The 113,775-nt window shown below is 62.6% G+C and carries 106 protein-coding genes and 4 pseudogenes (1 of these 110 running past the window's edge); 51 read left to right on the forward strand and 59 right to left on the reverse strand.

What is annotated here, in order from left to right:
- Positions 1-679: 679 nt before the first annotated feature.
- Positions 680-1,114: a hypothetical protein gene (locus tag NJU76_RS05290; RefSeq protein WP_254531751.1), complete on the reverse strand. Its 435-nt coding sequence runs from the start codon at positions 1,112-1,114 to the stop codon at positions 680-682.
- A gap of 271 nt (positions 1,115-1,385) precedes the next feature.
- On the opposite strand from NJU76_RS05290, the gene NJU76_RS05295 reads away from it, so the two are divergent.
- The 4 genes and pseudogenes from NJU76_RS05295 to NJU76_RS05310 all read left to right on the forward strand — a co-directional run bounded on the left by NJU76_RS05295 (position 1,386) and on the right by NJU76_RS05310 (position 5,745).
- Positions 1,386-3,242 carry a S9 family peptidase gene (locus tag NJU76_RS05295; protein WP_254531752.1) on the forward strand — a complete coding sequence of 619 codons (1,857 nt, stop codon included), beginning with the start codon at positions 1,386-1,388 and terminating at the stop codon, positions 3,240-3,242.
- Positions 3,243-3,492: 250 nt separating this feature from the next.
- Positions 3,493-3,740 (forward strand): annotated as a pseudogene (locus tag NJU76_RS05300) (ATP-binding cassette domain-containing protein); the annotation flags it as partial.
- A gap of 251 nt (positions 3,741-3,991) precedes the next feature.
- Positions 3,992-4,933 (forward strand): ABC transporter ATP-binding protein, encoded by a 942-nt coding sequence (locus tag NJU76_RS05305; protein WP_254531753.1) that lies wholly within the window; start codon positions 3,992-3,994, stop codon positions 4,931-4,933.
- Entirely contained in the window at positions 4,930-5,745 is an 816-nt protein-coding gene (locus NJU76_RS05310) for an ABC transporter permease subunit (RefSeq protein WP_254531754.1), read from the forward strand. The genes NJU76_RS05305 and NJU76_RS05310 overlap by 4 nt, the downstream gene beginning before the upstream one ends.
- A 48-nt stretch (positions 5,746-5,793) precedes the next feature.
- Here NJU76_RS05310 and NJU76_RS05315 read toward each other — a convergent pair whose 3' ends face one another.
- Together NJU76_RS05315 and NJU76_RS05320 are read right to left on the reverse strand one after the other, a co-directional pair.
- The gene (locus NJU76_RS05315) at positions 5,794-6,855 is read right to left on the reverse strand and encodes an NAD(P)-dependent glycerol-1-phosphate dehydrogenase (RefSeq protein WP_254531755.1); all 1,062 of its coding nucleotides are present in this window, start codon (positions 6,853-6,855) and stop codon (positions 5,794-5,796) included.
- 120 nt (positions 6,856-6,975) lie between these two features.
- A complete protein-coding gene (locus NJU76_RS05320; protein ID WP_254531756.1) occupies positions 6,976-8,022 on the reverse strand; it encodes an NAD-dependent epimerase/dehydratase family protein in 1,047 nt (348 codons plus the stop codon).
- Between the two features lie 119 nt (positions 8,023-8,141).
- On the opposite strand from NJU76_RS05320, the gene NJU76_RS05325 reads away from it, so the two are divergent.
- Positions 8,142-8,345: a hypothetical protein gene (locus NJU76_RS05325; RefSeq protein WP_254531757.1), complete on the forward strand. Its 204-nt coding sequence runs from the start codon at positions 8,142-8,144 to the stop codon at positions 8,343-8,345.
- A gap of 178 nt (positions 8,346-8,523) precedes the next feature.
- The gene (locus NJU76_RS05330; RefSeq protein ID WP_254531758.1) at positions 8,524-9,528 is read left to right on the forward strand and encodes an RAD55 family ATPase; all 1,005 of its coding nucleotides are present in this window, start codon (positions 8,524-8,526) and stop codon (positions 9,526-9,528) included.
- 125 nt (positions 9,529-9,653) lie between these two features.
- Here NJU76_RS05330 and NJU76_RS05335 read toward each other — a convergent pair whose 3' ends face one another.
- Positions 9,654-10,031 (reverse strand): hypothetical protein, encoded by a 378-nt coding sequence (locus NJU76_RS05335; protein ID WP_254531759.1) that lies wholly within the window; start codon positions 10,029-10,031, stop codon positions 9,654-9,656.
- Positions 10,032-10,222: 191 nt separating this feature from the next.
- Between NJU76_RS05335 and NJU76_RS05340 the strand changes: the two genes are divergently transcribed.
- Together NJU76_RS05340 and NJU76_RS05345 are read left to right on the forward strand one after the other, a co-directional pair.
- Positions 10,223-10,534 carry a hypothetical protein gene (locus tag NJU76_RS05340; protein ID WP_254531760.1) on the forward strand — a complete coding sequence of 104 codons (312 nt, stop codon included), beginning with the start codon at positions 10,223-10,225 and terminating at the stop codon, positions 10,532-10,534.
- A gap of 160 nt (positions 10,535-10,694) precedes the next feature.
- Positions 10,695-11,246 (forward strand): peroxidase-related enzyme, encoded by a 552-nt coding sequence (locus NJU76_RS05345; RefSeq protein ID WP_425604311.1) that lies wholly within the window; start codon positions 10,695-10,697, stop codon positions 11,244-11,246.
- 40 nt (positions 11,247-11,286) lie between these two features.
- On the opposite strand, the gene gltB is transcribed toward NJU76_RS05345, so the two are convergent.
- The 3 genes from gltB to NJU76_RS05360 all read right to left on the reverse strand — a co-directional run bounded on the left by gltB (position 11,287) and on the right by NJU76_RS05360 (position 18,323).
- Positions 11,287-15,882, reverse strand: a complete 4,596-nt coding sequence (gene gltB / locus NJU76_RS05350) for a glutamate synthase large subunit (protein WP_254531762.1) — start codon at positions 15,880-15,882, stop codon at positions 11,287-11,289.
- 464 nt (positions 15,883-16,346) lie between these two features.
- Complete coding sequence (gene proS / locus NJU76_RS05355) at positions 16,347-17,828, reverse strand: proline--tRNA ligase (protein WP_254531763.1); 1,482 nt, start codon at positions 17,826-17,828, stop codon at positions 16,347-16,349.
- Positions 17,829-17,933: 105 nt separating this feature from the next.
- Positions 17,934-18,323: a DUF7994 family protein gene (locus NJU76_RS05360; protein WP_254531764.1), complete on the reverse strand. Its 390-nt coding sequence runs from the start codon at positions 18,321-18,323 to the stop codon at positions 17,934-17,936.
- Positions 18,324-18,506: 183 nt separating this feature from the next.
- Between NJU76_RS05360 and NJU76_RS05365 the strand changes: the two genes are divergently transcribed.
- Positions 18,507-19,481: a quinone oxidoreductase family protein gene (locus NJU76_RS05365; RefSeq protein WP_254531765.1), complete on the forward strand. Its 975-nt coding sequence runs from the start codon at positions 18,507-18,509 to the stop codon at positions 19,479-19,481.
- Positions 19,482-19,843: 362 nt separating this feature from the next.
- Here the strand turns inward: NJU76_RS05365 and NJU76_RS05370 are convergent.
- From NJU76_RS05370 to NJU76_RS05400, 7 genes and pseudogenes are all read right to left on the reverse strand, one after another.
- Positions 19,844-21,121 (reverse strand): annotated as a pseudogene (locus NJU76_RS05370) (RNA-guided endonuclease InsQ/TnpB family protein).
- Positions 21,122-21,552: 431 nt separating this feature from the next.
- Complete coding sequence (locus tag NJU76_RS05375; RefSeq protein ID WP_254531766.1) at positions 21,553-22,086, reverse strand: 8-oxo-dGTP diphosphatase; 534 nt, start codon at positions 22,084-22,086, stop codon at positions 21,553-21,555.
- A gap of 47 nt (positions 22,087-22,133) precedes the next feature.
- Positions 22,134-23,021, reverse strand: coding sequence for an agmatinase (speB, locus tag NJU76_RS05380; protein ID WP_254531767.1), 888 nt, complete (start codon positions 23,019-23,021; stop codon positions 22,134-22,136).
- Positions 23,021-23,395, reverse strand: coding sequence for a translation initiation factor IF-5A (locus NJU76_RS05385; RefSeq protein ID WP_254531768.1), 375 nt, complete (start codon positions 23,393-23,395; stop codon positions 23,021-23,023). Before NJU76_RS05385 ends, speB begins: the two co-directional genes overlap by 1 nt.
- Before the next feature lie 383 nt (positions 23,396-23,778).
- Positions 23,779-24,858, reverse strand: a complete 1,080-nt coding sequence (locus tag NJU76_RS05390; protein ID WP_254531769.1) for an enolase-like domain-containing protein — start codon at positions 24,856-24,858, stop codon at positions 23,779-23,781.
- Positions 24,859-25,040: 182 nt separating this feature from the next.
- Positions 25,041-26,690: an ABC1 kinase family protein gene (locus tag NJU76_RS05395; RefSeq protein WP_254531770.1), complete on the reverse strand. Its 1,650-nt coding sequence runs from the start codon at positions 26,688-26,690 to the stop codon at positions 25,041-25,043.
- A gap of 66 nt (positions 26,691-26,756) precedes the next feature.
- Complete coding sequence (locus NJU76_RS05400; protein WP_254531771.1) at positions 26,757-27,128, reverse strand: Hsp20/alpha crystallin family protein; 372 nt, start codon at positions 27,126-27,128, stop codon at positions 26,757-26,759.
- Between the two features lie 206 nt (positions 27,129-27,334).
- Here NJU76_RS05400 and NJU76_RS05405 point away from each other — a divergent pair, with 206 nt between their 5' ends.
- The gene (locus NJU76_RS05405) at positions 27,335-28,657 is read left to right on the forward strand and encodes a molybdopterin molybdotransferase MoeA (protein WP_254531772.1); all 1,323 of its coding nucleotides are present in this window, start codon (positions 27,335-27,337) and stop codon (positions 28,655-28,657) included.
- Positions 28,658-28,730: 73 nt separating this feature from the next.
- Here NJU76_RS05405 and NJU76_RS05410 read toward each other — a convergent pair whose 3' ends face one another.
- Both NJU76_RS05410 and NJU76_RS05415 read right to left on the reverse strand, forming a co-directional pair.
- A complete protein-coding gene (locus NJU76_RS05410; RefSeq protein ID WP_254531773.1) occupies positions 28,731-29,387 on the reverse strand; it encodes a DedA family protein in 657 nt (218 codons plus the stop codon).
- Between the two features lie 102 nt (positions 29,388-29,489).
- Positions 29,490-30,617 carry a serine hydrolase domain-containing protein gene (locus NJU76_RS05415; RefSeq protein ID WP_254531774.1) on the reverse strand — a complete coding sequence of 376 codons (1,128 nt, stop codon included), beginning with the start codon at positions 30,615-30,617 and terminating at the stop codon, positions 29,490-29,492.
- Between the two features lie 124 nt (positions 30,618-30,741).
- Here NJU76_RS05415 and NJU76_RS05420 point away from each other — a divergent pair, with 124 nt between their 5' ends.
- On the forward strand, positions 30,742-32,730 hold the full coding sequence (locus tag NJU76_RS05420) for a molybdopterin biosynthesis protein (protein ID WP_254531775.1): 1,989 nt from the start codon (positions 30,742-30,744) through the stop codon (positions 32,728-32,730).
- Between the two features lie 588 nt (positions 32,731-33,318).
- Here the strand turns inward: NJU76_RS05420 and NJU76_RS26520 are convergent.
- From NJU76_RS26520 to NJU76_RS05430, 3 genes are all read right to left on the reverse strand, one after another.
- On the reverse strand, positions 33,319-33,450 hold the full coding sequence (locus NJU76_RS26520) for a hypothetical protein (RefSeq protein WP_256566296.1): 132 nt from the start codon (positions 33,448-33,450) through the stop codon (positions 33,319-33,321).
- A 128-nt stretch (positions 33,451-33,578) separates the two neighbouring features.
- The gene (locus tag NJU76_RS05425) at positions 33,579-35,219 is read right to left on the reverse strand and encodes an alpha/beta hydrolase (RefSeq protein ID WP_254531776.1); all 1,641 of its coding nucleotides are present in this window, start codon (positions 35,217-35,219) and stop codon (positions 33,579-33,581) included.
- A gap of 125 nt (positions 35,220-35,344) precedes the next feature.
- The gene (locus tag NJU76_RS05430; RefSeq protein ID WP_254531777.1) at positions 35,345-36,625 is read right to left on the reverse strand and encodes an MFS transporter; all 1,281 of its coding nucleotides are present in this window, start codon (positions 36,623-36,625) and stop codon (positions 35,345-35,347) included.
- Between the two features lie 366 nt (positions 36,626-36,991).
- Between NJU76_RS05430 and NJU76_RS05435 the strand changes: the two genes are divergently transcribed.
- Both NJU76_RS05435 and NJU76_RS05440 read left to right on the forward strand, forming a co-directional pair.
- Positions 36,992-38,062 (forward strand): ABC transporter substrate-binding protein, encoded by a 1,071-nt coding sequence (locus NJU76_RS05435; protein WP_254531778.1) that lies wholly within the window; start codon positions 36,992-36,994, stop codon positions 38,060-38,062.
- A complete protein-coding gene (locus NJU76_RS05440) occupies positions 38,059-38,505 on the forward strand; it encodes a desampylase (protein ID WP_254531779.1) in 447 nt (148 codons plus the stop codon). Before NJU76_RS05435 ends, NJU76_RS05440 begins: the two co-directional genes overlap by 4 nt.
- Positions 38,506-38,519: 14 nt before the next feature.
- On the opposite strand, the gene NJU76_RS05445 is transcribed toward NJU76_RS05440, so the two are convergent.
- Both NJU76_RS05445 and NJU76_RS05450 read right to left on the reverse strand, forming a co-directional pair.
- Positions 38,520-38,966, reverse strand: coding sequence for a hypothetical protein (locus tag NJU76_RS05445; protein ID WP_254531780.1), 447 nt, complete (start codon positions 38,964-38,966; stop codon positions 38,520-38,522).
- 85 nt (positions 38,967-39,051) lie between these two features.
- Positions 39,052-40,596: a sulfatase family protein gene (locus tag NJU76_RS05450; protein ID WP_254531781.1), complete on the reverse strand. Its 1,545-nt coding sequence runs from the start codon at positions 40,594-40,596 to the stop codon at positions 39,052-39,054.
- A gap of 128 nt (positions 40,597-40,724) precedes the next feature.
- On the opposite strand from NJU76_RS05450, the gene NJU76_RS05455 reads away from it, so the two are divergent.
- Positions 40,725-40,940: a hypothetical protein gene (locus NJU76_RS05455; protein WP_254531782.1), complete on the forward strand. Its 216-nt coding sequence runs from the start codon at positions 40,725-40,727 to the stop codon at positions 40,938-40,940.
- A 60-nt stretch (positions 40,941-41,000) separates the two neighbouring features.
- Here the strand turns inward: NJU76_RS05455 and NJU76_RS05460 are convergent, their stop codons facing one another.
- From NJU76_RS05460 to NJU76_RS05485, 6 genes are all read right to left on the reverse strand, one after another.
- Positions 41,001-41,534: a DoxX family protein gene (locus tag NJU76_RS05460; RefSeq protein ID WP_254531783.1), complete on the reverse strand. Its 534-nt coding sequence runs from the start codon at positions 41,532-41,534 to the stop codon at positions 41,001-41,003.
- A gap of 128 nt (positions 41,535-41,662) precedes the next feature.
- Entirely contained in the window at positions 41,663-42,961 is a 1,299-nt protein-coding gene (gene hisS / locus NJU76_RS05465; RefSeq protein ID WP_254531784.1) for a histidine--tRNA ligase, read from the reverse strand.
- A gap of 128 nt (positions 42,962-43,089) precedes the next feature.
- Entirely contained in the window at positions 43,090-43,263 is a 174-nt protein-coding gene (locus NJU76_RS05470) for a hypothetical protein (protein WP_254531785.1), read from the reverse strand.
- A gap of 82 nt (positions 43,264-43,345) precedes the next feature.
- Entirely contained in the window at positions 43,346-43,936 is a 591-nt protein-coding gene (locus tag NJU76_RS05475; RefSeq protein ID WP_254531786.1) for a DUF7411 family protein, read from the reverse strand.
- Entirely contained in the window at positions 43,936-44,286 is a 351-nt protein-coding gene (locus NJU76_RS05480) for a DNA-binding protein (RefSeq protein WP_254531787.1), read from the reverse strand. The genes NJU76_RS05475 and NJU76_RS05480 overlap by 1 nt, the downstream gene beginning before the upstream one ends.
- A gap of 101 nt (positions 44,287-44,387) precedes the next feature.
- Positions 44,388-44,843 carry a 30S ribosomal protein S19e gene (locus NJU76_RS05485; protein WP_254531788.1) on the reverse strand — a complete coding sequence of 152 codons (456 nt, stop codon included), beginning with the start codon at positions 44,841-44,843 and terminating at the stop codon, positions 44,388-44,390.
- Positions 44,844-44,949: 106 nt separating this feature from the next.
- Here NJU76_RS05485 and thiL point away from each other — a divergent pair, with 106 nt between their 5' ends.
- Complete coding sequence (thiL, locus tag NJU76_RS05490; protein ID WP_254531789.1) at positions 44,950-45,855, forward strand: thiamine-phosphate kinase; 906 nt, start codon at positions 44,950-44,952, stop codon at positions 45,853-45,855.
- A gap of 56 nt (positions 45,856-45,911) precedes the next feature.
- Here thiL and NJU76_RS05495 read toward each other — a convergent pair whose 3' ends face one another.
- The 3 genes from NJU76_RS05495 to NJU76_RS05505 all read right to left on the reverse strand — a co-directional run bounded on the left by NJU76_RS05495 (position 45,912) and on the right by NJU76_RS05505 (position 48,753).
- Positions 45,912-47,069, reverse strand: coding sequence for a site-2 protease family protein (locus NJU76_RS05495; protein ID WP_254531790.1), 1,158 nt, complete (start codon positions 47,067-47,069; stop codon positions 45,912-45,914).
- A gap of 346 nt (positions 47,070-47,415) precedes the next feature.
- On the reverse strand, positions 47,416-47,661 hold the full coding sequence (locus NJU76_RS05500) for a DUF7123 family protein (RefSeq protein WP_254531791.1): 246 nt from the start codon (positions 47,659-47,661) through the stop codon (positions 47,416-47,418).
- Positions 47,662-47,910: 249 nt separating this feature from the next.
- Positions 47,911-48,753 (reverse strand): molybdopterin synthase, encoded by an 843-nt coding sequence (locus tag NJU76_RS05505; RefSeq protein WP_254532580.1) that lies wholly within the window; start codon positions 48,751-48,753, stop codon positions 47,911-47,913.
- A 294-nt stretch (positions 48,754-49,047) separates the two neighbouring features.
- Here NJU76_RS05505 and NJU76_RS05510 point away from each other — a divergent pair, with 294 nt between their 5' ends.
- From NJU76_RS05510 to NJU76_RS05525, 4 genes are all read left to right on the forward strand, one after another.
- A complete protein-coding gene (locus NJU76_RS05510; protein WP_254531792.1) occupies positions 49,048-50,094 on the forward strand; it encodes a CapA family protein in 1,047 nt (348 codons plus the stop codon).
- Positions 50,095-50,214: 120 nt separating this feature from the next.
- Complete coding sequence (pyrH, locus tag NJU76_RS05515; RefSeq protein ID WP_254531793.1) at positions 50,215-50,940, forward strand: UMP kinase; 726 nt, start codon at positions 50,215-50,217, stop codon at positions 50,938-50,940.
- On the forward strand, positions 50,937-52,700 hold the full coding sequence (gene lysS / locus NJU76_RS05520; RefSeq protein WP_254531794.1) for a lysine--tRNA ligase: 1,764 nt from the start codon (positions 50,937-50,939) through the stop codon (positions 52,698-52,700). The genes pyrH and lysS overlap by 4 nt, the downstream gene beginning before the upstream one ends.
- Positions 52,701-52,765: 65 nt before the next feature.
- Positions 52,766-54,607, forward strand: coding sequence for a site-2 protease family protein (locus NJU76_RS05525; RefSeq protein WP_254531795.1), 1,842 nt, complete (start codon positions 52,766-52,768; stop codon positions 54,605-54,607).
- A gap of 49 nt (positions 54,608-54,656) precedes the next feature.
- On the opposite strand, the gene NJU76_RS05530 is transcribed toward NJU76_RS05525, so the two are convergent.
- Positions 54,657-55,184, reverse strand: a complete 528-nt coding sequence (locus tag NJU76_RS05530) for a PadR family transcriptional regulator (protein WP_254531796.1) — start codon at positions 55,182-55,184, stop codon at positions 54,657-54,659.
- Positions 55,185-55,341: 157 nt separating this feature from the next.
- Between NJU76_RS05530 and NJU76_RS05535 the strand changes: the two genes are divergently transcribed.
- The gene (locus tag NJU76_RS05535; protein ID WP_254531797.1) at positions 55,342-56,832 is read left to right on the forward strand and encodes a heme-binding protein; all 1,491 of its coding nucleotides are present in this window, start codon (positions 55,342-55,344) and stop codon (positions 56,830-56,832) included.
- Positions 56,833-57,015: 183 nt separating this feature from the next.
- On the opposite strand, the gene NJU76_RS05540 is transcribed toward NJU76_RS05535, so the two are convergent.
- The 3 genes from NJU76_RS05540 to NJU76_RS05550 all read right to left on the reverse strand — a co-directional run bounded on the left by NJU76_RS05540 (position 57,016) and on the right by NJU76_RS05550 (position 59,038).
- Positions 57,016-57,204: a hypothetical protein gene (locus NJU76_RS05540; protein WP_254532581.1), complete on the reverse strand. Its 189-nt coding sequence runs from the start codon at positions 57,202-57,204 to the stop codon at positions 57,016-57,018.
- Positions 57,205-57,358: 154 nt separating this feature from the next.
- Positions 57,359-57,742 carry a DUF5611 family protein gene (locus NJU76_RS05545; RefSeq protein ID WP_254531798.1) on the reverse strand — a complete coding sequence of 128 codons (384 nt, stop codon included), beginning with the start codon at positions 57,740-57,742 and terminating at the stop codon, positions 57,359-57,361.
- A 309-nt stretch (positions 57,743-58,051) separates the two neighbouring features.
- Positions 58,052-59,038, reverse strand: coding sequence for a DUF7093 family protein (locus NJU76_RS05550; protein WP_254531799.1), 987 nt, complete (start codon positions 59,036-59,038; stop codon positions 58,052-58,054).
- Positions 59,039-59,926: 888 nt separating this feature from the next.
- On the opposite strand from NJU76_RS05550, the gene NJU76_RS05555 reads away from it, so the two are divergent.
- The 4 genes from NJU76_RS05555 (at position 59,927) to NJU76_RS05570 (ending at position 63,173) form a co-directional block, all read left to right on the forward strand.
- A complete protein-coding gene (locus NJU76_RS05555) occupies positions 59,927-60,223 on the forward strand; it encodes a DUF6432 family protein (RefSeq protein WP_254531800.1) in 297 nt (98 codons plus the stop codon).
- Between the two features lie 39 nt (positions 60,224-60,262).
- The gene (gene ygfZ, locus NJU76_RS05560) at positions 60,263-61,354 is read left to right on the forward strand and encodes a CAF17-like 4Fe-4S cluster assembly/insertion protein YgfZ (RefSeq protein ID WP_254531801.1); all 1,092 of its coding nucleotides are present in this window, start codon (positions 60,263-60,265) and stop codon (positions 61,352-61,354) included.
- A gap of 118 nt (positions 61,355-61,472) precedes the next feature.
- Entirely contained in the window at positions 61,473-62,600 is a 1,128-nt protein-coding gene (gene pdhA, locus NJU76_RS05565; protein ID WP_254531802.1) for a pyruvate dehydrogenase (acetyl-transferring) E1 component subunit alpha, read from the forward strand.
- 78 nt (positions 62,601-62,678) lie between these two features.
- On the forward strand, positions 62,679-63,173 hold the full coding sequence (locus tag NJU76_RS05570) for a hypothetical protein (protein WP_254531803.1): 495 nt from the start codon (positions 62,679-62,681) through the stop codon (positions 63,171-63,173).
- A gap of 67 nt (positions 63,174-63,240) precedes the next feature.
- On the opposite strand, the gene NJU76_RS05575 is transcribed toward NJU76_RS05570, so the two are convergent.
- From NJU76_RS05575 to NJU76_RS05585, 3 genes are all read right to left on the reverse strand, one after another.
- Positions 63,241-63,759, reverse strand: coding sequence for a gamma carbonic anhydrase family protein (locus NJU76_RS05575; protein ID WP_254531804.1), 519 nt, complete (start codon positions 63,757-63,759; stop codon positions 63,241-63,243).
- Positions 63,760-63,865: 106 nt separating this feature from the next.
- Positions 63,866-64,135 carry a hypothetical protein gene (locus tag NJU76_RS05580; RefSeq protein WP_254531805.1) on the reverse strand — a complete coding sequence of 90 codons (270 nt, stop codon included), beginning with the start codon at positions 64,133-64,135 and terminating at the stop codon, positions 63,866-63,868.
- A gap of 179 nt (positions 64,136-64,314) precedes the next feature.
- Positions 64,315-65,418, reverse strand: a complete 1,104-nt coding sequence (locus NJU76_RS05585; RefSeq protein WP_254531806.1) for an IS630 family transposase — start codon at positions 65,416-65,418, stop codon at positions 64,315-64,317.
- A gap of 535 nt (positions 65,419-65,953) precedes the next feature.
- On the opposite strand from NJU76_RS05585, the gene NJU76_RS05590 reads away from it, so the two are divergent.
- The gene (locus NJU76_RS05590; RefSeq protein ID WP_254531807.1) at positions 65,954-66,598 is read left to right on the forward strand and encodes a metallophosphoesterase family protein; all 645 of its coding nucleotides are present in this window, start codon (positions 65,954-65,956) and stop codon (positions 66,596-66,598) included.
- Between the two features lie 159 nt (positions 66,599-66,757).
- Here the strand turns inward: NJU76_RS05590 and glnA are convergent, their stop codons facing one another.
- Positions 66,758-68,113, reverse strand: a complete 1,356-nt coding sequence (gene glnA / locus NJU76_RS05595) for a type I glutamate--ammonia ligase (RefSeq protein WP_254531808.1) — start codon at positions 68,111-68,113, stop codon at positions 66,758-66,760.
- 126 nt (positions 68,114-68,239) lie between these two features.
- Here glnA and lrp point away from each other — a divergent pair, with 126 nt between their 5' ends.
- Positions 68,240-68,704, forward strand: a complete 465-nt coding sequence (gene lrp, locus NJU76_RS05600; protein WP_254531809.1) for an HTH-type transcriptional regulator Lrp — start codon at positions 68,240-68,242, stop codon at positions 68,702-68,704.
- A gap of 483 nt (positions 68,705-69,187) precedes the next feature.
- On the opposite strand, the gene thsB is transcribed toward lrp, so the two are convergent.
- Complete coding sequence (gene thsB / locus NJU76_RS05605) at positions 69,188-70,858, reverse strand: thermosome subunit beta (RefSeq protein ID WP_254531810.1); 1,671 nt, start codon at positions 70,856-70,858, stop codon at positions 69,188-69,190.
- A 488-nt stretch (positions 70,859-71,346) separates the two neighbouring features.
- Here thsB and NJU76_RS05610 point away from each other — a divergent pair, with 488 nt between their 5' ends.
- A complete protein-coding gene (locus NJU76_RS05610) occupies positions 71,347-72,108 on the forward strand; it encodes a hypothetical protein (protein ID WP_254531811.1) in 762 nt (253 codons plus the stop codon).
- Between the two features lie 296 nt (positions 72,109-72,404).
- Here NJU76_RS05610 and NJU76_RS05615 read toward each other — a convergent pair whose 3' ends face one another.
- The 4 genes from NJU76_RS05615 to NJU76_RS05630 all read right to left on the reverse strand — a co-directional run bounded on the left by NJU76_RS05615 (position 72,405) and on the right by NJU76_RS05630 (position 74,544).
- Positions 72,405-72,719 carry a HalOD1 output domain-containing protein gene (locus tag NJU76_RS05615; RefSeq protein ID WP_254531812.1) on the reverse strand — a complete coding sequence of 105 codons (315 nt, stop codon included), beginning with the start codon at positions 72,717-72,719 and terminating at the stop codon, positions 72,405-72,407.
- A gap of 221 nt (positions 72,720-72,940) precedes the next feature.
- Positions 72,941-73,270 (reverse strand): DUF7577 domain-containing protein, encoded by a 330-nt coding sequence (locus tag NJU76_RS05620; protein ID WP_254531813.1) that lies wholly within the window; start codon positions 73,268-73,270, stop codon positions 72,941-72,943.
- A 76-nt stretch (positions 73,271-73,346) separates the two neighbouring features.
- Complete coding sequence (locus tag NJU76_RS05625; protein ID WP_254531814.1) at positions 73,347-74,243, reverse strand: acyltransferase; 897 nt, start codon at positions 74,241-74,243, stop codon at positions 73,347-73,349.
- A 91-nt stretch (positions 74,244-74,334) separates the two neighbouring features.
- The gene (locus NJU76_RS05630; protein ID WP_254531815.1) at positions 74,335-74,544 is read right to left on the reverse strand and encodes a hypothetical protein; all 210 of its coding nucleotides are present in this window, start codon (positions 74,542-74,544) and stop codon (positions 74,335-74,337) included.
- A gap of 213 nt (positions 74,545-74,757) precedes the next feature.
- Between NJU76_RS05630 and NJU76_RS05635 the strand changes: the two genes are divergently transcribed.
- Positions 74,758-75,813 carry an aldo/keto reductase gene (locus NJU76_RS05635; protein WP_254531816.1) on the forward strand — a complete coding sequence of 352 codons (1,056 nt, stop codon included), beginning with the start codon at positions 74,758-74,760 and terminating at the stop codon, positions 75,811-75,813.
- Between the two features lie 48 nt (positions 75,814-75,861).
- On the opposite strand, the gene NJU76_RS05640 is transcribed toward NJU76_RS05635, so the two are convergent.
- Together NJU76_RS05640 and NJU76_RS05645 are read right to left on the reverse strand one after the other, a co-directional pair.
- A complete protein-coding gene (locus NJU76_RS05640; protein ID WP_254531817.1) occupies positions 75,862-76,131 on the reverse strand; it encodes a hypothetical protein in 270 nt (89 codons plus the stop codon).
- 442 nt (positions 76,132-76,573) lie between these two features.
- Positions 76,574-77,347 carry an SDR family oxidoreductase gene (locus NJU76_RS05645; protein ID WP_254531818.1) on the reverse strand — a complete coding sequence of 258 codons (774 nt, stop codon included), beginning with the start codon at positions 77,345-77,347 and terminating at the stop codon, positions 76,574-76,576.
- A gap of 212 nt (positions 77,348-77,559) precedes the next feature.
- Between NJU76_RS05645 and NJU76_RS05650 the strand changes: the two genes are divergently transcribed.
- Both NJU76_RS05650 and NJU76_RS05655 read left to right on the forward strand, forming a co-directional pair.
- Positions 77,560-77,694 carry a DUF7560 family zinc ribbon protein gene (locus NJU76_RS05650; RefSeq protein WP_254531819.1) on the forward strand — a complete coding sequence of 45 codons (135 nt, stop codon included), beginning with the start codon at positions 77,560-77,562 and terminating at the stop codon, positions 77,692-77,694.
- Positions 77,695-77,986: 292 nt separating this feature from the next.
- Positions 77,987-78,221 (forward strand): annotated as a pseudogene (locus NJU76_RS05655) (NUDIX domain-containing protein); the annotation flags it as partial.
- Between the two features lie 2 nt (positions 78,222-78,223).
- Here the strand turns inward: NJU76_RS05655 and NJU76_RS05660 are convergent.
- Together NJU76_RS05660 and NJU76_RS05665 are read right to left on the reverse strand one after the other, a co-directional pair.
- Positions 78,224-79,657, reverse strand: coding sequence for a ribonuclease FAU-1 family protein (locus NJU76_RS05660; protein WP_254531820.1), 1,434 nt, complete (start codon positions 79,655-79,657; stop codon positions 78,224-78,226).
- Positions 79,658-79,742: 85 nt separating this feature from the next.
- Positions 79,743-80,120 (reverse strand): DUF7532 family protein, encoded by a 378-nt coding sequence (locus NJU76_RS05665; RefSeq protein ID WP_254531821.1) that lies wholly within the window; start codon positions 80,118-80,120, stop codon positions 79,743-79,745.
- A gap of 204 nt (positions 80,121-80,324) precedes the next feature.
- Between NJU76_RS05665 and NJU76_RS05670 the strand changes: the two genes are divergently transcribed.
- The gene (locus tag NJU76_RS05670) at positions 80,325-80,750 is read left to right on the forward strand and encodes a DUF7522 family protein (protein ID WP_254531822.1); all 426 of its coding nucleotides are present in this window, start codon (positions 80,325-80,327) and stop codon (positions 80,748-80,750) included.
- A gap of 337 nt (positions 80,751-81,087) precedes the next feature.
- Entirely contained in the window at positions 81,088-82,101 is a 1,014-nt protein-coding gene (locus tag NJU76_RS05675) for a PrsW family intramembrane metalloprotease (protein WP_254531823.1), read from the forward strand.
- 73 nt (positions 82,102-82,174) lie between these two features.
- Here the strand turns inward: NJU76_RS05675 and NJU76_RS05680 are convergent, their stop codons facing one another.
- Complete coding sequence (locus NJU76_RS05680) at positions 82,175-82,780, reverse strand: riboflavin synthase (RefSeq protein ID WP_254531824.1); 606 nt, start codon at positions 82,778-82,780, stop codon at positions 82,175-82,177.
- A gap of 341 nt (positions 82,781-83,121) precedes the next feature.
- Here NJU76_RS05680 and NJU76_RS05685 point away from each other — a divergent pair, with 341 nt between their 5' ends.
- Positions 83,122-83,376, forward strand: coding sequence for a DUF7533 family protein (locus NJU76_RS05685; RefSeq protein ID WP_254531825.1), 255 nt, complete (start codon positions 83,122-83,124; stop codon positions 83,374-83,376).
- 127 nt (positions 83,377-83,503) lie between these two features.
- On the opposite strand, the gene NJU76_RS05690 is transcribed toward NJU76_RS05685, so the two are convergent.
- The 4 genes from NJU76_RS05690 to NJU76_RS05700 form a co-directional block, all read right to left on the reverse strand.
- Positions 83,504-84,721: a M24 family metallopeptidase gene (locus tag NJU76_RS05690; protein WP_425604295.1), complete on the reverse strand. Its 1,218-nt coding sequence runs from the start codon at positions 84,719-84,721 to the stop codon at positions 83,504-83,506.
- Entirely contained in the window at positions 84,718-86,595 is a 1,878-nt protein-coding gene (locus NJU76_RS05695; protein WP_254531826.1) for a UvrD-helicase domain-containing protein, read from the reverse strand. The genes NJU76_RS05690 and NJU76_RS05695 overlap by 4 nt, the downstream gene beginning before the upstream one ends.
- Positions 86,596-86,658: 63 nt before the next feature.
- Positions 86,659-86,817 (reverse strand): DUF7563 family protein, encoded by a 159-nt coding sequence (locus NJU76_RS26980; RefSeq protein ID WP_425499798.1) that lies wholly within the window; start codon positions 86,815-86,817, stop codon positions 86,659-86,661.
- 161 nt (positions 86,818-86,978) lie between these two features.
- Positions 86,979-87,164, reverse strand: coding sequence for an HVO_0416 family zinc finger protein (locus NJU76_RS05700; RefSeq protein WP_254531827.1), 186 nt, complete (start codon positions 87,162-87,164; stop codon positions 86,979-86,981).
- Between the two features lie 174 nt (positions 87,165-87,338).
- Here NJU76_RS05700 and ubaA point away from each other — a divergent pair, with 174 nt between their 5' ends.
- Complete coding sequence (gene ubaA, locus NJU76_RS05705) at positions 87,339-88,190, forward strand: SAMP-activating enzyme E1 (RefSeq protein WP_254531828.1); 852 nt, start codon at positions 87,339-87,341, stop codon at positions 88,188-88,190.
- Between the two features lie 112 nt (positions 88,191-88,302).
- On the opposite strand, the gene NJU76_RS05710 is transcribed toward ubaA, so the two are convergent.
- A complete protein-coding gene (locus NJU76_RS05710) occupies positions 88,303-89,088 on the reverse strand; it encodes an SDR family oxidoreductase (RefSeq protein WP_254531829.1) in 786 nt (261 codons plus the stop codon).
- A gap of 594 nt (positions 89,089-89,682) precedes the next feature.
- Between NJU76_RS05710 and NJU76_RS05715 the strand changes: the two genes are divergently transcribed.
- On the forward strand, positions 89,683-90,654 hold the full coding sequence (locus NJU76_RS05715; RefSeq protein WP_254529326.1) for an IS1595 family transposase: 972 nt from the start codon (positions 89,683-89,685) through the stop codon (positions 90,652-90,654).
- A 297-nt stretch (positions 90,655-90,951) separates the two neighbouring features.
- Positions 90,952-91,308 (forward strand): annotated as a pseudogene (locus NJU76_RS26985) (GNAT family N-acetyltransferase); the annotation flags it as partial.
- Here the strand turns inward: NJU76_RS26985 and NJU76_RS05720 are convergent.
- The 3 genes from NJU76_RS05720 to NJU76_RS05730 form a co-directional block, all read right to left on the reverse strand.
- On the reverse strand, positions 91,259-91,717 hold the full coding sequence (locus NJU76_RS05720) for a Tfx family DNA-binding protein (RefSeq protein ID WP_254531830.1): 459 nt from the start codon (positions 91,715-91,717) through the stop codon (positions 91,259-91,261). The pseudogene NJU76_RS26985 and the gene NJU76_RS05720 sit on opposite strands and share 50 nt — an antisense overlap.
- 310 nt (positions 91,718-92,027) lie before the next feature.
- Positions 92,028-93,020, reverse strand: coding sequence for an MBL fold metallo-hydrolase (locus NJU76_RS05725; RefSeq protein ID WP_254531831.1), 993 nt, complete (start codon positions 93,018-93,020; stop codon positions 92,028-92,030).
- Between the two features lie 196 nt (positions 93,021-93,216).
- Entirely contained in the window at positions 93,217-93,678 is a 462-nt protein-coding gene (locus NJU76_RS05730) for a TRAM domain-containing protein (RefSeq protein ID WP_254531832.1), read from the reverse strand.
- 205 nt (positions 93,679-93,883) lie between these two features.
- Between NJU76_RS05730 and NJU76_RS05735 the strand changes: the two genes are divergently transcribed.
- The 4 genes from NJU76_RS05735 (at position 93,884) to NJU76_RS05750 (ending at position 99,023) form a co-directional block, all read left to right on the forward strand.
- On the forward strand, positions 93,884-94,672 hold the full coding sequence (locus tag NJU76_RS05735; protein WP_254531833.1) for an electron transfer flavoprotein subunit beta/FixA family protein: 789 nt from the start codon (positions 93,884-93,886) through the stop codon (positions 94,670-94,672).
- Positions 94,669-95,622 carry an electron transfer flavoprotein subunit alpha/FixB family protein gene (locus NJU76_RS05740; protein ID WP_254531834.1) on the forward strand — a complete coding sequence of 318 codons (954 nt, stop codon included), beginning with the start codon at positions 94,669-94,671 and terminating at the stop codon, positions 95,620-95,622. The genes NJU76_RS05735 and NJU76_RS05740 overlap by 4 nt, the downstream gene beginning before the upstream one ends.
- 297 nt (positions 95,623-95,919) lie before the next feature.
- Positions 95,920-98,022 carry a hypothetical protein gene (locus NJU76_RS05745; protein WP_254531835.1) on the forward strand — a complete coding sequence of 701 codons (2,103 nt, stop codon included), beginning with the start codon at positions 95,920-95,922 and terminating at the stop codon, positions 98,020-98,022.
- A 158-nt stretch (positions 98,023-98,180) separates the two neighbouring features.
- Positions 98,181-99,023: a polyprenyl synthetase family protein gene (locus NJU76_RS05750; protein WP_254531836.1), complete on the forward strand. Its 843-nt coding sequence runs from the start codon at positions 98,181-98,183 to the stop codon at positions 99,021-99,023.
- A 454-nt stretch (positions 99,024-99,477) separates the two neighbouring features.
- On the opposite strand, the gene NJU76_RS05755 is transcribed toward NJU76_RS05750, so the two are convergent.
- The gene (locus NJU76_RS05755) at positions 99,478-100,593 is read right to left on the reverse strand and encodes a DUF373 family protein (protein ID WP_254532583.1); all 1,116 of its coding nucleotides are present in this window, start codon (positions 100,591-100,593) and stop codon (positions 99,478-99,480) included.
- A gap of 245 nt (positions 100,594-100,838) precedes the next feature.
- Here NJU76_RS05755 and NJU76_RS05760 point away from each other — a divergent pair, with 245 nt between their 5' ends.
- Together NJU76_RS05760 and NJU76_RS05765 are read left to right on the forward strand one after the other, a co-directional pair.
- Positions 100,839-101,834: a radical SAM protein gene (locus NJU76_RS05760; RefSeq protein ID WP_254531837.1), complete on the forward strand. Its 996-nt coding sequence runs from the start codon at positions 100,839-100,841 to the stop codon at positions 101,832-101,834.
- A gap of 404 nt (positions 101,835-102,238) precedes the next feature.
- Positions 102,239-102,994 carry a hypothetical protein gene (locus NJU76_RS05765; protein WP_254531838.1) on the forward strand — a complete coding sequence of 252 codons (756 nt, stop codon included), beginning with the start codon at positions 102,239-102,241 and terminating at the stop codon, positions 102,992-102,994.
- Positions 102,995-103,030: 36 nt separating this feature from the next.
- Here the strand turns inward: NJU76_RS05765 and NJU76_RS05770 are convergent, their stop codons facing one another.
- Positions 103,031-104,329: a helix-turn-helix transcriptional regulator gene (locus tag NJU76_RS05770; RefSeq protein ID WP_254531839.1), complete on the reverse strand. Its 1,299-nt coding sequence runs from the start codon at positions 104,327-104,329 to the stop codon at positions 103,031-103,033.
- Between the two features lie 171 nt (positions 104,330-104,500).
- Here NJU76_RS05770 and NJU76_RS05775 point away from each other — a divergent pair, with 171 nt between their 5' ends.
- On the forward strand, positions 104,501-105,724 hold the full coding sequence (locus tag NJU76_RS05775; RefSeq protein ID WP_254531840.1) for a DUF7096 domain-containing protein: 1,224 nt from the start codon (positions 104,501-104,503) through the stop codon (positions 105,722-105,724).
- Positions 105,725-105,851: 127 nt separating this feature from the next.
- Complete coding sequence (locus tag NJU76_RS05780) at positions 105,852-106,358, forward strand: type IV pilin domain-containing protein (protein WP_254531841.1); 507 nt, start codon at positions 105,852-105,854, stop codon at positions 106,356-106,358.
- Positions 106,359-106,509: 151 nt separating this feature from the next.
- On the opposite strand, the gene NJU76_RS05785 is transcribed toward NJU76_RS05780, so the two are convergent.
- Positions 106,510-107,133, reverse strand: coding sequence for a methyltransferase domain-containing protein (locus NJU76_RS05785; protein WP_254531842.1), 624 nt, complete (start codon positions 107,131-107,133; stop codon positions 106,510-106,512).
- Positions 107,134-107,743: 610 nt separating this feature from the next.
- Here NJU76_RS05785 and ahaH point away from each other — a divergent pair.
- The 7 genes from ahaH to NJU76_RS05825 form a co-directional block, all read left to right on the forward strand.
- The gene (gene ahaH, locus NJU76_RS05795) at positions 107,744-108,076 is read left to right on the forward strand and encodes an ATP synthase archaeal subunit H (RefSeq protein ID WP_254531843.1); all 333 of its coding nucleotides are present in this window, start codon (positions 107,744-107,746) and stop codon (positions 108,074-108,076) included.
- The gene (locus tag NJU76_RS05800; protein WP_254531844.1) at positions 108,063-110,321 is read left to right on the forward strand and encodes a V-type ATP synthase subunit I; all 2,259 of its coding nucleotides are present in this window, start codon (positions 108,063-108,065) and stop codon (positions 110,319-110,321) included. Before ahaH ends, NJU76_RS05800 begins: the two co-directional genes overlap by 14 nt.
- Before the next feature lie 232 nt (positions 110,322-110,553).
- Positions 110,554-110,796 (forward strand): hypothetical protein, encoded by a 243-nt coding sequence (locus NJU76_RS05805; protein ID WP_254532584.1) that lies wholly within the window; start codon positions 110,554-110,556, stop codon positions 110,794-110,796.
- Between the two features lie 24 nt (positions 110,797-110,820).
- A complete protein-coding gene (locus tag NJU76_RS05810) occupies positions 110,821-111,402 on the forward strand; it encodes a V-type ATP synthase subunit E (RefSeq protein ID WP_254531845.1) in 582 nt (193 codons plus the stop codon).
- Complete coding sequence (locus tag NJU76_RS05815) at positions 111,399-112,451, forward strand: V-type ATP synthase subunit C (RefSeq protein ID WP_254531846.1); 1,053 nt, start codon at positions 111,399-111,401, stop codon at positions 112,449-112,451. Before NJU76_RS05810 ends, NJU76_RS05815 begins: the two co-directional genes overlap by 4 nt.
- Positions 112,448-112,777 (forward strand): V-type ATP synthase subunit F, encoded by a 330-nt coding sequence (locus NJU76_RS05820; RefSeq protein ID WP_254531847.1) that lies wholly within the window; start codon positions 112,448-112,450, stop codon positions 112,775-112,777. Before NJU76_RS05815 ends, NJU76_RS05820 begins: the two co-directional genes overlap by 4 nt.
- A gap of 4 nt (positions 112,778-112,781) precedes the next feature.
- On the forward strand, positions 112,782-113,775 hold the 5' portion of the coding sequence (locus NJU76_RS05825) for an ATP synthase subunit A (protein WP_254531848.1). Its footprint extends 770 nt past the window's final position; the window shows 994 of its 1,764 coding nt (coding positions 1-994); it begins with the start codon at positions 112,782-112,784; its stop codon lies beyond the right edge, outside the window.

The following is a 113,775-nucleotide window of genomic DNA, read 5'->3' on the forward strand; positions in this document are numbered from 1 at the left end:
GTGACGAGTCGTGACGGATTATGACAGGTTGTGGCAGGTCCGGACGGGTTGCTGTATGCCGATTCCTGAGCCAGTGGTTCGTACGGTGCCGTTCGGTGGCCCGGGCTCTGAGGTGTCTGGTCGTCAGAGAACTGCTCGAAGGCGAGTCGTCAGCGCGGTCGCGTCGTCCGGATCTGCTCTTCGTGGACATCGGGTTCGGGACGGATTCGACGACGTCAGCGCCGCGTTCGCGGACCCACGTCTCGACGAATTTCGAGGGTGTGACGATCAGGTCCGGCCGACCTGTGGCGAGCCGCATACATCGCGTGTCGTCGACACCACCGTCGCCGTACCACTTGACGACCAGCAGAGTGCGTGCGAGCGTCGACCCCCATCGGGCCACGATAACCTGACCCGGCGGTTACGCGGCGGCGTGAAGGCGGTTGCGCGGCGGCCTGAATCACGTCCGGGTCCGCGGCTGCGAGGACGAACGGAAGGCACGGATAGAACGAGGCCCGTGTCTCGAGGCCAATTCAGAATCGCTGGTTCGTCTCGGTGTCGCGGTGGTGAACCGTTTCGACCGAGACGAACGCGATCTGCGTCTGATCGCCAGATGCGGCCGAATGGATAAAAACGTTACCTGTTCCGGTTGGCCGTAAGCTCGGTCGTCCCCGCTCGATGGGACGGGTCAATCTACCCTCTACTCCTCAGCCTCCTCTTCCGCTTCCTCAGCCTCCTCTTCCACTTCCTCAGCCTCCTCTTCCGCTTCCTCCTCCCGTTCCTCAGCCTCGGCCTCCGCTTCTTCCTCTCGTTCCTCAGCCTCGGCCTCCGCTTCTTCCTCTCGTTCCTCGGCCGGGTCGCCGACGTTCTCGTTACTCTCGATGGTAGCGCCGCGCTCGTCGAGGTTCTCGTCGCCATCGCTTTCGGCTCCGTCATCGTCTGAACCGCTCGTCGTTCCGTCATCAGTCTGGGAACCGAGCGGCTCCGATTCGACGTCGCTCTCGGGCACCCCGATCGAGTCGTCACGGAACGGTTCCGGACCGACTGCCACGATGGTCGCTCCAAACGCCACGAGGATGATCGCGGTCGTCATGAAGACGATTCCGAGCGGAGACGCGTCGGTCTCTCCTGCCATCGGGCGTTTCGACCACCCTCGGCGGCTTCGTTAATCGTACCCATCAGCCGACTCTCGTGGGACGATTGAAGCCGATCCTCTCACCGACAGCTCCAGGGAGATTGACCGTCTCCGCGGGCGGTATAACCGTATCCTTATGGAAAGTTGAGGACTTCCGGAGAGTTGAGGAAAAAGACTCTCTCCACAGGGCGGGGAGGACATCAAGCGATGCCTCGCTGCCGAGTGACCGCCAACCGAAACGACTACACCCTCGAGTCCGTAGGGCTGGCGCATGAGCAGCTACGATATCGAGCGGTATCTCAACGTCCGGAGCGCCTATGGCGCGTCGTTCGGACCCAAGGGGAAACGGCTCTCGTTTCTGATGGATACCACAGGAACCTCGCAGGTCTGGACGCTCGAGTCCGCACGCGCCTGGCCGGAACAGCGAACGTTCTTCGAAGAGCGGGTGACGTTCGCCTCGTGGTCGCCCGAACGCACAGAGCTGATCTTCGGTATGGACGAAGGCGGTAACGAGCGCGCCCAGTTGTTCCGGTTAGACGCTACGACCGGCGAAATAACGAACCTCACCGCGACGCCCGACGCCAAACACCGCTGGGGCGGCTGGAGCGACGACGGTGACCGATTCGCTTTCACCTCGAACCGCCGCGACGAGTCCGTATTCGACGTGTACGTCCAGGGTCGCGACGAGACCGGCGAGGACGCACAGCTCGTCTACGAGGGCGACGGCTGGCTCTCGCTGTCCGGCTTTAGTCCCGACGACTCCCGGCTGCTCGTCTCGCAGGCGTACTCCAACTTCGACCAGGACCTCTACGTACTCGATCTCGAGGCCGACGTGACAGACAGAGAACACGTAACGCCACACCAGGGCGACGTCCGCTATCAGAGCGCGAGCTGGGCACCAGACAGCGAGGGAATCTACCTCGTTACCGACAAGGGCGAACACGGAGACGAGACGGAAGACGACGTCCGGACCGAGGCAGACACTCTCTATCTGGCCTATCTCGACCTCGAGAGCGGCGACATTCAGACCGTCATGGACGGAGACGGTTGGAACGTCGACGGCATCGCCCTGGACGATAACACGGGCCGGTTCGTCTGCTCGCGAAACGTCGACGGGTACACCGAGCTGACCGTCGGGCAGTTCGACGCCGACGATCCCACCGAGTACGAGACGTTTCCCGAACCCGCCCTGCCGGGCGGTATCTCCGGCGGCGTGAGCTTCGATCCGGACGCGGAGCGGTTCGCCCTCTCGACGACCGGCGACACAGTCAACACGAACGTTTTCGTCGTCGACATCGAAACCGGCGAAGCCGACCAGTGGACGAGCGCGCCGACCGCGGGAATCCCTCGCGAATCGTTCGACGAGTCCGACCTCGTCCACGTCGAGAGTTTCGACGAGCTGGAGGTGCCTGGCTTTCTGTCCCTTCCCGACGGTCGCGAAGACGGGAACACACCCGTCATCGTCGACATCCACGGCGGTCCCGAGAGCCAGCGCCGCCCCTCGTTCTCGAGCGTCAAACAGTACTTCCTCGACCGGGGCTACGCGTACTTCGAGCCGAACGTGCGAGGGTCGTCAGGCTACGGCGCCGAGTACGCGGCCCTCGACGACGTCGAAAAACGGATGCATTCGGTCGCCGACATCGAGGCCTGTACCGAGTGGCTCGCAGATCACCCCGCGATCGATCCCGACCGGATCGCCGCCAAAGGGGGCTCCTACGGCGGGTTCATGGTGCTCGCCGCATTGACCGAATACCCAGACCGGTGGGCCGCCGGGATCGACATCGTCGGCATTGCAAACTTCGTCACGTTCCTCGAGAACACCGGCGACTGGCGGCGCGAACTCCGCGAAGCCGAATACGGCTCCCTCGCCGATGACCGCGAGTTCCTGGCGGACATTTCTCCGATCAACAACGTCAAGAACATCGAGGCACCGCTTTTCGTCCTCCACGGTGAGAACGATCCCCGCGTCCCGGTCGGCGAGGCCGAACAGATCGCCGATCGAGCCGCCGAGCACGGGGTTCCCGTCCGGAAACTCATCTTCGACGACGAGGGACACGGCTTCTCGAAGCTCGAGAACCGCATCGAAGCCTATTCCGCGATCGCAGATTTCCTGGACGAGCACGTCTGATACGGTCTGCTGTACCGATGTACCGGTGCGCCCGCAGGACGGTCGCGGTTGCACCGGCAATGACGTACTGGAGTCCGTATGAGAGGCAGTACCAGATCTCGATAGCACGCATCGCAGCGTCCGACAGTCATCGCAGACTCGCTCGTGACCACAGTCGCGCAACCAATTTCGGACGATGTATTCTGGCGAATAAGTTAGAAATATACACGATGCGGCCGCGGATCTCCTGCCGGGGTCGCCATTCAGACGATTGGTCTACCCCAAACGAGACGGTGAATCGGTCCTCGTCGTCGACGACCTCGCCTTCACCGTCGAGGACGGCGAAGTGTTCGGCTTCCTGGGCCCAACGGTGCGGGGAAGTCGACGACGATCAATATGATACTCGATTTCGTTCGGCCGACGTCGGGCCGTGCGACAGTGCTCGGCCTCGACGCCCGGACAGACACCGACGAGATCCGCCATCGGATCAGTGTGCTTCCCGAAGGGGTGAGCGTCTACTTCTGATGGGTTGCTAAAATCGCACCGCGATTTTCCAACGCCTGCGGAGATGCACTCCCGACGGGAACTACGTCGGTTCATGTAACGCGCGTTTGTCGTGGGAACCTCGATAGGCTGTCAGACAAAGGCTGACAACGTCGTGGAAACAGTATGCCCCACCCGCACGGAGTGAACGGCGTCAGCCGTGAGCGAGTAGGGTTGGGAGGAAGTCACAAAAAGACTATACGGTAATAGACCCCGAAATACAGGGTATGACAGCCATTCAAACAACCGGACTTACCAAACGCTATGGCAAGTCGGTCGTCGCCGTCGACGGTCTCGATTTGACCGTCAAGGACGGCGAAGTGTTTGGGTTTCTCGGTCCGAACGGTGCAGGGAAGTCGACGACGATCAACATGCTTCTCGATTTCGTCCGACCGACCGACGGAACCGCGACGGTACTCGACCTCGACGCGCACGCCGATAGCGACGAAATCCGGCATCGTATCGGCGTTCTCCCCGAAAACGCGAGTCTCTACGACCGACTCACCGCACGCGAACACCTCAAATGGGTCATCGACACGAAAGGGGCCGACGACGATCCCGGCACGCTCCTCAAACGAGTCGGCCTGTACGACGATGGATACCGAGTCGTCGGAGACTTCTCGAAAGGGAAGGCCAAGCGGTTGGGGTTCGCCATGGCGCTGGTCGGCGATCCGGACCTGCTGATTCTGGACGAACCCTCGTCCGGACTGGACCCGGCAGGGCGACAGGGGATGCGAAGCAGTATACAGGCCCAAGCCGCTGAGGGGACGACTGTCTTTTTCTCGAGTCACATCCTTGGCGAGGTCGAATCCATCTGCGACCGGGTCGGAATCATGAAGGAGGGAAGCCTGATCGCGACCGGCACGATCAACGATTTGCAGGGCAACCTCGACCTCGATGCGACGATCACGCTCGAGGTCGAACGCGTCCCGAAAAATCTCGCTCTTCATCGACTCGACGGCGTTCGATCGGCCAGCATCACGGGAACGACGATCACCGTGACCTGTACCGACCCCACGAGCAAGATCGAGGTCGTCCGTCACATCGCGTCCGCGACGGAGGTCCACGACATTATCTCCGAGAACGTCTCGCTCGAGCAGCTTTTCAATACGTACACGAACGGAGAGCAACGGGACGACGACACATCGGCCGTCGAGGTATCGGCATGAGCACGCTCGCCGTTGCGAAGAAGGACTTCCTCGACGTCTGGCGATCCCGGATCATCTGGTCCGTGAGCGTACTGTACGTCTCCGTCGTCGTTCTGTTCTTGTATACCGAGAAAAACACCGTTTCGAACCCGGACGTCGAAAGCGCACTGGTGAACCTGACTGACGTCGGCGCGATGTTCATCCCCCTGATCGCCCTCGTGTCGGCGTACCTCGCGATCGCGGGCGAACGCGAGTCACACAGCATCAAGTATCTTCTGTCCGTCCCGAACAGTCGCCGTGACGTCGTTCTCGGGAAGTATCTGTCGCGATCGACCATGGTCTCCATGTCGATTATCTGTGCGTTTCTCGTCGGCGGGGGGCTCGCACTCAACTGGTATTCCTCGCCCGACATCGATATCTTCGTCGGCATCGCGGCCCTGACACTCCTCTATACGCTGACCTACGTCGCCGTCGGGATCGGGATCTCCGCTATGGCCGCGTCCCGAGCGCGTGCGATGGCCGGAGCGATCGGCTTCTTCTTCGTGACCAACGTGTTGAATATATTTGGCCCACTCGAGCGGACGCTGGAATTTCTCCTCAACGATCTCGCCGGCCTTGGAGTGCCCGATTTACAAATCAAGTTCGTCCAGGTACTCATCAGTCCGACAGCCGCATACCTCGTCGCGACACCGCTTGCGTTCCCGAGGCAATCGATTCCGGCCAGCAACCCGTGGTATCTGCAGGGAAAGGCCACGATTGCCATCATGGTCGCCTGGATAGTGTTCCCAGTTGCGATTGGTCTCTGGCGGTTCGAGCGCGTTGACATCAGTTGATCGCCAGTACTCACCGAAACGGAGAACGTCTCGTATTACTCCGAGCGATCAGTCGATGACGCCGGTTTTCGTCGCCACGTCTCGAGCTGCTCGCTCGTTCATCCCGTCGCCGAGGATCGTGTAGCGATCGCGTATTTCGTGACAGGTCGTCAGCGCCTCGACGACGGTTTCGTCGTCGATGCCGAGTTCGGCAGCGGTCGTCGGTGCGTCGATGCTCGAGAGCGCGGCCCGGATGTCTCGCCAGATACCTCGATCCCCGCCGTGGAGATACGCGGTCATAATCGAGCCGACGCCGACCTGATGTCCGTGGAGGGCAGCGCCGGGCGCCAACCGGTCGAGCTGATGGGAAAAAAGGTGTTCGGCACCGCTTGCGGGCCGCGACGAGCCGGCGATACTCATCGCGACGCCCGAGGACATGAGCGCCTTCGTGACGACCCAGGCAGACTCCTCGAGCCCCGGCCGGATCAGGTCGGCGTTGTCCACGAGGATTTCAGCGGTCATTTCCGAGAGCGCGGCGGCGTACTCGGAGTACTCGACGTCCTGTAACCGTTTCGCGAGCCGCCAGTCCATCACGGCGGTGTAGTTGGAGATGATGTCGGCACAGCCAGCCGTCGTCAGCTCCCACGGCGCATTAGCGAGAATGCCGGTATCGGCGACGACCGCGAGCGGTGGCTCAGCCGCGACGCTGTGGCGCGAATCCCCGTTCGGGACGGAGCCGCGATTGCTGACGATACCGTCGTGACTCGCCGCGGTCGGCACGGAGAGAAAGCCCATTTCGAGGTGATAACTGGCGAGTTTCGCGATATCGATTGCTTTGCCACCGCCGATTCCGACGAGGTACGCGGCCGCCTCCGTTTTGGCGATATCGATCACTCGCTCGACCGCCTCGAACGTCGCCTTTTCGATCGTAACGATAGCCGGCTCGATCCCGGCGGCTTCGAAGTCGGCCGCGATCGGGTCCGCGGCGACCTCTCGAGGTGTCGGGCTCGTGACAAACAGCGGCCGTCCCTGTAGATGAAGGTCGTTAACCACGTCGACCACCTTGCTGCGAACGCCATGACCGACGACAACGTTTCGCGGGAGACGGATCCACGTCGACTTCTCGAACATACCTGATCCGACACACCCACGGGTCATGTGCTTTTCCTCGTCACCGCGGCAGTCAATACGAACGCCGTCACGTCTCGAGCGGGCGCGACACCTCGAGCGTTCCGAGAACGGGCAGACTGCTCAGAGCGTCTCTAAAATGGCGAGCACGCGCTCTTCTGCAGCTCGATCGGGACCGAGTTCGACCTCGCCGCGGTCGTGCTCGAGGTGGGCCGCGACGGTCCGGTCCATCGCCTCCCCGAGCGGTGTCGATTCCCAGCCCAGTGCGGCGAGTTTCGCCGTCGAGAGGACGTGCGGGTACGTCCGGTATAGCGGGTAGTCGTCGAGTTCGAGTTCGCCGGCCGCGAGTTCTCGGGGGCCGGCGTGGACGAGGTCCGTATCGCCCGCTTTCGGCTCGCTCTGCTCACCGTTCGCGCGTTCCGCGGCGCTGTGCGCCACGCTATCCAGCGAATCCGTGATCAGGTCGACCATCTCCTCGAGCGTCGCGAGCCGCCGGTCGCCGACGTTGTAGGCCTCGCCGGCCTCACCGCGTTCGGCGACGAGTCGGAGCGCACTGGCGACGTCCTCGACGTAGACGCGGTGGCGGAGGTTCGTCCCGTCACCCGGAACGAGGATGCGGTCGAAACGGTTTACGCGGTCGATCCACCAGTCAAGCCGTTCGGTATAGTCGTGTGGCCCGTAGACGATCGGCGGACGGACGACCATCGCACGGATCCCGTTATCGGCCGCCGAAAACACCGCTCGATCGCCCTCTGCCTTTCGATTGCCATAGGTCTCGAAGGTGTCATCTGCCGCTTGTTCGGCCGTACACGTCTCGAGCGGCGTTTCGCCCTCCCGTTTGGGAATCTCCTCGCGGCCGTACGCTGCCCCGCTCGAAACGTAGACGTAGGCCTCGGAATCGCTGAAGATCCGGGTTGCGTCCCCGACGTCACTCGGGTGGTAGGCGACGCAGTCGAAGACCGCGTCGGGATCGACCGTCGTCGCGGTCGCCTCGAGAACCGTCTCGTTCGTCCTGTCGCCTTCGACGTGGTCGACGCGGTCGTCGTCCGCGTACGGGTTCTCGCGATTACCTCGAGTGAGTAGCGTCACGCCGTACTCGTGATCCAGCAGTTCGGCGACGAGGTGCCGGCCGATGAAGCGAGTGCCGCCGATGACGAGCGCAGTGTCCATGTGTGAGCGTCACGGCTGTGGGAGAAAACGGTGGCGGACGAGCAGTCATCGCTTCAGGAACCCGTCGGGGTTGCACGGATACCACAGATGCTGCAATGTTTTCATCCGCGCGCCGTTCGATGCCGGCGACTTGTGTAACGCTTTCGACCACTGGCGTCCTCGTCTTGATCGAGTCGACGCCCGATACGGACGGCTCGGGCGACATTTCGTGGTCAGACTCTGCCAGCGATCCCGACGGCTGGTCGTCGGCCTGGGACAACACTGGGAACTCCAATTACCTGCCCCTTGAGGACGAGTTTCCGGAACCGAATTCCGTCGCCTAGCGATACGAGCTACCGAGCTTTCGCACGTGGCACGACGGGAGCGTCGCCGTCGTCGTCGGTCGGATTTACCTACCTCCTGACCGACTACGAAGCGACCGACTCCGTTCGAGGAGACGAAGAAACGCAGTGACGATCAGGGGTGGGTTCTATTGACCTGTTCGTGGTAGCGTGTTCCGGTATGTCAGAACAGCTCTGGACAGAGCGCACTCCTGAGTACCCACTCGAGTGTGACCACTGTCACTATCCGATTCCTGGCGAACCCGAGGAGAACGACGAGGGTCGGTACTGTTCGGTCGCCTGTCGCGAAGCCGCTGCCAACGGTTCCACCATGACCGACACCCACGCCTACAAGCGGGTCTCGACGGGCGTCGAACCCATCGATTCGCTCGTCCCGAACGGCATCCCCGCGGACTCGTTTCTCCTTCTGCTGGGCGACGAGGGAACCCGACGCGCCGAGCTCGAGACCGAACTCGCCTGGCGAGCGCTCGAGCGAGGCGAACCCACCATCGTCGTCTCCTTTGCCAATCCGCCGACAGCGACGCTCGAACGATTCTATCAGAACGGGTGGAACGTCCTCCCGGCGCTCGAGAACGGTCGGTTGCAAGTCATCGACTGTTACACGCATCGGCTCGACGACCGGTCCGAGTTCCTCGGTCGCCGCAACGAGTGGACGACGTTCGTCGGCGAGGCCGCCGAAGACGCGATCGTCGAGGTTCGCGATCCCACCGATCGTCGCGAACTGACCAACAGTCTGTACGGCGCACTCGACGACCTCGAGATGACCGAGACCGGGCTGGTCACGATAGACTCGCTAGACGAACTCGAGTCGCTGCTCCAGGACCGGCAGGTTCACGACCTGATCAACGACATCCGGGCCATGGTCTGCAAAGCTCGGTTCGTCCCGGTCGTTGCCGCCGCCTCGACGGCGAGCGAAGACGAGTATCCGGAGGCAACATGCGTTTTCGACGGGATCATCGATCTCAGATTGGCGGACCAGTTCGCGCCGGACGCCCGGCTCAAACAGCTTGCGGTTCGAAAACTGATCGGTGCTCAGGTCCTGCCGCAGTGGGTGGCCTACGACTACGAACCCGCCCGCGGGCTGTTCGCGTTCGGACCGAACGCCGACGCGCAACAGGGGTACGATCTCGGAAACGGTCCTCGACATTTGAATCGGCCACAGTAGCCGGACCGACGGGAGCCGGTACTGGCCATTGGGTTTCCTCCCGATCCGCCGCTCGAGACCGGACCCACCTCCGCGCCGGAACCGACGACGGCAGTTCGGATTCGAACCCGCGAAACTGACCGCTCTCATCGCCACGCCGAACCGAATCGATTCGTCTCACGCCCGTCACCAGGCAGCAAGGCACTGGGTCGCAGCACCAGCAGAGTAGCCAGCAGCGGGGCGAGCAGTACGGCCGTCGACAACAGCAGGGCGGCCAGCAACAGGCACACCAGCAGCACCAGGGCGGCCGCCGGCACAGCGGATTCGAAACCGACGCGATCGAACAGAGCAATCTCAAGTACGGCGGCGAAGTCCGCCAGGAGGAGTATCACGGCGGCCAGCCCCGGCAGCAGGACCGGCGTGAGCGGCGCAGCGGGCAAGGCCGGGGCGACCGACCGCAGCAACGGGGCGGCGAGCAGTACCAGGGCGGTCAACCGACGAATTCGCAGATCGACGAGCAACACTGGCAGGGGGCAAAGAGCAGTGCCGCAGCGACCGACAGAGCCAGCGAAGGAACCGATACCGGGAACGCGGCGACCAACGCGGCAGTCAGCGCTGGCAAGGGCAGTCCGAATCCGGACGGCACCAGCGAAGCGAGGGCCACCAGTCTGGCAGCCAGCGAAATCGCGGCAGTCAGAGCCGACAAGGGCAGCGAATGGGGGGCGAGTACGGAGTCACCCAGCAATATGACCGGGAACGAAACCGTGGCAACACCGACGGCTTCACCGGTCGATCGGACCGCGAGCGGACGAGCAGCGGCCGCCAGCACGGTCAGCGGGGGCGACGATCGGAGCACGGCGACCGGACGGACGCCCGCGAGTCGGACCGGGGCCCGCGGTCGAGCAGCGGGAACGACCGGAACCAACAACTCGAGGACGAAGACATGAGCAACCGCCGGCACATCCACGAGCGAGATCCGACTCCCGATTCGAATCGGTCCCGCGACGAGGACTACCGCTCTCGGTGACGGCAGGTCACCCAGCGTCTCGAACGCCAGTGCCGACGTCGGTCGACGACGTCGGAAATTCGCCTGCGGAATTATTACCGGGGCTTTCGAAACTGAAGCCGTGAGCGAACCAGACTCCGACTCCGAACCAGAATTGACCCCCGAACTCGACGACGACGCGATGGCTCAATTTCCCGTCCCGACGTTCGACGACCTGCCCGAGGACCTCCAGGGTCGAATCGTCGAAGAGACCGAGCGCGCTGGATTCACGCCGAACGTGTTCTCGGCGTTCGCGTACAAACCCTCGCACTTCCGGGCGTTCTTCGAGTACCACGACGCGCTCGTCGAAGACACAGCCCTCGAGCGTGAAGAGATCGAGATGATCGTCGTCGCCGTCTCCGGCGTCAACCACTGTTACTACTGCAACGTCGCCCACGGCGCGCTCGTTCGCATCTACGCCGACGATCCGACGTTAGCCGACCAGCTGATCGCGAACTACCGGACGGCCGATATCGACGACGCCCACCGGACAATGCTCGACGTTGCCGTCAAACTCACCGAGCGCCCGATGGAGGTCGAACCCGCCGATCTCGAGGCCCTGCGCGAAGCCGGTTTCAGCGAAGAAGCGATCTGGGACATCGGCGCCGTCACCGCCTACTACAACCTGAGCAATCGAATGGCGACTTTCGCCGAGATGCGGCCGAACGACGAGTTTCACACGCTCAGAAGGTAGTCGGAAGAAAGGGTCCGATCCGATTCGTCGGTCGGATCCGTTAGTCGTCGCTCGTCGCGACGTTGGCCGATCCCGCCTCGAGGCTGGCCTCGGGTGCACCAGGCAGTTCGTTTCGGACGTCGTCCGATCCCTGCTCGGTAATTGCCTCGTAGTAGGCCTCGGGCATGACCTTCACGAACGCCTCGAGCGAGCGCTCCCAGTTCTCGAGGAGGTGCTGCCCGCGCTCGGAGCCGGTGTATGCCACGTGATTCTCGACGAGTCGGCGGAGCATCTGCTCGTCTTTCTCCTCGAGGTCGTCGTGGAGAGAAACCATGCCGGTATTGGCTTTCGCGGCCAACTCTCGATCGGGGTCGTAGACGTACGCGACGCCGCCAGACATGCCAGCGGCGAAGTTTTTGCCGGTGTCGCCGAGCACGGCAACGACGCCGCCAGTCATGTACTCACAGCCGTGGTCGCCGACGCCCTCGACGACGGCCTTGGCGCCGGAGTTTCGGACCGCGAACCGTTCGCCGGCAACGCCGTTTACGTACAGCTGCCCGTCGGTCGCACCGTACAGTGCGACGTTGCCGATCGCGACGTTTTCTGTCGGATCGTACGCGGCGGTTTCGGGGGTCCGGATCGTGAGCGTGCCGCCCGAGAGGCCCTTGCCGACGTAGTCGTTCGCGCTGCCGTCCAGGTGCATCGAGATACCGCTCGCGAGGAACGCGCCGAAGCTCTGGCCAGCGGTGCCCTCGAGGTCGACGGTGATCGTATCGTCGGGGAGACCGGGTTCACCGTAGCGGCTGGTGATGCGGTTCGAGAGCATCGCGCCGACGGTACGGTCGATGTTCGTGACCTGCGTCTCGAGCGAGACCGGGTCCTGGTTCTCGATGGCGTCGGCCGCGGCGTCGATGAGCTCCCGGTCGATCTGGTCCTCTAGTTCGTGATCCTGCTCGCGGATCTTCCGGCGGACCTCGCTTCCGGGGTCTGCCAGCACATCCGAGAGGTCGACGTTGCGGGCCTTCGGATGGTCGACATCGGCGCGCTGCGCTAGGACGTCGACCTGGCCGACCATTTCGTCGACGGTTCGGAAGCCGAGTTCGGCCATGATTTCACGCAGTTCCTGGGCGATGAACGTCATGTAGTTGATGACGTGCTCAGGTTCCCCCGGGAATCGCTTGCGCAGATCCTCACGCTGCGTGGCGACGCCGACCGGGCAGGTGTTCTTGTGACACTGCCGGGCCATCACGCAGCCGCTGGTGACGAGCGAAGCAGTGCCGAAGATGTACTCCTCGGCACCGAGCAGGGCCGCGACGGCGACATCACGGCCGGTTTTCATCCCGCCGTCGGTCGAGACGCGGATGCGGTCGCGGAGGCCGGTCGCACAGAGCATCTGGTTGGCTTCAGCGAGGCCGAGTTCCCACGGGAGTCCGGCGCTCTTGATCGAGGTACGCGGCGAGGCACCTGTTCCGCCGGAGTGGCCCGAGATGTGGACCACGTCAGCGTTGGCCTTCGCGACGCCGGCGGCGACCGTGCCGATGCCGGCCTCGGAGACGAGTTTGACGTTGATGTCCGCGTCCTCGTTTGCGGCCTTCAGGTCGAAGATCAGTTGTTTGAGATCCTCGATCGAGTAGATGTCGTGAAGCGGCGGCGGGGAGATGAGGCCAACACCGGGGGTCGACTTCCGGACGTGGGCGATCATCTCGTTGACCTTCGAACCGGGGAGGTGGCCGCCCTCACCGGGTTTCGAACCCTGCGCCATCTTGATCTGCAGTTCGTCGGCGTTCGAAAGGTACGTGGACGTAACGCCGAACCGGCCCGAGGCGACCTGTTTGACGTTACACTCGCGCTCGGTGTTGAACCGCTCAGGCGGTTCGCCACCCTCGCCCGAGTTGGATTTGCCGCCGATCTGGTTCATCGCGATCGAGTTGTTCTCGTGGGCCTCCGGCGAGAGCGAGCCGAGCGACATCGCCGCCGTCGAAAATCGCTGCACGATGTCCTTGATCGGTTCGACCTCCTCGAGCGGGATCGGGTCGCGGTCGGAGTCGAACTCGAGCAGACCGCGCAGGGTCTGGAGGTTCTGCTGTTGGTCGTTGATCAGTTCGGCGAAGTCCTGATAGCGCTCGTAATCGTTCGATCGGACGGCCTGCTGGAGTGAGCCGACGGTCTCGGGGTTCCACTGGTGGTAGATCCCGTTCGATCGGTGTTCGAACTCGCCCTGGCGGTCGAGATCGGGTTCTTCGTCGTCGGTTCCGAAGCCGGTTTCGTGGCGCTCGCGAAGGTCGTCCTCGATTTCGGCGAGACCGATCCCTCCGGTTCGATTCTCGGTGCCCTCGAAGTACTCCGCGACGAGACCGGAGTCGAGTCCGACGGCTTCGAAAATTTGGGCGCCCTGGTAGCTCTCGACCGTCGAGATTCCCATCTTGGCCATGATCTTCAACAACCCGTCTTCGACCGCGCCCACGTAGGCGTCGATGGCGACCCCGGTATCGGCACCGTCGGGGCCGGCGGTGATGTCTTCGATCGTCTGGTACGCCAGGTACGGGTTGATCGCACCAGCGCCGTAGCCGACCAGGGTCGCGAAGTGGTGAACGGTCCGGGGATCGGCGGACTCGACGACGAGGCCGACGTGATTGCGCAGTCCGTTGCGCACGAGGTGATGGTGGACCGCACCGGTCGCGAGCAGACTCGGAATCGCGACCCGGTCCTCGTCGACCCCATGGTCCGAGAGGACGATGACGTCGTTGCCTGCTTCGATCACATCGACGGCGTCCTCGCGGACGCGTTCGATCGCCGCCTCGAGATCCTCGTTCGCGGGTCCGTACGTGATATCGACCGTCGCCGCGGTGATTCCGTTGGCCGAACAATCGCGGATCGACTCGAGTTCGGCGTCGGTCAGAATCGGCGAATCGAGGACGAGCTGGCGGGCGTGTTCGGGCGATTCACCGAGGAGGTTTCGCTGGAAGCCGAGTCGGCTCTCCATGGAGGTAACGAGTTCCTCGCGGATGTAGTCGAGCGGCGGGTTGGTGACCTGGGCGAACAGCTGCTTGAAGTACGAGAAGAGCGGCCGGTTGAACTCCGTCAGCACCGACAGCGGCGTGTCGTCGCCCATGGAGCCGACGGGATCTTTCCCCTTCTGGGTCATCGGCTCGATCATGTTCTCGAGTTCGTCGTGCGTGTAGCCGAAGGCAGCCTGGTACTCGCGGAGGCTCGAGAGTTCCCGCTGGGGCGTAGGATCGTTCGTCGACCGGATGTCGTCCAGGTGAACCTGCTCCTGGGCGACCCAGTCGCCGTATCGGTCGTCGGTCAGGTCCTCGAAGACTTCGTCGTCGGGAATGACGCGTCCTTCGGCAGGGTCCGCGAGGAACAGCTGACCGGGCTGGAGGCGGCCGCGCTCCTCGATGTTTTCGGGCTCGGTCTCGAGCGCGCCAGCCTCGCTTGCCATGATCAATCGATTGTCCGTCGTCACGTCGTATCGGCAGGGCCGCAGTCCGTTACGGTCGAGGACCGCACCGACGCGTTCGCCGTCGGTCGCCGCGACGAGCGCAGGGCCGTCCCACGGTTCGACGAGCGAGGCGTGGAAATCGTACCAGTCCGTGCGGTCGTCGTCCATCGCGTCGTCACCGCGCCACGCTTCGGGGACGAGCATCCGCAAGGCGTGCTCGAGGTCGCGACCATCCTGCATGAGCAGTTCGAGCGCGTTGTCGACGCTCGCGGTATCGGACTGTTCCGGATCGTCGATGATCGGCTTGACCGCCTCGAGGTCCTCTAAGACGTCGCTCTCGATGTCTGTCTCGCGAGCGCGCATCCAGTTGATGTTGCCCCGGATGGTATTGAACTCCCCGTTGTGGATGATGTTCCGATACGGGTGGGCGAGGTGCCAGGCGCCGAGCGTATTCGTCGAGAACCGCTCGTGAACCATCGCGAATGTCGACTCCATCCGGGGGTCGGTGAGATCCGGATAGTATGTCGGTACCTGCTCGCCCTTGAGCAGGCCCTTGTAGACGATCGTTTTCGAGTCGAGCGAGCAGACGTAGAAGCGATCAGCACCGTCGAGTTCGGCCTCCTCGACAGTGTCTCCGCGAGCGTCGCGATCGGAAGCTCGTTGAGCGCGTTGCTCAACAGCGTTCTCGAGCGCACGTCGGGCGACGTAAAGCCGTCGGTCGAAGTCGTCGCCGGAAACGTCGTCTGTGGGTGTGACGACGACTTGCCGAACGTCGGGTTCCGAATCGACGGCAGTCTTTCCGAGATTTTCATCGTTGGTCGGAACGTCACGCCACTCGAGGACATCGAGGTCGTACGTGTCGAAGGTGTCCTCGATCAGGGAGACGAGTTCGTCGCGTGTCGCAGCGTCCTGCGGGAAAAAGAGAGAACCGACGGCGTAGGTGTCCGGCAGATCAGCTTCGAGAACGTCTCGAAAGAACGAATCGGGCGTCTGAAGCATGATGCCAGCCCCGTCGCCGGTGTCTTTTTCCGCGCCGGTCGTCCCGCGGTGTTCGAGATTGACGAGTAAGTCGAGTCCGTCGGCGACGACGTCGTGACCTCCCTCCCCATCGAGGTCCATGACGACGCCGACGCCGCAGTTCGACCGCGCGTCCTCGGGGTCGGCGAGCCCCGTCGAACCCTCGGTGGATGACGCTATCTGTGGTTGTGGCATACACAGGCATAGCCGAATCGACTATAAGAGGCTAATCCATTATGACTAAGCGTATTATAAACACATAGATATAGATATAAGGTCATGTGCAATACCTTAATTTACATTTACGGCGAGTTCACTCCGGTCGTCTGCAGAGACTCTCGGAGTGCGACAATCGATGAACAGACAGGCCGTCGAATTCCCCTCCCGGAAAGGTCGACTTCCCGGTAGCGAGGAAATGTCAGAGACACGTAGTGCTCACCCACCAAAGTGAACACCACAGTAGAGTAGTAACTCGTGATTTGGTAAGCAATCTTTGGTTAAGCAATTAGGTTTCGATGGAATAACCCGGTGTTTTCGCACGTTCTCGCTCGAAATTAATCACGTTCTGATTCGGCGCTGGAGACGGTCGGAACGGCATCGAAGAGAGAAAGACAGCGGTGGATGGTCCGAGTGGCACGACGGAGACGGACCGATCGGATCTAATACGACTTCGCGAAGTACGCGATCTCGTCTGCAGTATCGCCGCAGACCCCACATTCCTTCGTCTCGGGTTCGGGGACGTTACCCGCCGTTGTACCACCCTCGTCGGTTAAGGGCTGCATGACGATTTCCGCGGCGATTTTTTCCTTGATGGCCTCCTCACACGCTTCGTCGCCACACCACGGCGTCTTCACGTAGCCACCATGTTTGCCGATCGTCCCGAGAATCTCCTCCGGACTGTGGGCCTCGCGGACGTTCTCCGCCAAGTTCTCCTCGGCCGCCTCGTAGAGTTTGTCGTAGATTGCCTCGAGGTGCTCGTCGACGGCGTCGACGATCCCATCGCGGTCCGCGACGGACTCCTCGTTGTCAGGTCGGTGAACCAGCGTGGCCTCCTCGTCCTCGACCTCGTAGGGGCCGATTTCGAGGCGGAGCGGCACGCCGTTGAGTTCGTGTTCGTTGAACTTGAAGCCAGGATTGCGCTCGTCGCGATCGTCGAGTTCGACGCGGAACCCGGCCGCCTCGAGGTCGTCGGCGATACCCCGCGAGTACTCGAGAACGTCTTCTTTCGTGTCTTCCTGCCAGATGGGCACGATGACGGCCTGCGTCGGCGCAATCGTCGGCGGAAGGACGAGTCCCTGGTCGTCGGAGTGGGTCATAATGAGCGCGCCAATCGCCCGCCAAGAGAGGCCCCAAGAGGTGGTGTAGGCCGTTTGCTCGGTCTCGTCCTCGTCGACGAAGGTTATGTCGAACGCCTCGGCGAAGCTCTGGCCGAGATTGTGACTGGTCGCACCCTGGACGGACTTACCGTCGGGCATCAGTGCCTCGACGGTCGTCGTCGTGTCTGCGCCGGGGAATTTATCGTGTTCGGGTTTCTTGCCGCGGAGGACCGGAATCGCCAGTACGTCCTCGTAGACACGCTCGTACTGATCGAGCCGGGTCCAAACTTCTTCCCACGCACCCTCGTTGTCGGCGTGGGCGGTGTGGCCCTCCTGCCACATGAACTCCTTCGTCCGGAAGAACGGCTTCGTCTCCGTGGCCTCCCAGCGGACGACCGAACACCACTGGTTGAGCCGCAGCGGGAGATCGCGGTGACTGCGCGTCCAGTCGGCCATGAACGGCGCGATGATCGACTCGCTCGTGGGACGGACGGCGAGCCGTTCCTCGAGTTCCTCGTGGCCGCCTTGCGTTACCCACGCAACCTCGGGATCGAATCCCTCGACGATGTCCTTCTCCCGCTCGAGGAAGCTCTCCGGGATGAACATCGGGAAGTAGACGTTGTCGACGCCGGTTTCCTTGAACCAGCCGTCGAGCGCGTCCTGAATCCCCTCCCAGAGCGCGTATCCGCGCGGTTTTGTGACGATGAACCCGCCCATCGGGGCGTAGTCTGCGAGGTCGGCCTTCTGGACGACTTCGGCGTACCACTCGCCGGGTTTGTGCGATTTCGACTCGGTGATTCCGAGTTCCTGACTCTCGTCGCTCATTGGTTCGACTCTCAGGCAGCGCGGGCTTAAACCATGCGAAGGCCGGACGCCGGTGTGAGACGTACCAGGGAGCTGAACCGGGACACGGCGACAGGTGTCCGGCGATCAGCCGCTGTCGCGGTCGAGTCGCTCCTCGCGGGTGTATCTCCCGTGGAATGCGAGCATGTCGATACCCATCACAACCAGCGAGAGTCCGCCAGCGCTGGTCAGGAGGAAAAAGGCCCAACCACTTCCGACGAGTCCGAGCGGGAACGACAACCCGAGCAGGATGCTCCCGGCACCGTTCCACCGGTACCACGCCCAGCGGTCGGTCAGTCTCGTATCGGTCGCCGCGACGATATCGAACAGGCCGGCCAGTCCAAGCAACCCCATTTGTCCGAGCAACACCGGTGTTTGGATGACACGGGCACCGAGCAAGACGACGCCAGAGCCGCCGACGAGGAACAGAAACACGCCGACGACCGCACTGACTTGGCGGTTGCGACGTTCGTTCATATGGTTTCCAGCGTTGATCGAAAGCGTCGGTTCCGGGTGCGGAGAGCCATTGTTTTAAATTCACACAATAAGTACTTAACCATTGGCGGAATGCGTTCGCCTTTGCCGTGAACGGGAAACGAAAAGTCTGTTTTATCCGGTTCTCGCAGTTTTATGCGACCGACTGGCGTACGTAGGAACGGAATGAAAGCGATCGAAGTCGACGCGTACGGCGACAGCGACGAACTCTCCGTCGTCGACGTACAGACACCGGAGCCGAACGCAGGAGAGGTCCGCATCGACATCGAAGCCGCGGGCATCAATTTCGCGGACATCATGCAGCGCCGCGGCCACTACCCGGGCGGTCCCGAACCACCGTACGTCCCCGGTATGGAAGCCGCGGGGACGGTCGACGCGGTCGGCGAGGGTGTCGACGACCTCACGGAAGGCGACCGCGTCGTCACGATGCTCGACACCGGCGGCTACGCGGAGTCCGTCACCGCCGACGCCGGGATGCTCTTTCCGATTCCGGACGCGATGAGTTTCGAGGAGGCCGCCGGCTTTCCTGTCCAGTTTCTCACCGCCCACGCCTGTCTCTTCGAATGGGGCGGACTCGAGGCGGGCGAGTCGGTGCTGATCCAGGCCGCCGCGGGCGGCGTCGGTACGGCAGCCGTTCAGTTAGCGTCGAACGCCGACGCCGAGGTCTTCGGCACCGCGAGCACGCAGGAGAAACTCGACCTCGCAGCAGACCTCGGCTGTGACCATCCCATCAACTACACGGAGACGGATTTCCGCGAGGTCGTCGACGAGGAGACCGACGGCGAGGGCGTTGACCTCGTCCTCGAGAGCGTCGGCGACGACGTCTTCGACCGCAGCCTCGACGCGATGGCCCACTTCGGGCGGATGGTCACCTACGGCGTCGCAAGCGGCGTTCCCGCCGAGGTCAGCAACCAGCGCCTGCTCTTCGAGAACAAGACCGTCTCGGGGTTCCACCTCGGACAGGCCGCGATGCACGATCCGAGTCGGGTCATGCAGGCCGTCCCGGGCCTCACGGAGGGACTCGCGAGTGGCGACCTCGAGGTCGTCCTCGGCGAGGCGTTCGCGCTCGAAGACGCGGCCGAGGCCCACCAGTACATCGAGGATCGCAAGAGTTCCGGGAAAATAGTATTGAAACCGTGAGATGCCGGTGACCGCTGACTCTGAGAGGGGCGAAGTACGTCCGTCACGCTTGCATATATCGTATCAACTGTTTACTCATGGGTACTATCTCGACGCATGGCGCCGTGACCGCGCGCTCGAGAGACTCGAAGCAGGCGAAGTCACGTTCTCCCGTGCAGCTGAGATTGCAGATATGACCGACTAGAAGTTCTCGCAGATAGCGCGAGAAGAAAACATCACGTGGATCGACGACGACGATTCACTCGGCGATACGTCGGGAACCGTGTCGAGGAGTTACGTGCAGAGCAGGCGCAAAGCCTCGCCGTTCACAGCGGAAATACGTGCCGTCAAAGGACGAAGCAGACCACACGTACCGTGGTGAACTACCCCACCCTACTCGTCGCCTTCGGCGACTCCTTGAGGGCAGGGCTTCCTGCTTCGACGACGCGACGTGCAGATACGGGAACGGTATCCACAGCGGTCGCGGTCTCCACAGGCGTTGCTTCGGAGTGAACCACTCCTAGGTTCTCCAGACCACGCGACTGGATGTTCAACGCCGCGTTCCAATCCCTCTCCAACTCGAACCCACACGACGGGCAGGAATGTTCGCGGACCCACACCGGTTTCGCCGTCTCCACGCCACACGATGCACACTCTTTCGTCGTGCCATTCGGTTCGACTTCGATAACGTGACACTCGTTCTTCCGACCGTGATGTTTCAGAATCGTACTGAAGTTTCGCCAGCCGACTTCGGCCTTGTTCCGAGCGTTGCCACTGGCTTCAAGCAGTGACGTCACGTTCAAATCCTCAACGAACACGGCATCGTGCTCGGTCGTGTAATAGTGTGCGAGTTTGTGTTTATAATCTCGCTTCTTGTTCGACATACGAGCATGGATTTCAGCGACTCGCCGCCGTTGCTTCTCCCAGTTGTTCGACTCGTATTGCTTGCGAGAAAGCGAACGCTGCTCACGTTCGAGGCGTTTTCGCTCGTCGGAGAAGTCAAGACGTCCGACGGAGCGTCCGTCCGAATCCTGGACGAAGGTGAGAACGCCGAGGTCGATCCCAACCGTGTCTTCCGGCTCAATGTCAGCTGAGTCTGGTTTCTCTGGCGTGTCGGTGCTGATGCAGAACGAAGCGTACTACGCTCCTGTGGGTTCTTTCTTCACCGTGACTTCCTTGATAGCATCGTGGTCGGGAAGGTCACGGTGAAGTCGGAGTGGGATTTCAAGGGTTTCGCCGCGTACTTTTGTGAGGCGGAGTATCGCTCGGTCTCTCGGGCCACTCTTCGTGTCGAGTTCGAAGCCTGATTGCCGGTACGTGAAACTCCGATACTCACGCGGTGACTTCCAGTTCAGCGAGCCAACGTCGTATCCCTTGGCTTTGAGTGTGCCAAGGTTGGTGATGTTGGTACGGATACGCTCGACAGCTTTCTGCAACACGGTGGAGTAGACCTGTTTGAGGTCAGTCCACTGTTGCTTGAGTTGTGGGAGTTCATCTCGGACGTGCCAGACACGCTGTCGAAGCGTCCCCTCGTCTTCTGGTATCTTGGTGAATTCGTGGAGGGCGTGGTTGTAGAGTTGTCGCACGGTGTCACGAGTCCAGTCCAAACTCTCCCGTTGGGTGGTGGTGGGAAAGAGACGGTATCGTGGACTGTACTCCATGCGACTTGTTTTCGTCTATGGAGTGTAGTTTATTAAGCGTTTATGAGTAGAGATGTGTGACAATCGTGGGGGTGCTGTATCCCCGCCCTCCTCGCTCCCGTCGGTCGCTCCTCGAGGACGGGGGCTTAGCACCCTCTCTTTCAGCTAAAACGGATGGTTTGAGCGTTCTGCCCTCATAATGGTGAGGAGCCGAGACGGTCTACCCGCCCACTTAATCGGACAGTGTCGGATTGCCTATGTTTAAGCGGAAGACTCCCCTTCTGTGGCGAGGCAGGGTGCGACAACACAGGTACCTCTGAATCCTCACGCCGGGGATAGGAGTAACGGCTGGTTGGCACAGCCAGTAGGTCACTTTCGAGGGAACTACGAACCTTAAACATCCCAACCCAGCGGTGCCGTGGGAATCCTCGCGCTTCAGCGCGGGGAAGATGTCAAGTCCCCCGCGCTTCGTCAATTGATACGTCCCACTCGAGGTCGTGACCGACGAACGCAGCCTCGTCCAGCGGTTCGCCGCCCTCGAACAGGAATTCGCCGACGACCGTGTTCCCCTCGAGGACCCCCGGCAACCAGAGGTGGTCGTCCTCCCACATCTGGTCGTACGGCACCTCGTCGACGGGAACCCACTCCGGGTGAGCCTCCTCGGAGGAGGTTGGCTGGCCGTCGAACGAGGTCGTTCGGTAGACGTGACAGACCGTGTGAACGTCGCCGTCGAGCAGGAACGTGAGTTCGCCTGCTTTCTGGAGGTCGCGCACTTCGAGACCGACCTCTTCACGCGTTTCGCGGATAGCACAGTCTCGCGGGGCCTCGCCGGGTTCGCATTTCCCGCCGGGTCCGTTGTACCACCCCTCACCCAGACCGCGGCGTTTCTCGATGAGGAGTACCTCGCGGTCGGGATCGTCACTCGTGACTGGCCCGTCACTGCAATCGAAGTCCCGAAGCGGGAAACATAGCGTCGCCTCGATCATATCAGACGGTTGGATCGGAGCGAGAAAAGGCTATACGCTCGCTCGAGTCACTCATCAGCATGCGAAAAAACGAACTCTCGTACGAGCTTGGCGGCCAGCGCTGCGGCCTGCCCGTCGTCGCGGTCGTTAACCTCGACCACGTCGAAGCCGTCGGCGAGCGGGGCAACTGCGCGCACGACGTCGCGGAGGTCGCCTGGTTCGAGACCGAAGGGCTCCATCGTTCCGGTTCCGGGCGCGTAGCCGGGATCGACAGCGTCGATATCGACGCTCAGGTAGACGTTGCGGTCAGCGAGACGGTCGCCGGGAGACCACTCCGCGACGTCCGCGGGCGGAACGACGGTTACGTCCGCCGCCGCCGCACGTTCCCACTCCGCCTCGCTCCCGGTTCGAACGCCGAGCAGGATCGCTTCGTCGACCGAATCAACGTCCTCGACGATCCGCCGGGTAACAGCGGCGTGTGATAGCGGGTTGCCGTCGTACGCGTCGTACAGATCGAGGTGGGCATCGAGACAGACGAACACGTCGGGCTCGACCGCTCGCGCACTTGCGAGCGAGACGGTGTGTTCACCCCCCAGCACGAGGGGGACACCGTCGTCCCAGACGACTTCTCGAAGGGCGCTCGTCAGGTACTGTAGGTACGCTTCGACGTCGTCCCACGCGCGGATATCGCCGCGGTCGACGACGCCGAGCTCCGAAAACCGCTGGTCCGTCCGGTGGTCGTAATCGTCGAATGGCGTGGCAAAAGAGCGGATTCGACGGGGCCCGAAGCGGGTCCCCGGTTGAAAGGTCGTCGTAGCGTCCAGGGGCGCACCGACGACCACGAAGTTCGCGCCTTCACGATCGGGCTGTCGCCCTCGCGTGTCGGATCGCCCGTCGCGGTCGATATCGCCCGCCGCGTCGGGCCTCTCGCGTTCGTCGGTCGCCCCGGGAAACATCAGACGATCTTTCGCTGGTTTTCCATCTCGAGGTATTCGATGTTCTCGTCGGGTGAGACGTCCGTATCCTCGGGGATGCGCATCGTGATCGTCTCGTACGTCTCGAGGTCCATGACCTGCATGTCGTCGCCGTCGACGGAGACGACCTGGCCCTGTTTGCGCTCGATGATCGGGACCCAGATTTTCGCGTCGACGGGCTGGGAGAGCGATCGCTTCTTGCCGTCGAAGACGCCGACAGCCTCGACGCGGGCCTTGGCGCTGCCGTGTTTGCCCGGCTTTGCCGTCGAGTAGGAGTTGATCTTGCACGCTGCGTCGTCGATCATGACGTAGCTTCCTTCCTGGAGATCGCGAACTTCGGTCTGCTGTTTCGCCATGTCCCGGGGTAATCAACCGACGTGCTTAAACCGTTTGGAATGGGTGCTCGAGCGCGTCGGAGGTAGATACGAAGCCGATCCCGACACCGAAAGGAGTTACGACGGGAATCGGACGGTAGCAACGCTGAAAACGGGTGGTTCACGGGAGTAACGGCAACCCGAAACAGTCCGGTGAACCATGTACGACGAGGCTGGACCGGAGACGCTCACATCCAGTCCAGCCCGAACTCCGACACTTTGAGAAAGCGTGTGAACGGCCTGCTGGCCGAAATCGAAGACCGTCGAAAAACGCCGTATTCTATCACCAACAGCGATTCGCATAGGTAGCGAAGACTTTGCGGATGCACGTCAGTCTTCGGCTCGAGCGGACCGTGTTCACACCCCTATCGCCACCGGAACCCCACCGGTTCAGCCGGCGGCGCGAGCGGGCTCGCCGGCAGGTTATCGTCGACAGCGGGATCGTTGTACGCCCGCGGTGCGACGTCGTTCGGTGAGTCGGGATACCACAGGGACGCGAGCGTCTGTATCTGGCCACGGCCGACGCCGAGTTCGAACTGCCCGCCGCCGTAGAGCCGAACGTCGTGGTCCTCACAGTACGCGATCGTTTCGCACAGCGACTCGAGCGAGCCGAAGCGGGACGGTTTGACGTTTAGCCAGTCGGGCTCCCACGGGAGCGACTCGACGTCCGCGAGGCCGTGAATAGGTGCGTCCCAGGAGACGCGAGAACGAACGTCGGAGTCCTCGAACAGCGGCCGCGTCTCGTCGGTCAGCGCCGGGTCTTCGACGATCGCGTTCGGGAACGATTCGAGAACGAGGTCGTACAGGTCCGGGTCAGCGGGGACGTCGACCTCGGTTCCCTCGTACTGCCCTTTCATATCGAGGATGCGGACCGCGTCGGTCCCGACGGTCTTCTCTATCGCGTCGACGAAAGCGGCGTCCCACTCCGGAGTCGGATCGAGTTTGAACTGCACCTCGGGCACGCGTTCTCGCAGTGCTTCGAGACGGTCGGTCGACGGCGGCTCCCCGAGGCGGGTGCTCGCGACGAACCGAACCGCCTCGAGCGAGCGGTCGACGGCGGTCGCGATATCCGTCTCCGCCGTTCGCAAGGCGAGGTCGAGTGCCGCGCTCTCGAGGCCCCATCGCCGGTAGTTCCTGAAGACCTCGCGGTCGGGGCCACCGGCCGGAAAGAGGTCGAGTTCCTCGAGCCGCGTCGAAAACGAGTCTAGGGTGTACTCGCCAGTCAGGTCCGGGAGCCCTGACTCGGCGAGCGCATCGTGATCGGCGGTCTCGTAGGTGACGTCCTCGCCGCGGCCGGTGACTGTCCCGTCTCCGGCCGGCGTCGGCCCCGAGAGCGAGAATTCCGTCGTGACGCGGGTGAACTCGCTCGAAGTCTCGCGTTCGCGTCGTTCGGTCGATACCGACTCGATCGTCAGGGGAAGCTCGGCGATGCGGTCGTACACCATACGCTTCCTTCGAATCGGGCACGGAAAGAGGCTCGTATCGCGAACCGAGTAGCCGCCAACCTCAGACTGTCTCGGCGTCGGATTGCAGTGCGCTTGCGCTCGAGGCTACCGATACGATCTGACTCTGTGGCGCTGGCTCTCTGTCCGTCGACCGCAGGACCCGGTCGCGCCAAGCCGGATCGTCACTCCTCGCGTCGGCGCTGGCGCAGGTTCTGGCGCGTGAACTGCGGTCGCGCGCCGATCGACCTTCGTCCGCGGAACGACCGATAGAGCTGGGTCGTCAGCAACACCGAGAACACCGCCGCGACGATCGATCCCCGCGGTGCCTCGAGTGCGTACAGCACGCCGGTCGAGAACAGTGTCATCGTCAACAGCATCCCGTATACCAGCCGCTTGGCAAGTTTGTCGAAGACGTTCTCCGAATCCTCGACCCCGATTCGCACGTAGAGATCGTCGCGGTCGAGTCGGTCGAGCGCTCGCTCGGCCTTCGGCGCGATTCGGGTCAACGACTGGCCCGTCCGTCGGAGCTGAGTGCCAGTTTCGTCGAGATACTGTCGGACGGACTCCTCGCGATACCCCTGCTCGGTCAGGAAGTCAGTCGCGGTCGAGATGAAGTCGAAGTCCGGGTCGAGCGTGACGCAGACCCCCTCGACGACAGTCGCAACGCGGAGGACGAGCGCGAGGTTCTTCGGGAGTCGAAAGGGGAAGGCGTAGATCGAGTCCTCGATCTGGCCGACGATCTGATTAACTCGGTACTGCTCGACGTCCTCGCCACGGGCGTCTCGGATGGCAATCTCCATCACTTCGGCCATCACGCCGCGGTCTGCGTCGGGGCTGAGCGTCCCGATTTCGATCAGCGCGTCGAGGATGCCGTCGATGTCCTGGTTGGCGACGGCGACGTAGAAATCGACGATCTTCTCCTGGACGAACGGGTCGACACGCCCCGACATGCCGAAGTCGTAGAAGACGATCCGCCCCTCGTCGGTCACCGCCAGGTTTCCTGGGTGCGGATCGGCGTGGAAGACGCCGTCGTCGATGATCATCTGCAGATACGATCGCTCCAGGTTCTCCGCGACCCGCGTCCGATCGATTCCCCCGCGCTCGAGTTCGTCCACGTCGTTGATCTTCGTCCCCTCGACGTACTCCATCGTCAACACGCGCTGTCCGGAGTGACTCTCGATCACGTCGGGGATGATGAACCGGTCGTCGTCGTAGAAATTGGCTCGAATCTCGGTCAGCATCTCGGCTTCGCGCACGTAGTCCATCTCCTCGCGGATCGTCTTCGAAAATTCCTGGGCCAGGTTCTCGAGCGAGAACGCGCGGGCGTCGTCGACGAAGTAGAGCAGTAGCGGGAGCGACCACCTGATCACACGCAGGTCAGCCCGGACGAGGGCCTCGATGTTCGGCCGCCGTACCTTTACCGCGACCTCGCGGCCGCTCTCGGCCGACGAGCCGGTTCGCGTCGGGTTCTCGCGTTCAGGGTCGAGGCGGGCTCGATAGACCTGTCCGAGACTTGCACCGCTGATCGGATCAGTGTCAAACGACGCGAACCGCTCGTCGACGGGGCCGAGTTCGTCCTCGAGGACGGCTTTCGCCTCGGGCCAGGGTGCCGGCGGGACGTCGTCTTGCAGGGCCGAGAGGACGTCGATGTACGCCGGCGGGAGGACGTCGGGGCGAGTCGATAGCAACTGACCGAGTTTGATGAACGTCGGGCCGAGCGCCAGCAGCGACTCGAGCAGGACCTCCGCCCGGTGGCGATGGGTTTCGGCGGTGACTTGCCGTGAGCGACCGAACAGGAGGAAGCGCCGCCGATCGCGGGCGTAGGCGAGCAACAGCGGCAGGAACTGCCACGCGACGAGAACGAATCGTTTGTACGCGCGGAGGGAGCGCAGCCTCGGTCACCCCGTTTCGCCGTCCTCGTTGACGATATCGATCGTCGTCTCGCCGCTGACACCGCGTTTCGGGAGGATCAATTCGAGGACCCCTCGGTCGACCGTCGCCTTCGCGTTGGCGTCGGATGCGTCGTCGGGCAGCGGCAGTTCGACGTCGAAGAAGAGCGATCGGTTCTCCTCGAGATAGCGGTAATCGCCCGCGGGTTCTTTCTCCCGGTGGGCGTCGATGGAGATCCGGCCGTCCTCGATCGTGAGGTCGAGCGACTCGGCGGAGACCCCTGGGACGTCGAGGATGAGTAGGTATGCATCCTTGCTCTCGAGCAGATCGAAGAAAACGTCCTCGGAGAGGTCCCGCAACGCGTCACGGAGCGCTGACATGGGCGCAGGTTGGAACGCCGATACGAAAAACCCCGCGGTCGGGGTCGATTCCCCGGTCGGCCTCCACAGAACTGGCGAGGCCACGAGCCACGAACCGTCGACCCGACATCGTTTTCGGAAGCGGATCGAGACGAGCTGAGACCGCTGGTTCACCGACCGAGTGGTCAAACCCTACGCTTTTGGCATCCGACGACGCGTGTCACACTATGGAAGGTGCCGACCGCGAGCGTACGGAGGCCGGGTTCAAAGTTCGGACCCCGGTCGACGAAGCGCGCCGGATCCTCGAGGAGGCTGTCACGGGGGTCACAGAGCATGACGAGACCGTTCCCTGCGGGACCGAAACCATCGACGTCGACCGCGCGGACGGCCGCACTCTCGCCGCACCCGTCACGTCCGCTCGAGACGTTCCCCACTACCGACGAGCGGCGATGGACGGCTACGCTCTCCGGGCCGCAGACACGTTCGGGGCGAGCAACCGATCGCCAGAAGTGGTGCAGATCGTCGACGCTCCGGACGGGGCCGGCGAGGACCACGCCGTCGCGGACCACATCGAGCCCGGAACGGCAGCACGGGTCCACACCGGGAGCGCCCTCCCGGACGGGGCCGACGCCGTCGTCATGATCGAACGTGTCACGGAACTCGAGTCAGTCGGCGAACTCGAGGTCGAAGACGCGGTCGCGGAGGGAGAAAACGTCGCGCCGATCGGCGAGGATATCGAGGCAGGCCAGTCGCTCTACGACGCCGGCCATCGGCTCCGACCGTCGGACCTCGGGTTGTTGCGGTCGGCGGGCTACGGCCGCGTCGAAGTCGTCGAGCAGCCCACGGTGGGAGTCGTTCCCACCGGAGAGGAACTCGTCGCTGGCGATCCCGGTCCGGGCGAAGTGATCGAAACCAACGGACTCACCGTCTCGCGACTGGCCCAGCGCTGGGGCGCTCGAGCCACCTACCGCGACATCGTCACCGACGATCACGAATCGCTCCGGGTTGCCATCCAGCGAGACCTGACGAAGGACGTGATCGTCACGACCGGCGGCTCGTCAGTCGGGCAGCGGGACCTCTTGCCCGAAGTGATCGACGACCTCGGCGACGTCCTCGTCCACGGCGTCGGACTCAAACCGGGGCACCCCGTCTGCCTTGGAATCGTTCAGGACACGCCCGTACTCGCGCTGCCGGGATATCCCGTCGCCTGCATCGTCAACGCCGTCCAGTTCCTCCGTCCGACCCTTCGGTGGCTCGAAGGGACGACCCCCGACCCGCACCCGATCACCAGGGCGACCCTCGAGCGCAAGATACCGAGCGAACCCGGGACCCGAACGTTCGCCCGGGTCCGACTCGAGGAGCGCGACGGAGGGAACGGGGACACCGACGCTGATGAACCACCGTACGCAGCGATCCCGACGCGCGCGAGCGGATCCGGTGTCCTCTCGAGTGTCGCGCTGGCGGACGGCTGGGTCGTCGTCGACGACGACCGCGAGGGAATTCCGGCGGGCGAGACGGTCTCCGTAGAACTGTGGGAGCACAACGCTTGACGGGAGCGACCGGTCGAGCGAGGAGTGGCCCCAGGCGTAGCGGTCCAAGAGTGGAACCGATAGTGTGCTGAAATCACGAGACTCGTTCTCGCCGTAGATGCCGCAGGGAGACCCACAGACCGACCGCGAGCGCGGCGAGCGCGACCGTCCCGGCGAGGACCGGCCGATCGGCGGCGACGGACGTGAGCGCCGCAAAGAGGGGCTGCTGCCGGCCGTAGTAGACGACCGCGCCGACGGCCGCGTAGAACAGGACGGTTCCGGTCGCCGTGTAGACGCCGAACCGAACCCGTGTCATTCCGGCGAGTCCCGCCGGGATGGAGACGACGGAGCGCAACGCCGGCAGAAATCGGCCCCAGAAGACCGAAGATGCCCCCCACCGACGAAACCACTGCCGGCCGCGGTCGGTCGCGTTCTCGGAGACGTTGATTCGGTCCCGAAGCCTGCCGAGCCCCCGCGATCCGGGGCCGCGAAACGCGTAAAACGGGACGAACGCGCCGACGGTCCCGCCGATCGCCGCCGCTCCGACGAAAACGAAAAACGAGGGGGAGTCAGTGATCAACAGCGCGGCCGCGGCCGGAACGACTACCTCACTCGGAAAGAACGGGAAGAGCATCGACGACTCGAGGAACGTAAAGCACAGGAGCGCGAGCGGGCCGTAGATCCGAACGAACCGCACTGCGGTCGCTCCGAGGTCGGCCATTGCAAGATCCAGCGTCCCGACGTCCGCCATAGAGGTGATACGAACGGACGGTGTATCACGTTTCCGTTGGCGCAGTCGAGGTCGGTCGCGGTCGAATCGGCGTCCGGGTCACCCGAAGCGCTCAGCGGAAGTTCACCGAAGCGCGTGACGAACCGCGTCCGCTAGCGCGTTCACCCGAGCGACGTGTTCGTAGGAGCCGTCACGAACCCCGTTCGTCACGTACGAGAACCCGACGTTCTCCTCGGGATCGGCCCAGCCGACGCTGCTCCCGAGGCCGGCGTGGCCGAACACGCGTTTGGGGGACAGCGAGCCATACGGCGCGACGGCAGTCCCACCCTTCCAGAATCCGAGCGCGAACCGGCCCTCCCGACCGAGCGTGCCGTCGGCCTCCGTCTCGACCTCGAGGCGCGTCAACCGATCGACGGTCTCGGGTTCGAGAATTCGCGTTCCCTCGAGTTCGCCGCCGTTCGCCAGGCAGGCGTAGAAGCGGGCCATGTCCCCCGCGGTGCCGATGCCGTTCGCAGCGGGGATCACGGCGCGGTGGACGCCCTCGTCGTTGAACGGCGCCGCGACCTGTGTGTGATTGCCAAGGCCCTCTCCGGGATCGCGACAACGGTCGAACTCCTCGAACGCGACGAGCGTCGCCACGTCGTCGTCCTCGTCCTCGCGAAGGCCGATGCCGGTGTCGTCCATTCCGAGCGGCTCGAAGACGCGCTCGGCCGCGGCGTACTCGATCGGCGTTCCGGACACGCGGTGGACGATTTCCCCGACGAGCCAGCCGAACGTGAGCGGGTGGTACGCGGGCCGTTCGCCCGGCGGGAAGACAGGCTCCATCTCCTCGAGTTTCTCGACGACGGCGTCCCAGTCGCCCCACAGGTCGGGGCGCTCGTCGATCTCGCCCTGGGTGAGGCCCGCAGTGTGACTGAGGACCTGTCGGACGGTGATGTCGGCTTTTTCGGAGCCCTCGTCGGCGAACTCTGGCCAGTGTTCGATTACCCGGTCGTCGTAGTCGACGTTCTCCTCCTCGACCAGGGTGTGGAGCGTCACCGCTCCGTAGGGTTTCGTACTCGAGAAGAGAACGTGGCGCGTCTCGCGGGTCTCTGCTTCGCCGTCGGGTCCGGTCACACCGCCGGCGATGTCGATCGCGGGTTCGCCGTCGACGTAGACGGCCAGTTGCGCTCCGTGGTGGAGTCCGGCCTCGAGGTGGCGATCGAAGAGAGTGGCGATGCGATCGCGGTCTGTCTCGGAAATCCGTGTCACGGATTATACTCTTCGGGCCGGTGCTTGATTGTTGGTGTCGCAGAAAGATAGCAACGCGAATCGCCGGACAGCTTTCCCGACGCGAGCGACCGACGTTTTTACCCTCGGCACGCGAATGGCCGGTATGAATCGGAAGGAGTTTCGTGATCTCGCCTCGCCCGAAGACGCCCGTGAGGCGATCGACTCGCTCTCGCTGGAGGCCGGAATCGATCGCGTCCCACTCTCCGACGCGCGGGGCCGGGTACTCGTGGCGCGACTCGACGCCGAACTCGACGTTCCGGGGTTCGACCGGGCGAGCCTCGACGGCTACGCCCTCAGGGCCCGGGACACGTTCGGCGCGGACGAGGCCGATCCCGCACGTCTCGAGGTAGTCGGGGAGGTGCATGCGGGCGAAGAACCGGCGGTTTCGCTCGAGGACGGACAGGTCGTCGAGATATCGACTGGTGCGGTGATGCCCGACGGCGCTGACGCGATGGTACCGGTCGAGCGGACGGATCGCGTCGATGGATCGTCGAGCGATCGAGCGAACGAAGACCCCGCGAACACTGACACGGGCGGTGAAACTGAGGGCGCAGATTCCGGCGGCGACGAGGTTCTAATTCGGACCTCGGTTGCGCCCGGCGACAACGTCATGTTCGCGGGCGCGGACGTCGCGGCGGGCGAACGCGCGCTCGGACCCGGCACCCGGATCACGCCCCGCGATATCGGCCTCCTGTCGGCGCTCGGGATCGACGAGGTGCCGGTTCGGGCGAATCCGCGCGTCGGTATCGTCTCGACGGGTGACGAACTCGTCCGACCGGGCGAACAGGTCCACAGCGAGCGCGGAGAGATTTACGACGTCAACAGCTACACTATCGCTGCGGGAGTCGAGGACGCGGGCGGAGAAGCGGTCCTCTACCCCCACGCTGGCGACGACCAGGACGAGATGGAGCGAATTCTTCGAACCGCGGCCGACGAGTGTGATCTCGTCGTCTCCTCTGGCTCTACCAGTGCGAGTGCGGTCGACGTCATCTATCGGGTGATCGAGGAACAAGGCGAGTTGCTGCTACACGGCGTGAGTATTAAGCCGGGCAAACCGATGTTGATCGGACGGCTGGACGACTCCGCGTACGTCGGCCTGCCGGGCTATCCCGTCTCCGCGATGATGATCTTCCGCACCTTCGTGGCGCCGGCGATCCGCCGAGCCGCCGGAATCCCGGAGCCGGCGTCTGCGACCGTCACCGGACGGCTGGCCAGACAGGAGCGCTACGAGGAGGGCCGTCACCGGCTCATGCCGGTCGGAGTGGTCACGAGCGGGCCGTCTGAAACGGCCCGAACCGGCGGAGAATCCGCCGACACGGACGGTAGCGACGAAATCCTCGTCTATCCGGTCGACAAGGGCAGCGGCGCGACGACCAGCCTCGCCCACGCCGACGGCGTCGTGGAGATCGGCCCCGAAACCGACTACCTCGAGGAAGGCGAGCCCGTCACGGTCACCCTGTTCTCGCCCGACGTTCGGCCGCCGACACTGTTCGGCGTCGGAGAGGACGATCCGACGTTCTCCCGAGTCCTCGACCGCCTCGAGAATCCGCGCTACCTCTCGGTCGGCACCCGACCGGGACTACGGCGGCTCCGCGAGGGCGTCCCCGACGTGGCCGTGGCTGCGGGGCCGCTCGCACGTGACCTCGACGCAGTCGAACTCGGCCATTGGGAACGCGAGTGGGGACTGGTCGTTCGAACCGGTAATCCCGAGGAGATCGAGGGGCTCGAGGAGCTGGTCGATCGCGATCTGCGGTTCGTCAATCGAACGACCGATTCAGGGTTGCGCTCGAGTCTCGACGCCGCGATCGATTCGCTCGCAGCCGACCGCGGATCGGCCCGCCGCGAGATTACCGACTCGATCGACGGCTTCGACCTCGGCTTACGTGCCCACGAAAGTCCCGCCCGAAAGGTAATCGCAGGAGACGCCAACGCCGGCCTCGGCCTGCGCGAAACCGCCGACCGACTCGATCTGGGATTCGTCCCACTCGGTGAGCAATCAGTACGAGTCCTCTCGAACGCCGATCGGACGGAGAAAACGGGCGTTCGAGAGCTCCAGGAGACACTCGAGGACATATCGACAGGAGAGAATTGACATCCTCCTCCGCGTTCACGCGGAGGAATCCTGAGCGGTGGAGATTTCAGGTGTGCAGCTCCACCGACCCCCGACACGGTGCGAATCCGTGCGGGGGTCACGGACTGTGGCGGGTGGGACTGCTGGGAGTGCCAAGCCCCCGGTACTCCTATCCTCGACCGTGGTCGACCCTCGTGGTTGGTTGTGCCCGGCGAGGGTCGAGTGGGCTTCGACAGACTCGGAGTTACGTTCCGTGGTGCTTCCAGCAGTCGACTCCGCGTCACCCCTGTGAGGGGTGGGCGGTCATCAACTGGTTCCGATTATTGTCTGATTGCCTGGGGCGGGCAGGCCGCCATCGTCGGACTGGCGGGAATCACTCTATTCCCTGCCTGATTCCTGCGCTCTCATACGATTACTTCCCACTTCAATGTGTGGAAAAGAAATCTCGGACTGGTCATCGAAGTGTGGATTACGTCCGAGTTGTCGGATTCATCCCGCGCCGAAACGCGCGGGTATTCTCCTCGCATCTCTATAACCGAATGCACCACCGCGTTTCGGTCGCGATGGGACGGCGACGGGGTTTGAGCGGCGGCGCGGAGGCGAAACTGGTCAGGACGGCGCTCGAGTCGTCACGCCCCAGTCCTCGAAATCGCCGGGTCGGAACGCGGCCTCGGTGAACGAGGCCGCTTCGAAGGTACAGGTCCCGGGATTGCTTTCGCGAGCATAACGATTTTCTCTCATCTACGACATTGCGCTTCGCCGTGAGAAAACGGGGTAGTTCCAGCACTCATACGGACTGCTGTACATCATTGCCGGTGCGACCGCGACCGTCCTGCGGTTGCACCGGTACATCGTTACAGCAGACCGCATCAGTCGTCGACGAGTGGAACGCCGACGGTGAGGTCCTCCAAGAGCATGACTCCCGGCGTTCGGGTGGACCCGTGGAGCGGGAACATGTCCGAGGTCGCCGAAAGCGTCAGGAAGAGTGTCTCTCCCTCTCGGACGTCGGCAGCCACGCCGGGGAGTTCGATGGTCCGGTCGACGCCATCGACCGGCTCCGGCTCGTGGAGCGGCATCACGTTGTTCTGGAGCACCTGCGCCGTCGCAGGGGTCTCACCGTCCGAGAGCGCAGCGAACAGCCGTTGGTACACGTTCTCGGACGTGACGGTTGCCGAGAGGTCGGGAACGCCGGCAACCGTCACCGGCCCCTCGGCGAGCGGGAGGTGGAGCGGTGCGCCGGCACCCGTGGTCGTCGCCGCGATTCCGTCGTTGATGCTGTCGATGGCAAGACCACCGTCACCGTCACCAGTCACTTGCAGGTCCACGCCCCCGCCGATGGGTGTCCGGTCATCGACGTGCTCGACCGACACCGCTCGACTCCCCGATGCGGTGGCGAGCCGGTATCGTGCCCCGACCACGTCTCGCGCGTCGCCGGTGCCGTCGCGGACGTGCTTGAAGAACCGGAGTCGGGCACTGGCGAAATCGTTCGTCGGTCCCGACGGGTTCGTGTAGCTGATCGTGCCCGGAGGGAACGCGTTCGGGAGTGCGTGCCCACCGTTGTACCCGACGACAGCGCTGTTCGCGCGCGCCGCCTCGGTGAGTCCCTGCTCGAAGTTCTTCCACGCTTGGTTGAAGTTGAACAGGTTGTCGGAGAGTCCCTGCCCGAACAGCACCGGCACGTCGATTCGGACGCCCTCGTCGAGGAAGCCAGCCGGACCGTTGTCGCGCAACTTTCGCTCTGAGTCCGGTTCGCCGACGCTGTCGCCGTTGGGCCAGAGCCCGGTCGTCACGCTGTAAGCGAACGACTCGTGGATGTACCGAGGCACCATCGACGAGCCGACGGCGTACAGCGCACCCAGCCAGGTGCTTCGCGGTACGTTCTCCGGGGCGAGCGACTCGGTCAGACCGAACCACGTAATCTGTGGAGCGAGTGCGTCGAACCGAGTGTAGCCCGTCTCCCGGGTTTCGGTGAACGCACCGACGAGTTGGTACGCGCCGCCGTAGCTGCCGCCCATCGCGAACACCATCGGGTTGGCTTCCGTCGGAATCGGCAGGTCCGTCGCGCTGCGTGCGACCCAGTCCAGTCCGGCGACGTAGTCCAGCACCGCGATGACGTCCCGTCCCTCGCGGTCCGGCTCTTGGATGTGTGCCTGACCGCCGGACTCGCCGTGGCCTCGCTGGTCGAAGCTAAGGATGCCAAAGTCGGCGTCGAGTTCGGTCCGAAACGCCCCGTCGCTCGCAGTGCGCGACCCCGACCACCCGTGCGAGTGGAGAATCATCGGCACCGGGTCGCTGGCGGTGGCACCCGCCGGACGATACACGGTCGCAGCGATGTCAACCGGGTCGGCTGCCTCGTCACTTCGAATCGTTACGTCCTCGTTGGAGTGCCCGTCGGCGCTGACCGTTCCGCTGCTGCTGGCGATGCCGAGCGCCGTCCCGCCTGCTGCGGCGAGTGTGAGATACCGACGCCGTGTCAGTCCGTCTGTCGCTCTCTCGTGTTCACTGAACATGCTAGGGTTTCACGACTGCCGTAGCGGGGGACGAGGAATCCCCGACTGTCGATGGTGCGGTCGTGTCTGTAGCGCGTAGAATCGTAGCTAGTGAGATATCTGTGCTGCCGTGGAAAAAAGGAGGTTTAAAACTCGACGCGAGGGACGTACTGACCGGTCTCCTGACGGACGCCGCCGAGGAGAACCGCGGCGGCGATCAGCGGGAGCGCCGCACAGGTGAGGTAAATCGGCCAGAAACCGATCGTGTCGATCAGCGGAAGGGTGACGATCGGACCGAATCCGCCGCCGACGTCACCAAACACGTTGTTGGTCCCTACCGCACGCCCCATCTCGTCCTCGGGAACGAGATCCCCCAGGAGAGCCATCAGGGGACCGCTCGTTCCCCCCTGTCCGATGCCGATGCACAGACACGCGACGGTCAGGGTCGGCACCGAGTTCGCGAATGCCAGGAGAACGAATCCGAGTGACGTCGTTCCCAGAAAGCAAAGCAGCGTGGGAACCCGCGACCGCCGACGGTCGCTTACGTAACCGCCGAGGTACATCGCCACCGCCGCGGCAACGACGGTAAGCCCCATGAAGACTCCCGACGACCCCTGCGCGTCGAATCCGAGAACGGAGAGATCGTTGCTGGCGAGAAACAGGACGAGCGTGGCGAACAGCGCGCCGATGTAGACGAACAGGACGGAAAAATTGACCAGCCCGACCGTCAACGCGGGGAGACTCGTATTGACGTCCCACGGTTTGTTCGACGTGTTCGTCCCTCCTTCGACGTGCGTTTCGGGAACCGTGACGTACGCGATGAGGGTGGCGAGGAACGCGAAGGCGGAGGCAATAGCGAACGCGACGAGCGTCCCGGAGAGTTCGCTCACGATACCGCCGATGACGACTCCCGTGGGGAAACCGAAGAGGACGCCGCCTCTGACGAGTCCCATGTTCGCCCCACGTGAACTGCCGTCGCTCACGTCGTCGGCAATCGTATAGGCCGTCGCGAAGACGAGCGCGCTCCCGATCCCCCAGACGAGTCGCGCCGCCAGAAACCACGCTTCGGGAGTGGGCGCCACCATGGCGAGAACGTAGCAGAGGGTTCCGAATCCCTGAATACCCATCCCGACCACGAACGGCGTTCTCGTTCCGACACTGTCCACGAGAACCCCCGCCGGTGCGTTCGCAACCAGACGCGAAAACCGATTCGCGCTCAGAATCAGTCCCACCAGGACCGGGGAGATACCGAGGACGACTCCAAGGTTTGGGAGAATCGGATAGATAACCCCCCCTCCGAAGCCGATGAAAAACGTGCTTGCGATGACCGCGGCGATGACGAGGTACCGACTGTTCGAAGACCCACCGAGTCCATCAGCTATCCGGCTACCGGTACCTTTCAAAGAGCTCAGGAATGATTGTAGCATTGCTTTTCGTCGGGTGCACGTGACACGGTCCCGTTACGTCGGCGAAAACGATCCGTTTGCCCGAACAATTCGTGGATCGACGATAGGAAACCGAGAACCGCCGCTTCGCACCTGTTTGCTTCGAGAATTTGCGAAGGCATCTCAAAAGGATTACGATGCACTGGCGGACGTACCGGAAGCCGACAGCGACCGCAATCGAAACCCGTCGGGTGTCGTTTGCGGAGCAGGGTTTGGTCACCACCGGTTCGGTCGCTGTGCTGTCCGCGAGTGTCCCGGTGACGGCCTCGCGCGGACTCTACCAATGGACCTCGATACCGCCACGCAGTGGGGACGCGATTTTTGGGCCCCCGCTCCGTACGGCCGGCTATGCGAATCGTCACGACGCTTCCGTCGGCAACCGAAACGGTCGCCGCGCTGGGGTATGAGCCCGTCGGGGTCTCCCACGAGTGTGACTATCCGCCCGGCGCCGCATCCGCGCCCGCCGTCACCCGATCACGAATCGATGCGGACGAGACGGCGTCGAGTGCGGCGATCGATCGTCAGGTCATAGAGACAGCCAGTACCGAAGCTGGCGTCTACGATATCGACGTCGAGACGCTCGAGGCTCTCGGCCCGGACGTGATCATTACGCAGGGAACGTGCGACGTCTGTGCGGTCGACGAGGCCGCCGTCGAAGCCGCCGTCAACCGGATCGATGCGACCCCCACGATCGTTCCGACCGATCCCCTCAGCGTCGGCGACGTACTCGACGATCTGGAACAGATCGGTCGCGCAGTCGACCGTGCGGCGTGCGCTCGAACCGTTCGACGGAACCTCGAGTCCCGCATAGAGTCGATCCAGTCCCGAACGACCGAGATATCGGCCGAAGATCGCCCTCGCGTGGCGATTTTCGACTGGACCGATCCCCTGATGATCGCAGGTCACTGGACAGCCGAACTCGTCGACTGGGCCGGCGGCGAGTACGGGTTGGCCGACCTGGGCGACCGGTCACGACCGCGGGAGTGGGCGGACATCCGCGCGTACGATCCCGAAATCCTGATCGTCGCACCCTGTGGCTTCGGCCTCGAGCAGATCTCACGGAACAGCGGCGACCTCACTGCGCGCGACGGCTGGGAGGACCTCACGGCGGTTCGAGAGGGCCACGTCTGGGCGATGGACGGCGACCACTACCTCAATCGACCCGGTCCCCGGCTCGTGGATACGCTCGAGGCGCTCGCCTCGATCGTCCAGCCGACGGTGTTCGACGCCGACGCGACGCTCGAGCGCGCCGCCGATCCGATCGACGAAATCGCGGTCCCGTTCGACGACCTCGATTCGCTCGAGTCGTATTCCCAGGACGACGACCTGCGGACCGACGACGTCGAAACGCGAACCGACGAATCGGACTCGCGACTCGACGAGTCCGGTTCCCGGACCGAACTCGACTCACAGCCGTGATCGTCCTGCCGACCGCCGTCCGCGTGGCGATCGTCGAGCACGCTCGTCAGGGACGTCCCGAAGAGATCTGCGGGATTCTCGGCGGCGAGTACGATCCCGACGGTCGGAGCCGCGTGCGGACGCAGTACCCAACCGACAACGTCGCCGAGACCCCGCGAACGCGATACGAGATCGACCCCGAGGAACAGCTCGCGGTCTTCGAGCGTCTCGAGGGCCGCGGCGAGGACATCGTCGGCTTCTATCACTCCCACCCCCGCGGCCCGGCGCGACCCAGCGAGACGGACGCCGCAGCGGCGACCTGGCCGGATCGCTCGTATCTGATCGTCTCGCTCGAGCCGCTCGAGGTGGGGTCGTGGCGCTGGCGGACGGACGGAGATGACGGGGCCGGGCGGGACGCAACGGTTGACGAGCGATTCGAACGCGAACGGATCGTCGTCGATTGAGTGACGGATCGATTTCAGTCGTCGGCGTCGTCTTCCAGGTCGTCCGCCTTCGCTCGCGCTTCCGCGGCATCCGCACGGAATTCCTCGATACGCCGGCTGAGCTTCTTCCCCGCCGTGTATTTGAACTCGTCGGGCATCATGCCGTACTCGATGTCGAGCGTGATCATGGTGTCACAGCCCTCGACGATTTCCGGTGCCCAGCTTCCCTGCGCCAGCTTCGATTCGTCGGTGACGACCGCCTCGCCGTCCTCGACGTCGATAAACGCAGACACAATGTTCCAGATGTTCGGATTGCTCGAGCTCGCCTGGTCGAACAGGCCCTCGAGTCTCGAGCCTTTGACCTCCTCGTCGCGCAATTCTTCGAGCAGGTTCTCGAGCGCGTCGGCGATCTCCTCGCATTCGGCTGCTTCCTCGCGGAGGTCAGCGGGTTGTTCGCTCGAGCCGTCACCGCCCCTCGTCATCGGTCGCCCTCCGTCCCGTCGGTGTCGCGATTCATGTCGAAGGGTATCGGCTTCGGAACCGTAAACGTACGCTTCCGTTTTCGTGTTACGAAGCGTCTTCTAACACGTCCGTTACCCACTTACGGTTTGGATCGTCGGTCACGTCCATCCACTTGCCGAGTCGATTGCGCATGTCGCGTCGCACTTCGGCGTACTCGGGATGGTCGATCAGATTCTGTAACTCGTCCGAGTCGGCCTTCAGATCGTACAGTTCGTCGATGTCGGGACCGTTATAGACGTATTTGAACCGATCGGTTCGGACCATCCGCTGACTGTAGAGGCCGAATTCGTCGCCGTGGTACTGTGCGAAGATCGACTGAGGCCAGTATCCCGATTGTCCGAACTTCTCGTCTGTTATGGGAATCAGCTCGTATGGATCATCGGATTTGAGAAATCGAACTAGACTTCGCGAATCGAACTTCTCGGAATCAAACTTCTTGGAAACGTCGACTTCGGCCATCTCGAGAAACGTCGCTGCGAGATCGTGCAGGTGGACGGGGAACTCACAGGTTGATCCCGGTTTAACGTCTGAGTCCGAATTGATGACTTTGGGCCAGCGAATATGCAGCGGAATCCGATAGGTGTCGTCGTACATCATCGGACCCTTGTTGAACTGGCGGTGGTGTCCAACGAAGTTACCGTGATCAGATGCGTGGACGACGACCGTATTCTCGTCTAATCCGTGCTTCTTGAGGGCATCGAGGATCCGCCCCACCTGCTGGTCGATCAACATTACAAATCGTCGATACTTCGCGATCGCTTCTTCCCAGAGTTTCCAGTCGAATCCGTCGACGCCGCGATAGGAGAGGTAGTTCTCCTGAACCCGAGGTTTTCCATCGAAGGTCTCCGCGTAATTTATCAGCAGTTCGACCTTGTTGGGACCGTAATCCGACTTGAACCCTTCCGGTATAACGTACGGGTGATGCGGGCCGTAGAAGTCCGTCCGATGAAAGAAGGGGGCGTCCAGTCCGCCGTCGACGTGGCGCTCGATCTCCTCGATCGTTAGTTTGGCAAGGAAGTACGCACGGGTGTCCTCGACGTCGATTGGCGCCGTTGCAGCGACCAGCGTCCCCTCACTGCCGTCTCTCGGATCGTCACCGGTATAGAGTTCCTCGGTGAGTTCGACCTCGTCGACCGGTGTCCCACGCTCTTTTCGGTACTCGATGAACGCTTCGTCGATATTGTCGTGATGTTTGTCACTACCGCCGAGATACGAGAAGCCGAAGTCATCCGGCGTGCGGTCACGACCGGTGTGCCACTTCCCCGTATAGGTGAGATCGTAGCCGGCCGCGTCGAGTTCCTCCGAGAACGTCGGGATATCGGGTGGAAGGTTCGGCTGAATCGCGTCGTCTTCGTGGCAGTTGTTTATCATCCCGTGACCGTGCGGAAACTGTCCGGTCAGCAGCGACGCACGAGCGCTCGAGCAGATACTGATCGGCGTGAACGCCTGCTCGAAGCGGATTCCCTCGTCAGAAAGCCGGTCGAACGTCGGCGTCTCGACCTCCAGCCCCCCAGGCGCGCTGCAGTCGTATCGCTCCTGGTCGGTGAGGAAGAAGAGGATGTTCGGGCGGGTGTCGTCAGCGTCGGCCATCGACCGTCATACATCGACGCCGTAGTTAATGGTATGACCTGATTGGAAGGGGTACTCTCCACGATGGGTGATAAGACGCCGCGATGTGAACCCAATCGTTCATTAGACCCCAGTTCGACGGTGCAGGCGTGCCGAGGGCGTACTGTGGTGAATGTGACTGGCAGCACCGTGTCGACGAAGACGACCCCGTCGAACTCAGTCGAGCGATGATCGACCACTTCGTCGAGACCGGTCATTCGCCGGTCGAGCGATGTGATTCGAACGATCGTCTCCCGGACGCGGACGGGGCCGAGACGACTGATGCGACGACCGGAACCGCTCGAAAAAAGTCGAGCAGGTGGTAGTGGAACGCGATATGCGGACGGTCACCGACGGACGGGGAACGCCGAGCCGCGGCTCTCGCCTCAGCCGAGCAGGTAGCGCAGCCACGGCCGCTGTCGCACGAACTCGGTTGCCTCGAGGAACGCGTCGACGCCGAGGATGCGGCCTGCGGCGAAGGCGCCGACGATCACGAACATGAGGAATCCGAGCAGGTCCCCGTTGACGTACCCGTGCGCCCAGTCGGCGTTGCCCAGGTAGAACAACGTCATGAGGACGCCGCCGAAGAAGGCGGCCAGGCGCACGAAGGCCCCAAGGACGAGCCCTAGCCCGATAAGGAACTCACCGAGGGGGATCATCACGTTGGTGACCTCGAGCAGCCAGGGGGTCCCGGCGACGATTTCGAAGAGCCACGCGATGGGTGATTGAGCGTTCTGCAGGTAGCCAGCCGCACTGAAGGGGTCGCCTGCGACGAACGCGAATTTTCCCCACCCCGAGTGGAGGAACCAGTACCCGACGAGCAGCCGTACCGCAACTAGCACGTAGCCGGCGATCGAATCAGCGTACTCGAACGTTTCCCGCCTGCCGAACCACTGAATTGTGGCGTCGTTAGTTGACATTGTGGGTCACCTTACGGATAGAGATTGGTCGTCCATGACATTATTAGCGGTCACTAATCCCATTCGACAGGAACGGGTGAAAAAATCCCACCCTATAGAGGGTGTTTAAATGGAGTAGCGCAGGACATTCATGCCACGTCCTCGAGGGTCGGCCGCTCTACGTCGCCCGGAAACTCGTCGACTGGCACCTGCGCCTGGTCGCCCGAGTCCATGTCCTTGATCGTCACCTCGTCGTTCGCGAGGTCCTGTTCGCCGACGATGACGACCGTCTCGGCGTTGATCGAATCGGCGTACTCGAGCTGGGCGCCGAACGAGCGGCCCGCGACGTCCGTCTCGACGACCTGGCCTCGAGTGCGGAGGTCGCGAGAGATCCGGGACGCTTCGGTTCGCGTGTCGCCGATCTGCAGGACGTAGTAGTCGGTCGTCACTTCTTCGTCTGGCCAGACGCCTGCACGCTGTAACAGAAGCGAAAGCGTCGCGTGCCCCGGCGCGACGCCGACGGCAGGCGTCGGCTGTCCGCCGAAGCTCTCGATGAGGTCGTCGTAGCGACCGCCGCCGAAAATCGACCGCGAGACGTCGCCCGCCGAATCGAAGCACTCGAAGACGACGCCGGTGTAGTAGTCTAGTCCACGAGCCGTCTCGAGCGAGATGGTACAGTATTCGCGGGCGCCGAAGTCCTCCGCGGCCGCAAGCACGTTACGGAGGTTCTCGACGGCATCGGTCACGCGCTCTGTATCGGCGAACACGTCGACCGCCTCGAGGTCGCCGTCCGCGATGAGATCGTCAAACTCCGCGGCCTGATCCGCCGTCAAACCTGCCTCTATCAGCAGATCGTGATACTCGGCGGTGGAAATCTTGGCCGATTTGTCGACCGCGCGAATCGCCGCCTCGGTGTCGACGTCGGCGTTGTAGCTCTCTAAGACACCGCCTACGATGTCGCGGTGGGAGATACGGAACTCGAAGTGGTCGCCGGTGAGACCGAGACCGGTCAGGGCGTCGGCGGCCCACGTCAGAATCTCGGCGTCGGCTTCGGGTTCCGACGAGCCGAAGATATCGACGTTGGTCTGGTAGAACTCACGCTGGCGGCCCTGCTGGACCTGCTCGTATCGCCAGAACGGACGCGTGGAAAACCACTTGATCGGCTTCGACAGTTCCTGCTGTTTCGCGACGACCATCCGGGCGACGGTCGGGGTTAGTTCGGGCGTCAGCGTCACGTGGCGTCCGCCCTGATCTTCGAACGCGTATAGTTCGTCGACGATTTCGTCACCACTCTTGTCGGTCCACATTTCGGCTCGCTCGAGCGCCGGCGTTCCGATTTCGCGGAACCCGTACTCGCGGGCGCTCTCCTCTAGGACGTCGATGGTAGCCCGTCTGGCGGCCATCTCCCCGGGGTAGAAGTCACGAAAGCCCTTGATCCGGTCGTACATGGCAGGCCGTTCGGCGAGGCCGGACTTCTATCTTTCTTCACGGAGAGAATCACCGCCGTTTACCGCAGGAGTGAATCCGACAACTTCTAGACGAATCACCGACGACGCTCGAACTGGATATTATACGCTCATCCACCAGCAGTAACGGGCGCGAGGACGTCCACGTTCGCGTCGGCCCGTGTGACGGCAACGTCTTCGTCGCCGACGATGGTCCGGGCATACCCGACGCCGAACGCGACGTACTCGAGCAGGGATACTCGACCGCCGATGAGGGGGCCTGGGTCTCGCCATCGTCCGCGCAATCACCGATGCACACGGCTGGCAGGTTGCGGTCGCCGAGGGGGGACGGCGGTGCGCGATTCGAGTTTGCTCGCGGGCGAGGTGCTAGCGCACGTCCGTTACGTACGTCTGGTCGTGGTCGGGAAAGTACTCCGCGACGGCTCGAGGGCCATCTTCCTCGGCGATGGTCGCTCGAAGCTCCGCCTCGTAATCGGCCCTGTCGATCACCTCGCTCGGCCCGACGATCACGTCCAGGCGCGCCTCGACGAGTCGGTCGACGGCCGATCGACCGAACCCCGACAGCGGTGCGATGTAGTCGACGTCGTGACGATCCTCGAGGCTCTGGGCCTGTGCCCTCGAGACCGTCGGCACGCGGTCGTCGCGCCGAGTGCCGTCCGCTATCGCATCGAACTTTCGAGCCGCGAGTCGCTCGAGTGCGTGTTTGTGGACCAGTTGAATGCCGTTTCGAGGGAAGCCGTCCTCACGAATTCGGTCGACCGCTTCGCGTGCGACGTCGGGATCGCACTCGAGTCGTTCGAACGCGAAGTCGGCTCGGTCGGCCGTCTCGCGCGCGTGTTTCCAGTCGTCGCTAATCCCGAAGTGGGCAGTCACGAGTGTGACATCGTAGAACTCCTCGAGCAAGAGCGCGGCGAGCGTCGAATCCTTGCCGCCGCTGTAGAGCAGTCCGAGTTCCATCAGCGACGCTGAATGTCGAAGCTCTGCGAGTCTGGTTTGAGTTCCTTGAGGAGCTGTTTCATCTTGTCGTCGTCGATCTGGCCCTGGATGCGGCCGCTCCGGGCGAGGCTGACGACCTGTTGTTCGACCTGTTCGCCGAACTGCGGTTTGCTCATTTTGACGGTGTTGAGCCGCTTGCGAGCGTCGTCGGTCAGGTGCTGACGCAAGAGGGCGTTTTTCTGGGCTTCGGCCTGCTGCTGGGCCGCCTCCTGGCTCGCCTCGCTCTGCTGGGACTCGGCTCGTTCCTGTAGCTGCTCCATCTTCTGTTGTCGGAGTTCCTCGAGTTTGTCTTCGTCTGGTGAACCGCTCATTGGATCTCTGTGTTGTGGTTATCGCGCAGCCGGGAAAATGATTACGGAACAGCGGTTGCGGTGGCTCTCAGCGGTGAAACCGGCACGAAAACGCGTCAGATTCAGGCGTACCGCTCGAGTTCCGGGCGGTCGAGTTCTTCGAGGACGGACCCCGCGGTGTCGTCGAGCAAACTTCGACCGTCGGCCGTGATCCGGCGACCCTCACCTTCGGCGGTCTCGACGAGGCCTTCCTCCTCGAGTTGCTGGAGGATAGTGCGGATCAGGTTCTTCGAACCGTCGGCGCGGCGGTCGGGTGCGACTCGGTAGCGGTTCGAACCGCCTTTTGCGCCGCCGTATTCGGTCGAGAGACGCTCGACGCCAACCGGACCGCGGTCGGCGACCTTTCGCAGAAGGCTCGCGGCGCGCGTCGCCCAGAAGTCGTCCTGTTCGGGTGGAAGGTCCCGGTCGACACCGGTCTTGGCGAACTTCCCCCATTCCGGTTCCTCGAGTCGATCCGCGAGGTCGTCGGCGAGCGCCTCGATGAGGTCGTCCGCCGGAACGTCGTACATCGTAGCCATTGGCGTGTGGTTTCCGGTGGCGGCATTTAAGAGCATCGTATCGCCTCGCGCGCGACGCGAAGATACGGCCCGGACCGTTTTTCGCCCTCGAGTCGAAACGGGGGGTATGGACGAACGCGCCGCCCTGCGGCTCCTGTCGGGCGAACTCGCGTCGGCCGGCGACGACGCGGCAACCGTCGACGGTCTCGTCGTGACGACGGATATGCTTCACGAGCGAACGGACTTTCCACCGGGGACGACCCGATACACGGCCGGGTGGCGCGCCATCGGCGCGTCGCTATCGGACGTCGCTGCGATGGGTGCCGAGGCTACGGCTGCGGTCGCCGCCTACGCCGCGCCCGCGTTCGACCGCGACGAACTGCTCGCGTTCGTTCGCGGCGCGACCGACGTTTGCGAGCGCGTCGACACCGAGTACGTTGGCGGTGATCTCGACAGCCACGACGAGTTTACGGTCGCGACGACCGCAATCGGCCGAACGGACGATCCTGTTCACCGACGCGGCGCTCGACCCGGCGACGTCGTCTGCGTCACCGGCACGCTCGGACGGAGTGCGGCCGCGCTCGAGTATTTCGAGCGCGCAACCGACCGCGACGAGACGGACGATCGGCTGCTCGAGCGGGCGAACGAACTGTTCCAGTTCGATCCCCGAATCGCGGCCGGCCGGGCACTCGCACCGCGTGCGACCGCGATGATGGACTCGAGCGACGGCCTCGCCCGCTCGCTTCACCAACTCGCCGAGGCGAGCGACTGTGGGTTCGCGATCGAGTCCGAACGAATTCCGATCGACGACGCCGTTCGCGACGTCGCCGACACCGACGACGAGGCGCTCGAACTCGGGACGACCTTCGGCGAGGACTTCGAACTCGTCGTGACGCTCCCCGAAGATGCGTGCTCGGCCGTCGCTGCGGCGACCGACGTATCGCTGTCGGTGATCGGGTCGGTTCTCGAGGCCGGGAACGCGATAACGATAGATGACGACCTGCTCGAGGATCGGGGCTACACCCACGGGTGAATGCGAGCAACGTCCCAGCGGCGTACGTGCGCGTTCGACGGATTCACGGTGATCGGTCAGCCGATGATTGCGACCGGAACCGGCATGAAACAGAGCAAGCCGATTCCGAACGTGACGATTCCCAAAACGAACCGGCGGCGTCCGAGGGGCTCGTCTCGAACCGGTGTCGCCGGCCCCATCGACGCAAACAGCGTCGTCAACAGCCCCCAGATGATCCAGACGGCGACCGTGTTCACGCTGTGGTCCTGCACGTAGAAGAGGTAGGCGGCGAGTGCGAACAACGCGCCCGGGACGACCGCGGCGATCGTCTCCTGTAGCTCCCCGGCCATCGCCCGAAGAATGTGCCCTCCGTCGAGTTGGCCGACGGGTATCAAGTTGAGGAAGGTGACGAACATGCCGACCCACGCGCCGATGACCACTGGATTCACGCCCGTCGTCGGATCATCACCGTACAGCGGTTGGTCAAAGCCGGCGGCGAGCAACTCGAGCAACGGAGGGTAGCCGAGTCTGATCTCGATCGCGTTCGGATTCTGCAGGACCGCCTCCGAAACGGTCACGGGCGGTAAATGAAGCCCGATCACCGTCACGATAACTGTCGCGACGAAGCCGGCGAGCGGGCCGGCGACGCCGATATCGAACAGCGCCTTTCGGTCGGGCATTCGACCTTTCATCTTGATGACTGCTCCCATCGTTCCGATGAGCGTCGGCACCGGGATGAAGTAGGGCAACGAAGCGTTCACCCGATGATACCGACTCATCACGTAGTGCCCCATTTCGTGAACGCCGAGGACACCGAGGATCGCGAGCGAAAACGGCCAGGCGCGCCAGATCGCGGTCGGTTCGGCGAACGGATCGATCTGATACCAGAACGCGCCGGCGAACAGCGTCGAACAGACCGTCAACAGAAGTAAGAGGATGTTCGTCCACGGGACACTGTCGACGCCAACCGTTGTCGGCTTGGCGATGAGGACGTACTCGCCGTGGCGCGTCTCGAGGGTGGCGTCGTACCCGCGTTCGTGAAAGACGGGCCAGAGTTCTCGCAGTACCCGCTCGGGGTGAGTCAACGGGTCACCATAGTACACTAATTGATCGTTCTCTCGCCGAGTTTCGTAGACTGCGAACACCGACTCGATGCGATCGATCGGGGGGCCGTCCTCGAGAGAACGGCCGCCGCGTCCCGCGGGACCGAATCCGGTCCGATCGACGTCTTCCATCACACTTGATTCACGACCTGTCGGTATAAATCGACTGCCGTCGGCAGGGCCGACCGTTTCTCGAGTGAGTATCCCTCCCGGTCACGGGACGAAATCTGCACCGCCGACAGCTGTTGATGCGGGATCGACAACTGCGGGACACCGACGGAAGCCCGATCCAGGAGTCAAAACGACGGATTCGAATCGTCGCCTCGTCCGGTTCGAACGCACGACGGTCGCATCAACTGGTCGCGTGGTGGAACAGGGTGTGAGTGTCGTGTCGGAACGCGTCGGTGACGCGCTGGCACGGGGCCGTGAGGGCGCGGGGACGGTCTGTGAACGATACATCCGTCGAGAGTCGTGACAGTCAGGCGGGTGCGACGCGCCACGTCGTCGCGCCCGTGTAGGACCACTTCTCGATCTCGAGGTCGCTAACCGATCCCGAAAGCTTGACCATGAGCGCGCCGATTTCTTTGGGAGACAGACCAACGTCTTCCGCGATGAACTTGCCTTTGAAATAGAGTTCCCCATCGTCGGCGCGGTCACGAAGATAGCGTTTCAGGCGGCGTTCCTTGCTTTTTGTGGAGGGTTGGGCTGTCGTACTCATCGACATCCATCTCTTCCGACGGAGATCTGTTATAAAGGAAGGATGGTTAGCGACGTTTCAATTGTGTTCAGCTAACTTGCTGGTAATTGGCTTTTATTCAGGTTCAAACTGTTATTAACCGCAGTTCGAGAGGGCTCGAGGCGTTTTAAAACCGCAGATAACTTATTATCACAGGTGGTTTCTTCTCAATCGTTATACTTTCTTCTTTCTTGACTGTTTCGTAAATTGAGGGCGTTCAATGAACGGATATAACAGTCACGGTCGGTCGTGGACCCAGAACTCGTCCTCGACGGTCACTTCCTTCTTGAACAGTGGTACTTCGTCTTTTAGACGATTGATTCCATCCTCGACGGTCCGGAACGCCTCCTCGCGGTGGCCTGCGAGGACGACGACGAAGACGATGTCCTCACCGTCCGCGACGACACCGGTCCGGTGATGGAGTTCGACGTCGAAGACGCCGTCTCGCGCCTCGAGGTCCGCTTCCAGAGCCGCCATGCGTTCGTCGGCGATTCCCTCGTACTTGTCGAACTCGAGATACTGGGTGCGCGCATCGTCCTCGCTTTCTTTCCCGCGGACCCGTCCGGTGAAGGTCGCAATCGCACCGGCCCGGTCTGCCGACTGCGACCGTTTGACGCGAGCCACTATCGATTCGAGAGTCTCGTGGGGTTCCGCCGACTCGAGGTGCCGTACGAGCGGGACGTCCGCGAGTTCGCTCGGGGTCTCGACGGTCGCGATGACGTCCTCGTCGGGGTCGATTTCGACGTCCGATCCGTCTTTGCCGGGTCCTACCACGATCGACGGGTATCGCAACCCGGAGACGCCGACGACGACCGCATAGGCGCAATCCGTCACGAGGCGGTCTATCGCATCGCCGACGGTTAGCCCGGTACCGGACGCGGTCCAATCCCCATCCGCACCGAGTTCGTACGTGACGTCGCCGCCCATCGATTTTCGGACCTGCGTGCCGTCTGCGATCGTCGCGTCGTACCTAACAACGCCCACCTTCCCTCGCTCCGAGAGCCGATCGATGGTCTGGTCGACGACCCGCTCTATGGTGTCGCCGGCCGCACCACCGTCGCGGATACCGAGTACGTGCATACGTAACCCATGGGCTGGTTCGACTTTGTAGCTGTCGCCGAGCCAGCCCGCGTCCGACGCGTCCTGGTACTCGTACTCCGTCGCGACTCGATCGATCTGTGCCTGGCTGCGTCCCGTTCGGTCTACAGATGGACGAGGCGAGCCCCTCGGAGTCAAGCCCCGAGGCGGTTCACGCTCTACCGATTCCCGCTCGGGGTGTCGTCACGACCCCGATCGAAGGGGCCCCATTCATCGGACTACGTGCCCCCGTCGACGGGAGCACGGGATTTTGCACCTACGGAGCGAACGTTCGATATGTCCCTTCGAATCGGCTTTACGGGCGACGTCATGCTCGGGCGACTCGTCGACGACCACCAGCGCCGCCGTTCCGTCGACGCCGTCTGGGGAACGGTCCTCGAACGACTGCGCGAGCTGGACGGGCTGGTACTCAACCTCGAGTGCTGTCTCTCGACGCGAGGTCGACAGTGGCAGCGGACGTATCGACCGTTTCACTTCCGGGCCGACCCCGACTGGGCCGTTCCCGCACTTGAGCGCGCCGACGTCGACGCCTGTGCGCTAGCGAACAATCACGTGTTAGATTACGAGGAAGTGGCGCTCCGGGATACGCTCGACGCCCTCGACGAAGCGGGAATCGGCCACGCTGGTGCGGGAGAAACGATCGACGACGCACTGGCGCCCGCGGTTTGGACGATAGATCAAATCGAACGCGGCGCAACGAAGGGCGACACTGCTCGCGCGGTCGACGTTGCATTGGTGTCGTTCACCGATAACACGCCAGAGTACGCCGCCGACGAGAACTCGCCGGGGACGGCCTGGATCGAAATCGACGTCGACGATGCACAAACCCAACAGCGCACGCGAGAAGCGCTCGATCGCGCACGCGACGCTGATCCGGATCTCCTTATCGCCTCCCTCCACTGGGGGCCGAACATGGTCACGGAACCCCCGGACGCGTTCCGGCGGTTCAGCCGGTGGCTGATCGAGGAGGGGGTCGACGTCGTCCACGGTCACAGCGCCCACGTCTTTCACGGGATCGAGGTCCACGAGGGCCGCCCGATCGTCTACGACGCGGGCGACTTCGTCGACGATTACAGGGTCGACCTCGAGTTGCGAAACGATCGGAGCTTCCTGTTCGTGCTTACGGTGGCCTCGGACGGCCGGCCGACGGAGCTCCGACTCCACCCGACCGAGATAGACGACTGTTCGGTCGCCGAGGCGAGACCGGCGGTCGCTGAGTGGTCACGCGACCGAATGCGCGGGCTATCAGCCCAATTCGGCACCGAATTCGAACGGGACGGCGAGGCGCTCGTCCTGTCACTCGAGGAGAATGACGAGGCATAATCAACGGGAAGGTCCGATCCGAATCGACCGATTGCTGATCCATCGCGCAAGCAGTGTGTCACCACGCCGTCCGGCCAGTTGGCAACCCTTAAGATAGCAACTCCGTTACACCGGGATAGTATGAAAGTGGTCGTCTCTATCGGCGGAAGCGTCCTCGTACCCGAACCCGGCGGTGATCGGGTCGCCGAGCACGCTGCCGTTATCGAAGACCTCGCCTCGGACGGATGTCGAATCGGCGCCGTCGTCGGGGGTGGCGGCGTCGCCCGCGAATACATCGCGGCCGCTCGCGAACTCGGGGCGAACGAAATCGAACTCGATCAGCTGGGAATCGACGTCACGCGGCTGAACGCCCGGCTTCTCATCGCCGGGCTCGGCGAGGAATCGGTCACGGCCCCAGCGAAGGATTACGAAGAGGCCAGCGAGGCGCTCCGTCGCGACGACGTCTGCGTCATGGGCGGGGTGGCACCGGCACAGACCACCGACGCCGTCGGGGCCGCCCTCGCGGAGTACATCGACGCTGACCTGCTCATCTACGCCACGAGTGTCCCCGGCGTCTACAGCGACGATCCGAACGAGACCGACGACGCCATCAAGTACGACGAACTCTCCGCCACGGAACTCGTCGACGTTATCGCCGGCCTCGAGATGAACGCCGGTGCATCCGCGCCGGTGGATTTGCTGGCGGCGAAGATCATCGAGCGCTCGGGGATGCGCACAATCGTCCTCGACGGCACCGATCCCGATCGGATCGCCCGTGCGGTCCGCCACGGCGAACACGACGGCACCGATATCGTTCCCGACGGTGTCGGTGCGGAGCCGACCTACTGGGCACGCGACGAGCAATGAGTTCCGACGGCGACCCGACGGACGATTCAGCGACCGTCTCGGATTCGGACGCGATCAGCCCCTACACCCTCCAGCAGGATGCTGCCGGCGAGACACGACACGCGTTCTGGGCAGATACGGTCGCTGACCGGATAGAAGAACGGAATCCCGAGGAACCGATCGTCGTCAAGGGCGGCATTTCGCCCTCGGGCGTCCCTCACCTGGGCAACGTCAACGAGATCATGCGCGGCTACTTCGTCGCCGAGGTGCTTCGAGACCGGGGATACGACGTCAGACAGGTTTTCACCGCTGACGACCGCGATCCCTTGCGAAAGCTTCCCCGCACCCTCTGTGACCTCGATGGGAACCTCGTCGACCTCGGAGACGTCGACGCCGGCGCTCTCGGTCGGAACCTCGGCGCGCCCTACACCGACATCCCGGACCCGTTCGGCTGCTGTGACTCCTACGGCGACCACTTCTCGAACATCATCCAGGACAGCGCCGACGCCGTCGACGTCCCGATCGACCTCGTCTCCAACACCGAACTCTACGAGTCCGGCGAATTCGAGGACGTGACTCGATTCATCCTCGAGCACCGTGATCGCGCACGAGAGGTCCTCTCGCAGTACCAGGACAAAGTCGACGAAGACTACGTCCCGTTCAACCCGATCTGTGAGGAGTGCGGGAAGATCACCGAGACGGTGACCGGCGTCGACGTAGAAAGCGAGGCGCGAAGCGCCTCGGACAGTCGAACGGGGAGCGAAGCGAACCGCGAGACGAGCGAGGCACCGACCGTCGACTACAAGTGCACCGATCTGGATGCCGGCGACCGCACTATCGACGGCTGCGGCCACGAAGGAACCGCGACACTGCGCGAGGGAAAACTCCCCTGGCGCTTCGAGTGGCCCGCGCAGTGGCAGTTGCTCGACGTCGACTTCGAGCCCTTCGGAAAGGACCACGCCGAGGGCTCCTGGCCCAGCGGCCAGGACATCGCACGTACCGTCCTCGAAATCGAGCCGCCAGTGCCGATGGTCTACGAGTGGTTCACGCTCGAGGGCGAGCCGTTCTCCTCCTCGGAGGGGAACGTCATCCTCGTCTCGGACGTCCTCGAGTTGCTCGAGCCAAACGTCCTGCGGTATTTCTTCGCGAAGGACCCCTCGAAGGCGCGGGACTTCAGCATCGAGCGGCTCGACCAGCTGGTCGACGAGTTCGACCGATTCGAGGCGATTTACTTCGGCGAGGTCGAGGCGAGCGAGGACGAAATCGCCTTCGCCGAGCGAGTCTATCCGTTCGTGGTCGAAGACCCTCGAGAAGAGCGGATTCGGCTTCCCTACACCTTCGCTGCGGTGCTCGGAATGACCGACGATCCCGACCTGCGCGAGGAGATCGCCCGTCGCGAGGGCCACATCCCCGACGATGCCCCGGGATGGGCCGTCGAAGGGGCGCTCGACCGCGTCGAGCAGGCCCGCAACTGGGCCCGCCGGACCGAAAACGAGTTCGATTACGAACTCAAACGAACCGAGATTCCGGCTCACGAATTCGACGCGAACACGGAAACCGCACTGGAAGAACTGGCCGATTTCATCGAGGAAGGCCACGAGCCTGACGAGATCCAGGGCGAGATATACGAGACAGCAAAGCGCCACGACGTCGGCGTCGGCGACTTCTTCGGAGCGGGGTACCGGCTGTTTTTCGACGACGAACAGGGGCCGAAGCTCGGCCCCTTCCTCGCCAAGGTCGATCGAGAGTTCGTCGTCGCGCGACTCCGACGGGAGCGATGAAACGCGTCGACGACCAGGGCGCGTAGACAAAAACCATTTGAGACCGCCACCCTGAGATAGTACCGATGGACTACGGCTCCCTCGCTGTCGTCTCGCCCCCCGAACTATACGGCTCGGAACTCCTCACGTGGGTGCTCCTCGGTCTCTTGGGCTACTGGGTCGCCGTCATCGCGCTTCAGAACAGCGGCCGGTTGCCAGACTACGTCGGCACCCAGGGACCGATCCTGACCTTCCACACGAAGCGCGGACGAGAATTGCTCGACAGGCTCGCTCGCCCGAAGCGGTTCTGGCGAGCGTGGTCGAATATCGGTGTCGGTATCGCCCTCGTCGTGATGGTGGGTATGTTCCTGTTTCTCTTACAGGCGGCCATGACGATGCTCTCCTCGCCGCAGCCGGCGAGCTCGGCGGTTCGGCAACCGCGCAACGTCCTCGTCATCCCGGGAATCAACGATTTCCTCCCGCTTTCGGCGACACCTGGAATCGTCTTCGGGCTGCTCGTCGGGCTCGTCGTTCACGAGGGCGGTCACGGGTTGCTCTGTCGCGTCGAGGATATCGATATCGACTCGATGGGAATCGCGATGCTCGCTGTCCTCCCCATCGGGGCGTTCGTCGAGCCCGACCAAGAGAGCAGCAAGTCGGCGTCTCGAGGCGGTCAAACGCGGATGTTCGCCGCGGGCGTCACGAACAATTTCGCGGTCACGCTCCTCGTCTTCGCCCTGCTCTTCGGACCGATCGCTGGCTCGATCGCCGTCGCACCCGGGGCCGCCGTCGGCGGCGTCGCACCCGACTCCCCAGCCGCCGATGCCGGAATCGAACCGAACGATCGGATAACCGCGATCAACGGGACAGCGGTCGCGGGGAACGACGACCTCGCGACGCGACTCGAGTCGACCGACGGCGAACAGGTGTCCGTCGAACTCAACGGCGAGCGGACGGTAACGGTCGATCGGGCGCTGCTCGTGACTGCAGCGATGGACGACGGGCCGACGCAGCTCTCGGCCGGCGACAAAATCCGTGCAGTCGACGGTCAGCGTATCGCGACCGAGCGCGGCTTCTTCGCTGCTGTCGGCGACAGCGAACGTGTTACGCTGACGATCGAACCCACAGACGGCGACGAGCAGGTCGAACGTGAGGTCGCGATCGGCGCAGCGGTCTCGGTCGCCGACGGCGAACCGCTCGAGGGGGCGACCGGCCCGACCGACGAAACGTTCGTCATTACCCACTTCGACGGCGAGCGGATTCACGACTACGACGAACTCAGTTCGCGCCTCGAGGACAGCGAACCCGGTCAAGAGGTCACGGTGGCGGGTTACTTCGGCGACGACCGAGAGCAGTACACGGTGACGCTCGACGCGCACCCGCAAGCCGACAGCGGATTTCTCGGTATCCGGGGGTATCAGGGTGCCTCCGGCGTCACGGTGAGCGACATCGGCGTGCAGCTCTATCCGGCAGCAGCGTACCTGTCGTTGCTCGGCGGAACCGGCGAAACACCGTTCGGACCGATCACTGACACGTTCCTCGGCCGGATCGGGGTTGCGCTGTTCCTGCCGATAGTCGGCGTCATTGGCATCTTGCCGTTCAATTTCGCCGGCTTCACGGGAGGAATTCAGAACTTCTACGAGGTACAGGGCCTCCTCGGCGCGCTCGGAGACAGACCCGTCTTCATCGTCGCGAACATGTTGTTCTGGACCGGCTGGATCAACGTCCAACTCGGCTTTTTCAACTGCATTCCGGCGTTCCCCCTCGACGGCGGACACATCCTCCGAACCAGTACCGAGGCTGTCATCTCACGGTTGCCGATTACTGCGACCCGCGGGATGGTCCGCGTGGTAACGACGACCGTCGGAGTGACCATGCTCGTGAGCTTCTTCCTGATGCTGTTCGGACCACAACTCATCGGCGGATAACGTCGCAGTCGTATTTCTTGGCCGAAGAGTAAAGAGGGGGAGAGCGGAACTATGCCCCGTCCGGATCGATTCCGTGGCGGTCGTAGAACTCCTCGGGCGTCTCCCTGAGGCGGTCGAATTCGGTGTCGAAATAGTGTTCGTGGTGACGGACGACCTGTTCGACGACCCACCGGCTGAACTCCTCGTCAAATCGCCACTCGCCTTCCATCTCGCAAATGTCGAAGCGGTCGTCCGTCGAGAAGGCTGCGTACACGTGGAAAAAGCCGAGGATAACGTCGCCGAAATCGCTCGCTTTCTCACAGCTGCTCTCACGACGCTTCTCGAGTTCCGTGTAGCCTTGTTGCGTGAGTTCGAAATATTTTCTGTCGGGTTCGTCCTCGCGTTCGATTCGTTCTGCCCACCCTTCCTCCTCGAATTTGTAGAGTATCGGATACACCGACCCGTAGGACGGCTCCCAGTGACCGCCGCTGATTTCACGGATTTCCTTGAGGATTTCGTAGCCGTACCGCGGTTTCTCCTCGAGGAGTTCGAGGACGAGATAGGCGATGAGTCCTTTCGGCGGCCCACTTTTCCGCATATATCCCGTGGATAAAACGGGCGATGGTAAAGGGTTTCGGACACCGGCCGAATCGGCAGGTTGACCGCCGCGCCTGCAGACGAATCGCAGGCGGTATCGCCGGGGGGCATCGAGTCGAAACCCGGCCCTTCTTAATCTCGCCTGCCCAACCCCCGCTATGGAACGACGGCGACCGCCACAGACCGAAGAGGGCTGGTACGTTCTACACGACTTCCGGTCGATCGATTGGGACGCCTGGCGAGCGGCCCCGGAGCGGCAACGCTCGCAGGCGATCGACGAAGGAATCGATTACCTCGCGGCCTGTGAGGCCGTCGACGACGCCGACGAAGGGGAGTCCGCGACGTTCGCAGTCCTGGGCCACAAGGCGGACGTACTCGTCCTCCACTTACGGCCGACGCTTTCCGACATCGACACCCTTGAACGGCGCTTCGAACACACCGCACTCGCCGAGTTTACCGACCGTGCAGACTCCTATCTCTCCGTGACGGAGGTTTCGGGGTACATGTCCGAGGAGTATTTCGACGAGGACGCGGAGGTCGAAGACAGCGGCATCGCACGGTACATCGAGTCGCGGCTCAAGCCTGACCTTCCGGACAGCGAATTTCTCTCCTTCTACCCGATGAGCAAGCGTCGCGGTCCCGACCACAACTGGTACGAACTGCCCTTCGACGAACGCGCTGAGTACCTCTCGAACCACGGCGAGATTGGTAAGGACTACGCCGGCCGTGTCACCCAGATCATCTCCGGCAGCGTCGGACTCGACGACTTCGAGTGGGGAATCACCTTGTTCGGCGACGATCCGACCGACGTGAAAGAACTCCTCTACGAAATGCGCTTCGATCCCTCGAGTTCGCGCTTCGCCGAATTCGGGCGGTTCCTCTCAGCCCGTCGGTTCCCGCCGGCCGACCTCGACGCGTTCCTCGCGGGCGAACGAATCCCGCGGGAAGACGAGGGGGGCCATCCCGGTGCAAGCGGTGAATCCGAAGGCCACCACCACCACCGCGACAGTGACGAGGAGTCTGGCGGTCACCACAGAGATGACGCCAGCGACGGCGAAGCGGACGTCCGCAGCGAACTCGAGGAACTGGGCGTCTACGCGGGTCAGCCCCACGGCGAGGACGTCCACGCCGTCGTGCTCTACTCCGCTGCCGACGCCGACGAGCTGTTCGAGGAGGTCGACGGTCTACGCACGAATTTCGACCACTACGATACACACGTAAAGACCGCGGTGTACGAGCCACGAGACGGTGAAAGCGAAACCGCCATCGTCAGCCTCTGGGAAACCGAACGGGCCGCGAACACGGCCGCCGGGTTCCTCGCCGACCTCCCCGACATCGTCCGCCAGGCGGGTGACGACGAGACGGATTCGTGGGGGACGATGGGAATGTTTTACACCGTTGAACCGGCTCACCGCGGCGACTTTCTCGGTACCTTCGAGGACGCGGGCAGCCTCCTCGCGGACATGGACGGCCACCGAAAGACGAACCTGCTGGAAAACCGTGAGGACGAAAACGACATGTTCATCGCCAGTCGCTGGGACTCCCGCGAGGACGCCATGCAGTTCTTCCGAAGCGACGCCTTCTCGGAAACCGTCGAGTTCGGCCGCGACATCCTCGCGGACCGGCCGCGACACGTCTTCCTCGCGTAGACGGCCCGTTCTACCCTCTCGGCGCATACGCGCCTCAGTCCGTGAGAGGGCGTTGACGCTGACCCCCTGCAATCAGTCGCTGGCAATCTACTGATGACTCTCGACGTTCACCATCCAACGTCGGAGGCTCCACCTCGAACTATGCCGCGCGCTCGAGGCTGCGTTTTCTCGCCAATCCGGGTCTTAGATACGTCCGGACGCTGACGGCTCGTCGTAGAAAAAGTACGCGGCGATACCGGCCAGCCCGAACGCCAGCGTGACGAACGGCCACTTGCCGGCATCGCGATCGGTCGCGAAGGCGTGGACGGTGACGAAGCTCGCGAGCCCGATGTGGGCGACGATCGTTGCGACGAGAAACGACTGGAACTCCATGAGCAACGCATTGGACGCGGCAGCGAAAGCCGTTACGAAGCGATGCTCGTAGCCAGAGCGTGGACAGTCGGTGCCGTGGCCGGGAAGGCGGCTCACCGCACTCACCGTGAGTCGACTGACTCGGGTGTGGGCGAGCCCGTTACCGGAACAGTCGTTAGAAGTCGGTATCCGTGTCGTCTTCGACCTTGCGTTTCATCGAGTCGCGACGGGATTTGGCGTCGCGACCTGTCGCCTCGAGCAGAAAGTCGTTTTTCGCGTCGACGGCTTCGCCGGCGGCCTCGAGTTCGTCGGGGCCGAGTTCGGTCGGATCGCGTTCGTGGAATTCGACGGCAAGTTTGTCCTTCTTGCCAGAGTACTCGACGGCTCCGACGACGATTTTCTCGAAGACGGGGTTGTCAGGCTCCTCGATCAGGTAGAGGTCGCTGCCCTTGAATTCCTGGGTCCCCGTGATGGAACCGAAGTAGTCCTCGACTGTCGCTTCCATGTCGGGAATCCGTTCCTCGAGATATTCACCGCGACGCATCTTGTACTCCTTCATGGATCGAAAAAACACGGGGGAGTGTTTACCTCTTTTCATAGCCAACGTTTCGGGTGACTGATTTGTTTTGAAGGCAGAATCGATCGGCATCGCGAGCATGCGGGCGATCGATCGACGGTCGGCAGGGCGGGAACGACCGCCGGAGTAGCGGCGAGGTCGGAGGGAGAGCGGTCCGAACGCAGAGCGAGAGTGGGTCACTGGCGTACCGAGCAGGGGAGTGACCGACTACCGGAACAGTGAGATGGGACAGTGAAAGCGGAAAGGGACGACCTGCGCTCGGACAGACTCGAGCGAGGCGCCGCGCTACTGTTACCGTTCGCTGAGATAGCCCTTCCGACACTCGGGACAAATGTCGCCTGCGCGCAGCGAGCCACGGTTGTCGCCGGCGACGAAGTCACATTGCGGGCAGTAGAATTCGGCCGGGACGTCGGCGTCGGACGTACTCGCGCTTTCGGTCGGTGTCGGTGCCGATTGGGCTCGTTCGATGCCGGTATCCAGTCCGGTCGTGGGATCGGATTCGGTGGCTGTGTGGCTCTCGGCGATGGGCTCCGCCGTCACCGACCCGGCGTCGGTCACGGCCGCGGACGATCCGTCGACGGCGGAACCGACGTCGACGCCACCTGACGATGAGTCGTTTTCGAGGATGATGGCATCGTCTACGGGTTCGTCCGGGCCGAGGTCCCCGTATCCGGTATCGGATTCGAGATCAGCCTCGTCCGTGTCTGGCCATTCGGCGGGTTCCGACTCCGCACCGATCGGCGGCCCGACATCGTCCGAATCGGGCCATTCGCCGTGATCGCGGTCCCGGTCGAGTTCGGGGCCATCCTCGAGGATTTCGCCGTCGTCGGTGACTGGGTCGCCGTTCTCGTCGGTCGGGAGGTCGATCTCGACGTCCGAATCCGCCGTTGCAGCGGTCGACGGTTCCGTTTCCGGAGCGTCCGCGTCGACGGCTCGAGTATCGCCGGCATCGACTGTCGCACCGCTCGGGACATTCGCATCGATGATTTCGACGTCCTCGTCGACGATTTCGGCGTCCGTGGTCTCGTCGTTCTCGGTCGTGTCTGTCTCGAGTGTCGATACGTCTGGATCGGGGTCGTGGGGGAGTGCGCCAGCGTCCGTCTTGGTCGTGAGGCTCGTCACTTCGGTGTTCTCGCTGAGGACGTGTTTCTCGCCACAGCGGGAACACTCCTCGTACTCCTGGACGGTAACGACGACTTCACTGCCCCGTTCTTCGCGCTCGCTTTCGACGTCGGGTTCGCCGTAGTCGTGTCCGAGCAGCGAACATCGCAGGACCATGGTCCTACTGTACCGAGTCTGTCCATAAAAAACGTACTGTCAGTTCTATCAATATTTACATCTGTCTGACACACCTATAAAATCAGACATATTTGTGAAATTCTATCTTTCTTTGTTCCCCACGTGGTCGCCGCCGATACCAACGCCACTCCCATCGTGAATATTCAAACGATAATTGATAGTATCGCGGGTAGTCCGATGGACAGATGTGGAGTGAGTGCTCGACTCGTCACCATCGAACGTGGAACGGAAAAGCAGAGCACGCGGTCGTTCCCGAACGAGTCGGCAGGGGAACGCCCAACGTTCAGGAGTGTATACGAACCACGCTTTGAATATCGAGACGGAATCGGTCTCGAGGGAAGGTATGGATCCGTCTGCGAGAGAACCGAAGTCTCAATAGCCCAGACGAGGCCGTCGAGGAGATAGCGAAGTAATACGATTACCGGTTTTCGGCGGGACCCGTTGGACGTCGGCGCTTCCTCCACAATGCGTGGTGCCAAAAGCGACCCATCTGGGCTGCCTTCGGACTGCGATCACCCGGTCTCGGCATGGCAGAGACGACTGAAGAGCTGAGCGACTTGTTCGAGCAGGGCGAGGTATACGTCCTGCGTATGCACTCCCGCGTCGAACGGAGCGTGCAGGACCGCGAGAGCCGGAATCACCGAAAACTCGTGAGTAGAACGGATACAGAGCAGGTAAGAGGTCCGTGTCGATGGACATCCGTCTCTGGTGACAAAACGCACAATATATAATCAAACGGACTCTCGGCATCGACGCGTTTCACCGACTGTCACTCTGAGCGTTGTACCAGGTCACGGACGCCGATTGAGAGCGCATCGATTGTCGAACGACAAACGTCAAATCCCAGGTGGTCGAATGGGCATACGGATGAGAGCAAAGCGGGAGTACCGGAACCGAGAGGGGACGGAGGTGGCGGTACTCGACGCGCTGGTCGATCGCGCCGACGACGGGATGACCGTCTTCGAACTCCGGGCGGCCGTCGAGGTCGACATCGACGAACTCGAAGAGGCCCTGTCGACGCTCAAAGAAGACGACCTGATCGTCGTCGATCCCGGCAACGAGACGGTGATCAAACCCGACGAGCGGGTCGTGCCGGAGCAACCGAGCGACGAAAACGACGAGCAATCGATCGTGGACTGGATCCGCGAACGGCTACCTTTTTGAATCGAAACGCCTGAGACCCTCAGGCCCAAGAGTGTATCCATGAGTGTCATCGAGTCCGTCCACGCGGATCAGGGGGCCACGTTCGGCGAGCGCGCCGACAGAACGATCGTCGAACACTACGGTCGACCGGAACGGACCCACCGCGCCGTTCGCAACGGCGTCGGTCTGCTCGAGATGGCCTACGGCGTGATCGTCATCGAGGGGGAAGACCGCCTCGAGTACGTCGACAATGTGGTGTCGAATCGGGTTCCGAGGACGGACGGACGAGGGTGTTACGCGCTCGTCCTCGATCCACAGGGCGGGATCGAAGTGGAGCTGTACGTCTATAACGCGGGCGAGCGGCTCCTCCTCTTCACACAGCCCGGATCCGCAGCGGCGCTCGCCGAGGAGTGGTCGGAGAAGGTGTTCATTCAGGACGTCGACATCCACGTCGCGACGGACGACTACGGGGTCTTCGGCGTCCACGGCCCACAGGCGACCGAAAAGATCGCGAGCGTCCTCAACGGCGCCGCCTCGCCCGACGAACGCTATTCGTTCGTTCGCGGGACGATGGGCGACGAGGGCGTCACCGTCATCCGAACCGACGCCCTCACCGGCGAGGAAAGCTACGACGTGATCTGCGCCGCTGCGGACGCCGAGGCCGTGTATAACACGCTACTCACGCAGGGACTGAACGCTGCGCCCTTCGGCTATCGAACGTTCGAGAGCCTAGCACTCGAGGCTGGCACGCCGCTCTTTCAGACCGAACTCGAGGGGACGCTCCCCAACGTCCTCGGCCTGCGCAATGCGCTCGACTTCGAGAAGGGCTGTTACGTCGGGCAAGAGGTCGTCTCTCGCGTCGAGAATCGCGGCCAGCCCAGCCGCCGACTCGTCGGGCTGACAGTCGACGGGACTGCGGTTCCCGACGTGGGCGCGGCCATCTTCGACGGCGACGTATCGGTCGGTGCGGTGACTCGCGCCGGCGAGAGCCCGCTCCGAGAGGAGATCATCGCGCTCGCACTCGTCGACTATGGCCTCGAGAGCGACGACCTGACGGTCCGGGTCGACGGCGACGAAGTGACCGCGACCCGGACGGAGCTGCCGTTCGTCGAGGGGTCGGATCTGTCGGATCGACTTCCCGAGTACCAGTAGCCCGCTTGTCTCGACTCGGCACCGAAGGACGCTGACGGGCGTCGTGCACTGACCGATCGTACGGGGACAAGCGCATTTGGAAGCTATGCTTATACGTTCGGAGTCCAACCGTCGATGCATGTCAGGAGACGTCCTCGAGCGTGACCTCCTCGAGCGCGAACCGGACGATCGGATCCGGGTACTCGACGCCGACGGAACTGTCGTCGCTCCCGGCCTGGAACCGGACCTCGAGCCAGAGACCCTGCGGTCGATGTACCGGGATATGCGGTTTTGCCGGCGGTTCGACGAGCGGATGATCAGCCTCCAGCGACAGGGCCGACTCGGGACGTACGCCTCGCTGGCCGGTCAGGAGGGATCCCAGATCGGCTCGACGTACGCGCTTGCGAGCGACGACATGCTCTCCTTCCAGTACCGGGAACACGGGGCGATCGTCGCGCGAGGGGCCCCGTGGGAGTACCTGCTCTACTGGATGGGCCACGAGGACGGCAACGCCGCCCTCGCAGATATCGACGTCTTCCCGCTAAACATCTCGATCGGGAGCCACCTCCCCCATGCAGTCGGGTGGTCGTGGGCTGCGAAATTGAACGACGACGAGAACGTGACCGTCGTCCACTTCGGCGACGGCTCGACCTCCGAGGGAGACTTCCACGAGGCGATGAACATCGCGGGCGTCTTCGACACGCCGACGCTCTTTTTCTGTAACAACAACCAGTGGGCCATCTCGGTTCCGCGCGAGCGCCAGACCGCGAGCGTCACCATCGCCCAGAAAGCCCGCGCCTACGGCTTCGCCGGCGTCCAGGTCGACGGGATGGACCCGCTCGCAACCTACGTCGTCACCAGCGCAGCGCGTGAGAACGCTCTCGAGTCCAACAGCGACCGGCCACGACCGACGCTGATCGAGGCGGTCCAGTACCGCTACGGTGCGCACACGACGGCGGACGACCCCGACGTCTACCGGGACGAAACGGAGGTCGAGCGCTGGCGCCAGCGCGATCCGATCGACCGGTTCGAAGCCTACCTTCGGAACCGAGACGTCCTCGACGACGACCGAATCGGCGCGATCGAAACCGAGATAGCAGCGGTGGTCGCCACGCTGGTCGACCGTGCAGAGGCCGTCGATGCCGATCCGGCCGAGATGTTCGAACACACGTACGCAGAGCCGACCCCGCGGCTCGAGGAACAGCGCGACTATCTCGAGGCGCTTCGGGAGGCCCACGGCGAGAGTGTGTTACTCGAAGACGAGTGAACGTGGTCGCCGTCGGATTAAAGCGGACACTGAGACAGGCAAACGGCTATCCAACGGTCGCACCGAGAAACGGTCGATATGCAACTCGAGCAGCCGACCCAGGGGTCTGCATCGACCTGGAGCGGTACGGTGCCAAGCGCGGTCGACGTGCGAGTACTCGGGCTAGTCGTCGTCATGGCCGGCCTCGCGGCGTCGATGAACGTTCCCTACGGTGGGTGGACGACAGCAGCCGTGGCGTTTACGCTGCTTTCGGCCGGTGGGATCGCGCTTCACGTACTCGGCGAGCGGAAACTGCGCCGGATAACCGACGGCCTCGTCGAGCGGTGGGACGTGGCAGGCGGGCGGATCGAAGACGTCACCAGGTCCTCGGACGGGATGCGAACGGAGTGGCGAGTACACACACCCGACGGCGACGTCGTCATCGGCGGGATCGCGCTTGTTCCGATCGCCCGGCTGTCCGTCGAGTGGCGGGGTATCGGCGACACGATGGCGGCGCGCGAGGCTGAATCGAACATCGATCAGCTCGCGACGGGACTCTACCGCGAAATATTCGAGTACGACTCGGCTCGGTGACCGAGCGGTCCGCAAAACAGATTTCGGCCACCGGTGGCGTGTGGCGCCCGATAAGCCGCTGGTTCGGTCATTCGAAAATCTCCTCGTGGCGCTGCGCCAGATCGGTGTATTCACCCGACGAGTACGACTCGAATATCGACGTAGCGTCGATTCCCGTTTTCTCGAGCGGCGTGATTTCGGCGGGGACGCCACGGACGAACGATTCCGGTGGGATCGAGTACCCGTCGGGGATGACGGTCCCCGCGGCGACGATGCTGCCACTGCCGATCGTCACGTCGGTGTTGATCGTCGCGTTGAATCCGACGAGCGCCTGCGATTCGACGGTCGTTTCGTTGAGGACGGCTCCGTGACCGACCATCACCTCATCGGCGAGCCGTGCGGCGTGGAGTATCGCGTTGTCACCGACGTGTGTCTCGCGACCGATCTCGACGGGGCCGACGTCGCCTCGACAGACGACGCCGGGCCAAACGCTCGCGTCGGCGGCTACCGTTACGTCGCCGACGAGCGTCGCCTCTCGACTCACTCGCGCCGCGTCGTCGATTATGGGGCGCTCCCCCTCGAACGCGTAGGTTCGACTGTCGACCATGGAAACACCGACCACCGTCGCGGGCATAATACCGGCCCGTGCCTGCAGTGACTGTCAGTCCGCGGGGACGCTCACGAAGAGCGAAAGACGGCGCCGTTTTGCGGGCTCAGGATTCGATTTTGTCGACGATCTGCGTGGCCTCCTCTCTGGCCTTGTCTTCGCCGACGTGCTTGTCGATCAGAACGCTCGTGACCTCCCAGTCATCCTCGCCCTCGACCGTACCGGTTCTGACCTCGCTGCCCTCGGAAACCGACTCGGCCGGTCGTTTCGCCCAGTCGGGCGTTCGGATTTCGTCGTATCGATCCGGGTCGCGAAAGCGCACGTGGATGTAATCGTCTTCGGTCTCGACCGCGTTTACGTCGGGAGTATCGGCCATACCCGTTCGTCCGATGGCGGCACGTGTGAACTACTCCGCCCTCCCGCGCTCGGGCCTCCCCGGCCCTCGCTTGTTAAGGACGGATCGTCCTGTTTCTGTGTCGGAACGTGCAGGAACAGATCCCACAGCGTCCACAAGACGCTCCGCGTCTCGTGCGGCCCGGCAGAACGCCGTAATGATCAAGATAACTTTTGCAAATATGGACTGAGGAATTGATCGATCCAGGACTTAGCAAATCCGAGTCGATCGGTAAGGGTGTCGAAGAGACGGCGAGCGAGAGTTCGGAACGCGCTCTCGCTCGCCACCACGATTGGCGAGGCAGTGCGTTTGAGTACTTTCCAGACCTGTTCAATCGGGTTGAGATGCGGTGAGCCGACCGGAAGAAAGACGAGATCAATACCGAGTTGGTGTGCGCGCTTGCGCGTGTGTTCACAGATGTGAGACGAGAAGTTATCCAAGACGAGCAGAATCCGGGAACACGGATTCTGCTCGCGGACTTGCTCCAGTAGCGCACAGATGTTCTCTTTCGATTGATCTTCAGGGAACGTCAGGACACTTTCGCCGTTGAGCGTATAGCATCCGACCGCTGGTTCGTCAAGCTTCACCAGCGGTCGTTCCAGTGTCGGATCATCAACGTACCACAGTCGATGCGAATTGTCGTATGGTTGTGGATGCGAAGCATCACAAAAACCGACGACAGTTCCCCCATCCGTGCAAATATCGTCGTCGAGGACCCATCCTTCGTCCTCATCATCAGGACGCTTGTTATGTGCCGTCTCTGTCTCCTCGTCGAACGCGTCCGCGACGCGTTCTTCGAGGATTTCATCTGCGTTTTCTGGCCGAGAGGGGCGCTTTGGACGTGGTTTAGCGTAGGACAGTCCGAGATTCCGGAGGAATCGACCGAGATAATCCGGATGGTACTCTACACCGAACTCTTCGTCCAAGAGCTGATGAACTTCCTGTGCTTTCCAGGGTTGCCCCTCCCGGAGAAGTTCTAACAGACGCTTTTGTTCCTCGTCACCGAGCTTCGGGGGCCTTCCGCCCCCGAAGTCCGGTGTCAACTGACCAAGTCCGCCATCGTTCCATCGACGCGCCCAGCGACTGCCAGTCGACGCAGATTTGCCAACGTCGTCGGCTGCTTCCTCGTACGTTGCTCCCTTGTAGAGACGTTTGACAAAGGTGAGTCGCTTGATGATCTTTGGATCGTCTGCTTCGTCCAGCAGACGATCCAACTCCTGCTCACTTAGATGACGAACAAGATCGCCTCGCCGGTCTCCTCCCATCACTCGCCCGTCTTAGTCTATGCCCATAACTTCCGTCACACATTATGGCGTTCTGCGGACGGTTCCAGACTCCGCAGGCGACTTCCCGTTACAGGTGGTTCGGAGTGTCCCACTCCTACCGGTTGGACACTCGACCACAACCGACGATGCACGCTTGTTGTCGCGTTTGAACAACGCCGAAAGCGTGGTGAGCATCTTACTTTCACCTTCGACCAAAGGGATAATAAGGGTGCCGATTCACACGAAAACAAGACGTGCGGGCGCTGTCTCCCCTCCCTGCTCGCGCCTTCGGCGCTCGCTGAGGATAGCGCGGGACCGTCGGTCCCGCTGACCATGCGAACGGCGCCGCCGTGAGCAGAAGGGGGCTTAGCGCCCTCAATTACAGCTAAAGTTCACCCCTGAATGTGCTTCGACCGGCGGGGCCGTCTATACGGACCGTCTCAAAGGACTCGAAGAAAGGTGACCCCGATTTGTGTTCGGACCGGCCGTCACTCCCGGGCAACGACGCTATTCGGCTCGCGCACGTACGCACCTCATGCTCGTCCTCGGCGACGCTCACGCCGCAGAACCGAATCGACGCAGGATCCTCCTCGAGTTGTATCGATCGCTCGGGCCGGATCACGTCCTTCAGGTCGGCGACCTCGAGCGGTACGACCTCCCAGCGCCGACCTGGTTCGTCGCCGGGAACAACGAGGACTTCGACGTCGTCGACGCGTTACGAGCGGGCGACACGTCGGGGACGAACAACGTCCACCTCCTCGCGAGTACGGCGGCGACCGTCGAGGGATGTTGCGTCGCCGGCCTCTCGGGCAACTTCGCTCCGACGAAGTACGACCGTTCACGTGCGGATCTGTCGGCCGACCAGCGCCGGCACTTCACCCGCGAGGACGTGGAGCGAGCGGCGGCGCTCAAGGACGTGGACGTCTTCCTCACACACGAGGCACCGACCGGGCTGCTGTGGTACGGGTACGATCCCGGCTGTGAACACGTCGACGAGTTGCTCGAGACGCTTTCGCCGTCGCTCTGTCTCGTCGGCCACCACCACCGCCACCGGGAGGTCGACGTCCACGGGACCCGCGTCGTGAGTCTCGCACCCGCCTGGGAGCGATACTACGAGCTCGATCCGAAGACGCTGGCGCTCGAGTCCCGCGATCACGATCGCTCACCGCCTGCGGAGTGATCGACGCGCCACGGCGAGGCGACAGCACAGCGCGATCGACTTGTCGGTCGGCGGGAGAGGACGATTAAAATCGACCGGTCGGACGTCGAGAGAGGAGGGGAAGAACGGAACGACGCGGAACGACGCAGAGGCGTCACTCGGCCGACGGCACTACGCGCCTCAAAACGTCTCGAGGTAGCGGTCGATTTCCCACTCGGAGACGTCGACGAGGTAGTCCTGGAATTCCTGGCGCTTCGCCTCGACGAATTTGTCGGCGACGTGGTCGCCCAGCGCACTGTAGATCGCCTCGTCTTCTTCGAGTGCGTCGACGGCCTGGCCGAGGTTCGCGGGCAGCGTGTCGATGCCGTACTCCTCGCGCTTCCTTTCGTCGAAGTCGTAGATGTTCTCGCGAACGGGGTCGTCACACTCGAGGTCCTGTTCGATCCCGTCGAGACCAGCGTGGATCATAACGGCGAGCGCGAGGTAGGGGTTGCAAGACGGATCCGGCGAGCGGAGTTCGACGCGCGAGGCAGCGGGGGTTCGCGCCGCGGGCTTGCGGATAAGCGCCGAGCGGTTGCGGTCGGACCAGGCGACGTAGACCGGCGCCTCGTAGCCCGGCACCAGTCGCTTGTAGCTGTTGACCGTCGGGTTCGCAATCGCCGTGATCGCGGGCGCGTGCTCGAGGATGCCGGCGGTGAACGCGTGGGCCTCGTCGCTCAGGTTGAACTCGTCGTCGTCGTCGTGGAAGGCGTTCTCCCCGTCTTCGGTGAACAGCGAGATGTGCGTGTGCATGCCGGAGCCGTTGATTCGCGGGATCGGCTTGGGCATGAACGTCGCGTGCAGGTCGTGCTGTGCAGCGATCGCGCGGACGACGGTGCGGAAGGTGCCGACGTTGTCGGCCGTCGTCAGGGCGTCGTCGTAGGTGAAGTTGATCTCGTGTTGGCCTTCCGCGACCTCGTGGTGGCTGGCCTCGACCTCGAAGCCCATGCTCTCGAGGCCGTAGATGATGTCGCGGCGGACGTCAGATGCGAGGTCTTTCGGCGCGAGGTCGAAGTAGCCGCCGGCGTCGTTAGTTTCGGTCGTCGCACGACCCTCCTCGTCCTCCTGGAAGAGAAAGAACTCGGGTTCGGGGGCGGCGTTGATCGTATAGCCCATGTCGTTGGCGCGCTCGATGGCGTTCTTGAGGACGCGGCGCGGGTCACCCTCGAACGGTTCGCCAGTAGAAGTATCGTAGACGTCGCAGATCATCCGCGCTGCCGCGCTCTCCTCTTTCTGACGCCACGGGAGGATCGCGAAGGTCTCCGGGTCCGGTTTGAGGCGCATGTCCGATTCCTGAATCCGAACGAATCCTTCGATAGAGGAGCCGTCAAAGTAGATCCCTTCGGAGAACGCCTTCTCGGCCTGGCGGGCCGGCACAGAGACGTTCTTGACGGTTCCGAGGATGTCCGTAAACTGTAATCGGAGGAAGTCGACGTCCTGTTCTTCGATTTCGTTCAGTACCGTCCGTTCTGCCTCAGTGAGGTTTCCGCTTGTCATCTTTCTCGTCGTGCTTACCTCGTAACTCTGCTACTAAAACCCTACTGCTCTATGCAATTCTTCCCTCACCAGCGTGAAACTGCATATTCGTAAATTTCTAAAGGCTCCGGTGAGAGGATAGATGTGATGACGTACGAAAATCTCGATGCAAAATTAGTGAATGCGTTACTGGGCGACGGTCGAGCGAGCCTCCGAAGCCTGGCCGAGGAACTCGATGTCTCCGTCACCACCGTTTCGAACCACCTCTCCGACCTCGAAGAACAGGGAGTGATCAAGGGCTACACACCGAAAGTCGATTACGATGCGGTCGGCTACGACGTGACGGCAGTCATCCAGCTTCAGGTCGAGGGAAACGCCTTGCCCGACGTCACCGATACGCTGCGCGACCACCGCCAGATGACCAGCGTCTACGAAGTCACCGGCGACTACGACGTCATCGCCATCGGGAAGTTCAAAGACACCGACGGGATGAACGACCAGATCAAACAGTTGCTAACAGATCCTAACATCAAGGCCTCGAACACCAGCGTCGTTCTCAATGCCGTCAGCGAGAACAAACAATTCGAACTCGAGGTCGATAGCGGGGCTTGACTCGAGCGGTCAACGGAGGATGAGGGAATCGATCGGAGAGACACCCGAACGGAGAAGTGGCGACCGGCGCCGGCCGGTGTCTCCGTGGGCCACCCGAACGTGACTGCGGGGACACTCGGTACGCCACCGTTTCGGACGACAGACGGGCGAACCGTTTTCCTCACGAACTCACGCGTGGCTGCGGACAGCGGGACGCGAGCCAGGGCGACGACGTGTACTAGCCCAGCACCTACGATGGTGGGGGTGCGAACGACGTGGCTTTCGGGGCTGTATTTTCGTCGTCTCGATCGAGAACTCGATACGCGACGGCGCCGCTCGTTCGGTCTCGCTCGAGAGATACTCCGCCCACTCGACGTGTCGATCGAGAGGCAAAACGGAATCCGTCGTCGTTCGCGGATCGAATCTGCGCTGAAACACGGTGTTCGGCACCTGTCGAGTGCCGATGGCCTGTTCGTTGAGACGAGTACGCGGGCGAACCCTCGCTTACATCATGCCGCCCATACCGCCGCCCATGCCGCCCATGCCGCCGGGGCCGCCGGGTGCGCCACCTTCCTCTTCGTCGCCCTTGTCGGTCGACAGGTCGCCGGCGGAGATGATGTCGTCGATTTTGAGCACGAGGTTTGCCGCTTCGGCGGCTGAGGTGACGGCCTGCTCTTTGGCGTGGGCCGGTTCGACGACGCCGGCCTCGAAGGTGTCCTCGACGTCGCCCGAGAAGACGTTCAGACCGGCCGTGACGTCGTCTTCATCGTGAGCCGCACGCAGATCGACCAGCGTGTCGATCGAGTCGAGCCCGGCGTTTTCGGCGAGGACGCGCGGGACGAGCTCGAGCGAGTCGGCGAAGGCTTCGACGGCCAGTTGCTCGCGACCCGAAACGCTATCAGCGTAGTCGCGAAGGCGCGAAGCGAGTTCGACCTCGACCGCACCGCCGCCTGCGAGGACGCGGCCGTCGGAGACGGTCTGGGCGACGACGTCGAGCGCGTCGTTGACGCCGCGCTCGAGTTCGTCGACGACGTGGTCGGTCGAGCCGCGAAGCAGGAGCGTGACACCGTGGGCGTCATCACCCTCGACGTAGAACAGTTCGTCTTCCTCGTCGCGAGTGACGTCGCCGAAGCCGAGGTCGTCTTCGGTGGCGCTCTCGAGGTCGGAGACGATCGACGCGCCGACGACTTCCGAGAGGAATTCCAGGTCGCTCTTCTTGGCGCGGCGGATCGCGAGAATGCCTTCCTTGGCGAGATAGTGCTGGGCGAGGTCGTCGATGCCTTTCTGGCAGAAGACGACGTCCGCGCCGAGGTCGGCGATGTGGTCGGCCTTCTCGCGGAGCTGTTTCTCCTCGCGGTCGAGGAACTGCTTGAGCTGATCGGGGTCGGTAACGGAGACTTCGGTGTCGACGTTCGCCTCTTCGACCTCGATGGCCTCGTTCAGAAGCAGGATGTCCGCGTCCGTGACCTCGGTGGGCATGTTGTCGTGGACAGGATCCTTGTCTACGATGCCGCCCACGAGCAGGTCAGATTCGCCGGCACTCCGGCCAGTCTGCGTCTCGATGTTGAGGAACTCGAGATCGACGATGTTCTCGCCCTCGTCGTCCTCGACGGTGACCTGACGGATGGCTTCGACGATGAGTTCGGCGAGGTATTCCTTGTTGACCTCGGTTCCCTTGCCGGTCATCGAGGTTTCGGCGGTCTTACGGAGCAGTTCTTCGTCGTCCGTGTCGATTTCGGTCGCGACGGCGTCGATCTCCTCGCGGGCCTGCTCGCTAGCGAGGTGGAATCCCTTGATGATGGCCGTCGGGTGGATGTCCTGCTCCAGGAGGTCTTCGGCATTCTTCAAGAGTTCACCGGCGATGGCGACGGCCGTCGTTGTGCCGTCTCCCGCTTCGTCTTCCTGGGTTTCGGCGACTTCGATGATCATCTCGGCCGTCGGGTTGTCGATGTCCATCTCTTTTAAGATCGTGACGCCGTCGTTGGTGATCGTCACGGATCCCATGGAGTCGACGAGCATCTTGTCCATCCCTTTCGGCCCGAGCGTCGAGCGGACGGCTTCAGCGACCGCACGGGCGGCGCTGATGTTGTAATCCTGCGCGTCCTTGTCCTTGACGCGCTGGGAATCCTCGCTCATTACGATCATCGGCTGACCCTGCTGCATTCGCTGACTCATAGTCGAGCGAATGATTGATTGTGATTCTATATAACTCTTTTCCAATTTCGTCGAACATCGACGGGCGACCGGACAGGAACAGACGACACAAAACCATGGCAGTGCGGAGCGATTCCCACGGTTTCCAGCGGCAAATCTAGCCCGTCACTCGTTCACAATCGAACAGCGACTCGCTCGTTTTATATTCGATTTACTCACAGTGCTCTACAGGGGACGCGTCGGGTCCGAGCTGGCCACCTGACCCAGCAGGGGGAGTCACCACGCGGTATGCGCTCTTCTCACGGACGCCGCATTCTCACGTCGCTGCGTCCGCACACCATCACCGTACATTACGAACACGTACGGCACTACAACGTACGGCACCTTCACGAACGCGTACGAAACAGAGTGCCGCACTCGAGACGAACACTCTCCTCGAATCTCTGACTCGGAACCGAGTCAATACAACGTAAGGGTTATGTCGGTAGTCACGTATTACCACCCGATCAATGGCCGAGTCCACGCCGTTCGCAGACTCGTTCGACGACCCCCGAATTACCGCACAATTCTGCCGCCACCTTCCCGGTACGGCCAGTTCCCTCGTTCTCCTCGGTGTCGTCCACGACCACCCCGCGAGCGTCGCACGCGTCGAACGCGTCCTCGAGCGGGTCGATCCTGAGACGCTCGCACTCGAACTTCCCGCAGCAGCGCTGCCGCTGTACCGAGTCTACGCCCGCGATGGCGACGGGGGAGACACTGCGCCGCGGTTCGGCGGCGAAATGAGTGCGGCGATCCGAGCGGCCCCTGACGCAGACGCCGTCGGTATCGACGCGCCGAACTGGTCGTTTCTCCGGGAACTGCTGACCCGACTGATCGCGGACCGCGTGTCGCCCGCCACGGCCCGACGCGTCGTCTCGAGTCTCGGCGGTGCGACCCGAGAGGCCCTCGCCTGTCGGATCGCCGCGACGCTGACGCACGCGACCCCAATGACCGTCGCACCCGACGAGCCGATCGAGTACGATTGTGACATCGACGACTCGCCCGAGCAGCAAGCCGCTCACGAGCGCTCCCACGTCGCCGCCGTCCAGGCCCTGTTGGGCAGCGTCGACACCGACGGAAGTGCGCTGGCGTACCGAGACGAGACGCGCGAACACTGTATGATCGATCGACTCGAGGCGCTTCGCTCGGAGCGGGGTGACGTCGTCGCCGTCGTCGGCGTCGATCACCTCGAACGACTCGCGATGGGGCTTTCGACGGATCGTTGCCACTGACCGTCAGTACAGTAGTGCCCGTCGACACCCCACGACACGCATTCGGTGGTACTCGTCCGACGACCAGCATGGTCGAAGAAGCACGACTCATCGACCCAGAGTTGGTGGTCGAGATTGGGGCTGTCGTGTCGCGATTAATTCCGCGTAAGGGGGTCTCGCGATCGGAGCGGCTGATCGATGGTGAGAGCGAGGCGGGTGAGACTGGACGGAGACGAGAAGAGACGTTGGGAAGAGAGGAAGGGATCGGGCGTCGACAGCGCTGCTATCGGCAGGGGAACCGAAGCAAGCGCGCCCGGTTAGCAGCGAGTTGGCGGTTCGATCAAAATCTCGCCGGTGCCGCTGACACGGACGTGATGTCCGTCGACGTAGAACGAGAGCGTGCCGCCCGTCCTGGGCCTCCCGTCGTAGCGCGGCCGGAAGAGGTTGTCGAGAGCCTCGGGATCTACGGTATCGTACAGCGAGACGCGGCTATCCGTGACGTTCACGCCCATACAATCGGCCAGCGCGTGGATCACGGTCGTACTGAGTGTCGCGGGTCCGGTCGGGTCGTGGGCGGCGCGATACAGGGGTGGAGAGCGAGACTGCGTGGCGGAGGGTACGTATCCATTCATGACCGTTCGTCGTCTACCTTTCTCTGCTTGAACAGCAAAACGTAATCGTTGTTTACCGGACCGACCGGGCAATTCGAACGGTCGACGCTTGTCAGAACTACAAAAATTCAGTTCGAGCCGAACGTGTCGTGAATTCGTCGGCTTCGCTGCACGGTCCGCCAGGCTCGCACTCGCCGGTCGAACACTGGTCGGGAATTGCCACCGGTCTCCTCGAGCGGTGCTCACTGCCGGAGTCCGGAAATGCAGTTCCAACAGTACGTGTACGTCTGATCGGACACGTTGGGTGCGCCGCAGTGCGGGCACCGTATCGTCCTCCCGTCGACGTCTCTGTCTCGGTCGTCGACCCGTCGATCAGCGTCACCGACATCGTCGGCGGTTCGCGGATATCGGTCGGGACCGGGTGAAGAACGAATCGAGGCGCGGTTGGGATCGGCAAACGTCGGTGCGCGCTCGCTATCGCCGTCGTCCCGGCGGGCATATAGGTAGTACAGTAGCAGGTGGAGCAGGGCGAACAAGATCAGGTAGCCGACGAGCCAGCCCCAGAGCTCCATCGGTGTGTGGTACGTTCTCGAGGCACTTGGATATTCCCTGCGTTACGGTGTGCTGAAAATCGGGGATCAGTGACTGTCAGGAAGACTGAAAATCGCGCTGGAACTCGTCGAAGACGCCGATGTCCTCGGGAAGGTCGTATTCGAGGTGGCGTTGCTCTTGACGGTTGACCCCGGCGTTCTCGATCGGGGTGGCGACGTCTTCCCAGCCAGGTTTGATCTTGACGCTTTTTGCGGGCATGCCGACAGCGATGTGGTGTGCTGGAACGTCGTGCTGAACGACGCCACGTGCCCCAACGATGGCGTTTTCGCCGACCTTGTTCCCCGCCCGGACCATCGAGTCGTAAGTGAGACGGACATCGTCCTCGACGATGGTGTGATAGTTGCGGACCTCGGTCTGGTCGACGACGTCGTGATCGTGGCTGTAGATGTGGACACCGTCGGAGATCGAGACCCGATTGCCGATGGTCAGTTGGCCCCGGTCGTCGAGGTGGACATCGTCGTGGACGACGGTGTTGTCACCGATCGTTATATTGTGACCGTAGGTGAACGAGATGCCCTTGAAGAATCGACAGTCGTCTCCACAGTCTTCGAACAGATGATCCGCGAGCATTCCGCGGAATCGGAGCGCGAACTCGACGTTGTCGGCGATCGGCAAACTGTCGAACTGTCGCCAGAGCCACTGGAGGTGTTTGGACGTGCGGAACTTCTCCTCGTCCTTTTCGGCGTAGTATTCGCTCTCGAGCGTCGTGTTACACGGATCGTAGCTCTGGAGACGAACGCGCTCGGCCGACGAGACCGACGCCCCGTTCTTCCACCGTTCGTATGCATCACGGTCGCCCGAAAGATCGATTAGCACGTCTTCGACGACGGAACAGGTGTCCTCGTCGCTCGATAATCGCTGGTCGACCTCGTCGATAAACTCGCTCATCCCTGCCTCCGCCTCGTCGGGAAGCGAGACGTACCGCTTTGTCATACTCGGGGATATTGCTCGCCGAGTTCATAGTGGTTCTGTTGTGCGGTGAGGGTTGCCGGACTCGGTGGCACGTCCGGTCTCTGGTTCGGACTCACTCGTTCTCGGATTGCCACCCAGAGAGAATCAGGGCGGGGAGCGCGAGCGCGCCGACTACCAACAACACGCCCAGCACGACTGCACCGACCGTGACGCGGGCCCGCGGAAGATCGAGGGACGTCACGGCGAACACGACGACCGCACCGATGGCAAGGGTGGCGAGCAAGAGGAGAAGCGTGGGGTTCCGCCGACGGGAATCGGCCATACGAAGATCTGTTCGTCACCGACCAAGAGCGATTCGACTCGAGCAACGCCGACGGACGGTTCGACTCGGTCACACTCCCGCGCCGCCAACTGTAGCTGCGCTTTACATCAGGACAGCCGGACACCGTCGAGCGCGGTCGATTCCCGGACGAGTTCGGATCGGCCGTTCGGCCGTTCCGCACACCATAAGTTCCCCCACTTCGAAGGAGCGACTATGCACTACAGTGAACTCGGCGACTCCGGCGTCGACGTCAGCGAAGTCGGCTTTGGCGCGTGGGTCGTCGGCACCGACTGGTGGGGCGACCGTTCCGAGGATGACGCCCTCGAGATGGTCCAGTACGCTGTCGATCAGGGAATCACCTACTTCGACACGGGCGACGTCTACGGTCACGGTCGAAGCGAAGAACTACTCGGACGGGCGCTCGCAGACGTCCGCGACGAGGTCACCGTCGCCACCAAGGTCGGCTACGACTTCTATAACAACCCACAGGCCGGCCACGGCGAACTGCCCAAGGAGATGGATCCTGACTACCTCCGGGAAGCCGTCGACAAGAGCCTCGATCGCCTCGGAATGGACTCGGTCGACGTCCTCCAGCTTCACAACGCCAACGTCGAGGAGATCACGCCCGACGTCCTCGAGCTTCTGGACGAACTCCAGGAGGACGGCACGGTCGACGCCATCGGACTCGCGCTCGGACCCTCGATCGGCTGGCTCGCCGAGGGCGACCTGGCGATCGAAGAGGAGTTCGACTCCGTCCAGTTCGTCTGGAACGTCTTGGAACAGGAGGTCGGCAACCACTTCCTCGAGACGATCGAGCGAACGGGCTCGTCGACGAGTCTCATCCCCCGCGTCCCTCACTCTTCGGGCATTCTCAACGAACAGGTGACGCCCGAAACCGAGCTTGGCGAGGGCGACCATCGTGGGTTCCGCCCCGACGAGTGGTACGAGACGGGCTGGGAGAAACTCGAGAAACTCCGCTTTTTGGAACGCGGCGGGGAGCGAACCATGGGACAGGCCGCGATCGCGTGGTTGCTCTCACACGACCCGGTCGCCTGCGTGACGCCGACGTTCAGAACGACGGCGGACATCGACGAGTGGGCGGCCGCCAGCGAGGTGGCAAAACTCTCCGACGAGGAGATGACCCGCGTGGCGGAGCTGTACGAGAACGACTTCGATATCGACCGCGAAGACGGAATGGACGCGCTGCGTTCGTCCGTCGACGGCGAAGACATCGAATCGGCCGGCCTGGACAAGCTCGCAGCCGACTGATCCGCCCCGTCTCGAGGCAGCGCCAGTGGCCGACTGGCTCGCTACTGCTCACTCCGACGTCGATTCCGTGAGCCTGAATTCGAACTCCAGTGCTCCGTCCGTCTTCACGTTCACCCCACCAAGTTGGTCCGATAGCTGGTCTCGCGCTCGAGAGCTCGGTTCGACGCTCACCGAGACGCTGTTGGCGTTCGCGTTGTACACGATGTTTCCGACGGCGACGTCGAATTCGAAGAAGTCCGGAACCTCCTCCCTGAGTTTCGCCCGCACGTGGTCGACGTCTGAACTGACGTCGGCCATCTCTTCGTTTAACGTGCCCATCGTTATTGCTATGTTGTAACACACCATAAGGATGGAGCTTGAACTGTACAGCATGTCGTGAACGTCTCGAGCGAGCGTGTGTCGCGCGGTCCGTACGTTCGCCGCACTGACGTATCTCGGTGTGCGAGCGCTCGCCGCGGGTCGTGCACGCGGGCGCATTCGAGCCCAAACACATCCGTGGTCTCTACACATAAGCAAGGCGAGTGCCTCGGGGTCGTACGGATATCGGAGATTTCCGTGACTACGCGGAGCGACGCTCTGCGAAGTCCGCGAGACCGACGGTCTCGCTCGATGACGAGACGATCCGCGTCTCGAACCACGTGGCCCCGAGGCAGTTCACGAACTGTGTGTCCTGGCAACCCTGACGATGCTCGTGGTCGGACAGATCCCGTTCGTCGCGGCAAATCTCCTGTGACGGGTGCCGGATCGCCGTTTGCAGCGATCAATCGTACCGCGCTTCGATCCACTCGTCCCACGTCACCGTACCGACGGTCCGATCCGGACAGGTCGCTCCGCCGGCTCTGAAGCCTGCGGCGGTTTTCCCGGGGATCGGAAGACGAACGATCGGCCGTCGCAATCCCCTCAAGTCGCGATAGGACCGCGCGAGGTCGCCGACGGATCGTACTTCGGGACCGCCGGTGTCGGGCGTCCGGCCCGCTGGCTCCGTCGTCGCGTGTTCGACGACCGTCTCGGCGGCCTCGCCGACCGCTATCGGCTGGAGCCGAATCGTCGTGGGAAGTGGCCAGATCGGGAGCCACGAAACCGATTCGAGCAGATCGGCGACGAACTCGTGGAACATAGTAATGCGGGTAATCGTCGACGGGATCTCGCTCGCTTCGACGGCTCGCTCGGCCGCCAGTTTGTGCTCGTAGTACGAGAACGGAACGTCGTCGATGCCGACGATCGAGACGTACACGAAGTTCGAAACCCTGGCGTCAGCGGCCGCCTCGAGCAGCCGTTCGGTACCCTGGACGTCGACGGCTTCGCTGTCGCCGCGGGGGGCGCTGGCCGCGTGAACGACGACGTCGACGGCCTCGAGTGCGTCTCTAACGCCCGTTCCGTCGGTCAGGTCGAGAGATATCCACGACACGTCGTCGTCGCCGTCCGGCGGTGAACGACTCGCCGCGCGAAGGTCGTGTCCCGCGTCACGCAATCGGGGTCGCAACGCCGCCCCGAGCGTTCCGGTCGCACCCGTGAGGAGCGTTCGACAGTTCATGGGGGCTACTTGGACCCGAAGGGTGTAAATGTACGTACCGGATTCGGCTGCAGAATTTCGGTCAGTGGCGAAGACGGGCGTTCCATGAAAGACGTGCGTATCCCGCTCAACTCGGATTACGCACCCCCATATATACGTCCCTCTATATCTGGGTTCTCACCCTATCCCCGGAGAACGGCAAACATCGGACGAGGGATGGCCCTTCCAAATCCATGAAACCGTACGAATTCACCTGCCCAGACTGCGGTCGAGAGATTCCGGTCACGGGACCGATGCGCGAGGCGACGTTGGCGAACGGCTGTCCAATCTGTGGGCGGTCGGTAACCCTGGACAACTTCGCGGCGTGACTGCCCGACGTGTCACGGCTGTGTGAACGGATTTCGGCGGCGCGGGGTCGGACGTGGTGGCGGCATCGACGCGGAGATTCGAATAGGTGAGCCACGGCCGTCGGCTGAGAGACGCGTCGTACATGTACCGTATGTCGCGGAACGTACTCGTCGAGAACGGTTCCCTTCCTCCAGGCATAGTTCGTGCCGACACCGGTTGCAGAACGCACATTCCGGCCTCGTAATACCCGTCATCTCCTCGTATCTCCGGTGAGAGATGCTTTTTCACGGAGACGGGATGACGAGTTATACCATGAATGAAGCGACGTACGTCGAGAAGGCGTGCGCATGCATCACTCGCGGAACAGGCGAACAACAGGCGAACTGCTCGTCTTCGACGGGGCGGGACACGAAGGGTTGCAGATTCCAGAGGGAACCCTCGGTCCGGTGAATCGCCCCGGGCGGTGTTGTCCAGAGAAGTCCGCGAGGAGAGGGGACTCCGCACGCTCGGCGAGACCCACCACATCGCAACCGACGTGTGGACGCGAATTCACCCGGAAAGGGCGCGCTCGACGGCCTCCGCCACGCTCGTCGCTTTTTCGGCTAGCTCCTCGGAGACCAGACCCTCATCGGTGGCGTCCGCGAGTTCCGCCGCATCCACGACGGCCACCGACCCGTCGGCACTCCGAATCACGTCGATGTAGAGGTCGACGTATCGCACGCAGTCCGGAAACAGTTCGACGGGTGTACAGACGTTGACGTAGGTGCCTTTCGTCGTCCCGTCTGCGGCCCTGTACGTCGTCGGATACCACCACCGTCCCTCGCGGAACTTCGTCACGGCGACGTCTCCCGTCTCCCTGGGAACGTCGAGTGCGTCGTAGCGACCGCCGCCGGTCATCGAACGCTCCAGGGTCATCTTGCCTTCAGGATCCCAGTCGGTTACCTCGCCACGCCCCAGGGAGATGAGCCGGCCGTCTGGTTTGCCGTGACCGATCTCGAGTCGATCACCGGCCGTCGGGCCGAACTGGCGCGCGACCGCCGCAAAGGGGAACTCGGAATCGGCGCCGTCGTCTCCGAACGATTCACAGACGGCCTCGGCGAAGTCGACCGCCGCGCTCGCCGCCCGATCCGCCGCCTTCGCTCGATGGTGGCCCGGCATCGTCGTTTCCACGCGCTGGCGAACACCGTCCAACGCGAAACGGGACTCCCGCCCGAACCAGCACCATGCCGTCGTCTCTGGTGTAGCGAGTAGCCCCGGATCGTTCGGTTCTGCCGGTGTCTCGGCGAGTGTGTCCTCGAGCAACCGCGCTCGGTCTGTGGCATCCTCGAGGGCGGCTCCCATCGCCTCGAGGGCCGCATCGGCGGCCGCCCGCTGCCAACGGATCCCCCATCCGCCCGGAACGTCGACCGAGAGGAGGGTGGTCATCCCGACGAGCTCCTCGGCACGCTCGCCTCGTAGCGCCGCCGAGACGCCCGTTTGGTCACGAGAAAGGGTACAAAGTCCGCCGCGAATCTCGAGGGTCGGCCGGACGAGCGGTAGATCGTCGTCCCACGGCGGCGCGGGCTCGTGAACCTGCACCCGGTACCGATTCCCTTCGTCTACGTAGTCGTCGGCATCGTCGTAGTTCAGATACCCCCGGCGACCCTCGCCGAGGTCGACGACGGCACCGCTCCCGCCCTCGGCATCGAGCACTTCGGCATCGAAAACCGCCCCCCGAGCGACGTCCCCGGTCCAGCAGAATGCGTCGATCGCCAGGGTCTCGAGTGAGCTCACGACCGTCTCGACTCCGTCGGGATCACCCGAAATCTCGATGCCCTGCCGATCGCGGGTCGTCTCGACCGAGACGTCGGCTGGCAGGGTATCGAACGACCGATCGAAGCGGTCACGGATCGGCTCGGAGGCTTGGACGACCTCGCAGTCGGCCTCGGCCAGCAGCTGAGTCACCGCCGTCGTGTAGATCCCGCGGACTCGAACCGTCGTCATTGCCGTCCCTCCGCATACTGCCAGTCGTCGCTTCTGCGTCGCAACTCACGCTCGAGCGCCCCGACCCCAGCCTCGGCCGTGGGGATCATCGTATCGTATCTCGGGCCGCGGCGAACCGGACCCGGTCGTTGATCGTCGGCCCGAGGGAAAGTTCGACGGAGTCGTCGTCCAGGATTCGCCCGTCCTCGACGTAGACGCCCCACGTGTCGAATCGAAGCCAGCCGCGCATTTCGCCGCCGTGGGTCGTGATATCGGCATACTCGACAGTGTGTTCCGGATACTCGGAACTCGAGTGGGCCATGGACATATCCGAATATACGGTATCGTGGATTCTGAAGAACTCCTCGAGCGCGATCGCATCCGTCCGAACGGCCTCGACGACCGCCTCGGAAGCGGCTCGGAGCTCGTCGGTCTCGAGACCGACGTCGCGAAGCGCCCGCTGGGTTCGCTGATCGAAGTGCATACGCACCGGTTGGGTCGGAAGACCTTTGATGATTCCGAGTCCACGTCACGCGACGAGCCCGACCACCTGTCGCGATCGAACCGGTGCGAGTTCGTTTCCGGTCGACGAGAGGCGCAATACTCGAGAACACTACTGCTCGGGTGCATTTCCAGATGCTACAACGGTAGGCGAAATGCTTGATACCGCGAACCGCCACTATTGCTCATGATCGCCCACGACTACAGAACCGAGATTGACGACGACCTGGCCACGAGTATCGTCAGTGTCGCACGAACCAGTCTCGGAGACACCCTCCGGAGCGTGATCTATTTCACCCCGTCGACGTTCGACATCCTGTACCTCCGCCAGGGTATCTACGAGTCGGCAGACGATGCCCGGCGGGCCAAAACGCAACTGGTCGAACTAGAACAGGTCGGATTCGCGGAGCGACCGGTTCGGACGGCGATCAGCCGCAGCGAAGGCAGATCGAACATCGGCGAATACGAATTTACCGTTCGGTTCCACGGAGACGGATTCGTCGTTAGAGTGCTCGAAGACGGGACCGGCGTCCTGTTGACGACTGACAGCATGGACGTCAACGCCTTCGAAGACGCGGCCACTGCCGTTCGCAGACTGCTACGCGACGACTGATCGCACTCGCGGGAGAAGACGCTCGAATCGATAGAAGCGTTCTCCTCGAGCACGTTCACCCTGCACACGAACACCCGCCCTTCATAACGTCCGTGTCTGTGCTATCCTCGCGCGCCATGTTCCCGTGGCGCTCTCCGGCCTGCGCTTCCGACGTTTGGACGGTCAACCCGTTCCAGAATCGTTCACGAATCACCGCGATACCATCACGCCACCTGTGAACTGAACCCATCAGTTACGGACGGGTCGCCAACAATCGCTACGCGACCCACGCTCCGAAATACACACTCGAGTCGCCGATTGCCGAACCTATACCGGGCCGGAAACCGAACTGTATGCCATGCAGCGTAGGCGCGACCCGGTCGAACGAGCCGAGGAGCGAAACAAGGACGGGTCAACTGACCTCTACGACGTCTCGACGTGGGAACCGCGATCGACCGTCGATCTGGTCGCGTACACGCTCTATAACGGAGCCAGCTACGGATTTCGTGCGCTCGTCTTGCTAATCGCGCTTGCGATAACGCTCGTCTTGTTGATCTCGCCCATAGCGGTCGTCCTCGAGGACCCGTTCGTCTCCGTCTTTTTCGGGCTCTCGGTCGTTCCAGCGGGATTGCTCGCGGCGTATATTTGGTACACAGACATCACGACGAGCGAGCCGCTTACCTTGCTCGTCGTGACATTCCTGCTCGCGGTCCTGTTCGCGACGTTCGCGGCTCTCGCCAACTCGTTCAGCCGGGCGGTGATCGGCATCGGCGGCGGAATCCTCTTTTACTATCTGATCGTCGGCCCCGTCGAGGAAACGGTAAAATTACTCGCCGTTCAGACGTTTGCCTACCGGAGCGACAGTTTCGACGCAGTCATCGACGGTGCGGTCTACGGAGCCGTCGCGGGATTGGGCTTTGCGGCCATCGAGAACGCTCTCTACATCAGCCGGGTCATCGGCGAAGCGAACCCGGAAGCCAATCTGTTCGTCACCGCGAGCGGAATCGCGACGGTCCGGGCGCTGGCAGGACCAGGCCATGTCATCTACTCGGCAATCGCGGGCTACTACCTCGGGCTGGCAAAGTTCAACAGCGAGTACGCGGGCCCGATCGTTATCAAGGGCCTGCTCGTCGCGGCCTTCGTCCACGGAACGTACAACGTCACGGTCGGAATCGTCCCTGGCATCCTCACCGGTCTCCTCCCCATCGGCTTCGGATTCGCGTTCGTCAGCTACGTAGTCGTTTACGACCTCGCGATTGGCTACTACCTCTATCGGAAGCTCTCTCGCTATCGCAACACGTATCGCGCCGTCCGGAGCGAACCCGAGGTCTCGCGGCCGGAGTTAACGGAATTCGATCCGCCGCAGCGCTGAGTGTTACGGGCGACGCCGACCGCGTCACAGCACCGTCGGTCCGGCCGTCAGTGACAGCGAACCGACCCCGGGATCAGTCGAAGCGCGCCTCGAGCAGCCGTTCGACGTACTTCGCGAGAACGTCGACCTCGAGGTGGACCGGATCGCCAGGTGCCTTCTCCGAGAGCGTCGTGAGCTGGTAGGTCGTGGGGATGATCGCGACAGTCACCAGACCGCGTTGCGCGTCGAGGTCGGCGACGGTCAGACTGATGCCGTCGAGCGTGATCGACCCCTTCTCGACGACGTAGCGCTCGTACCCGTCCGGAAGTTCGAACTCGAAGAACCAGTCCTCATCGACGGGCTCGACGTCCGTGACGGTCGCGACCGCGTCGACGTGGCCCTGGACGACGTGGCCGTCGAACCGACCGTCGGCCGGCATCGCCCGCTCGACGTTGACCGCAGCACCCGTCTCGAGATCGCCCAGGTACGTCCGGTCGACGGTCTCGGTCGCCAGAAAGACCTCGAACCACTCGCCATCCGAATATCGCTCGACGGTCAGACACACGCCGCTGACGCTGATGCTCTGGCCGTGTTCGAGCCCAGTCGCGACCTCCTCGGCGCCGATTCGCAGTCGGAGGTCGTCCTCAGCTTGATCTCGAGCGAGGAGGGTGCCCGTCTCTTCGACGATTCCAGTAAACATACGTACGGGTGGTCGGTGGCGGAAGAAAGCCGTTCCGGTCCCCGTATCCGCGCCGCTTCGTGCCCGGGAGAGACGACGAAGAGGGTGGCGAACACTGGCACGTCGCGTTAAAAATCGGACTGTCGGGACACTCCGTGTCGGCTTCGAATGAACCGTCGAAGGGGACGGGCCAGACTCTGATAAATTCGTTGTTCCGTTCGGAAACCGGTACGAGCGGTGCTCGGTGAGGGGAGACGAGTACCACCGAAGTGACGACGAGTTCGCAGCCGTGACCACGACACTGGAGGCTACCACGACGATTGTCGTCGGTCTTTTGACGGAGCCGAAACTATCCCGTCGTAATGGCTGGTATCATCGACACGATCAAACTCGCAGGGACCCTCGTTCTGGCGCTCCCCGCCGCAATCGCCGGACTCGAGTTACTGATACAGGGGCAGACGAATTACGGGGTGGCGCTCGTCGCGCTCGCGGTCGGGCTCGTCGTCGTCCAGCACTGGCTCACGCTCCCGACGGATATCCCAGAACTGCTGGCGAAACGAGTCGTCGGAACGGTCACGAAAAAACCGGAGTCCGACTCGGACGATGATCGGACGTAGCGAACGACGCGAGCGGACGCAGCGGTCGACGACGGATCACTGCTCGGTCCTGCCGCAGGGTGTCAGACGCGATACTCGAGTCCGTCCGACTGTACGTATGCGGACGCGGTACTCTGTGTACGGCGCGTTATTCCAGCTGTGCTCCCGGTTCGAGCGACTGCGATGGGGCCGCGATCCACTCGGGGCGCTCGCCGTCGTCGCTGACCGCCAGCAAATCGGCGATCCGGAGCCAGTTGTCCTCGTCGACCGTCGCGGCGACGTCGAGACGGACGACGGCTCCGGGAGCGAGTACGTCAGCCCCGTTTAGCGGCCGTTCACGGGGTTCGAGCCCGACACCCGAAACCAGCGTCGCGATGTCGTCGTCCTCGCCGAAGCCGAACGAGCGGACTTCCGCCTCGAGGTCGGCCGCGACGGCGCTTACCGGCTCTGGTCCAGCGGTCAGCATCGAGCGTGCCGATCGAAACGATTGCGTAACCGCAACGTGAACCCGTCGTTCTCGGCCGCCGTCGCTGTCGACGACAAACGTCCGGACGAGTCCGCCGTAGTAACCGCCCGCGCTCCGGGGCGCCGTCTCGAGGACGATTGGCTCACCGGGTCTGAGCGCGGTATCGTCGGTTCTAACGTCGGACGACGTGTTGACATCTGTGTTATTAGCTGGAAACGCACCGGCTCCGACGATGGCCTCGTCGACGGCAATCCGCAATCGAGCCGGCGTCAGAAACTCCGGATCGCTAGCGTAGTCCGTGTCAGGGACTCGTTCGGTATCGATCTCGGTTTCGCTCCCGTCTCCGCCGTCGCCGGCAACTGCGAGCCGGCCGTCGATGACTGCTGCATCGGCCAGAAGCGATGCCGCTCGCCGAATGCCGGCGCTCGCTGCCCGCTGGGCGACCGTGATACACTCGCGTTCTCCGGCCGTCTTGGTCGCTCGCGCTCGCTCGAGGGCGGCCGTCGAAGCCAGTTCGAACCCGGCGTTCTCGAGGTAGAGCGCGGCGTCGTGTGGAACCCGCGCCGGTGTCAGAACTGTCCCTTCGTGGCCGCGGTCGGCGAGAACCGACGCGACCTGTTCGGCTGGATGGGTTTCACGTTCGTCGGCTGCCGATCGGACGAGCCACCCGCCTTCGAGGGCGTCGTAGGCGACCGCAGTGAGCCCTCGCTGGGATTTCGGGGTACAGTACTGAATCCCCGGATCGCAGTCGGTACCGACGTGAACGAAAGCCGTCGCATCGCGATCCTCGAGCGCCGGCGAGATGACGGCGACCGCGTGGGCTCGGCGCCGAGGAACGAAATCGCCGCCGACGGGTACGTGGCCGCTGTCCTCGGCGCTGCAGTCGATCCGACCGGTCACGGCGCTTCGGCTTCGGCCTCGACTTCGTCTGCGTCCGGATTCGCGTCGGGTTCCTGGGCTTGCTCGATCAATTCGTCGATCGTCGCATCAGTCAGGCGGTTTTTGAGCAGGACGTCGATGGGGAGCGTCGGCGCGCCGTCGACGAGGTTCTCGAGCAGGAAGAGCCGTTCTCGGGCCCGAGACATGCCGACGTAGAAGACGCGACGTTCGTTGTCGGTCAGGACGGGGACGGGAGATGAGGTTTTCGTGAACTCCTCACAGCCTGGAATAGCTGTCGGGTCGTCGACAGTCGCGACCATCTGCTCGACGACCTTCTCGGTGAGGTCGGTGCCGACGAAAACGTGGTCGGCCTCGCGACCCTTCGCAGAGTGGATGGTGCCGACGCGGACGCGGTCGGTATCCATCCCCTGGTACTCGCCGATCGCGAAGTACGATTTGACGCTTTTTTTCTGGAAGTTCGTGACTTTCCGGAGCATGTCTGATGCCGAGGCTGGCCCGGGCATGAAGGGGACGTGATCCTCGATGACCGACGCGGGGATCGCGAGGTCGACGAGGTCGTCGATGCCCGCGTCCTCCTGGCGCTCGTTGATCTCGTCGAAGAGTTCGTCGCGCTCGTTCGTCCCGAATGCGGACTCTTGAAGCATGTCGGCGAGCCGGCGGGCCTGCAAGCCCGTGACGTCTTCACCCTCGTCGATCGCCTCGACCGCGCGGACGTACTGCGTGAGCCGATCCGTCCACATCCGCTGGTCGGTGAGCGACGTGAAGGGGACACCCTCAGTGATGAACTCATCGATGAACTGGAACATCTGGTATCTGGCCCGGAACAGTACCATGATGGTGCTATCACCTTCGACGAGTGTTCGCCGAACCATCCGGACCACGTCGAGCATCGACGCGTTCGCACGCGCCTCGACGGCGCCGCCTTCTTTGCGCGGTTTGAGGTCTTTGTCCTGGCGCTTTTCGATGTGGCGAATCTCCTTATTGACTGCGTTGAGGACGTTGGAAGGCAGTCGGTAGGAGTTCGGCAGAATAATGTCCTCGTCGACGTCCTCCTCGAGCAAGAGCGCGGGGTCGGCGCCCTGCCAGGAGTAGACGACCTGGTCGTCGTCGCCAGCGATCAGGACCCGTTTCATGTGGGGTTTCCACTCCTGATAGACGTCGTACTGGAGCGTGGTGATGTCCTGGAATTCGTCGATCACCAGATAGTCGACGCTGGGCAGCAGCGAGCGCTGCTTGACCCGCTCGAGCATGTCTGCGAAGCCGATTTTGCCTTCTTCACCCTTGTAGGCGCGCCAGGCACGGATGGCTTCGGGAACGTCGATACGGTCGTCGTCGCTGGGCCAGGTCGGCGTGTACTTGTTGCCTTCCTGCGCGTTGGGATCGATCTCCGGCGGAAGTCGAACTTCCTCTTCGTCCCACTGGAACGGGACGTCGTACCAGTCCGAGACGTCGCGGCGGGTTCGCTGGAGCCACTGACTGGTCGCGATGACCTTGTTACCGATCGTCGTCGATCGGGCAGTCCGGCGACCGGCACCGCTGTACTCGTCTTCGTACTCGAGGCCGTAGTCGTCGCAAAATTCCTCTTTATCCGATTCACCGATCACGTCGCTTCGGGAAAGATCGAGCAGCTCGTACGCCTTGGCGTGCATCGTACAGACGTTTCCCTGCAGTGCACGGGGGCTCTCGTCGAGGCGGTCCGCGAGTCGTTCTCGGACCTCCTGTGCTGCTGCTCGCGTATACGAGACAACGAGAATGTCTCGGAAGGTGACGCCGTCCTGATCGAGGATGTCCTCGACGTGGTCGAGAAGGGCGGTTGTCTTACCACTTCCCGGACCACCGAACAGACGAGTGACCTTCGTATCCGTCGTAGCCATTGTAGCTGTACAAGAGCGCGACACCCATAAGTCACGTGGGTTTTCTTCGATAAAATTCAGCGGTCAGGGGTCGCGAGGAGAACGGGCGTCTCTGACGTCGGCACCGTCGCGGATCTTGTCCTGGCAATCCGGACACACACGTGGGTCGTCGACGTCACGTGGGGTGAACACCCTGGCATACGCGTCCGTAACGAATCCGCCGCAGTTCTGACATTCCGGCATAGTTCTTCTCGCTAATCTGTATTCAGTAATAGATTATAATTGTGTCGGACCGAAAGTGATAAAAAGATTCGAGAGGGTCCATTGCAAGGTCGCTACTCGAGAAACGGAGCGGAAGAAAGGATCAGCAATTGGCTGGGGAAGCGGTCGCCTGAGAGCAGTCGCTACGTCGCTGGCTCCCACCCGCAGACTGTACAGGAGGTCGCCGACGTGTCGTGAAGTCCGCCACACTCGGGACACTGCTTCTTGTTATACTCCTGTTCCCACCCTACTCTCTCGATCGAATGACCGCGATCGGACAGGAATTGATCGATGACGTCGTCACCGGCATCCGTGGGTGAGGTTGCCATATGTATGTGAAAAGCTGCCACACTATTAAATCGTTGGGTCGGTGAAGATGCTGCCTCCACTGGCGACGGAACGAGCGTCGAGAAAACGGACAGAGGCACAGAACATATAACGAGAGGGAGGCCGATACGAATCCGACCCGCGGACTTTTCTGGGTCTCGAGCCAACTGAAACGTATGAGCGACTTACGCCTCGATGCGACCCAGCTCGACCGCTACTCGAGACACGTGATCATGGACGAAATCGGCCCCGAAGGCCAGAAGCGGCTCCTCGACGGATCGGTCCTGACCGTCGGTGCGGGCGGCCTCGGCTCGCCTGCGATCCAGTACTTGGCGGCGGCCGGGGTGGGTCGGCTTGGAATCGTCGACGACGATGTCGTCGAGCGCTCGAACCTGCAGCGCCAGATCGTCCACGGCGACGCCGACGTCGGCCGGCCGAAAGTCGAGAGCGCGGCCGACCACGTCGCGACGCTAAATCCAGATATCGACGTCGAGACCCACGAGATGCGCGTCACGGCAGATACCGTCGCGGACCTCGTCGCGGATTACGACCTCGTCCTCGACGCCAGTGACAACTTCGCGACGCGATACCTGCTCAACGACCACTGCGTCCTCACCGAGACGCCGCTGTCCCACGGAGCGATCTACCGGTTCGAGGGACAGGTAACGACGTTTACGAACAATCGCAGTAACAGCGATGCCGACGGAGAGGCGTCGCCGCCGTGTTACCGGTGTATCTTCCCTGAAGCACCCGAACCTGGCACAGTCCCCGACTGCGCCACCACGGGCGTCCTCGGCGTCCTCCCCGGCACCGTCGGTTGCATCCAGGCCACCGAAGTCGTCAAATTCCTCCTCGAGACGGGCAGCCTGCTCGAGGGGCGACTCCTGATGTACGACGCGATGGACATGAGCTTCGAGGAGGTGCCGGTGGAGTCGAATCCCGCGTGTCCGGTCTGCGGCGATGACCCCGAAATCGAGTCCGTTACCGACGTCGCCTACGAGGGGACCTGTGAAATCTCGGCCGACTAACGGCTCGGGAGCGCAAGCGGTCAAAAGCCGCTGACGCTCGGTCAAAAGCGTCAGCGGCGAACGTGATCTCGTTCGTGGATGTCTCTGGAACAGCGGGACGACTCGAAGCCCGTTAGCTCCGCATGAGCCCGCCGTCGATTGGTATCTCGACCCCGTTGACGAAACTCGAGCGCGGACTCGAGAGGAAGGCGACGACGTCGCCGAGTTCGTGAGGGGCGCCGATGCGCTCCATCGGAATGTCGTTCGCCAATGCCTCCAGACCCGCCTCGTAGTCGTCGTACGTACCGCGCTCGACGCCGGCCTCGACGAGTTCCTCGATTCGGGCCGTTTCGATGGTCCCCGGCAGGATCGCATTGGCTCGAATTTCGGGCGCAAATTCCCGCGAGATCGTCTTGACGAGCCCTATTACGCTTCGACGCACCGAATTCGAAAGCAAGAGTCCGTCCACGACTTCCCGAACGGTCCGCGAGGTGATGCAGGTGATCGTCCCGGCCTCCGAGTCGAGCAGATGTTCGTACGCCTCCTCGATCGTCCAGACGACGCTCATCACCAACAGATCGTAGGCCTGGTACCAGTCCTGCTCGTCAGTCTCGAGAAAGGTCGTACTCGGCGGACCACCCGAGGACGTGACCAGGTGATCGAGGCCGCCGAAGGCGTCGACCGTCTCGCGGACGAGATGCGAGACGTCATCGGGGTCTGTCAGATCGGCTTCCACGGCGAGGACGTCACCTGTCGCCGTTTCGGCGAGTTCCTCGCGTGCCGACTCGAGGCGGCGTTCGTCGCGACCACAGATCGCGACGCTCGCGCCTTCGTCCGCCAGCGCCTGCGCGCTCGCGAAGCCGAGACCGCTCGAAGCGGCGGTCACCAGTGCCGAATTGCCGTCGAGTTCGAAATCCATACCGAATGCGACGGTAGCGGAGCACAAATCTCTCGGGGAGTCGGCAGGCGGTCCGCGCGCCGGCGGTTCGGACAGTGGGCGTGTACTTCCCCGTGCTGTCCACTCAGTCACCCACCGGTCACACGGTACAGCGGTATTCACCCACGTACAAACGACAAACGGAGTGAGGGTACGGTGAGCACGTGAGGCCGTGAGAGCGGTCACGGTATGACGACGTCAGTAACCCAGAATAGGAGAAGTCGACGGAATTTGCGACGTGAACGCGGTGAAGTACCTCGGGGACAAGCCCCGAGGCTTCACCGTTTTGTCCTTGCCGTCCAAAAACGGACGGATGAACGCAGGCGAATTTAATTCCCCCCGACCTTCCCGAACTGGGTCGGCTGGAATTCACACCCGAACGCCCGGTGCGTCCGTGAGGGTCGGCGGCTCCACCCCGCCCGACAACACCCGTCGCACCACGCCGAAGGCGCGGGTTTTGAGAGGTGTCGCATTTCCTCGCAACTGCGCGCAGTTGCTTCGGATTAAGGTCTTCGCTCTTATGTAGAGCTGGGGAATGCCCCACGGTTACACTGTGATGGCTGATCTCAAGAGAATATGTCTCAGCCAGCATTCGGGAAGATGCTGCAACAGCTCGTTGATCTTGGAGTGATTGAACTGCAGACGAAGCCGCTCGATGATCAAATCGAGCGGCGACTCAAGAAATTCTGGGAGCAGGCTCCGTGTCCAGAATGCGGTGATCCAAGCATCCAAACGTGGCCGTCATCGAATCGTGTTATCTGCCGAAGCTGCGGGTTCAAGCCGGTTTGCACCTACGGAACACCGTTTCACGAGAAGCACCTCACCACTGGAGAGGTGCTTCTCGCATTCATCCTCTATGCCGACACGCTGTTGAGTATCTCGAAAATTGCGACACTGCTCGATCGAGCGTACAAGACCGTCTACTACGCCATTCGAGAGGTCGAAGCCGCGGTTCAGCGAGGCTTCCCGGTCGTCTGGAACCAGTTCCAGCAGGAAATCGACGGTCCGGTACAAATCGATGAATCCAGCAGCGTCTGTTCAGGATACAAAGGCCAAGACCCGCCGCGGGACAGCCGTCACCGCGGCGGGTCGTCTCGATCAGGACGCTCGCGCTGGCGTGGACGACACGGCGACCAGATAACGCTCGTCGCGGCGTGCCGCGACGTGCTACGGGTTGTTCACGGCCAGCTTGGCATCAGTTACGAAACAGACCTTGATCCAGTAATACAGGAGGCTGAAGACCTCTCCCAGCCGCTGGGAGAGGTCTGGACTGATGGTCTCCAAGCGTATCGGCAGATGGAGTACACTCACCAGATCGTTGTGCACGACGAGACGTACGTCTCGCCTGACGGTGTCCATATTAACCAGGTTGAGTGCCTCTTTTCACTCATCAAACCGTGGCTACGGAAGTTCCGCGGCCTGTCCAAGCACGGCTTGGAGCAGGCCGCTCACACATTTGGAATCATCCGTTCATTGAATCTCGCTGGCGCATCCCTCGTAAGCGTCATCGACTGCCTTGCTATGGGGGCATTCCCCAGCTCTACATAAGAGCGAAGGTCTTTAACCCACGTCGCAACTGTGTTCCTCAATACGGTGGAATGGGCCATATAGCTTACGCGATTCACCCTCGGGGTCACGCCCCGAGGCACTCTCGCTGTATTACTGTAGAACTGGATGACGTCGCGTCATTGTTCGCCGAGACAGTCAACCGACCACCCTGGAACGACGAACGACGAGTGGACGGATAGAACCGCTCGAAGGTGATTGCGAGAAATTCGGGATGCTCCCGGAGGCTTCGGATTCGTGTCGCTGAACGGACGGGCAATGTAGGGATTCGTTCTCGGGCGGTTGGAACAGTGTGACTCCGGTAGGCTGTATTACCTTCAAGAGATGGGTGTAAAGTCGGCCGAACAGGGTCGGGGTATCGGCTCTGAACTCCTCGACCACCTGCTGAACGAATTGAAAACCCGAGACGTCAAGCGCGTATATCTCTCGACGATGCGAGAGAGGCCGGCAGCCTCGTTTTATTCGGCTACCGAATTTCACGCCGATGAATCAGCACATCTTCAGTACAGACAGCTCTACCACCTGGCCCGATTCCATCCGGCGAACGAAGAACCGAGACGGCCGGTCGTCGACCGCTCGTTTTCGATCACTCCTGGTGGCGAACGCGCACCATCCCCTCGGACGTTACGCCAATGATCAGCGGCGTCGACACCTGTCGACCGGAGACAGCCGGTCCCGCAGCGTCGCTGACGAGCTTCATCAGGTCCGGCGCGGTGTGATCGACCTTGACGCCGGCCTCGTCGCAGGCGTCGTAAACCATCTGTGGCACGTCGTAGAGGTCCGTCCCGTCGGGAACGCGGACGCGAACTGGCGCACGAAGGGCCTCCGCAAATGCGACCGTTTCCCGGGCTTTCGCGACGTTTTCGCGGCCGCTCGACTCGACCGACGAAACATTCGCCCGTGACGTCCCCAGTTCGTCGGCGATATCCGCCTGCGAGACACCGCGTTCCCGTAGCGCGAGTACCTGCGCCTGTCGATGGGTCAATACGCTGGTCTCGGCCTCGAAGCCAATCTCTTCGAGGAGTTCCTCGAGTTCCTCGATCACGGTCCAGCCCTCGCACCGAACCCCGGGACTCGCGTTCGCATGCGGGTAACTAGGATTCGGCGGGATCAAAGCTTCCACGGTCCCGGCACTAGAAGAGCCCGGTCCTGGGCGCGCCACAGTACGACGTCTCGGTCGCAGACTCCGACGAGGGAGTGACGGAAACCGGACAGAAAGACGGCTCGCGAGCGTCTACGCGATCCACAATCGGTGTTCGAAGACTGGCATCCGAGAGTCACGCGTAAACGGAAGTCCGCGTCCGCGAACGTGAACTACACCCCGGCAGCTCGGGAATCGTCTCACGGACAGAAACTCAGTATGCCAGTTCCCACTGTTCATCGTCGGCCGCGGCGAGTTCCGCTTCGATCCCATCGGCCAATCGGTACTCGGAGCCATCGCGGACGACGGTACCCGCTCGCTCGAGGTGTTCGAGGTGCGCGTACGACTCGCCGGGGCCATGGAGAATGTGGATGCTGTCGAGTTCACCGAACAGGTCGGCGCTGACGGTCCACGTGTCACAGGGGCCGTGCCGATCGAGAGCGTCGAGAACGCGCCAGGATCGCTCTTTGTGATGGTCGATGATGTACTTGGCGCGATCCGCTGGATCGTCGATCGGGTCGCGGTGTCCGGGCCACGCTCGAGCGTACTCGACGTCGGCAATCTCTTGCAACGCTCGCAGGTACTTCTCGAGCGGGCGGTCGACGCGCACGTCGGCACCGCCGACGTTGGGCGTGTACACGGGCAACAGCGTATCGCCGGAGAAAATTACTCGCCGGCCATCGAGGTCCGTCTCGAACATGCTGAGACCGGCCGCGTGACCTGGTGTGTGGACGACCTCGAGTTCGATGTCGTCGAACGAGAACGTCTCGCCGTCCTCGAACGGAGTGACGGTCGGCGTTTCGACGGTCGTTTCGCTGCCGGCCATTCGGTCGAGGAGCACCGTCTGCTTGTCCTCGGGCATCCCCCACTGCTCGAAGTACTGCTTCTGTCGGTCGTGCATCGCAGCCCAGGCGTCCTCGTCGCCCTCGACGAGTGCTGCGTCCTCCGCGTGGACGTGGACTTCGGCCCCGCTTTCGGCCTGAATTTCGCCGGCTAACCCGCAGTGATCGTGGTGCCAGTGAGTGAGAAAGATCCGGTCGATGTCGGCGAAGCTGAGTCCGTGTTCGGCCAGCGCTGCCTCGAGTTGTTCACGAGTCGTGGCCATCCAGTCACCGGTATCGATCAGCACCGTTTCGCTACCGTCCGCAAAACAGTAGGCATTATTGTCACCCTCGAACGCCGAGTTCGATAACGAAATGCGTTCCATGCACCCTCATCTCACGGGGACCGAGAAAACGTTGACTGAAGCGGAACGGCGTGAATCGAAACCACAGATTCGTCCACGTGAAGACCGCTCGAATCGCTGTCGACTGTCGAAATCAACAGCGAAACAACGAGATTCCGAACGTGGAGTCGATCGCTAGCGCATCAATCCGGCTGTCCACTCGACCGTGACTCCGGGGTTACGAGCCCCAGAAGTTCTCGCGGCTGCCCAGACGCTCGCGCGTCGGGTCGTCGGTTTCGTCGTCCGGCTGACCGTCGCTCTCCGCGGCAGCGTCGTCAGGTGCGTCGTCGGATTCGTCCTGGGAGTCCATCGGGAGGATCTCGAGTTCTTCCGCCCGAGCATGGTTGCTGTGAACCCGTGTGATCTCGACTCGGGCGCGAGCGTCGGGGAGGACACCGTCGACCATCACGATGAAGCCGTCCTCGGTTCGACCGACTCCGGCACCGCTTTCGTGCATGTCGACGACGTCGATGACGACCTCCTCGCCGGCCTTGACCGGCTGCGTTTTGAGATCATCGATGGGTTGGTTGTAGTGGTTGCACCACTCTTTGCCACCCCGATCACCATAGTGTTGACACCCCATTCCCGAGATCCGTTCGGAGAAGCTCGGGCAGTCGTCGGCAAGTGGACAGTCCGCCATGTTCCGTACTATCAGCGGTGGCGTTAAACCGTTTCCGTCTTCCGAATACTCGCCGAAGGCTTCGAAACGCTGGTAGTGAACGCGACGTTCGGGAGCAGCAACTGTAAAAATTATCAAACGATAGTCAAAAATTGGTAGTTGAACGTGGCGCGGCGGACGGTGCGTTTCGAAAAGATTTACGGTATGGGCATCCCAGTGATTGCTGATGAAAATTCTCGTTACGGTCAAAGAGGTGGCGACCGTCGAAGACGAGTTCGAAATCGATGGTACTGAAATCGCAGATCAGTACCTCGGTGCCGATCTCAACGAGTGGGACGACTACGCAGTCGAAGAGGCCGTTCAACTTCAGGAGGCCGGCATCGCCGACGAGGTCGTGACGGTCACCATCGGTCCGGAAGACTGCGAACAGACCATTCGGCAGGCCCTCGCGAAGGGTGCCGACCGTGCCGTCCGCGTCTGGGACGACTCGCTCGAGGACGTCGACTTGCTGGACGTCGGCGCGAAAACGGATATCCTGAGCGCGGTCGTCGAGGCGGAAGACCCCGACCTCGTACTCACCGGTGTCCAGGCCGGCGACGACAGCTTCGGCGCAACCGGCGTCTCAGTCGCCGAGAACGTCGGCTACCAGTGGGGCGCCGTCGTCAACCACCTCGAGCACGACATCGACGAGGTCGCTTCGGTCCGACGCGAGCTCGAGGGTGGCGTCGAGGAATTGAGCGAGATCCGCCTGCCCGCGGTGCTGACGATTCAGACCGGGATCAACGAGCCCCGCTACGCGAGCCTTCGGGGCATCCGCCAGGCACAGCGCAAGGAACTCGACGTGCAGAGTCTGGCCGACATCGGCGTCGACGAGAGCGCGGTCGAGGGCGACCTCGAGCTGACTGACATGTACGAGCCCGAAAGCGAAAGTGACGTCACCGTCTGGGAGGGCAGCGCCGACGACACAGCTGCAGAACTCGGTGAGCTGCTTCGCGACAAGGGGGTGGCACAATGAGCGACGTTCTCGCAGTCGCGGACCACCGCCGCGGCGACCTGCGCGACGTCAGCTACGAGCTCATCACGGCCGGCCGCGACCTCGCCGACGAGACCGGCGGCGACCTCCATATCGCGGTCATCAGCGGCATCGTCGACGACTTCGCCGACAAACTCAACCGCGACGGCGTCGACGCCATTCACACTGTTTCTCACGGCGAGGAATTCAACCACGACGTCTACACGCAGGCGGTCACCCAGCTCTACGACGAACTCGCCCCGCAGTACGTCCTCACGCCGAACAGCGTCAACGGGCTCGACTACGCACCCGCCGTCGCCAACCAACTCGACCTCCCGGTCGTCACCGACACGATCGGCCTCGAGACCGACGGCGAGACGCTGATAGCGACCCGCGAGATGTACGGCGGCAAGGTCGAGACCACCAACGAGCTCGAGGGCGACGCCGTCGTCACGATTCGCGGCGCCGAGTGGCCCGCCGCGGAAGGCACGGGCGACGCCGCGATCGAGGCCTTCGACGCGGACATCGACGAGGACGCTATCGGATCGACCGTCAACGGCTTCGAGGAAGTCGGCGGCGGCGACGTCGACATCAGTGAAGCCGAACTGCTCGTCTCGATCGGCCGCGGGATCGAAGAAGAGGAGAACCTCGACCTGATTCGCGATTTGGCCGACGCACTCGGCGCGACGCTGTCGTCCTCACGTCCGATCGTCGACAACGGCTGGCTGCCAAAGAACCGTCAGGTCGGCCAGTCCGGGAAGGTCGTCACGCCCGACGTCTACATCGCCATCGGGATCTCCGGGGCGGTCCAGCACGTCGCCGGCATGAAAGGATCCGACACGATCGTCGCGATCAACACGGACCCCAACGCGCCGATCATGGACATCGCAGATTACGCGATCCACGACGACCTCTTCGACGTTGTCCCCGAACTCATCGAGGAATTCCAGTAATCGGACCGCGAACGGAGTGAGCGGCATTTTTCGTCGCGATATCGACGCAGCGCCACCGTAGCCGACGCGTGAGACACTGCTGGAAGCGCGTCGCTTCCGGTACTCGGGCGAATCGGTTCTTCTCAAGTCGTGTGACAGAGCTTCCCAATCGTACGAGGGTAGCGACGAAAGCCAGCGTCACTCGCTGATCTGTCATCCACAGTGGACACACCATCCGTCCTCGATTCGCCCATCTCTTTCCAGATGATCGGCAGGGATAAGTAACATCCAAATAGCCCCGACCGAAGTATGTATGGAATGCCAATTGGAACCGACTGGGAATTATCGATGCTCGTCGTGTGTAGAGGCGACCGCGACCGTCGACAACGTATCGTACTCGGCGGTCGAACGACGTCCTTCGACGCCCCTATTGGGGTCTCGTCGGTCCGAATCGTGGAAACCGATCGCGAAATGGGACGCGAGCGGTCGCGGTCGGGCGGCGGCCTCCCAGCTGCGGGCGGTTCGGATTCGCGACGGGTGATGACAGACGGTGGAACCGTTACCGACATCACGGACGGCCGGATCGACAATCTCGAGGCCGAAATCGCCCGGGCCGAGCGGGCGCTCGAATCGCTCGAGACCGACACAGGAGACCTCATCCAGGCACTTACGACCGTTCGCGAAACCATCTCGGCGCTCGAAGCTCGCGATTCGAACATCGTCACCGAGCTCGACTCGATGACCGACCGCGTCGAGGAACTCGAGGATGGACAGGTCGAGCCGGCGGAACTGGACCGACTCCGAGCGGACGTCGCGACGCTCGAGACGCGCCTCGCCGAGACCCCCAGCGAGGCGGATCTCGAGTCGATCGAAGACGACCTCTCCGACCTGGCGATGCGAGGGTACGTCGACGCACAACTAGACGCGCTCACCTCCGTGATCGACGATGTCGATACGTCGGTCGAGGAACTTGAAACGGCGATTGAGAAAGGTGGTTCCGGGACGTCCGACGTCGACCTGGCAACCGTCGACTCCCTCGAGGCAACCGTCGACACCCTCGAGACTGACGTCGAGTCGCTGGCGGACGGACTCGAATCGCTCGAGGCCGACCTGGCGGAAAGGGAGTCTTGGGAAACCGCAGTCGACGACGAACTTGCCGGCCTCGAAGAGCGGCTCGAAAACCGGGGAAACTCGATCGAGACGGAAGCGTACCCGTCACAGGACGACCTCGAGGCTGTTTCTGCCGACCTCGAATCTGTCGCGGAAGACGTCGAATCGCTGTCAGACGATCTCGAGTCAATCACGGCGGACGTCGAATCGCTGTCGGGCGGTCTCGAATCGATCAGGGAGACCGCAGTCGACGAAACGGACCTGCACACGGCGACAGCGGGGCTGGCCGACGCGAATCGCTTGCGGGACGTAGAGGAGGCGATCCCAATGATCGCCATGACTCTCGAGAACCTCGAGAGCGACGTTTCCGCTCGTCTCGAACGGCTCGACGACTACGACAGCTGGGCGTCGGACGAAGCCCTCGATGCCCTCGAAAATCGCCTCCAGACGCGCCTCGATGGGATTCACTCCGAACTCTCGTCGCTCGATGCGACACTGGACGAGTTCGACGAAACTGTCTTCGAACTTGAACAGTCAGTCGAGTCGACGGACGAGACCGTCCGCGCCATACGGGAGGACCTCCGGGAAGAGACCGGGGCGGTCAACAACGAATTCGAGACGCTTCGAGAACGGATCAGCGTGGTCGAAACACGGATCAGCGAGGTTCCCGACGACACAGCGGATTCCGACCGGGTGAACAGCCTCGCAGAGTCGATTACAGATCTTCGGGAGCGCCTCAAGACGCTCGAACGGGAGACTGTTACTGCGGAGTCGGTAACGGCGATCCAGACGAACCTGGTCCGTACTCGACGGCTCGTCGACACCGTCGACGGGACGGTCGAGCAACTCGAGCCGACCGTCAACGAGCTTCGATCGAACGTCGATGCCGATCACCAGCAGTTGGAAGCGATATCGTCGACGATCGAATCTGTCAAGACGACGATCGAATCGAATTCTGCCCTCGAGTCGGACCTCAAGGACGTCGAATCCAGCGTCGACGAGGTCGAATCCAGCGTCGACGATATCGAGGGACGGCTCGACGGGATCAACGGGAAAATCGAGTCGGACCTCAAAACGCTTCATATGGAGGTCACAGACCTTCGAGAGCAGGTCGAGACGGACGAACGGAGCGTTCTCGAGCAGGTGGTGAAAGACGATGTCTTCGGACTCGTGACGGTCGCATTCGTGGCCATCAGTGCGATTGCCGCCTCGATGGCGTTTTTCGACGGTCAACACGTCTTCACAGCCGTGTTCGTCGCCGTCCCTGTCGTGACCGTACTGGGCGCACACCTCCTGGCCGGGCGCTCCTGACTCAGCCGAGAATCAGTGTCGGCGATCCGAACTCAACCTCGTGTCAATGCGCTCGAAGCAACCCAGTTCATCGTATCAGGGACGACCCTGCCACCGCACTCGAATCCATCTCCGTTCGATCCGTTACGTACTTTTCGTCGCTCTCCTAAACGCCCCCAATGGAATTGCTGGAGCGTCGACGGGCGCTGATCGAGGAACGTCTCGTCGAGGTGGTCGAAGAGGTCGAGCCCGAGACGCTCTCCGAGGAAGTACGTCACGTCGCGCTCTCGGGGGGGAAGCGCGTTCGACCGATGGTGACGCTACTGGCCTGCGAAACTGTCGGCGGCCGAGCCGAGGACGCGGTCGAGTTCGGCGTCGGGATCGAACTCGTTCACACGGCATCGCTCGTCGTGGACGATATCATCGATCGCTCCGAACTCCGCCGGGGGACGACCAGCGCGTGGGCCGAATTCGGCCATGGGCCGGCGATTATCACCAGTGACGGACTGCTCGGCGAGGCGTTCGCGCTCTTTTCCGCGGATCCGGACGCCACCCAAGTCGTCGCGGACGCGATGGTAGAACTCGGCGTCGGGGAGGCGACCGAACTCTCCGCCGAACCCGCGAACGAGGCCGAGTACATGACGCTGGCGCGGCGCAAAACCGGTGCCCTGTTTCGGGCCGCGGCCGAACTCGGTGCGATCGCCGCCGACTCCGATCCCGTCACCGTCGACGCGCTCGGCGAGTACGCCGAACGGGTCGGGGTGGCGTTCCAGATCCGTGACGACGTCCTCGACGCGGTCGCAGATCCCGACGAGCTCGGCAAGCCGACCGGTCACGACGCCGCCCTCGAGCGCCCGTCGGTCGTCCAGGTGACCGATCTCACTCCCGAGGAAGCCAATGCGACCGCCCGATCAGAAGCCGACCGGGCGATCGATGCCTTAGAGCGAGTAGACGTCGTCGATCCGGAGGCACGGAGGTATCTGTTCGAACTGGCGGAGTTCGTCGTTGAGCGCGAGCGATAACCCACCTGTGACAGCGAGAGAGTCCCGCCGTGTCCGGCGTCTGCAGAACACGTCGCGTTCTGCTGGGCATCGAAACCCGTCAGTTTGCTCAGCGGGCGTGCATTGCGTCCGCGTCCACGTTCATCCCGCATCCCTCGGATTCTGGTATTCCACGAGAGTACTGGACGTCACCACCTCGAGAACCGTATGTGTGGATTGGCGTTCACCCGGTCCCACAAACGCGAGCCTGCCGAGTCAGACGCGGACGTGAATCCGAGTGAAGTGGATGGCACCGCCCGCACGGGCCACGCGGATACGGATACGCACGGACACCACGCCTCTCGCCGCCTCTCACGAGGCCCGACGGCGTGCGTGCAACCCGAAAAGTACCCGTGAGGGGAATCGTGCCTCCGGTGGTGTCGGAGCGGCCGACGTCACGCGAGAGGAACCCACGGCGTTCACGCCGGGGAGGATGTCATACTCGCTCTGCCCCTCGTGACCCGTCCTCTCGCTCCGTGTCGGAAAACCTGGATTCCACGACGGCAAAGGTGAGTGTACTCACGATGCCGAGCAGTGTCCCCGCCGTCAGCGCTGCCGCGAGGTAGGTGATACCGACCTCGTCCAAGAAGAACGCGCTCACCGCGTGGAGGACGACGGCGATCGAGAGCACGTAGAAGGGGGCGTTGAGGTAGCGCCACTCGAGCGAGTTGGCGATGTATTCATCGGTGATCTGACCCAGGCTGGTCGTGAGGCCGGCCGCGGCGAACCAGTGGATCGATCCGTAAACGAGCGCGGCGAGCATGACGGGGACACCGACGTCACCGGCGGTCGACTGTTGTACCTCCTCGAGGGTGTCGAACCCGCTGACGCCGCCCAGGACGAACAACGCCGCGGCGACGATGTACGCGAGCAGTGTCGTCCGACCGGCGTACAGCGAGCGGCGACCACGTTCAACGGCCGCGTCGAGCCGGTCTCCCAGCCGGAGCCCCCGCGAGATGAGATAGAATCCCAGCAGCGCGGACGTCGTTCCGAGGACGATTCCCGGCATGTTCAACACGGCCCCGATCAGCGCGAGCGGGTAAATCAACAGGAGAATCCCGAGGGGGATGAGAACCGTCCCGCGCGTCTCGGGGTCGTCGAGCACCTGTTTGATCGTGTAGTACATCGACTCGAGGTTCTGGGCCTGCCGGACGACGACCCGTCGGACGCCGTCGATGGGGACGCGTGAGCGGATGATCGGGATGACGGATTCGTCCTGGGCACCGTCGGTGACGACGAGCGCGGTGACGTCTTCCGCCGTCGAGAGGCTCGCGAGGACCGTGTCGACCTCGTTTCCGACTTCGCGGTTCGCGCTGACGTCGCCTTCGTCGTTGCCGGTGACGACGGCAACCTCGACGCTCTCGTCGCGGTCGGCGAGGTCGTCGTAGATGTGTAATCCCTGAAAAATGACGTTGAGGTCCGAATCCTCCGGGTCTGCCGTCGCGAGGGCAACGGCTGCCTCCTGGACTGAATTGCGACCGATGACCGGCGTCGAAAACCCGGTCTTTCGGCCGAGGTCGTCGTCGAGGTCGACACAGAGGACCAACAGCATTGCGTCGTGGTTGCACGCCGCGGTATTTCCCTCTTCTGGGCCGGCGAAAGCGTCGCCACGTCGGCCCTCGCCACCCCACCCAGCGTCGATTATCGCGGAATCGGTAGCGAAACCGTCGCGAACGGAGTCACTGTGGCGCTGTCGATACGAAGGTGGCTCGTCGAGACCCACGGCATAGGTGGGCACGCCACGGTCCGGATGCGTTTCGCACGGCTTTTGAGTCTCGACCGGGTACGTTCCCTCGAATGATCTCGAAGGGCTGTGAGCAGTGCGCCAAAGGGGGCAAGATGGTCCTGTTCGTCTACGGCTACTGCGACCAGCGCGACTGCTTTTACTGCCCGCTCGGCGAGAACCGCAAGAACGTTACCGACGTCTACGCGAACGAACGACTCGTCGAGACCGACGACGACGTTCTCACGGAAGCCCGACGGATGGAGGCCCTCGGAACGTCGATCACCGGCGGCGAACCGCAGGAGGCGCTCGATCGTACCTGCCACTATCTCGAACTCCTCAAAGCCGAGTTCGGCGAGGACCACCACACCCACCTCTACACTGGCATCACCGGCGGCCGTGAGAACATGCGTCGCCTCTCCGAGGCCGGTCTGGACGAAATTCGCTTTCACCCCCCTTTCGAACGCTGGGGCGACCTTCACCGAACCGAGTGGGAGGACATCCTCTATATCGCACGCGAAGAAGGACTGACCCCCGCGTTCGAAATTCCGGGTATCCGCGCCGAAACGGAATTCCTCGAGTTCTTGGACGAAGGTGCCGCCGAGTTCTGTAACGTAAACGAGTTCGAGATGTCCCAGGGCAACTACCGCCGAATGCAAGAACAGGGCTTCGAACTCAAAGAGGGTCACATGAGCGCCGTCGATGGCTCTCGCGAGGACATCCTCGAGGTGATGGGCGACCACGAGCGGGTCTACTTCTGCACCTCGGTCTTCAAAGACGCCGCCCAGCACCGGCGCCGTCTGAAGCGCATGGCCCGCAACGTCCGCCGGGAATTCGACGACATCACCGACGACGGGACCCTCGTCTACGGCAAAACCTATACCGATCCCGAGCGCCTCGAGGCGCTCGGCGTGCCCGAAGAGTTCTATACCGTCAAGACCAACCACGTCGAAGTGGCCTGGTGGCTCTTAGAAGAGATGATCGACGAGGGTGACCTCGAGGATGGCGAAATCGTCGAGCAGTATCCGACCTACGACGGACAAGTCGTCGAACGAACGCCGCTGGCGTAGCGTCGAGCGTCTTTTCGGTGTGGATTTTTCGAGGAGCAGTGAGCGAACCTGACGAGAAAACAGTACTTGTGACGGCTGACAGCATCACGCCGAAAGGACGAGTGAGGATTGGCCCAGCGAGAACGGGACCGAGCAAATCCGCGTGAACTCACGGAAGAACGCGCACGTAAAACGAACGAAAATCGGCGGAAGAGGGGCTCTCGTCGAGTACTCGTAGACCGACAGTTCGGAAGGGAACGCGGTCAGTTTCGGGCGGGTTTTAGCACAGTATAGAGATCGTTTCACGACAGAAAACGGAGGAGAAAGCGCCGTATCGAGGGAATACCGCCGCTATTGCCAGCGAGCGAGGAGGGAGGGCTTATCGGAGTTGTAATAAAGAGTATCGTGTCGGAACGAGGGGCACGATGGAATTGCGAAACGTCGCTGTGGTGGCGGTTGCATTACTCGTCGTCCTTTCGGGGTGCAGTGCCTTTGGTGGGACACAGACGGATGCGCCGTCGAACGAAACGGGGGACGAACAGAACGAATCGCTCTCAGACGACGAATCGAACGAATCCACCGGTGAATCTGGCTCGGATAACGAGGCTGACTCGGACAACGAGGACAATACGGCAAACGCGGATTGGAGTCCGCCCCAGCCGCCGAACCGGCCGATGGAACGCAAAGACGTCGAGGAGGATCTGCCCGAAATGATCAAGTCCGTGACGTTCGTCGACAAAGTGCCCGCCGAGGACGGCGAGGGCTACTCGAATTTCAACCTCGAGGTCGTCGCCAACACGAGTATGGAGAAGATTGACCCGCCTCACCACGGTACCGTCAGAGGCGAGCCGTACTTCTTCGTCAAAATCAACCAGGGACCAGACAACCAGAAGATCGTCGAGCGCACAGCACAGGTTCCGATGAAAGAAGACGGAACGTTCCACATAGACGTGCGACCGGCGGGGATCGAAGAGTTCGGCGAGACGACGCTGAACGTCGAAGTCTTCCTGATAGACAAGGACAGCGAGTGGGACGACGTGTACGACGCGAACGCGGCGACGATCGAGTTCAATCCGGGGTCCGGCGGGGGGACCGACGGCGGTGACACAAACGAGAGCGAATCTAACGCTATCGAACTCGATTCAGACGAAACTAACGAATCGGAACCGATCGAGGGATAGAGAGATTCGCGGATCAGCCGACCCGGCCGTCGAAACTCAGTCGAACGTGGTCGGGTCGACGCCTGGAAGCGTGATGAGATTTTCCCGCCCGATCCGAAGCTTCTCGATCTCGTTTTCGTCGTCCATCTTCGAGAGCAGTTGTGACACCTTCGCGTTCGACCAGCCGGTTTCGGAAACGATCATGGCTTGCTTCATCCGGCCACCGTTCCTGTTGAGGAGACGGAGGACGCGTTCTTCGTCGCTCAACAATTCTGGGTCGATCTCATCGTCGACGGGTTCCTCGTACTCGAATTCCGTTCCCGGCCTCGGTCCGGTACCAGGGGGGGCTGGTGAATCGACAACCGGACGGCCAATCGCGTTGGATCCACCGTCTCCTTCAGACGTCGGTTCTGTCCGCGACTCGCCGGTATTCTCGCGCCGTCTCAGCAGCGAAAGACGGTCCACTGAGAGCGAAATGTCGACGTCGTCCCGCCGTGCGAAAAGGTACCCGCCAGCACCGACGATGATGGCGAGACCGAGGAATCCAGCGACGAGAACGACCGAACCCGAGAACAGCGTCCCGCTTTCGGCTCCCCGGATGATGGTAATCTCGAGTCCGTCCGTGCCGAACTGGTAGGGCCCCTCCCAGACGAGCGCCCCGTTTTCAGTACCCGTCGGTGCATCGACGAATCCGTAATTGCTATCCGGCGGTTCGATAACGAGCCGCTGACCGTCGGTCAGCGTTCGAAATAGCGGCCCAGAATCCGTCTGCAAGGCATCGCCGGCGTAGATCCGGCCATCGTCGACGGTCGCGAAGTTCGTCCAGGTAAAAGAGTAGGAGATGATTCCCACTCGAACGTCGGCATCGGCAGTCGATCCGTCGTCGTCGGACTCGGGTCGTTCGATTCGGGGCTCGTCCCAGCCAACCTCTCTGATCGACATCTCGCGGTCCGTCGATTCCGACGCGTACCTCGCGTATCTGTGGAACAGTTGCGGATCGTACGGCGCATCTCGTCGCCCCGAGACGATGGCATCGGCGTACTGATTGAACGTGTCGGCCTCGGTATCGTTCGTCACGAGGAACCGACTTTCGATCGTCCACTTCGCAGTACCATCGCTGGTGACGTGAATCCGTATTACCTGCCGGATACCCGGACGCTCGAGCGGCGGTCGGGCGACCGACGAAGACGAGAGAGTGTCGGATCGCTCGAGCGGTGAGGAGAGAGAAGACGACACCGACGGAGGCCGCTCGACGGCCGACGACATCTGTGCCGACGGTGTGGCAGCCACTGCCCCCAGCGGAGTTGTAGCGAGGAGAACTGTGAGGGCGAGTATGGCGGCAGTGGTAATCCGCATGCGTATCAACGGGTGGTTTCCCGGGGGAAAAAACACTTTCCATCGAAAAATAAAACGTTACCGACGGCCGTGAACGGCCTCAAATAAGGCCGAGCGGCCGTAAAATGGGAGTCGAATGGATTTCATCGATAGACGACCAGTTTTTGTATCAGGAGTACGTACAGTGGTGCGATGGACAACGCGACACCTGCCCTCCTCGCGTTCCTTCTCGTTCTCTCGGTACCTGCGATGACCGTCCTTGGGGCGGAAACGGCCGGTGGAACGGAAGATGGATCTAACGCGGCTCTTCAACAACAGGCTTCGCCACAGGTGCGACAAACCGACGTCGCCAACACGACGAACCGACTCCAGCTCACGGGCGATGTACGGAGCGAGTATATCGACTACCGTCCGAACCTCGGAATGGCACTCGCGAGCGCCGACGACGAATTTCGGATCGATCACGAGCAGTACACCCTCGTGGAGGAAGAGTTCGACAGCGCGACCGCATCCGAACGAGCGGCGATGATCCAGCGGGCGTACGAACGACTCGAACAACGAGCCGACGAACTCGAGGAACGCGAACGAGACGCAGTCAGAGCGCATGCTAACGGCAACCGGTCGACGGCCCAACTCCTTCAGACGCTGATGCGAAACCACAACGAAGCAGCAGTGCTTTCTGAGCGCCTCGACGAGTTGGACGCCCACGCAGACAGAATCCCCGATTATTCACTCTCCTCACGGCAAACGCACGTCGACAAGAACGTGTTCGATTTCCACCGAACGTCGCTTCGAGCGAGCCTCGACCGACTTTCGGAAACACCAACTGGCCTGAGTCATCAAAACGTCGTCGTCTCGACGTCCGAGAGCGGGTACAGCCTCTCGATGATGGAGGGGAGCAACTACGTCGTCGAGACGACTCGCTTCGACAATCGAAACGAATCGGCACCCGACCAATTCGAGGACCTCGAGGCGTTCGAACGGACGATGGAACTCTATCCGTGGGCAGACGAAAACGGGTCCCCTCACTTCCAGGACAACAGCCCTGATCACTACTGGACCGAAATCGGCCACAGCCAGGGCCGTCTCGAAATCTACCTCGACTCGGGGACGGGTGACGTCCACCGCGAGGCACAGGAACTCATCGCACCGTCGCTTCCGTCAGAGTCCCTCGGCCCTTGGCAAGGTGACGGGCTCAACATGACGATGAACCGAACGCCGACGAACGGGCCGATCAAAGTGACGATAACGGATCAACAAACCGGTGAACCCGTAAATGCAGCCATCACGTTCGACGGGACCGAGGTCGGCAGAACCGGCGACGATGGATCGCTGTGGGTCACACCACTGATCGGGACGCACCAACTCGAGGCGGAAACGAGCGACGGCGTCGTCAACACGACAGTCACGCGTTGATCAACGGATCTATCCGGATAGGTCCGTTACGGATTTGCCTCGGCGTACCACGACTCGAGCCGACGAGCGGGCTTGCAATGGGAGGTCGAGCGAATGTTTATATGAGAAGGGGCGACCAGACTGGCGCGTGAATCGAGTGCGAGGCCGCGACCAGCAGCGATGGCGGTCAGGCGAAACGCGCGCGGTCAGTCCAACCATCGGCGTGCTCGCGCTGGTCGCACTCACCGTCTGTCTAGCAGCCGTCATCGCCGTTGGAAGTGGCGCGTGGTCGATCGAACCGGGGCCACCAACTGCGGTCTTCGAACTCTCCGCTGACGGGGATCGGTCGACGATCGGTATCGAGAACCGTTCCGGTGAATCGATCGATGTCGGCAGGCTGACGGTGGTGATATCGGTAAACGGTACGAACCTGTCGAAACAACCGCCGGTTCCGTTCGTCGGCGCGAAGGGATTCGACGGTGCGCCCGACGGGCCGTTCAACGCGAAGGGCGATCGGAAGTGGACGACCGGTGAGCGGGCGGTCCTCTCTATCGCCGAGACGAATAGCCCGGCGCTCGGAGTCGGCGATTCGGTCACGGTTACGCTCGTCGTCGATGGACAGCTGATAGAGAAACTCGAGGGGGTGGCGACGTGAACGCCCGAGAACAGCAGTGGACGAGCCGATGGGAGACGAACGCCGCTGAACTCGTTGCCCGGACGTGACTCATACGGACTACTGTACGTCATTGCCGGTACAACCGCGACCGACCTGCGGTTGCACCGGTACATCGTTACAGCAGACCGTATCACTCGGGGGCGCGGCCAATCGTCGTGATTGCAACGTCGGGATCGTACGACGGCCCCATGAAAGCGTGTTTTACGTCCTCGAAGCCGGCCGTCTTAAACATCCGGTCGGCCTCGTATTCGTCGTAAAAGAGCATGATCGCGTCGGCGAGACGCTGGGTGATCGGGTTGTCCGGGTAGTTCGGCCCAACGACGAGTACCTGACCGCCTGGTTTGAGGACGCGGCGGATTTCCCGGAGCGCGAGAATCGGGGTCGGCCAGTACTCGATCGATCCAGACGACCAGACGACGTCGAACGTGTCGGTCCTAAACGGCAGTCGCTCGGCGTCACCACGATGGAAGTGGACCGGCGGGGCGCGTTTACCGAACTTCTCGTAAGCCTGTGCGAGCTGGTGTTCGCTCTGATCGAGGGCGTAGACCTCGCCGACGTGTTCGAGCAGACCTTCGGTCCCGAAGCCGGTTCCGCAACCGACGTCGAGGACGGTCATGTCTTCCTCGAACTCGAGCAGCGAAAGCGCTTCGGCGCGCATCTCTTCGGTCCAGACGAACGGGTTCACCTGATCGTAGACTCGCGAGAGGTACTTGTAGAACAGTCGGGCCCGTGCCTTGTTCTCGAGAAGTCCCATTAGTGAAGAGTTTCGGTCGGGTCGGCATATGTCTGCTGTTCCCGGTGCTGTACGCGAGGGGTGACCACCTCCCCACCCTACTCGCTCACGGCTGACGCCGGTCGCTCCGTGAGGATGGGACATCCTGTTTTCACGACGGTGTCAGGCCTCGTCTGACAGCCTGTCGAGATTCCCTCGACAAACGCGCGTTACATGAACCCAAGAAGAGACGGAGGTCCCATCGGGAGCGCATCTCCGCAGGCGTTCGAAAATCGTGGCGCGATTTTCATACCCCCTCAAAATTGTTCTGTGACTCTGAGGACGTTGATTCCGGACAGCCCGTCCCTCCGTGCATCGGATCGCGTTCCAAGATGTTGTACGCTACGTTCCAGTCCCTGTCGGCCGTGAAGCCACCGGAAGGATAGGAGTGTCTGCGGACCCACAGCGGTTTCTCGGTCGAAACGCCACGTCCCTGTTCGTTCCTTCCCTTTTGTCGGCGCTCGCTGAGGAACGGACAGTAGCGCCTCAATTTGGGTAACACGAAGTTACCGATGGCTCAGCACCGGCTCGTGTCGAGACACTTTCGCAACTACCATATACGCGCTCTGGCAAACATCCGACTGCTTAGAGTATGCCGAGGCCAGAGGTTCTCGAACGAATTAAGTCGGCGGAAGCGGAGGCCGACGAGATCGTCGCAAAGGCAAACAACGACCGCGACGAGCGAATAGCCGAGGCCCGGGAACGCGCCGAGGAGATTCGCACGGAAGCGGAACAGGAGGCCAGGGAGTTAAAGGAGCGCCGCCTGGAGGAGGCTCGCGAGGAAATCGATCAGGAGTGCGAGCAGGTCCTCGAAGAAGGCGAACGGGAGCGTAAAGAACTCGCCGAGCGCGCCCGGAGTCGGATCGACGAGGTGACCGAACACGTCGTCGAACTGTTCCAGGAGGACGTTCATGCTCAGACCTGAACGGATGAGCAAGGTCTCGGTGACCGGCTCTAAGAGCGTGATGCCCACGGTCATCGAGACGATTCACGAGGTGGGTCTGGTTCACCTCTCCGACTACGACGGGTCCTGGGAGGCATTCGACAACGGGAATCCGATCGGACGGGCCGACGAATCCTCCGAGAAGTTGGTGACTGTCCGTGCCCTCGAGAGCACCCTCGATCTATCGGCTGACGAAGCCAACCCGGCTGCACTCGAGGAGGGCTGGGAAAGAAAACTCGAGGAAATTCGAACGCGGGTCAACGAACTCGACGACAGACGAACGGAGATCAACGACGAACTCCGGCAAATCAACGAGAAGATAGACGGCGTCGCTCCGTTCGCAGAGCTGGGAATCGATCTGGACCTGCTGTCCGGGTACAAGTCGGTCGACGTGCTCGTCGGCGAAGGCTCGCTCGAGGACGTCGAGTCCGCACTCGAGGCGTCCGACGACGTCGGTGCCTTCGAGACGTTCACCGGCGGCGACGTCGTGGCGGTCGTGGCCGAACCAACGGAGGACGGCGACGAAAACGCGATCGACGAGGCACTGGTCGGAGTCGAATTCACCCGCTACGAGGTTCCGGAGACGGACCAGAGCCCCGCCGACTACGTGTCAAATCTCGAGAATCGAAAGCGCGACCTCGAGTCACAGCTCGACGACGTCGACGCGGGCCTCGAAGAGATCAAGCGGAAGGAGGGGTCGTTCCTCCTGGGTGCAGAACAAGAGCTGACGGTCGAGGTACAGCAGGCGGAGGCGCCGCTGCAATTCGCGACGACTGACCACGCGTTCGTCGCGGAGGGATGGCTCCCGAGCGACGAGTACGATCGCCTCGTCGCGGCGCTCGACGGCGCCGTCGGCGACAGCCTCGAGATCGAAGAACTCGTCCGGGCGGACTACAATGACGAGGGCTATCCGACGCGGACGGAAGAGGTAGACCACGGCGGCCCCAGCGACACGGAGGGGATGACCGAAGAGGAAGAAGAGGAGGTACAGGAGGCGCTTGCCGACGGCGGCACGACGACCGGAAGCGCCGGCGTCGTGACGATGGTCGACGAACCGCCGGTCATCCAGGACAACATCGGCCCGGCGAAGCCGTTCGAGTTCCTGTTGCGGCTGATCGACCGGCCCCGCTACAGCGAACTCGACCCGACTATCGTTCTACTGTTGACGTTCCCTGCGTTCTACGGATTCATGCTGGGCGACCTCGGCTACGGGATATTGTACACCATTGCCGGATACACGCTGTATAGCCGCTTCGACGAGGACATCGTTCGAAGCCTGGGTGCGATCGGCATCTGGGCCGGCGGCTTCACGATGCTATTCGGCATCCTGTACGGCGAAATCTTCGGGATGCACGTGCTGGGAGAGGTTCTCTTCGGTGGCAGTCCACCGCTGCACAAGGGACTTCAGCCAGTGTACGCGAAGTACGGTCAGACGTGGCTGCTAGTGAGCGTCCTCATCGGACTGGCTCACCTCACCGTGGGATACATCTTCGGATTCGCCAACGATCTCGACCACGGCGTCGTCGACGCGTACCTCGAGAACGGCTCGTGGGCGCTTCTCATGATCGGCGTCTGGGTGTGGATCCTCAGTCGCCACGGTGAGGGCGTCAAGCCGGACTTCCTGTACACCTCGTTCGGCACTGGTTCCGAAGCCGCCTACGAACTCGGCTTCACCGGCTTCACCGCCGAGACCGGCCTGATGGTTGGACTGCCGCTCGCGGCGATTGGGCTCGCAACGATGATCTACGGGGAGGTCAGACACTACGGCGTGCTCGGCGTCATCATCGGCGGTCTCGAGAGCTTCAACGTCCTCGGTGACGTCCTCTCGTACCTCCGAATAGCGGCGGTCATCCTGGCGAAGGCAGGCATGGCGTTCGTCGTCAACATGCTGTTCTTCGGTGTGTACGTCGTCGGCGAAGGCGAGCACGCGGAGTGGCACTTCGGCACGAGCCACGCCCCACAGGAGATGCTCGAGCAGGGTACCTACCACGGTCACGAAGTGACCGAGGTTATGTTCGGCGGCTTGCTTCACGGCGGCATCGTGATGGCCATCCTGGGCGTGTTCATCCTCGTCCTCGGCCACATCGTCGTCCTCCTGCTCGGCGTGACGAGCGCCGGCCTGCAGGGAATCCGTCTCGAGTACGTCGAGTTCTTCAACAAGTTCTACGAAGGCGGCGGGCGGGTATTCGAGCCTTTCGGCGGAATTCGATCCGACGACGAGAACTGACCTCGCACCCCACCCGCCGATCCCGTTATCGTCACGCTTGCTAACCCCCCACAAATTTTTCCGCTCGAATCGAAAAGATAATACCCTCGGGAGCCCCGTACTGACGGTTAGGCCGCCAAAATCGGCAATTTGGTTTGGGAAGTTTTAAGAAGACGCTGGGGAGTAGTACCACCTGTCCGGTTGCAAAACCACAAAGGAAAACTCAATCATGACAATCGAAGCTCTACCCGAAATCGGACTCGCGCTGAACAGTGTCGCAGAGAATGCCGTACCACTCCAGGCGCTCGAACAAGGCGGAGCAGCAGCGATCGGCATCGGTCTCGCGGCAATCGGCGCGGGCTACGCAGAGCGAGGGATCGGGGCATCGGTCGTTGGCGCGCTCGCCGAGGACTCGATATCGCCGGGTATCGGGATTCTGCTGACGGTCCTTCCCGAGACGCTCGTGATCTTCGCACTGGTCGCGCTCTTCGTCTAAAGCGTCCTACCGAACTTTCTTACAATGAGTCTGGATACAGTCGTTGAGGACATTCGAGAAGAGGCTCACGCGCGTGCGGAGGATATCCGCGCCCAGGGCGAGACGCGCGCCGAAGAGATCGAGTCGACCGCCCGCGAGGACGCAGACGAGATCGTCGCTGACGCCGAATCAGACGTCGAGCGCGAAATCGAACAACTGCGCGAACAGCGACTCTCCAGCGCGAAGCTGGAGGCGAAACAGAAACGCCTGGAGGCACGCAGAGACGTACTCGGAGAGGTCCACGAGGCGGTCGAAGACGAACTCGCCGCACTCGAGGGAGACACCCGCGAGGAACTCACCCGAGACCTGCTTGAGGCAGCGACCGACGAGTTCGACGAGGGCAATGACGTCAACGTCTACGGCCGCAGCGACGACGAGCAGCTGATCGACTCGATCCTCGCCGACTACGACGGCTACGAGTACGCCGGCGAGTACGACTGTCTCGGCGGCGTCGTCGCCGAGAGCGACCAGTCGCGCGTCCGCATCAACAACACGTTCGATACGGTACTCGAAGACGTGTGGGAAGACAACCTCCGGGAGATCAGCAATCGACTCTTCGAGCAATGAGTTCAGGTGCCTCGAATCCGGAATACGTGAACGCTCGCGTTCGCTCGCGACAGGCGGCGATGTTGGCGGACGAAGACTACCGCAAGCTGATCCGGATGGGGCCGAGCGAGATCGCACGGTTCATGGAGGAAACGGAGTACGAACGCGAGATCAACGAACTCGGAACGCGGTTTTCGGGCGTCAATCTGATCGAGTACGCCCTGAACCGCAACCTCGCGAAGCACTTCAACGACCTGCTCGAGTGGGCGGAGGGGCGACTCTACGACCTCATCGCCCGTTACCTCCGGAAGTTCGACGTCTGGAATCTCAAGACGGTTATCCGCGGAATCTACTCGGATTCGGACGCCGAAGCGATCCGGACGGACCTCATCCGCGCCGGCGAACTCGACGATCGGACGCTGGACCGCCTGGCCGAACTCGACTCGATCGAAGACGTGATCGAACTCGTACGCGGGACGATTTTCGCAGACCCGCTCGAAGACGCCTACGAAGAGTACGAAGCCGTCGGGACGCTCGTCCCCCTCGAGAACGCGCTCGACCGCGCGTTCTACGAGAACTTGCTGGAGGACCTCGGTCGGCCACAGGAGGGGCCGGAGGCGACGTACGTCGAGTTCCTGCAGACGGAGATCGACTTTCGGAACGCGCGAAACGCGTTGCGACTCGCGCGAAGCGGTGCCGATCTGGACCCGGCGGCCTACTACATCGAGGGTGGCGTCCTGTTCGACGAGTCGGAACTGAATCGACTGGTCGGCCACTACGACGAACTCGTCGACCACATCGCGGAGAACAAACGCTACGGCGATCGCCTCTCGGAAGCGCTGGAACGGCTGCGCGATGCTGACAGCCTTATACAGTTCGAACACGCACTAGACGCTGCGTTGCTCGAATACGCAGACACACTCTCGAGCATCTATCCGACCACCATTACCCCCGTTCTCTCGTACATCCTCGCGAAAGAGCGCGAGGTTGAGAACATCCGTGCGATCGCGCGGGGGCGCGAAGTCGGACTCGACGAGAGCGAAATCGAAGAGGAGCTGGTGATCCTATGAGCCAGGAAATCGCAGTCGTCGGCAGCCCGGAGTTTACGACCGGCTTCCGCCTCGCGGGAGTCAGACGGTTCGAGAACGTTCCGGACGACGAGAAAGAAGAGCGACTAGACGACGCAGCGACGGCAGCCCTCGAAGACGAGGGTGTCGGGATCGTCGTCATGCACGACGACGATCTCGAGTACCTGTCGCGCAACGTTCGCCAGGAGGTCGAGACGAGCGTCGAGCCGGTCGTCGTCACCATCGGCAGCGGCACGGGTGGCGGCGGGCTGCGCGACCAGATCAAACGTGCGATCGGTATCGACCTGATGGAAGAAGAAAGCGAGTAACACTATGAGCCAGGCAGAAGACATCGAATCCGTCGACGAAGACGGTGTAATCGAAAGCGTGAGCGGTCCCGTCGTGACCGCCGCGGACCTCGACGCCCGGATGAACGACGTCGTCTACGTCGGCGACGAAGGACTGATGGGCGAGGTCATCGAGATTGAAGGGAACCTGACCACGATTCAGGTCTACGAGGAAACCTCCGGCGTCGGCCCAGGCGAACCCGTCCAGAACACGGGCGAGCCACTGAGCGTCGACCTCGGACCCGGGATGCTGGACTCCATTTACGACGGCGTGCAGCGACCGCTCGACGTCCTGGAAGAGAAGATGGGGACGGCGTTTCTCGACCGCGGGGTCGACGCCCCGGGGATCGACCTCGAGAAGCAGTGGGAGTTCTCCCCCGAGGTCGAGGAGGGGGATACCGTCGAACCCGGCGACGTCGTCGGGACGGTCGAAGAGACGATCACCATCGACCACAAGGTTATGGTGCCGCCGGACTACGAGGGCGGCGAGGTGGCCAGCGTCGAGAGCGGTGAGTTCACCGTCGAGGAAACCGTCGTCGAACTCTCGAATGGCGAAGAGATCCAGATGCACCAGGAGTGGCCGGTCCGCGAAGCCCGACCCGCCGGTGAGAAGGAGACGCCGACCGAGCCCCTGGTGACTGGGCAGCGGATTCAAGACGGTCTGTTCCCGCTCGCGAAAGGCGGGACGGCGGCGATTCCCGGCCCGTTCGGTTCGGGCAAGACCGTCACCCAGCAGCAACTCGCCAAGTGGTCCGACGCGGACATCGTCGTCTACATCGGCTGTGGCGAGCGCGGCAACGAGATGACCGAGGTCATCGAGGACTTCCCAGAACTGCCCGACCCCCAGACCGGGAACCCCCTGATGGCCCGGACGTGCCTGATCGCGAATACGTCGAACATGCCCGTCGCAGCGCGCGAATCCTGCATCTACACGGGAATCACGATCGCTGAGTACTACCGCGACATGGGCTACGACGTCG

The organism is Natrinema gelatinilyticum (assembly GCF_024266705.1).
Classification (GTDB): Archaea; Halobacteriota; Halobacteria; order Halobacteriales; family Natrialbaceae; genus Natrinema; species Natrinema gelatinilyticum.

Coding starts and splice junctions, on each gene's coding strand:
- NJU76_RS05695 (WP_254531826.1), bottom strand. CDS start 86,595: ATGGCTACGACGGATACGAAGGTCACTCGTCTGTTCGGTGGTCCGGGA.
- NJU76_RS05510 (WP_254531792.1), top strand. CDS start 49,048: ATGTCCCTTCGAATCGGCTTTACGGGCGACGTCATGCTCGGGCGACTC.
- NJU76_RS05635 (WP_254531816.1), top strand. CDS start 74,758: ATGCACTACAGTGAACTCGGCGACTCCGGCGTCGACGTCAGCGAAGTC.
- NJU76_RS05495 (WP_254531790.1), bottom strand. CDS start 47,069: ATGGAAGACGTCGATCGGACCGGATTCGGTCCCGCGGGACGCGGCGGC.
- NJU76_RS05665 (WP_254531821.1), bottom strand. CDS start 80,120: ATGCACTTCGATCAGCGAACCCAGCGGGCGCTTCGCGACGTCGGTCTC.
- NJU76_RS05650 (WP_254531819.1), top strand. CDS start 77,560: ATGAAACCGTACGAATTCACCTGCCCAGACTGCGGTCGAGAGATTCCG.
- lrp (WP_254531809.1), top strand. CDS start 68,240: ATGACGTACGAAAATCTCGATGCAAAATTAGTGAATGCGTTACTGGGC.
- NJU76_RS05445 (WP_254531780.1), bottom strand. CDS start 38,966: ATGACGAGGGGCGGTGACGGCTCGAGCGAACAACCCGCTGACCTCCGC.
- ubaA (WP_254531828.1), top strand. CDS start 87,339: ATGAGCGACTTACGCCTCGATGCGACCCAGCTCGACCGCTACTCGAGA.
- NJU76_RS05345 (WP_425604311.1), top strand. CDS start 10,695: ATGGCTCAATTTCCCGTCCCGACGTTCGACGACCTGCCCGAGGACCTC.
- lysS (WP_254531794.1), top strand. CDS start 50,937: ATGAGTTCCGACGGCGACCCGACGGACGATTCAGCGACCGTCTCGGAT.
- NJU76_RS05740 (WP_254531834.1), top strand. CDS start 94,669: ATGAGCGACGTTCTCGCAGTCGCGGACCACCGCCGCGGCGACCTGCGC.
- NJU76_RS05435 (WP_254531778.1), top strand. CDS start 36,992: ATGCGAATCGTCACGACGCTTCCGTCGGCAACCGAAACGGTCGCCGCG.
- NJU76_RS05390 (WP_254531769.1), bottom strand. CDS start 24,858: ATGGTGTACGACCGCATCGCCGAGCTTCCCCTGACGATCGAGTCGGTA.
- NJU76_RS05475 (WP_254531786.1), bottom strand. CDS start 43,936: ATGGAACTCGGACTGCTCTACAGCGGCGGCAAGGATTCGACGCTCGCC.
- NJU76_RS05610 (WP_254531811.1), top strand. CDS start 71,347: ATGGCCGAGTCCACGCCGTTCGCAGACTCGTTCGACGACCCCCGAATT.
- NJU76_RS05305 (WP_254531753.1), top strand. CDS start 3,992: ATGACAGCCATTCAAACAACCGGACTTACCAAACGCTATGGCAAGTCG.
- NJU76_RS05460 (WP_254531783.1), bottom strand. CDS start 41,534: ATGTCAACTAACGACGCCACAATTCAGTGGTTCGGCAGGCGGGAAACG.
- NJU76_RS05405 (WP_254531772.1), top strand. CDS start 27,335: ATGGAAGGTGCCGACCGCGAGCGTACGGAGGCCGGGTTCAAAGTTCGG.
- NJU76_RS05675 (WP_254531823.1), top strand. CDS start 81,088: ATGCAGCGTAGGCGCGACCCGGTCGAACGAGCCGAGGAGCGAAACAAG.
- NJU76_RS05310 (WP_254531754.1), top strand. CDS start 4,930: ATGAGCACGCTCGCCGTTGCGAAGAAGGACTTCCTCGACGTCTGGCGA.
- NJU76_RS05760 (WP_254531837.1), top strand. CDS start 100,839: ATGATCTCGAAGGGCTGTGAGCAGTGCGCCAAAGGGGGCAAGATGGTC.
- NJU76_RS05530 (WP_254531796.1), bottom strand. CDS start 55,184: ATGCGGAAAAGTGGGCCGCCGAAAGGACTCATCGCCTATCTCGTCCTC.
- NJU76_RS05425 (WP_254531776.1), bottom strand. CDS start 35,219: ATGTTCAGTGAACACGAGAGAGCGACAGACGGACTGACACGGCGTCGG.
- NJU76_RS26980 (WP_425499798.1), bottom strand. CDS start 86,817: ATGCCGGAATGTCAGAACTGCGGCGGATTCGTTACGGACGCGTATGCC.
- ygfZ (WP_254531801.1), top strand. CDS start 60,263: ATGAGTGTCATCGAGTCCGTCCACGCGGATCAGGGGGCCACGTTCGGC.
- NJU76_RS05730 (WP_254531832.1), bottom strand. CDS start 93,678: ATGGCGGACTGTCCACTTGCCGACGACTGCCCGAGCTTCTCCGAACGG.
- NJU76_RS05810 (WP_254531845.1), top strand. CDS start 110,821: ATGAGTCTGGATACAGTCGTTGAGGACATTCGAGAAGAGGCTCACGCG.
- NJU76_RS05545 (WP_254531798.1), bottom strand. CDS start 57,742: ATGAAGGAGTACAAGATGCGTCGCGGTGAATATCTCGAGGAACGGATT.
- NJU76_RS05615 (WP_254531812.1), bottom strand. CDS start 72,719: ATGAATGGATACGTACCCTCCGCCACGCAGTCTCGCTCTCCACCCCTG.
- thsB (WP_254531810.1), bottom strand. CDS start 70,858: ATGAGTCAGCGAATGCAGCAGGGTCAGCCGATGATCGTAATGAGCGAG.
- NJU76_RS05725 (WP_254531831.1), bottom strand. CDS start 93,020: ATGGAACGCATTTCGTTATCGAACTCGGCGTTCGAGGGTGACAATAAT.
- gltB (WP_254531762.1), bottom strand. CDS start 15,882: ATGCCACAACCACAGATAGCGTCATCCACCGAGGGTTCGACGGGGCTC.
- NJU76_RS05820 (WP_254531847.1), top strand. CDS start 112,448: ATGAGCCAGGAAATCGCAGTCGTCGGCAGCCCGGAGTTTACGACCGGC.
- NJU76_RS05580 (WP_254531805.1), bottom strand. CDS start 64,135: ATGGCCGATACTCCCGACGTAAACGCGGTCGAGACCGAAGACGATTAC.
- NJU76_RS05485 (WP_254531788.1), bottom strand. CDS start 44,843: ATGGCTACGATGTACGACGTTCCGGCGGACGACCTCATCGAGGCGCTC.
- NJU76_RS05710 (WP_254531829.1), bottom strand. CDS start 89,088: ATGGATTTCGAACTCGACGGCAATTCGGCACTGGTGACCGCCGCTTCG.
- NJU76_RS05575 (WP_254531804.1), bottom strand. CDS start 63,759: ATGGTCGACAGTCGAACCTACGCGTTCGAGGGGGAGCGCCCCATAATC.
- NJU76_RS05365 (WP_254531765.1), top strand. CDS start 18,507: ATGAAAGCGATCGAAGTCGACGCGTACGGCGACAGCGACGAACTCTCC.
- NJU76_RS05385 (WP_254531768.1), bottom strand. CDS start 23,395: ATGGCGAAACAGCAGACCGAAGTTCGCGATCTCCAGGAAGGAAGCTAC.
- NJU76_RS05450 (WP_254531781.1), bottom strand. CDS start 40,596: ATGGCCGACGCTGACGACACCCGCCCGAACATCCTCTTCTTCCTCACC.
- NJU76_RS05550 (WP_254531799.1), bottom strand. CDS start 59,038: ATGGTCCTGCGATGTTCGCTGCTCGGACACGACTACGGCGAACCCGAC.
- NJU76_RS05770 (WP_254531839.1), bottom strand. CDS start 104,329: ATGCGGATTACCACTGCCGCCATACTCGCCCTCACAGTTCTCCTCGCT.
- NJU76_RS05765 (WP_254531838.1), top strand. CDS start 102,239: ATGGAATTGCGAAACGTCGCTGTGGTGGCGGTTGCATTACTCGTCGTC.
- NJU76_RS05700 (WP_254531827.1), bottom strand. CDS start 87,164: ATGGCAACCTCACCCACGGATGCCGGTGACGACGTCATCGATCAATTC.
- NJU76_RS05775 (WP_254531840.1), top strand. CDS start 104,501: ATGGACAACGCGACACCTGCCCTCCTCGCGTTCCTTCTCGTTCTCTCG.
- NJU76_RS05555 (WP_254531800.1), top strand. CDS start 59,927: ATGAGAGCAAAGCGGGAGTACCGGAACCGAGAGGGGACGGAGGTGGCG.
- NJU76_RS05500 (WP_254531791.1), bottom strand. CDS start 47,661: ATGTCGATGAGTACGACAGCCCAACCCTCCACAAAAAGCAAGGAACGC.
- NJU76_RS05410 (WP_254531773.1), bottom strand. CDS start 29,387: ATGGCGGACGTCGGGACGCTGGATCTTGCAATGGCCGACCTCGGAGCG.
- NJU76_RS05540 (WP_254532581.1), bottom strand. CDS start 57,204: ATGGAGTTCCAGTCGTTTCTCGTCGCAACGATCGTCGCCCACATCGGG.
- NJU76_RS05360 (WP_254531764.1), bottom strand. CDS start 18,323: ATGAACGAACGTCGCAACCGCCAAGTCAGTGCGGTCGTCGGCGTGTTT.
- NJU76_RS05745 (WP_254531835.1), top strand. CDS start 95,920: ATGCCAATTGGAACCGACTGGGAATTATCGATGCTCGTCGTGTGTAGA.
- proS (WP_254531763.1), bottom strand. CDS start 17,828: ATGAGCGACGAGAGTCAGGAACTCGGAATCACCGAGTCGAAATCGCAC.
- NJU76_RS05420 (WP_254531775.1), top strand. CDS start 30,742: ATGAATCGGAAGGAGTTTCGTGATCTCGCCTCGCCCGAAGACGCCCGT.
- NJU76_RS05785 (WP_254531842.1), bottom strand. CDS start 107,133: ATGGGACTTCTCGAGAACAAGGCACGGGCCCGACTGTTCTACAAGTAC.
- thiL (WP_254531789.1), top strand. CDS start 44,950: ATGGACGAACGCGCCGCCCTGCGGCTCCTGTCGGGCGAACTCGCGTCG.
- NJU76_RS05750 (WP_254531836.1), top strand. CDS start 98,181: ATGGAATTGCTGGAGCGTCGACGGGCGCTGATCGAGGAACGTCTCGTC.
- NJU76_RS05330 (WP_254531758.1), top strand. CDS start 8,524: ATGTCAGAACAGCTCTGGACAGAGCGCACTCCTGAGTACCCACTCGAG.
- glnA (WP_254531808.1), bottom strand. CDS start 68,113: ATGACAAGCGGAAACCTCACTGAGGCAGAACGGACGGTACTGAACGAA.
- NJU76_RS05525 (WP_254531795.1), top strand. CDS start 52,766: ATGGACTACGGCTCCCTCGCTGTCGTCTCGCCCCCCGAACTATACGGC.
- NJU76_RS05660 (WP_254531820.1), bottom strand. CDS start 79,657: ATGACGACGGTTCGAGTCCGCGGGATCTACACGACGGCGGTGACTCAG.
- NJU76_RS05430 (WP_254531777.1), bottom strand. CDS start 36,625: ATGCTACAATCATTCCTGAGCTCTTTGAAAGGTACCGGTAGCCGGATA.
- NJU76_RS05315 (WP_254531755.1), bottom strand. CDS start 6,855: ATGTTCGAGAAGTCGACGTGGATCCGTCTCCCGCGAAACGTTGTCGTC.
- NJU76_RS05815 (WP_254531846.1), top strand. CDS start 111,399: ATGAGTTCAGGTGCCTCGAATCCGGAATACGTGAACGCTCGCGTTCGC.
- NJU76_RS05480 (WP_254531787.1), bottom strand. CDS start 44,286: ATGAGCGGTTCACCAGACGAAGACAAACTCGAGGAACTCCGACAACAG.
- hisS (WP_254531784.1), bottom strand. CDS start 42,961: ATGTACGACCGGATCAAGGGCTTTCGTGACTTCTACCCCGGGGAGATG.
- ahaH (WP_254531843.1), top strand. CDS start 107,744: ATGCCGAGGCCAGAGGTTCTCGAACGAATTAAGTCGGCGGAAGCGGAG.
- NJU76_RS05680 (WP_254531824.1), bottom strand. CDS start 82,780: ATGTTTACTGGAATCGTCGAAGAGACGGGCACCCTCCTCGCTCGAGAT.
- NJU76_RS05625 (WP_254531814.1), bottom strand. CDS start 74,243: ATGACAAAGCGGTACGTCTCGCTTCCCGACGAGGCGGAGGCAGGGATG.
- NJU76_RS05535 (WP_254531797.1), top strand. CDS start 55,342: ATGGAACGACGGCGACCGCCACAGACCGAAGAGGGCTGGTACGTTCTA.
- NJU76_RS05570 (WP_254531803.1), top strand. CDS start 62,679: ATGCAACTCGAGCAGCCGACCCAGGGGTCTGCATCGACCTGGAGCGGT.
- NJU76_RS05630 (WP_254531815.1), bottom strand. CDS start 74,544: ATGGCCGATTCCCGTCGGCGGAACCCCACGCTTCTCCTCTTGCTCGCC.
- NJU76_RS05645 (WP_254531818.1), bottom strand. CDS start 77,347: ATGAACTGTCGAACGCTCCTCACGGGTGCGACCGGAACGCTCGGGGCG.
- NJU76_RS05340 (WP_254531760.1), top strand. CDS start 10,223: ATGGGGGGCGAGTACGGAGTCACCCAGCAATATGACCGGGAACGAAAC.
- speB (WP_254531767.1), bottom strand. CDS start 23,021: ATGTTTCCCGGGGCGACCGACGAACGCGAGAGGCCCGACGCGGCGGGC.
- NJU76_RS05290 (WP_254531751.1), bottom strand. CDS start 1,114: ATGGCAGGAGAGACCGACGCGTCTCCGCTCGGAATCGTCTTCATGACG.
- NJU76_RS05585 (WP_254531806.1), bottom strand. CDS start 65,418: ATGGGAGGAGACCGGCGAGGCGATCTTGTTCGTCATCTAAGTGAGCAG.
- NJU76_RS05505 (WP_254532580.1), bottom strand. CDS start 48,753: ATGCACGTACTCGGTATCCGCGACGGTGGTGCGGCCGGCGACACCATA.
- NJU76_RS05620 (WP_254531813.1), bottom strand. CDS start 73,270: ATGGAGCTCTGGGGCTGGCTCGTCGGCTACCTGATCTTGTTCGCCCTG.
- pdhA (WP_254531802.1), top strand. CDS start 61,473: ATGTCAGGAGACGTCCTCGAGCGTGACCTCCTCGAGCGCGAACCGGAC.
- NJU76_RS05400 (WP_254531771.1), bottom strand. CDS start 27,128: ATGTCAGCGCTCCGTGACGCGTTGCGGGACCTCTCCGAGGACGTTTTC.
- NJU76_RS05375 (WP_254531766.1), bottom strand. CDS start 22,086: ATGATCGAGGCGACGCTATGTTTCCCGCTTCGGGACTTCGATTGCAGT.
- NJU76_RS05800 (WP_254531844.1), top strand. CDS start 108,063: ATGCTCAGACCTGAACGGATGAGCAAGGTCTCGGTGACCGGCTCTAAG.
- NJU76_RS05670 (WP_254531822.1), top strand. CDS start 80,325: ATGATCGCCCACGACTACAGAACCGAGATTGACGACGACCTGGCCACG.
- NJU76_RS05735 (WP_254531833.1), top strand. CDS start 93,884: ATGAAAATTCTCGTTACGGTCAAAGAGGTGGCGACCGTCGAAGACGAG.
- NJU76_RS05755 (WP_254532583.1), bottom strand. CDS start 100,593: ATGCTGTTGGTCCTCTGTGTCGACCTCGACGACGACCTCGGCCGAAAG.
- NJU76_RS05320 (WP_254531756.1), bottom strand. CDS start 8,022: ATGGACACTGCGCTCGTCATCGGCGGCACTCGCTTCATCGGCCGGCAC.
- NJU76_RS05640 (WP_254531817.1), bottom strand. CDS start 76,131: ATGGGCACGTTAAACGAAGAGATGGCCGACGTCAGTTCAGACGTCGAC.
- NJU76_RS26520 (WP_256566296.1), bottom strand. CDS start 33,450: ATGAGAGAAAATCGTTATGCTCGCGAAAGCAATCCCGGGACCTGTACC.
- NJU76_RS05325 (WP_254531757.1), top strand. CDS start 8,142: ATGCCGGCGACTTGTGTAACGCTTTCGACCACTGGCGTCCTCGTCTTG.
- NJU76_RS05295 (WP_254531752.1), top strand. CDS start 1,386: ATGAGCAGCTACGATATCGAGCGGTATCTCAACGTCCGGAGCGCCTAT.
- NJU76_RS05590 (WP_254531807.1), top strand. CDS start 65,954: ATGCTCGTCCTCGGCGACGCTCACGCCGCAGAACCGAATCGACGCAGG.
- pyrH (WP_254531793.1), top strand. CDS start 50,215: ATGAAAGTGGTCGTCTCTATCGGCGGAAGCGTCCTCGTACCCGAACCC.
- NJU76_RS05685 (WP_254531825.1), top strand. CDS start 83,122: ATGGCTGGTATCATCGACACGATCAAACTCGCAGGGACCCTCGTTCTG.
- NJU76_RS05715 (WP_254529326.1), top strand. CDS start 89,683: ATGTCTCAGCCAGCATTCGGGAAGATGCTGCAACAGCTCGTTGATCTT.